This window comes from Streptomyces sp. NPDC041968 (assembly GCF_055589025.1).
On record NZ_JBVJCB010000018.1, the window covers coordinates 1 to 108696 of the forward strand.

Consider the following 108696-nt stretch of genomic DNA (forward strand, 5'->3'; position numbering starts at 1 on the left):
CCTCCCTGCCCTACGCCTCCTCCCTGTGCGGCGCCTGCTACGAGGTCTGCCCCGTCGCCATCGACATCCCCGAGGTCCTCGTCCACCTCCGGGAGAAGGTCGCCGACCAGGGCGGCAAGGGGCACCGCCTGGAACGGGCCGCGATGAGGGCGGCGACCTGGCTCCTGGACCACCCCGCCGCGCTGACCGTCGGCGAACGCCTCGCCTCCAGGACCCGCAAGCTGCACCCCGATCGGCTCCCGGGGCCCGGGGCGCGCCAGTGGACCGACAGCCGGGATCTGCCGGAGCTGCCGGCCGAACCCTTCCGTGACTGGTGGAGGAAGAACCGCGCATGACACCCGAGCCCTCCTCCCGCGACCGCGTCCTCGGCCGAGTGCGCCGGGCCCTCGCCGACGCGCCCGAGGCCCCCGAGGTCACGCGTGACTACCGGGTGAGCCACACCCCCGACGACCGGACCGCGGTGCTCGACCTGCTCCACGAGAACCTCGCCGACTACCGGGCCGGCGTGCACCGCAGTACCCGGCGCGAGCTGCCGGCCGTCATCGGCCGCCTCCTCGCCGGCCACGGCGCCCGTACCGTCGTCGTGCCTCCGGGCCTGCCCGAGGACTGGCTGGCCGCGTCCGACGCCCGGCGCCGGCCGGACGACGTCCCCCTGACCCCCGCCGAACTGGACTGTGCCGACGCCGTGGTCACCGGCTGCGCCCTCGCCGTCGCGGAGACCGGCACCGTCGTCCTCGACGCCGGACCGGGGCAGGGCCGTCGCGCCCTCACCCTCGTCCCGGACCTGCACATCTGCGTCGTCGACGTACCCGGCCAGGTGGTCGCCTCCCTGCCCCGGGCCCTGCCGCGCCTCGACCCCACCCGGCCGACCACGTGGATCTCCGGCCCGTCCGCCACCAGCGACATCGAACTCGACCGGGTCGAGGGCGTCCACGGCCCGCGGACGCTGGAGGTGGTGCTGGTGGTGGACTGAGACCGGACGAGCCGGTGGCGCGCCGTGGCGAACCCGCCGGTACGGGCGGGCCACCGCAGCCACGCGTACCGCACCACGGGTCCCGGCAACCACGAGGGCGCGGGGAACGGGGACGGGATGCTGACCGGGATCGTCATCGACGCACTGGACGCGGCGGGCATGGAACGCTTCTGGCGGGACGCGACGCGGGGCCGCACGGGCGGCCTCCGGTCGCGCTTCGAGCCGGTCACCGAGCCGAAGGCGGCGCACGAGAACCGGCTCCACTCGATCTGGCCGGAGGACCGGGCTGGGAGGCGGAGGTGGCCCGGCTGCCGGCGCTCGGCGCGACACGGGCCGACATCGGCCAGGGCGGCGTCCCCCGCGGCGCGGAGGACGGGGCGGAACAGACTGCGGCCGGAGGTCACCCGCCGCGACCGGACGCCCGGCGAGTTCCTCGACGCCGCCGAGAACGAGTTCCACGTCCTGGGCTGACCCGGCCGCTCGCCACCTCACCTGACGCGGTGGCTCTCCAGAAGGGGCCGAGGTCCTGGTCCGTCAGGGACTGGGCGGCGGCCTTGAAGTCGGCGGTGGTGGAGACGCCGAACCAGTGGTCCCGGGCGCAGCGTTCGAGCAGGCGGGCGATGGTGCCGGCGCCCAGGGTCCGTTCCAGGTCCGCCAGGACGCAGGGACCGGCCGTGTACGCCAGGTGGTACTCGCCCCGGTGCCGCGACCAGTAGTCCATCGACGCGGTGAGTTCGGTGCTGTCGTCGGGCCAGTGGACCTCGGACCAGCAGTCGGTGGTGTCCCAGCCGTAGAAGCGGGCGTTGGCGTACCGGGCGAAGCTCTCGTCGAGCCACGGCGAGGCGTACTCGTCGTTGCCGACGATCCCGTCCCACCACTGGTGCGCCACCTCGTGGACGACGGCGCTGCCCTCCTCCGTGGTGCCGAGGAGGACCAGGCCGGGGTACTCCATGCCGCCGCCGAACCCGCCGGTCATCACGAGGTCGATCTCTCCGTACGGATAGCGGCAGAACTCCCGGCCGAACCGGTCGACCGCGGCGGCGGCCTCCGTCCGGTTCAGGCGCATGCCCGCATCGGGTGTGCCGACGGCCCAGTACGACCTCACCCGCACGCCCCCGGGCGTGGTGTCCGTCGCCGTGCGGAACGGACCCGCGGCCCACGCGAAGTCCCGCACCCGCTGGGCGATGCTGTGCGTCACGACCCTGCCGGGGTCGCCGGGACGGGTCCGGGTCACACCGGTGCCGGGCACCTTCAGGGCCGACGGGTGGTCGAGCCGGACCCCGCCGTGCACGACGCGAAGGGGTGGCACCTCGACCCGTACGCGGCCGTCGGTGAGAGCTTCTACGCCCTGACGAGCGACTTCCGGTGACCGGACGTCCGTCGCCTTCGATCTCTCCTTCACGGTGCCCGAACGCAGCGCCCGCTTCGGCCGGGAGGCTGCCCACCGCACCTCGGGCGAGCGGCTCGGGCCGGTCGACCCGCAGGGCCGTGCAGTTCACGGAGGGAGCGGCCGGTGTGCCGCCCCGCACGTGCGACACCCTGACGGGCGAGGGCGCGCCCGGCCCTCCGCACCCGTCCTCGCCGTTCCCCCACAGGCGCAGGTACACCTCGCGCAGCGGCCGGTCGGCGGCGTTGCGGAAGGACACCCGCTGCCGCTCGGTCCAGTGGCCGCCGTCGGCGTCGGACCGCAGGGTCACGTCGTAGCGGGCACCGCCGGGCGTGGCCGCGGCTCCGGACACGTCCGGCTCGGACACGGGGACGACCGGCACGCTCTACGACCCACGACGTTATCGATGCCAATCGTCCTCGCGTGGCTAGACTCCCCGCAGGGCGAGGAGCTGCGGCGACACGACCGGACCGTGGTTCCTCCGGAGAGGCGAGCGATGTCATCGGAAACACAGGGAGCGGGCGCATCCGCGGCGCGGCGGACCGCCGGCGGCGGCGCCGGGCGGCAGCCCGGGATGACCGACGTCGCCCGGCTGGCGGGGGTCTCCGCGCAGACGGTGTCCCGCACCCTGGCCGGTCACCCCCACGTGCAGCAGAAGACCCGCGCCAAGGTGCTCGCCGCCGTCGAGCAACTCGGCTACCGCAAGAACAACGCGGCGCGGACGCTGTCGTCGGGGCGCAGCCGGACGATCGGTCTCGTGACCCTCCGGACCACCTACTCCTCGCGTACGAACCTGACGTTCGGCATCGAGACCGCCGCCCGCGGGGCCGGGTACGCGGTCAGTACCGCGACCACCGCTTCACTGGACACGGCGGCGATCGAGGGAGCGCTGTCGCGGCTGGCGGAGCAGGGCGTCGAGGGCGTCATCCTGTCGGTGCCGCTGGTCCGTGTGAGCCCGCGGATCGAGCAGCTCACCCGCTCCGTGCCCACCGTCACCGTCGACGGATCGAGGACCCCGGCCACGGAGGTCGTCGCCGTCGACCAGACCCTCGTGGCACGCCTGGCCACACGTCACCTGATCGACCTGGGCCACGAGACCGTCTGGCACGTGTCGGGGCCCGAGGAGTGGCTCGACGCCGCCGGCCGCCGGGCCGGGTGGCGCGACACGCTGGAGTCGGCGGGACGGCCCGTGCCCCCGGTGCTGGAGGGCGACTGGACCCCCGCCTCCGGCTACCGGAACGGGCTGATCCTGGGCAACATCCCCGACGTCACCGCGGTGTTCGTGGCGAGCGACGAGATGGCCTTCGGCGTGATCCGCGCCCTGCACGAACTGGGCCGCAGGGTCCCGGAGGACATCTCCGTCGTGGGGGTGGACGACATCGCGCTGGCCGAGTACTGCTCGCCCTCACTGACCACGGTGGCCCAGCCCTTCGCCGAGATGGGAGCCCTGGCGGTCGCGCACCTGACACGGCACATCGCGGACCCGGCCGCGGTACCGGAACCCGCCTCCGTCGAGCCGGCGCTGATCGTCCGCGCCAGCACGGCGCCGCTCGGCGGACGGGCCCGGCCGTGACCGCGGTACCGGACAGGTTCTTTTCTCCGGAAAGACAGGTAAAATCGCTTTAAAGTAGGCGTCCTGCCAGGCGTACCCGCACCGTCACGGAGGGGGGTCGCCATGGATCCGTGGCTGATCTGGCTCATCGTCGCGTCGGTTCTGATCGTGGCGGAGATCTTCACCCTCACCGCCGCGCTCGGCATGCTGGGAGCGGCCGCGCTGATCACGGCCGCGGTCGCCGCGGCCGGACTGTCCGGGCCCCTCCAGTTCGTGGTGTTCACCGTCGTCGCCACGGTCACCGTCCTCTTCGTGCGCCCCGTCGCCCTGCGCCACCTCCTCCAGCCCCAGACGGAGCGGTTCGGCGTGGACGCACTCGTCGGCCGGGCCGCCTACGTCGTGACGGAGGTGACGGGCAGGGAGGGCCGGGAGGGGAGGGTACGCATCGGCGGGGAGGAGTGGTCGGCCCGTTCCTACGACGAGACGCTGGTGATCCCCCCAGGGGCGACCGTCGACGTCCTGGAGATCAGCGGCAGCACCGCCCTCGTCCACCCCCGGGAGTGACCATGGAAGTCTCGGCGTTCCTCGTCGCAGGTGTGATCGTCGCCCTCCTCGCGGTTTTCACCGTGGTGCGCGCGGTACGCATCGTGCCCCAGGCCCGCGCCCGCAACGTCGAACGGCTCGGCCGCTACCACCGCACCCTGAAACCCGGGCTGAGCCTCGTCATCCCGTACATCGACCGCGTGTACCCGGTGATCGACCTGCGGGAGCAGGTCGTCTCCTTCAAGCCGCAACCCGTGATCACCGAGGACAATCTGGTCGTCGAGATCGACACCGTGCTGTATTTCCAGGTGACGGATCCGCGCGCGGCCTTCTACGAGATCGCCAACTTCCTCCAGGCGGTCGAGCAGCTCACCGTCACCACCCTGCGCAACGTCGTCGGGTCCATGGACCTGGAGAAGACGCTCACGTCACGGGACACCATCAACAGCCAACTGCGCGGCGTACTCGACGAGGCCACCGGAAAATGGGGGCTGCGGGTGAACCGGGTGGAGATCAAGGCCATCGACCCCCCGCAGTCCATCAAGGACGCGATGCAGAAGCAGATGCGTGCCGAGCGGGACAAGCGGGCCGCGATCCTCGGCGCGGAAGGGCAGCGCCAGTCGCAGATCCTCACCGCCGAGGGCGACAAGCAGGCCGCGGTCCTGCGCGCGGAGGGAAACCGCACCGCCGAGATCCTCAAGGCCGAGGGCCAGTCCCGGGCCATCGACGAGGTCTTCCAGGCCGTGCACCGCAACGACCCCGACCCCAAGCTCCTCGCCTACCAGTACCTCCAGGTGCTGCCGCAGCTCGCGCAGGGCTCGGGCAGCACCTTCTGGGTCATCCCCAGCGAGGTCACCTCCGCCCTGCAGGGCGTGTCCCGGGCCTTCACCGAAGCGCTGCCCCAGTCACCCGCCACCCGCGAGACCCGCTCCGACGACGGCGCCGCCCAGGCCGCCAACGACACGGCCCAGGCCGCGGAAGCCGCCGCCCAGGCACTCGCCGACGCGGCCGAGGCCGACAAGGCGACGTCCCCGGCGCCGCGCCGCGCCCCCAGGACCGACGACCGGTGAGGACCGGCGACGTGGTGCACACTCGGGTATAGGGGGCATCTCTCCGCAAGCCACTGCGAGGCCCGCATGTTGGATGTGCCGTTCTGGCTCTGGGCAGTCTTCGCCGCGACCGTGGTCGTGTCGCTCGCCGTCGACCTGCTGGCCCACCGCAACGCCCACGTCATCGGCTTCAAGGAAGCGGCGGCCTGGAGCGGGCTGTGGGTCGGACTCGCCCTGGTCTTCGGCGCGGTCGTCTTCCTCGTGCTCGGCGGCACGGCCGGCACCGAGTACACCACCGCGTGGCTCCTGGAGAAGAGCCTCTCCGTCGACAACCTCTTCGTCTTCGCCCTGATCTTCGCCTACTTCAAGGTGCCCCGTGCCTACCAGCACCGGGTCCTGTTCTTCGGCGTCATCGGCGCCCTGGTGTTCCGCGGCCTCTTCCTCGCCGCCGGCGTGGCCGTGGTCAGCCGGTTCACCGCCGTGCTGTTCGTCTTCGCGGCCATCCTCTTCTACAGCGTCTACAAGATCCTCAAGGGCGAGGAGGAGAGCTTCGACCCCGGCCGGAGTTTCGCCGTACGGCTGCTGCGCAAGGTGATCCCCGTCCGGGACACCTACGCGGGCCCGAAGTTCTTCGTGAAGGAGGCGGGCAAGCACGTGGCGACGCCGCTGCTCGCCGTCGTCGCCGCCATCGAGGCCGCCGACCTGATCTTCGCCGTCGACAGCGTGCCGGCCGTGCTCGCCGTCAGCGACGACGCCTTCATCGTCTACACCAGCAACGCCTTCGCCATCCTCGGGCTGCGGGCCCTGTACTTCATGCTCTCCGGGCTGCTGGACCGCTTCCACTACCTCAGCAAGGGCCTGGCGATCATTCTCGGCTTCATCGGCCTCAAGCTCATCCTCCAGGCGACGCACAAGCTGGTCAGCCCCTCCGTGCCGGAGATCCCGTCCCCCGTGAGCCTGGCGGTGATCGTGGTGGTGCTCGCGGGGTCCGTGGTCCTGAGCCTGCGACGTCCGGCGGACGCGCCGTCGGAGAACACCGGTGACGACTCCGGGGAGGAGCCACTCACCGCACCGCGAGGTGAACGGGACGCCCCGTGAGACGCCGGCAGGACGGCGGATCGCCCCCGCGGGCATACATACCCCAAAAAAGGGCAAAAAGGTACCAAAACCCTTCTATCGTGTCGCGGACGTGAGCACCATGAGCCACCACACCGAGCGAACGAAGACAGCGCAGGCCGCAACGCAGCGCGAGGACGTCTGCCCGTCCTGCGGCCACACCGTCCCCGCGGAGGTCACCCGGCACAAGACCCTCGGGATCTACGTCCCGGTCTGGCGCCGGGGCACCTGCCACAACCCGGACTGCGCGACGGCGGCACCGGACCGGCGCCCGTGACCCCTCGGCCCGGTGCGACGGCGCGAGCGTGCGCCCGGAGGACACCGTCCGGGCCGCTCAGCCGAGGGCGGGCCCGGTGACGAGCCGGCCCTCGGCGTCGTAGGGCCAGACGTTGGTGCGGCAGCCGTGCAGCCCCTTGATCTGCTGCATCATCACCGGCGCCGGCCGCCCCGCCCCGGGGCAGCCCACATGGCCGTGACCGAGGAAGTGCCCCACCTCGTGGTTGACGATGAGGGCCCGGTAGGACGTCACGTCGTCCGCGTAGTACCGGGTCGCCAGCAGCCACCGCTTGAGGTTGACCATGACGTCCTGTCCCACGTTGCAGTTGACCTCACCGCCGGTGTCGAGACCGTACCGGCCGCAGATCCCGTCCACCGTCCCGGCCGTGGCCAGCCGCACCCGGAAGTCCGAGGCGCCGCCGGACACCCGCCGGAACCCCACCTTCCCGTCGGCCGTCCAGCCCCGCTCGTCGGCGAGGACGCGCTCGACCTCGGCCGCGACGTCCCCCGCCGGAATCCCGATGCCGTCCTCGACCTGGACGACGTAGGTCAGCGTCCGTTCACGCCCCCCGACCCGGGCGCCGTCACCCGACGCGGTGGTGAACGTCCCGGGCCCCGCCGACGGGATCGAACCGGGGTCCGAACCCGTCCCCGTCTCCTTCCCGTCCTCCACGACCTCGACCCGCTGCCGGTCCTCCGCGGTCCGCCCCTCCCCGCGTGCCCCGTCCGTCTCGACGACCTCGCGCGAGGCGGGCGGCTCGGACGCCGTCGGCCGCCCGGCGGCATCGGCGGAGCGGCCGGACGGCTCCGTCCGCTCCCTCAGGACCAGCCCGCCGGCGACGAGCAGCACGACCCCCGCCACGAGTCCGGCCCGCAGCAGCGGCGGCGGCCCGCCCCGACGGCGGCGGGAGCGGCCCCCGCCGCGGCGTCGGGGGACCTTCTCGGAGGCAGGCGAGGACGACGATCGGTGCGCGTTCATGATCACGCAGCGTGCCGCCGCCGTGTGATCGGGCGGGGACCGCTTGTGGACCGCTGTGTAACAGCCGTGCCCCGAGCGCCGGTGTTCGCACGTTCATACGCATACTGAGATCCATGCCACGGGTCCTGATCATCGAAGACGACCGCGCCGTCCGGGAGGGCGTGCGGATGGCCCTGCGCCGTCAGGGACACGAGGTCGCCGCGGCCGCGACGGGCGAGGACGGACTGGAGCGCCTGCGGTCGTTCCGGCCCGACGCCGTGATCCTCGACCTGATGCTGCCGGGCATGCCCGGACTGGAGGTGTGCCGCCGGATACGCGCCGGCCACCAGGTGCCGATCATCATGGCCACGGCCCGCGGCGACGACACCGACATCGTCGTCGGACTGGAGGCCGGGGCGGACGACTACGTCGTGAAACCGGTCCGCGCCCGCGTACTGGACGCACGCATCCGCGCGGTGCTGCGCCGCGTGGGCGGCGGCCCGGACGACCACGGCACGGTCCGCACCGAGCACCACGGCGACCTGGTCATCGACCGCGCCGGTCTCACCGTCACCCACCAGGGGCGGCCCGTCGCCCTCGGCCCCTCCGAACTGCGGCTGCTGCTGACCCTGTCCGCCTCGGCCGGGCAGGTCTTCAGCCGCCAGCAGCTCCTGGAAGCCGTGTGGGAGCACAACTACCACGGGGACGCACGCCTCGTGGACGCCTGTGTGAAACGCCTGCGCTCCAAGATCGGCGAGCCCGCGGGCCGGCCGCGCTACGTGCACACCGTGCGCGGCTTCGGCTACCGGTTCGGGACCCGGTGAGAGTTCCCCGGGCGGCGCGCGCCCTGACCGGGCTGCGCGTGCGGCTGGTGGTGGCCTTCACCCTCGTCGCGGTCGTGGCGACGGTGACGACGGGAGCGCTGACCTTCCGCGAGGCCCGCACCAGGCTCCTCCAGCAGAGTCAGGACACGGTGATCGAGGACTTCCGGCACCGCGTCGACACCCTCGTCCCCAACTACCGTTTCCCGCCCGAGGAGTCCGACCTGCGATCGTTCGCCGCCGACGTGTCGCGCGGCGGGCGTTCCCAGACCTGGCGGATCCTGGTGGCCTACGGGGAGGCGAGCGCGACGTCCATGTCCGGGGACGCCTTCCGTGAACTGTCCCCGGCCATGCGCGAGTCCGTACGCACCCGCAGGGCCACGGTGTTCCAGCGGGTGTCGCGGGACGGCCGCTCCGCGCTCGTCGTCGGCACGCCGGTCACCTTCGCGGGCCCGTACCGCACCGCGCAGCGCGCCTCCGGGCTGGAGGTCTACCTCACCGTGCCGCAGCAGGAGGAACAGGGGTACGTCGACGCGCTGGTCACCGCCATCGAACGGGCCACCGTGCCCGCACTCGCCCTGGCCGTCCTGCTCGCCCTGCTGGCCGCGCGCGGGGTGCTCCGGCCCGTACGGGCCCTGCGGCGGGCCACCCGCAGCATCGCGGAGGGCCGACTGGACACCCGGCTCACGGTGCAGGGCTCCGACGAACTCGCCGATCTGTCCCGCACCTTCAACGAGACGGCCGCCGCACTGGAGGGCTCGGTGGCCGAACTGCGGCGCATGGAGGCCGGTGCCCGGCGCTTCGCCGCGGACGTCTCCCACGAACTGCGCACCCCGCTCGCGGCGATGTCGGCGGTGACGGACGTGCTGGACGAGGACGCGGCCGGCCTGGACGGTGACACCGCCATGGCCGTACGCCTCATCAGCGAGGAGACCACGAAGCTGGCGGGCCTGGTGGACGACCTGATGGAGATCTCCCGGTTCGACGCGGGCGCGGCCGCCCTGCACCTGGACGAGATCGACCTCGCCGAGTCCGTACGTCGCACGCTCGCCTCCCGCGGCTGGCAGGCCACCGTGGAGACCGACCTCCCGGAACCGGGCGCGCTGCGGGGCCGGGTGGACCCGCGCCGCCTCGACGTCGTCGTCGCGAACCTCGTCGCCAACGCCCTCCGCCACGGGGCACCCCCCGTCCGGCTGCGCCTGCGGGAGGAGGACGACCACCGTGCCGGACGGCGGGCGGTATTGACGGTCGCCGACGGCGGGGACGGTATCCCCGGCGAGGTCCTGCCGCACGTCTTCGAACGGTTCTACAAGTCGGACAGCGCCCGGACCCGCAGCGAGGGCAGCGGCCTCGGACTGGCCATCGCCATGGAGAACGTGCGCCTGCACGGCGGCACCGTCCGAGCGGCCAACCATCCGCAGGGCGGCGCCGTCTTCACGGTCGTCCTCCCCCTGCGTCCGGACGGCGCACGGGAAGCGACGACGCACTCCGCGAGAGGGGACCGCCCATGAGACCCCCGGCCCCGGGCCCCGCGCGGGCGTGCGGCCGCACCGGGACGAGCGCCCGCCGTCTGCTCCCGCTGCTGCTCGCGGCCCTGCTCCCGCTCTCGGCCTGCGGCATCCCCGCCACCGGCGTGGTCGAGGCGGGCGAACCCGCGACCGGCGTCCTCGATCCGGGCCCTGCCCCCAGCCCGTCGCAGACCTGGCCCGAGCCCGCTCCCGCCACCCTGGTCCCGCTGTACTTCGTCGTCGACGGCGCGTTGACCACGGCTCCCCGTGCGGTGCCCGGCGCGGGAGCCGACCTCGGCAGCACGGTGCTCATGCTGTTCAAGGGGCCGGACGCCGAGGAGCGGAGGAACGGGCTGACCACCGATCTGCCACCTTCCACGGTGGCGCCCACCATCCGGACCGACGGAGCGGCGGTGAGCGTCCAGCTGCCCGAGGACGCCGCCGGCCTCAGCGATCTGGCCGTCGACCAGCTGGCCTGCACGGTCGCCGTCGCCCGGATGCGCCAGGACCCGACGCTCGGCAGCGCGCAGGTGACGGTGGAGCAGCCCGGCGGCCGGCTCGCGGGCCGGTCCAGCGAGGACTGCCCGGCCGACGCGGCCCGGGGGAACCGGTGAGCGCGTCCGCGAGGGCGGCGCGCCCGGTGCCGATCGGCCCAGTGCTCGCCCGTCCTCGCCCCGGGCACGGCAGTGGGCCCGGACCGGAGTCATCCCGGTCCGGGCCCACCTGCGCGGCCACGTGCGGTCACGGCACCTCGGCGGTCAGCGTCCGCCCGGTCCGCCGCTCCCGAAGGAGCCGCTGCTGCCCTCGTCCCAGCGGGGCCGCTCCTGCCCGGAGGAGGGGCGGCTGCCCTGGTGTCCGAGGTCGTGCGGCAGCGTCCGCTCGTCGCTCTGCGGCATCTCGTCGGGCTCCCGGCGCTCCCGGGTCTCCCGAACGGGCCCGTCCGCGGGCATACGGGGCTGCTCCTCCGGGCGCGGGGGCGGCGACTCCTTGCGCTTCTGCCGGCTGCCGAACGCGAACGCGCCGATCAGCAGGCCCACCACCACGACGGCCGCGACACCGATGCCGATGCCGATCCCAGCAGAGCTCACGGCCAGGTCCATCCATGCGTTGGTCATGGAGCGCGGGTACCCCCGGCTTCGCGTGACCAACCTGCTCAGCGGCACCCTCCTCCACCGCCGGGCCGAGAGGGGCAACGCCGCCCCGACGGTTTGGCGGCGACCGCAGCGGCAACCCGCGCGGTGTGACATCGACGACGACTTCCCAGCAGGAACTGTTCCGCTTCCTGGAGGACCGTTTCGCTTGTGCACAGGCGTGTACCGAGTGCGCCAGGGCGTGCGCGCTGCGGGCGAGCCTCGTGGACCCGGACGGGACCGAGAACCAGGAGCTCGTACGGCGCAAGGGCATCATGTGCGCGGAGGTCTGCGACGCGACCTGCCGGGTGCTGTCCGAGCAGAACCAGGTGGACGAGGCCGCGATACGCGTCCAGCTCGAGTGGTGCCGGCAGGTGTGCCTGGAGAGCGCCCACGTCTTCGACGGGCACCCCGGGGCGGAGGAGGCCGCCGAGGCGTGCCGGGCCTGCGCCCGGGCCTGCGGAGAGTTCCTCGACACCCTGCGCTGAGGCACTGGGGCCCTCGGGCTCTGTGGCCGCCGGGTGCGGGGCGTTAGCCTGCCGGTATGACGGCGACGCGGACGACCGGTGATCCGGGGCTGTTCGGCCCGGACTCGGTGACCTGGCAGGCGCACGGCGACCCGATGATGTGGATCGCCGGCATCCGCGCCCTGTACCTCCAGGCACTGCACCCGCGCGCTGTGCGCGGCGTCATGCAGAACAGCGACTTCCGGCGCGACGCCTGGGGCCGGCTGATGCGCACCGCGAGCTTCGTCGGCACCACGACGTACGGCACCACCGACGCCGCGGAGCGGGCCGGCGCGCGGGTACGGAAGATCCACCGCAGGCTCGGCGCCACGGACCCCGTCACGGGCGAGCGGTACGGCGTCGACGAACCCGCGCTGCTGCTGTGGGTGCACTGCGCCGAGATCGGCTCCTACCTCCACGTCCTGCGCCGCTCCGGATTCCCGCTCACGGACGCCCACGCCGACCGCTACCTCGCCGAACACCGACACAGCGCCCGTCTGGTGGGCCTCGACCCCGCCACCGTGCCGGGGAGCAGGGCCGAGCTGGCCGCCTACTTCGCGCGCGTGCGGCCCGAGCTGGCCGCGGGCCCCGAGGCGCGCGAGGTGGACGACTTCCTGCTCCGCCCGCCCACGCACCCCCTCCTGGTCCCGGCACGCGGGCTGCTGTGGCGCCGTGTGGCACATCTGGCGTACGACTCCCTACCGCCGTACGCCCACGAGCTCTACGGCAGACCGGCCCCCCCACCCGGCACCGTCACCCGGCGGCTCCGTGTCACCGGCACCCTGCTGCGCGGAATCCCCGCACGTCTGCGCTGGCAGCTGCCGCCCAAACACATCCTGCGCGCCACGGCCCGGCTCGGTCCGGCCGCGCGCCCGGCACCGTACAGAATCGGACCGTAGGCCGCCATACCGGACCGGCCAGGGGAGGGCGGGTGCTGGGCGCCGACCACGCCGACACCCTCGCCGTCCGGCAGGAGATGGCGTACGTGCTGGGCCGCCTGGGACGGTACGCCGACGCACACCAGGTCTACACCGCGGTCCTCGCCGCCCGTGAGCGGGTCATGGCGCTGCCGCCACAACCTGGCCTTCAACCTCGGCCGGCTCGGACGCCCCGAGGACGCCCACCGGATGGCCCGCGAGGTGGCTGCCGCCCGCGCCCGCGTGCTCGGTCCGGGCCACCCGGACACCCTGGTCACCCGCTTCGAGGTGGCCCACGAACTCGGCCGGCTGGACCGCTGGCAGGAGGCCCTGTCCCTCTACCGGGAGGTGGCCGAGGCCCGCACCGGCGCACTCGGCCCGGACCACCCGGACACGCTCGTGAGCCGCCGCGAGGTCGCCGTCGGACTCGGTTGGCTGGGCCGCTGGTCCGCCGCCCTCACCGAGTACCGCCGGGTCGCCCTGCGGCGCATGGTGGAAGCACGCTGACCCGAAGCGCCAAGGCCCTTCCGGGCGGGGCCGCACCCGCGTCCCACCCGGGGAGCCCCGGGCGGAGCCCGAAGACGACCGCCGGCGCGGCCGCCGCGCCCGGCTCCCCCCGCCGTCTCGACCGCGCGGGGACATCGCGCCGCGGGGCTCGGCCACCCGGCCGGCCCATCGCGGCTCTGGCCGCCCGTCGCAGCCCCGTGCTACCAAGAGCCATGACCCCGCCCATCCCGCCCAGCGCACGCCATGCGCCCCACGCCTCCCGCGCCTACGACGCCGTCATCGTCGGCGGTGGCCACAACGGCCTGGTCGCCGCCGCCTACCTGGCCCGCGCCGGCCGCTCCGTGCTCGTGCTGGAACGCCTGGACCACACCGGGGGCGCCGCGGTGTCGACGCGCCCCTTCGCCGGGGTCGACGCACGGCTGTCGCGCTACTCGTACCTGGTCAGCCTGTTGCCGAAGAAGATCGTGCGGGAACTGGACCTCGACTTCCGGGTACGGGGACGCACCGTCTCCTCGTACACGCCCGTCGAGCGGGACGGCCGGCCCACCGGGCTCCTCGTCGGCGGGGGCGAGCGGCGGACCCGGGAGTCCTTCGCCCGGCTGACCGGTTCGGACCGGGAGTACGCGGCCTGGCAGCGCTTCTACGGCATGACCGGCCGGGTCGCCCAGCGGGTCTTCCCGACCCTCACCGAGCCGCTGCCCACCCGCGACGAGCTGCGTCGCCGGGTCGACGACGAGGTGGCCTGGCGCGCGCTGTTCGAGGAGCCGATCGGTGTCGCGATCGAGGAGCACTTCGCGGACGACCTGGTACGGGGAGTGGCCCTCACCGACGCCCTGATCGGCACCTTCGCCGACGCCCACGACCCCGGCCTCAGCCAGAACCGCTGCTTCCTCTACCACGTGATCGGCGGCGGCACCGGCGCCTGGGACGTTCCGGTCGGCGGCATGGGCGCCCTCACCGACGCCCTGGCCGACGCGGCGCGCGCCGCGGGCGCCGTGCTGGCCCCCGGGCACGAGGCGGTGCGGATCGACACGGACGGACGCGCGGCCGAGGTCACCTACCGCTGCGCCGACGGCGAGGCCGTCGCCGCCGCGCGCCACGTCCTGGTGAACGCCTCCCCGCAGGAACTGGCGACGCTCACGCGGCAGGCGCCCCCGCCGCCCGCCGAGGGCGCACAGCTCAAGGTCAACATGCTGCTGACGCGGCTCCCCGCGCTGCGCGACCCCGGGACCGACCCGCACGAGGCCTTCGCGGGGACCTTCCACATCGCGGAGGGCTACGAGCAACTGGCGACCGCCCACGCCCGCGCCGCGGCCGGCGAGCCGCCCGAGGCACCGCCCTCCGAGATCTACTGCCACTCGCTGACCGACCCCACGATCCTCGGCCCCGACCTGGCCGCGAAGGGCATGCACACGCTCACCCTGTTCGGTCTGCACACCCCCGCCCGGCTCTTCGCGCGGGACAACGACGCGGTGCGCGAGCGGCTCCTCGCGTCGACCCTGGCCCAACTCGACGCCCACCTGGCCGAGCCCCTCGCGGACTGCCTGGCGACCGACGCCGACGGGCGGCCCTGCATCGAGGCCCGGTCGCCGCTCGACCTGGAACGCGACCTGCGCCTGCCCGGCGGCCACATCTTCCACCGCGAGCTGACCTGGCCCCACGCCCAGGAGGGCACCGGCCCCTGGGGCGTCGGGACGGGGCAGCCGAACGTCCTGCTGTGCGGAGCGGGCGCGGTACGCGGGGGCGGGGTCAGCGGGGTGCCGGGGCACAACGCGGCGATGGCCGTGCTGGACCGGTCGGCGAGCTGACGGGAGCGTGCGCCCGGCAGGGCCGGGGTACCGCGGCACAGGGACCTTCCACACGCGTGGGCCAGAACCGCGAGCCCGAGAACCGGCACCCCGAGGAGCCTGCCATGGCGGACCTCAGCCCGATCGACCTGAAGGAGAACAGCTTCGACGGGCCGAACGAGGTGCAGAAGGCCGTCTTCAACGGCTGGCCGTATCGACCGCACCGCCGCGCACGACCGTCTAGTCGGCCGACGCCGTCCATCCCACCGCCGCGATCCGTGCCGCGTCCGCGGGGCGCGCGTCGTGGAAGAGGACCCCGTCGGCCGCCTCGGCGCGCAGCCCGTCGACGTACGCCCCGCGGCCCACGTACAGCCGGTCGGTCGTGTACCGCCAGCGCAACGTCACTCCCCGCGCTGCCGGGAGGGCGGCCGTCAGCCGGTGCCAGACGCGGCCCGACCAGCCGGTGACCGAGCCCGCCGGGTGCTCCCGCGGTGCCTCTCCGCGGCGCGTCGTGGTGAAGGGGACGCCCGTCCAGGTGGTGCCGCCGTCGGTCGTGGCCTCCAGGACGAGGGTGTCCGCCCCGGGTTCGACGTCCCACCACAGCGCGCAGTCCAGCCGCGCCGCACCGGCGGACGTGTCCAGCGCGGGCAGCGTGAGCGTCGCCGTCGCGGAGTTCGCCGTACCGGAGAACCAGGCCGTGCGGCCGTGCGCGGGACGCACCGGCACCGCCCGCGCCATGTTCGTCCCGGCCGCGACCCGGGGGGCCGAACCGGAACGCCAACTGCGCACCGGGTGGACCGAATTGCCCAGCACCACGAGGAACGAGTCGGTGGTCGGGTCGAGTACCAGCGAGGTCCCGGTGAAGCCGGTGTGCCCGGCCGTGCGCGGAGTGGCCATCGCCCCCATGTACCAGTGCTGGTACAGCTCGAAGCCGAGGCCGTGCTCGTCCCCGGGGAAGTCCGTGTTGAAGTCGGTGAACATCAGCTCCACCGACTCCGGCCGCAGGATGCGCTCCCGGCCGTAGGAGCCGCCGTTGAGCAGGGCGCGGCCGAGGACCGCCAGGTCCCAGGCGCAGGAGAAGACGCCCGCGTGACCGGCGACGCCGCCGAGGCTGAAGGCGTTCTCGTCGTGCACCTCGCCCCACACCAGCCCCCGGTCCAGGCCGGACCAGGGCAGGCGCGCGTCCTCCGTGGCGGCGATGTGCGGCTTCCAGGACGCGGGCGGGTTGTAGCGGGTACGACGGAGGCCGAGCGGGGCGGTGATCTCGTCGCGCAGCAGGACGTCGAGGGTGCGGCCGGTGACCTCCTCCAGGACCAGCTGGAGGGAGATCAGGTTCAGGTCCGAGTAGAGGTAGGCGGTGCCGGGCGGACTGGCCGGCACCTCGTCGTAGACGAGCTGCACCTTCGCCTCGTAGGTCGGCGCCTTGTACAGCGGGATCCACGCCCGGAACCCCGAGGTGTGCGTCAGCAGCTGCCGGACCGTCACGTCCTGCTTGCCGGCCTGTCCGAAGTCCGGCAGGTACGAGGCGACCGGCTCCTCCAGCTCCAGCGTGCCCCGCTCCAGCTGCTGCACGGCGAGGATGGAGGTGAACAGCTTGGAGATCGACGCGAGGTCGAACACCGTGTCCTCGGCCATCGGGATCTGCTGCCCCGCGGGGAACTCGACGCCGGTGTCGGTCGCCTCGTCGTAGGCCCGGTAACGCACCGCCATGCCGATCGGCTCGTGCAGCGCCACCGTGCCGCCCCGCCCGGCGAGCAGCACGGCGCCCGCGTACCACGGGTGCTCGGGGGAGGGGCCGAGGTAGGCCTCGGCGTCGGTGACGAGGCGGCGCAGATGACCGGGGAGCAGACCGGCGCGCTCGGCGGAGCCGCGCCGCAGGGTGGGGCGGCGGCCCTGGTCCGCGGCCGCCTCGGCCGGCCCGGCCGCGAACGGGGCGATGGCCAGGGCACCACCGAGTGCCATGGCACCGGCGCCCAGTTGACGCCGCGTGAATCCGTTGGTCGCCTGTCCGGCCATCGAAGAGCCTCCCGCCGCCGAAGCTGAAAGTATCTTTCCTGGATCGCCGTGCGGACTGAAACTTTCCTGTCAGTGCCGGGTCGTGTCAATGGGGCGGACGGAGCCGGGGACGCCGGACCCGCCCGGCGCGCGGCCGGACGGGTCACAGGACGGCGCGGACTCAGCGTGCGCGCACCCGGACGACGCGCAGGGCGGGCGACGCCCGGATGTCGCGCTCGCAGAAGCGGGACGTCACCCACCGCTCACCGGAGAACAGCCGGGTCTGGTCGGCGTGATGGGGCGAGGTGGGGTCGGCGGACTGGGAGTAGGTCAGGAGCGTCCGCGCCACCGGGCACCGGCTCCCGTCCCAGCCGACCGCCTGGATGTAGCTGGAGCCGGTGGTCACCTCGGTGTAGCCGCCGCCGGCCGGGTCCCAGACGGGCTCGATCTTGTTCCAGACGCCCAGCGACTCCGTGCCCCCGCCCACGGGGATGCGCTTGCCGCCCCGCACCACGAACTGGTGCTCACCCAGCCGGGCGCCGAGCGGGATGCCCGCCGCCCGCAGTTCGCCGACCGCGTCCGCGAGGGCGGTGGCGAAGCCGGGTGCGGAGGTGTCGAGGGTGTTCGGGGTGCGGACCGGGTCGTCGGGCGAGAACGGCACCTTCCACAACCGCCCGGCCGGCACCGTCCTCGTGAGGGCCCGCCAGAACCGGTCGAAGAGCAGCGCGCCCCGGCTCCCGGTGTCGACCGTGCGGTCCCAGCGGGCGAGGACATCGCAGGCCTCCCGCACGTCCACCGCTGTGCCCGCGCTGTTGGTCGCCGTGCCGCCGGGCAGCGCCGCGCAGGCCCGCGCCGCGTCGGCGGCGACCAGGTCACCGGCGGGCACGCGGTCGGCGAACTGCTGCCGCTGGAGGTCCCGTACGGTCAGCCCGCCCCGCCCGGCCATCGCCACCACGTCCTCGACCGCACCCCGCGTCCGCATCGAGCGCTGGGTGCCGATGGTGCCGAAGACGCGCTCGTAGCCGGTGAGCGGGCGGTCCGCGTTGGCCAGCCAGGCGCTGTCGTTGGAGTTCCCCGCGTACGGTGCGTCCTCGAGCGTCGGCATCCGGTCCGGACCGAAGATCCCCGGCTGTACGGCGTCCCGGTCCCGGCCCAAGGCGCAGTCGCCGCGCGACCCGTCGAGGACCGCCACCCCCGAGGACGGGTAGGTGACCTTGCCGAGCGGTGTGGAACAGCGCTCGGCCAGCTCGTCGGTGATGCGGGGGAGTACCTGTGACTGGGTGAACAGGGTGCGCCCCCGCGAGTCGGCGGCGATGGTGTTCACCCACGGCAGCCCCTGCGTGCGGCGCAGCGAGTCCAGTGCGTCGCCCGTGCCGCGGGCCCGGCCGAAGCCGAGCGCGGTGTCGGAGGCGCGCAGGTTGGCGGCGTTCGGGTCGTTGAGCGCGTAGGCGGTCGTCCCGGTCCACGGCAGGGGCAGCGAGGCGCCGAGCGAGGTCACCACCGGGCCGTACCGGGTCCACCACTGGGTCCGGGTCACCGGCGCGCCGTCCTTCACCGGGACGGTCACGGACCGTTGCGTCATGCTCTCGCGCCTGCCGTCCACCAGGTAGACCGTCGGGTCGGCCGGGTCCAGCGTCAGCTGGTGGAGGTTGAGCGGCACGCCCGTGGCGACGGTGTGGCTCCAGGCGACGTGCGCGTTGTGGCCTATGGACACCGTCGCGGAGCCGAGCAGGGAGCCGCCCGCCACGTCGAGCCGGCCCGGGATCGTCTGCTGTGACTGCCAGAAGCGGCGCCCGCCGTGCCACGGGTAGTGCGGGTTGCCGAGCAGCAGCCCGCGCCCGTTCGCCGTGGTGCGCCCGCTGAACGCGACCGCGTTGGAACCCATGTCGGCACCGTCGGCGGCGAACAGCTCCCGGGCGGCGCGCGCGAGAGCCTCGGCGTCGGGCGCGGGGGCCGCCGCGGTGCCCCCGGACGGCGGCCGGGCGGCCGTGATGCCGTCCACGGCCCGTCCCTGACCGCCGAGCACGGCGAGGGCGAAGCCGCGCACGGCCACGTCCAGTGAGGTCACCGGGCGCACCCAGGAGGCGCCCCGGCACGCCGGGTCGGTGATCCGGTTCTGCTCCAGCCAGGCGTTGTAGCCCGCCGCGAAGCCCTGCATCAGCTCCTCGGAGTCGCGGCTGGGACCGCGCGGCGCCGGCTCGGCGAGCAGCCGCTCCACCGTGCGCGACCGGCGCACCCCCTGGAAGTACAGGTCGCTGGCGAGGTTCGTGGTGGCCGACGAGAGCGAGAGGTCGGTCGCCGCGTCGGCGCCGAAGTGCCGTGAGCGTTCACCGCGCACGGTCACGAAACCGTCGGCCAGCGCGCACACCTGGTCCTCGGCCTGGGCCCAGCCCGTGCCGAAGCCGAGGTTCGCGTAGTCCTCGGCGACGATGTGCGGAATGCCGTACTCGGTGTAGCGGATGACGGCGGACAGCCCGCCGTGGGACGGACGCTCGTGCCGGCCGGCGGACTGTTCGTCCGCGGCGGCCCCGGGCAGCGTGGTCGCCGCGGTGAGCAGGGCGACGGCCGTGACGACGAGCCGTCTCAGGCGGGTGCGCATCGTGCCTCCCGACGTCTTTGGGGGAAGGGGCGGCTGAGCGTACCAGTCGGTATGTGCACGTGTCAGTGGCATGACATGAGCCATTCACGGAGCCGCCCGCACGTGTCTTGACCCGCCCCGCCCACCGGTCGAGGATCTTGTCATGACGCTGACGCCCGGACACGGCAGCACGGTCGACGGGGTACTGCGCCGCAGCGCCCGCCGCACCCCGGCCCGCGTCGCGGTCGAGTACCGCGACCGCTCCTGGACGTACGACGAACTCGACACCGCCGTCTCCCGCGCGGCGAGCGTCCTGGTGGCCCAGGGGGCGGCCCCCGGCGACCGGATCGGCGCCTACGGGCACAACTCCGACGCGTACCTGATCGCCTTCCTCGCCTGCGCCCGCGCGGGCCTGGTGCACGTCCCGGTCAACCAGAACCTGACCGGCGACGACCTCGCCTACCTCGTGACCCAGTCCGGCAGCACGCTGGTCCTCGCCGACCCGGACCTCACCGGCCGGCTCCCCGACGGAGTCCGCACGCTCCCGCTGCGCGACACGGACGACTCACTGCTCGCCCGGCTGGCCACGGCACCCGCGTACGACGGACCCGAACCGGGCGCCGAGGACCTGGTGCAGCTGCTCTACACCTCGGGCACCACCGCGTTGCCCAAGGGCGCGATGATGACCCACCGGGCGCTGGTGCACGAGTACCTGAGCGCCATCACCGCCCTCGACCTCGGCCCGGGCGACCGCCCGGTGCACGCGCTGCCCCTCTACCACTCGGCGCAGATGCACGTCTTCCTGCTGCCCTACCTCGCGATCGGCGCGACGAACATCGTCCTCGACGCGCCCGACGGCGACCGGATCCTCGACCTGGTCGAGAACGGCCGCGTGGACAGCCTGTTCGCGCCGCCCACCGTGTGGATCGGTCTCGCGGGCCGCGCCGACTTCGCCACCCGGGACCTCGGCGGCCTGCGCAAGGCCTACTACGGGGCGTCGATCATGCCCGTGCCCGTCCTGGAACGCCTGCGCGAGCGCCTCCCGGGACTCGCCTTCTACAACTGCTTCGGGCAGAGCGAGATCGGCCCCCTCGCCACCGTCCTCGGCCCGGACGAGCACGAGGGCCGCATGGACTCCTGCGGGCGCCCCGTCCTGTTCGTCGACGCGCGGGTGGTCGACGACGACGGCAAGGACGCGCCCGACGGCACACCCGGCGAAGTCGTCTACCGCTCACCGCAGTTGTGCGAGGGCTACTGGGACAAGCCCGAGGAGACCGAGGCCGCCTTCCGCGACGGCTGGTTCCACTCCGGCGACCTCGCGGTCCGGGACGCGGACGGCTACTTCACGATCGTCGACCGTGTGAAGGACGTCATCAACTCCGGTGGCGTGCTGGTCGCCTCCCGCCAGGTCGAGGACGCCCTCTACACCCACGAGGCGGTCGCCGAGGCCGCCGTGATCGGACTGCCCGACGAGCGGTGGATCGAGGCCGTCACGGCGGTCGTCGTCCCGCGCGGCGAGGTCACCGAGGACGAACTGATCGCCCACGCCCGCGGGAGGCTCACGGCCTTCAAGGCGCCCAAACGGGTGTTGTTCGTGGACGCGCTGCCGCGCAACGCCAGCGGGAAGATCCTCAAGCGGGAGCTGCGGGACCGGTTCACCGGTCCGTGACCACACGGCCTGTCGGCGGTCGGACCCGATCGCTAGGCTGACCGCGGACGACGAGACCGGGAGGAGCACGGACGTGGCCGAGAGCACCACCCAACAGCGCCCGCTCATGGGCTGGGACAAGCCGGAGCTGGACCTCAGCAACGCGCAGTGGCAGTCCAGCAGCCGAGGCCTGGGGGATGTCCAGATCGCCTTCGTCGAGGGGTTCATCGCCATGCGGAACAGCGGCAGCCCGGAGAGCCCCTCCCTGATCTTCACCCCCGCGGAGTGGGGCGCGTTCGTGTCGGGAGCGCGTGAGGGCGAGTTCGACCTCACGTGAGACGCCTCCCCGGAGGCCGGGCCGGCGCCCGTCCGCCCGATCCGGGGGTGTTCCCCGCCTTTTTCCGGACACGCGAGCGCGAGCGCCCCCGCGGGGCCGAGGCCTGAGCGAGGCTGACGCCACAAGGGGGACGGTCGTACCCGGAGGTGAGGAACCCATGAGCACCACCCTGCCGGTCATCGCGGCGGTCGACGGCTCGGACGACAGCCTGCGCGCCCTGGACTGGGCATTCGACGCCGCCCACCGGCGCGAGGCACCCCTGCGGGTGGTGCACGTGCGTCAGTACGCCGCCTGGGCGCAGGCCGAGGTCCTGGTCGCGGGCCCACCGGACACCGGCGACGACCCGCTGCTCGACCAGGCCCGCGAGCACCTGCGGGGGCGGGCCTACGCGGTGGCGACGGAGTACGTCGGTATGGAGGGCGTGCCGGGTGCCGTGCTGCCGGAGCTGGGCGCGGACGCCCAACTGCTGGTGCTCGGCTCCCGGGGCCGCGGCGGCTTCGCCGGTCTGCTGCTCGGCTCCAACGGCATGGCCGCTGCCCGCGACGCCGAGTGCCCCGCCGTGGTCGTGCCCCGCCCCGGGCGCGAGGTGCACGGGGAGCCGCCCGCCGAACCCGGGCCCCGGGTGGTCGTCGGACTGCACGTGGACAGTCCCGACGACGCCACGCTCTCCTTCGCCTTCGCCGAGGCGGCGCTGCGTGGGGCCCGCCTCCAGGTGGTCGCCGCCTACCCGTGGCCGGTGCAGACCTGGGCCGCCGCCGGCCAGATGATGCCGCTGGTGATCGACGAGGTCTCCATCGAGAGCGAGACCCGGGTCCTGGCCGACGGCTTCCTCGCCCCCCACCGGGGACGCCACCCCGACGTCCGGGCCGATACGCACGTCGTGCCCGGCGACGCCGCCGGGCACCTCGTCGCCGCCTCCCGCGACGCCGACCTGGTCGTCGTCGGCCGGCACCGCCGGCGCCTGCTGGCCCCCGCCCGCATGATGGGCTCGGTCACCCACGCCGTCCTGCTGCACGCGGCCGCCCCGGTCGCGGTGGTGCCGCCGGCTCCCCCGGAGGAGTGAGGCGAGGCATGCGCGCACGACGGCGGGGCCGCACGGTCAGGTCGGGCGGCGCCCGCACTCCGTGCGGAGGGCGCGGCCACGTACCATGGCGGCATGTCGTTCCTCCGCCGCCGCAGCGCCACGCCCGCCGGGCCCGACTTCGACGTACTGGCCATGGACCCGGGCGACTGGCCCGGGAACCTCGGCGCCGGCCTCCTGCCCGCACCGGACGGCAGCTGCCAGGGCGTCTTCCTGCGCTACGACCTGTTCGGCGGACGCGGCCCCGCGATGATCATCGGCAACCTGCCGGCCGGCTCCCCGGCCCGCGAGGTCCCCGAGGGCGAGATCCCGTTCGAGGTGGCCCAGCTGCTGCTGGCCCTGGAGAACGAGGAGGAGGTGACGGTCGTCGGCGCCGAGGACGTCCCCGTGATGCAGGGCGACAACCTGCTCATCGTGCGCCGCCTCAAGCTCTCCGAGGGCCGGATCTCCTGCGTGCAGTTCGACCGCAGCGACGGCGTCCTGGTGACCATCGCGGCCTGGGACCGCCCCATCACCGACGACCTGTACGCCCTGCTGAAGCCGCTCCCGGCGGAGCTCTTCCAGCAGGGCTGACCCGGCGGCTACCGCACGGTCGCGAGCGTGACGTCGGCGGCGCGCACGTACGCGACCCGGTGGCCGTACTGGATCTCGTAGTACAGGTCCTCACCCACGACCACCCGGTGCGAGGCCTCGTCGAAGGTCACCGCGTAGTAGTACTCGCCGGGCACCTTCCCGCCGGTCACGTACCTCTGCCCCGCGAGCAGCCGGTACGGCAGCGGCGACACGGCCTGGGCGGGCACGTCCGCCGGGTAGGCGGCCTTCTCCGGGTACGCGCGCCCGTACACCGGCACGCTCTCCAGACCCTCCCTCGGGGTGATCACCCGGCCCGAGGCGGGCACCGCCGCCGGGTTCTTCCGCGGGTCGTGGAACCAGGCCTTCTGGCCCAGGTACCAGATGGCGGTCCAGTCGCCCCACCGGTCGGCGACCGCGTACTGCTGACCCGTCGAGACCCGGGAGGACAGGTCGTTCACCCCGGTCGTGGGGGTGGTGCCGAGGCCGATGTCCCTGATCAGCGGCGCGTTCACGTCGTGGTCGGAGTACAGCCGCACCGCGCTGGAGCCGTGCGCCGCGCAGGGCTCGCCCCGCGTCTCGCAGCCGGTGTACGCGGGCCGGTTGGCGGCGTAGTCGGGGCGGATCGTCACCATGCCGGACTTCTTGCCGGCCGTCGGCTCGAAGGGGCGGCCCAGCAGCTCGAAGTAGTGCCGCCAGTCCCAGTACGGGCCGGGGTCGGTGTGCATGCCCGGGATCGTCGCCGTGGTGGTGCCGGGGACGTTGTCGTGGCCGAGGATGTGCTGCCGGTCCAGCGGGATGTCGTACTTCTTGGCCAGGTACTTCACCAGCCGTGCCGACGAGCGGTACATCGCCTCCGTGTACCAGGCGTCCGGCTCCGCCAGGAAGCCCTCGTGCTCCAGGCCGATCGACTTCGCGTTGACGTACCAGTTGCCCGCGTGCCAGGCCACGTCCTTCGCCTTCACGTGCTGGGCGATGTGGCCGTCGGTGGAGCGCAGGCTGTAGTTCCAGGACACGTAGGTCGGGTCCTGGACCATGTCGAGGACTCCGTCCCAGGCGCCCTCCGTGTCGTGCACGACGATGTACCGGATGCGCTGGGCGGCGGGCCGGTTCCCCAGGTCGTGGTTGCCGTAGTCGCCGTCGCCGAACTCCTCGTACGGGGCCGGGATCCATTCGCAGGAGACCGTCCTCGGGCACTCGGTGCCCGCGGCCGAGGCGGTGCGCAGTCCCACGCGTCCCAGCTGTGAGACATCGGGCGCCACGTCGGGCCGGGCCGCCAGGGCGACCCGCTGCCCGGCGTCCGTGGTCCGCCGCCCACCCTCGCGGATCACCTCGAACACGTCGTTCGCGTAAGCGGCCGCCGTCGCGGAGTCCTCGGCCCCCGAGAAGCGGGCCACCGCCCCGTACCAGTCCGCCGGGTCCGCGCTGAGCGGCTCGCCCAGGTCCCGCTGGGCGGCGGCGAGCAGTGCGGCGCCGCCGGACACGTTCGCGGCCGCGTCGGTGCGCAGCGCCTCGGGACTCAGACCGGTCAGCTCGGCCGCCCGTGGCAGCGTGGACAGCCGGGCCGGCGGGTCGGCGGGTGGCCGGGCCGGTCCCGGGCGCAGCGGCGCCCGGGCGTCGTCGCCGCGGGGATCCTCGGTGCCCTCGCTGTGGTGCGAGGCCCCGGCCAGGGCCGTACGCGCGTCGGTGAGGTGCAGCGGGCCGTAGCCGCCGGTCACACTCGGTGCGCCCGCGTGCGCGTCCCAGCGGGACTGGAGGTAGGAGACGCCGAGCAGGACGCTCTGCGGCACGCGGTACTCCGCGGCCGCTACGGCGAAGGCCCGCTGCAGGCGGTCCTCCTGGGCGGGCGGCGCCACGGAGGGCCGGGCGGCGGACGGTGCCGCCCCGAGCAACGGCAGCAGCACTGCCGCCGCGGCCAGGACGGGCACGACGGGGGATCTGCGCAAAGCGGCCTCCTGTGACGGGCGTGACGGGACGGACGGTGCGGGGCCGGGCGTGGGTCAGTCGTACCCGGCGGTCCGACGATCCGTCAATCATGCGTCCATCACGGCGATTGCCCACGTCAGCAGGGGGGCGGGCGAGTTTCGCGGCGGCGGACCACGGGCCTGGGCGGCGTCAGTGGCGTACACCAATGGCCGACGCGCACCACGGCACACAAAAATCCGCGGTGCGCTCCCGTCCCGGGCGCACCGCGGTTCGTCGTCCTTCCGTCAGCGTGTGCCGACCGCCGCGCGCACCGCCCGCCGGGCCATCTGGCAGTCGTCGTGCAGCCGGCGCAGCAGCAGCCGCTGCTCCTCGCCGGAGGGCGCGGCACCGGGCGGGACCGGTGCCGCCGGCGTGGTGTCCTGCAGGGAACGCTGCACGGCCGTCTCGTACGTACGGATCTCCCGGGTCAGCACCAGCATCAGGTTGACCAGGAACGCGTCGCGCGCGGCCGTCCCGCCCGACTGGGCGATCTGGCTGATCTGGCGGCGGACCACCGGGGCGTCGCCGAGGACGGCCCACAGGGTCGCCAGGTCGTAACCGGGCAGGTACCAGCCGGCGTGCTCCCAGTCCACCAGCACCGGACCGGCCGGTGACATCAGGACGTTGGAGAGCAGCGCGTCACCGTGGCAGAACTGGCCCATGCCCTGGCGGCCACCCGCTTGGGCGATGCCGTGCAGCAGCTTCTGCAGGTCACCCAAGTCCCGGTCGGTGAGCAGTCCCAGCTCGTGGTAGCGGGAGATCCGGTCGGCGTAGTCCAGTGGTGCGTCGAAGGTGCCGGCCGGTGGACGCCAGGCGTTGAGCCGGCAGATCGCGCCGAGCGCCGCCCTGATGTCCGCCCGCGGCGGAGCCTCCAGCGGATGCCGGTGCAGAGCCGCCACCCGCCCGGGCATCCGCTCGATCACCAGTGTGCAGTTGTCCGGATCCGCTGCGATCAGCCTCGGCACCCGCACCGGGGGGCGGTGCCGGACGAACGAGCGGTATGCCCCTATCTCGTGCCGGATGCGCTCCGCCCACGCGGGGGAGTGGTCCAGTAAACACTTGGCGACCGCGGTGCTGCGCCCGGTCGTACCGACCAGGAGCACGGAGCGCCCGCTGCGGCGCAGCACCTGCACCGGCGAGAACTCCGGACAGATCCGGTGCACGGAGGCGATCGCCGTGCGCAGTTGGGCCCCCTGGGGGCCGGACAGGTCGATTCTCCCGCTGAGCGGCTGGGTGCCGGGGCCCGCGCCGCGCCGCGCCCTGCCCGCCCCGAGCACCGGGGCCGCCGGACGAGCGGGGGCGAGATAGGGGCCGCCGCCCGCCGCCGGACGGGGGTGCAGCGAGCGCTGCGGGGCGGACACGGAGGACGATGCTGCGTACATGATCGAGACAGATCCCTTCGTGTGCCTGCTGTGCCTGTCTGAAGAGCGGTGCCCGACCGATCGTGCGGAAGGGCCGCCTTCTGGAAGCCGTCGCGCCGTCCGACCGGCTGCCGGGGACCACCCTGGGGAGTAACCCCACGGCAACCGGGTCGGGGTGGCGCATTCCTACCTGACACCCGTCCGCCCCTGGCACACCATCTGGCGCACCCTGGCGAACGGTGGCGAATAGTCGCCCGGCAACCCGCACGGGGCTACTGTCAACTCAGCCGAGAACCTGGGGGCTTGACGTGAACAAGGAACCCAACACCCGTCTGTCGGACCTGTTCGGCCTGGCCGGCTGGTCCAAGGGGGAACTCGCGAGGCTGGTCAACCGGCAGGCGGCGGCCATGGGCCACCCGCAGCTGGCGACCGACACCTCGCGGGTGCGGCGGTGGATCGACATGGGAGAGATCCCGCGCGATCCGGTGCCGCGGGTGCTGGCGGTCCTGTTCACCGAGCGTCTCGGCCGTGTCGTGACCATCGAGGACCTCGGTCTGGTTCGGCACGGGCGCGCGGGGAAACGGCAGGACGGCGGGAGCGAGGAACATCCCGACGGAGTGCCGTGGGCGCCCGAGCGGACCGCGGCGGTCCTCACCGAATTCACGGGAATGGACCTCATGCTCAACCGACGCGGCTTGGTGGGCGCGGGCGCCGCGCTCGCCGCGGGCTCCGCACTCAGCAGCGCCATGCACGACTGGCTGCACACCGACCCGGCCCTGGCTGCCGACGCTCCCCACCCCCGCCGACCCCCGCACGCCGACCCCGCCGGGTTCGACCGGTACGAGGCCGCCCCCATCGGGTCGCAGGAGGTGGAGGAACTGGAGCGCTCGGTCGAGGTGTTCCGCGCCTGGGACGCCGCCCGGGGCGGCGGACTCCAGCGCAAGGCCGTGGTGGGCCAGCTCAACGAGGTGGGGGGCATGCTCTCCTACCACCACCCACCCCATCTCCAGCGCCGCCTGTGGGGCGTCGCCGCCAATCTCGCGGTCCTCGCGGGCTGGATGTCGCACGACGTCGGCCTGGAACCCACGGCGCAGAAGTACTTCGTCATCGCCGCCCATGCCGCGCGCGAGGGCGGCGACCGGCCCCGGGCCGGCGAGGCGCTCTCCCGGGCCGCCCGTCAGATGGTGCACCTGGGCCGGCCCGACGACGCGCTCGACCTGATGAAGCTGGCCGAGTCGGGCTCCGGCGAGGAGGTGCTGCCGCGTACCCGGGCCATGCTCTACACCATCGAGGCCTGGGCGCAGGCCTCCATGGGCAAGGGCCAGGCGATGCGCCGCACCCTGGGCCGGGCCGAGGACCTCTTCGTCTCGGACAAGGCGGACGTGCCGCCGCCGGACTGGATGCAGACGTTCAAGGAGGAGGATCTGTACGGCATGCAGGCCCTGGCCTACCGGACGCTCGCCGAGTTCGAACCGGGCGCCGCCGCGCACGCCCAGCACTACGCCGAGAAGGCGCTGGCCCTCAGGATCGACGGCCGGCAGCGGTCGAAGATCTTCGACTACCTCTCCATGGCCTCCGCCTGCTTCATCGCCGACGACCCCGAACAGGCGGACCGGTACGCGCGACTGGCCCTGGTGTCCATGGGCACCAACTCCTCCCAGCGGACCTGGGACCGGCTGCGTCAGATGTACCGGCTGACCGCGGAGTACGCCGGCTTCCCGAAGATCCAGGAGCTGCGCGAGGAGATCGAACTGGCGCTGCCCAAGGGGAAGTCGTCGAGGGCCAGGGGGAGGAGCGGCGACATCGCGCGGGCGTAGCGCCCGCCGTGTGGTGACCGCGTCGCTCAGCCGTGCTCCCTAGTCCGTCACCCGGGCGACCAGCACGCAGGTGTCACCCAGGCTGCCGGACGCGGCGGTCGCGGCGAGTACCTCCGTCACGATCCGTACGCCGTCCTGGGCGGAACGCACCCCTGCCAGACGGGGGGTCAGCGCGAGGAGGCGATGCTCGTCCTCCTCGGCGAGTCCGCCGGTGTGCAGGAGGACCAGGTCGCCGGCGCGGAGGGGCACCGCATGCCGCTCGGCTGTCGCCCGCGCCGTCCCGTCGCGGACCAGCAGGGGGGTGGCTCGGCCGGTGTGCGCCCAGGTCAGGGTGCGGGTCCCGGGCCGGTATCCGCAGAACAGGGCGTCGCGCACGGGGGGCAGGGCGCCGCGGTCGAGCAACCGGTCGAGGAGGTCCGGCAGGTGGGCGGGCTGCGAGCCGGCCATCGACAGGCCGCGCAGCGCGCTGATGACCATCGCCGGGGCCTGGGCCCCGGCGATGTCCGGCCCGGCGAGTGCGCCGACGCTGAGCAGGGTGTCGTCGCCGGTGAGCGTGCACGCGTCGTACCAGGCGCCGCCCCGGGGTGCGTTGGCGCGGGACGGCAGGTACCCGGCGGCCAGGTCCAGGCCGGGCCGGCCCTCGCGCGGGAACCGCAGGATGCCGTGCCAGGGTGGCAGCACGGCGTCCCGCGGTTCGACCGCGGCCCGTGGCTCACCGTCCGCCGGCAGGGGACGGTGCCGGAGCGAGTCACGGGTCTCGCTCACCGCCCGCTGACTGCGGCGCAGCTCGCTGACGTCGCGCAGCACCGCCCACATCGAGGCGGTGCTGCCGTCGGCGTCGAGCACGGGCTCGCCCATCATGTGCACGGTGCGTGCGGTGCCGTCGGGCCGCACCACGCGGAACTCGCCGTCGATGGGCCGGCCGTCGACGAGGCAACCGGTGACCATGGCGGTCAGTTTCGGCCGGTCGTCGGCGACCACCAGGGAAGGGAGTTCGTCGAGACTGAGTGGAGCGGTCGCCGGATCGCGGCCGAAGATCTGGAAGAGTTCCCCGGACCACTCGGCCTCGTCGGTCAGCAGGTTCCACTCCGCGCTGCCGACCCGGCTGAGCAGGGAGCCGGGCCGGGGGGCGGGCGCCGGGCCGTCCCGCAGTTGCGCCAGGTGCTCGTCCAGATCGCTGAGCTGGTGCAGCGCCAGGTCGTACAGGGCGCGTTGCCAGCGTCCGCGCGGGTCCGTCCCGTCGCCCCGGCTGTCCCGCCGTACCGCGTCCACGTCGCCCCGGAGCCGCCGCGTCAGCGATATCAGGGCTTCCACCGAGCCGCGTCCTGATGGCTGGGCGGCTGGATGGTCCGCGGAGAGAGGGGACGACATGACGCACTCCGATGTGCAGACGGTACGACCAAGGCGGGACCGAGGCTGGCGGAAGGACCGTTACGACTGTTGCACAGCCCGCGACGCCCCGTAAGGGATTCGGCGACACACGATACGGTGGTGCTTCAGGCATATGCCACGGTCTTCCCGGAGCGACTTCGGCACGTCGGCGGGGTAGGCGAGCGGAGGCTCAAGTCGTAGAAGCCCTACGGAACTTGACGGGCCTCGGCAGGTGGTGGAGTCGTCGCCCTGATGTTCGGTGAACCCGTGTTCTAGGACGGGTCGTACAGGACCGGGCGGGGTGCCAGGACGACAGGGGTGCGCGCGCCCGTCTCCAGGGAGCGCGCACCGGCCTCGGCGGCCACGGAAGCGGCGTACCCGTCCCAGGCGTCCGGGCCGGTGACCCGCCCCCGCCGGGTGGCGTCGACCCAGGCCTGCACCTGGCGGTCGTAGGCGTCCGCGAACCGTACGAGGTAGTCCTGCGGCACCTCCTCACGAGCGGCGCCGGCGGCCGTCACCAGCATGCCGTGCGCCTCCCCGATCCGGGCGCTGCCCGACTCGCAGACGGCCTCGCAGCGCACCTCGTAGCCGAAGCCGCAGTTGACGAAGATCTCCACGTCGACCAGGGCGCCCCGCTCGGTCTCGAAGAGCACGAACTGCGGGTCGAGGAGTCCCGTGGGCGCGCCCGGCGAGGGACGCGGCCGGAGCACGGAGACCGCGGTCAGTTCCTGACCGAGCAGCCAGCGGGCCGCGTCGATCTCGTGCGAGACGGAGCTGGTGACCAGCATCGCGGACGTGAAGTGCGGCGGGGAGGACACGTTGCGGTGGACGCAGTGCAGCATCAGGGGTCGGCCCAGCCGCCCGCCGTCCAGCAGCGACTTCAGCTGCCGGTACTCGGTGTCGTAGCGCCGCATGAAGCCGATCTGCGCCAGCCGCCGGCCCCCTCGCGCCTCCGCCTCCACCACCCTCAGCGCGCCCGCGGGGTCCGGCACCATCGGCTTCTCGCACAGCACCGGCAGCCCGCGGGCGAAGGCGGCCAGCAAAGCCTCCTCGTGCGCCTCGCCGGGCGAGGCGATCAGGACGGCCTCGACGCCCGGTGCGTCCAGTGCGGCCTGCGCGGTGGTGTGCACGGCCACGCCGTCCATCCCGGCGACGGCCTCCTTCGCCCGGTCGGCGTCGGGGTCGGCCACCGCGGCGACCCTGGCGCCGCTCACCACCCGGTCGAGGCGTCGTACGTGGTCGGCGCCCATGTGCCCGGCGCCCAGGACCGCCACACCCAGAAGTTCGCTCACGCTCCGTCGACTCCCTCCCCGTCCGCCGCGTACCCGCGAGGGCGGACACGTGTCCGGCGGACAGGGTTTCATGGTCGTCAAGAGGAGCGGGTCCCCCGGGTACGGCGGGTCAGTACCGCAGCACCCCCGCGATGCCCTCCGCCTCCCCGAGCGCGCCGTCCGGTACGAAGCGGACCTCGGCGCCGGTCTCCAGACACTGCTCGACGATCTCGTCCACGATGTCCTCGCGGGCGTCGAGGTCGCCGTTGTCCGCGGGGAGCAGGTGCTCCCCGTCGTCGCGCATCGTCACCTTGAAGTTCTCCTCGACGGCCAGCAGCCGGACCCGGCCGGTGTGCGCGCTCTCCCACAGCTCGTCCACGCCGGCGGCGAAGTCCTTGCGCCCGCGGGCCGCCTCCAGCTCCCTGGCCACCGCCTCGACGTAACCGTGCGCCTCGTCCTCCAGGACCGGCTGCACCGCCTGCCGCACGGCCTCGGCCGTGCCGTGCGCGAGCCCCCCGTGCGGCACGAGCACCGCCTCCCGCACGGTGCTCCCGGTCTCCTCCAGCAGGGACAGCGCGGGCTGCGGACCGGTGATGTACAGCGGCCGGGGATGCGCGCGCAGGACCCTGCCCATCGCGGCGTCGGCGTCGCGCAGGAACCGGCGGGTGGTCTCGTCGCGGAAGGTGCTCGGCGAGTCGCCGATCCGCTCCTGGCGTTCGGGGTCGAAGTCCAGCGGCGGCCGGTCCATCGGGAAGCCGCCGGTGCGGTCCTCGACGACCCGGTCCGCACCGCCGCTCCACAGCGTGACGCGGTCGGCCGCGACCGAGAGCACCCAGAACGGCCGTTCGGCGGCCTGCGCGGCCACCAGGTTGCGGGTCAGGAACGTGTCCGAGAGGACCACGCGCTCCGGGACGGAACGGGCGAGCGTCCAGACCTGGTGCTCGCCCGGAGCGGCGAAGATCGCCAGGCCGTCCTCGGCATGGGTCAGATCGACTTCGGCGAGGGCCCGGTCCAGTTCCCGGGACACCTCCATGCGCCGTTCGCGGGTGACCGCCGGATCGTCCTCCAACTGCTTCTTGGCCTCGGCGACCGCGTTGCGCAGCCGGACGGAATCCTGGGCGTTGTCCGGTTCACGGCGGTGGGTCGGCGTCAGCACGGACACGGCCGGGTACGGGCGGGGGCGCCGTAGCTCGGCGAGGGTGGCGGGACTCAGATCGTGCTCCATGACAGCACGATAGGACCGATGGACGTATCGGGCATTCGGGGGCGATCCATGTCGACCCGTGCCGGGCTCGCGTCCGGTGGCGCCACCGGACGCGGCCGGCTCAGTCGTCCTCGCTCCGGGGGGTCTCGGAGCCGCAGGAGCTGCCGTCGGCCGGCAGGGAACCGTACAGGAGGAAGTCGTCGACCTTGCGGTGCACGCACTCGGAGGAGGCGTAGCCGGTGTGCCCCTCGCCCTTGTTGTCGAGGACCACGGCCGGCGCCCCGAGCCGCTCGGCGGTCTCCACGGTCCAGCGGTACGGCGTGGCCGGGTCGCCCCGGGTGCCCACGAGCAGCATCCTGGCCGTCTTGAGGTCCTTCACGTCGTCCCGGATGTAGTCGGTGCCCTTGGGGCGGCCGTGGCACATCAGCACCTGGGTGAGGCGGTAGCGGCCGAAGACGGGCGAGGCCTCCTCGTACCGTGCGCGCAGCCGGCCCAGGGACCCGGCGACCTGCTCGGCGGTGGGGCGGTCGGGATCGTCCGCGCAGTTGATCGCCATGAGGGCGGCCGGCAGGTTGTCCATGGGGACGTCCTCCTGGTCGGTGAGACCGCCGCCGGCCCGCTCCCGGCCCCGCGCCGGTTCCGGAGCCCGGACCGGGAAGGTGACACCACCGGACACGAAACCCTCCAGGCCGCGGGTGTCGCCGTCCTCCATGAGCTGGGCGAGCGCCCGCTGCAAGGAGGGCCACAACTCCTCGCTGTACAGCGCCTGACCGACGGCACCGACCATGTCCTGGCCGGAGAAGGGCTCGCCGAAGCCCGTCGGGACGGGGTCCGCGTCGAGCGAGGCGATGACCTGTTCGACCTGGCGGCGGGCGTCCCGGGCGTCCTGCCCGAACGGGCACGCGATGTCCTGCACGCACCAGTCGAGGAAGTTCTCCAGCGCCGTCTGCTGTCCCCGCGCGCCGGCCAGTCCCTGCTCGGTCAGCGGTTCCGTCAGGGTGTCGACGCCGTCGAGCACCACCCGGCCGACCTTGTCCGGGAACTGGGCGGCGTAGACCGCGCCCAGCCGGGTCCCGTAGGAGAAGCCCAGGTAGTTGAGCCGGTCGTCGCCGAGTGCCCGGCGCATGACGTCCAGGTCCCGCGCCGCGTCGACCGTGCCTATGTGCCGCAGTACGGGACCGGAGTGCTTCGCGCACTCGGCGGCCGCGTCCCGCAGGCGTCTGAGCACGTCCTCGGGGTCGGTGAGCGTCTTGTTCCCGTCCGTCGCCTCGATGATGTCCACCGTGGCCGGCCCGCAGGTCACCGGGGAGGAGCGGCCGACGCCGCGGGGGTCGAAGGTCACCACGTCGTAGTCGTTGGTCAGGTGCATGAACTCCTTGCCACCACCACTGGCGAGTTCACTGACGCCCGAGCCGCCCGGCCCGCCGAAGTTGAGCAGGACCGAGCCGCGCGGGTGGTCGGTCGTCGCCGGGTAGCGGGCGAGGGCCAGGTCGAGCGTCTGCGCCTCGGGCCGGTCGTAGTCCAGGGGGACGGTGACCTTTCCGCACTGCAGATCCTTCGGGACGTCCATGCCCTCGCACGCCGACCAGGTGATCTTCTGGTCGTGGAACCGGGCGGGGCCGGGTTCGGCGTCGTCCGCGGTCGCCGTCGCGGCGGGCAGCCCGGCGCCCAGCAGGGCCAGCCCGAGCGCTCCGGTGACCGCGCGGCGCCGGGCCGTGGGCCGATTCGACAGCTTGACCTGCATCGATGCCTCCCGGGCGCCCCGTCGCGGACCGGTGGTCGACGCCCTCGATCACCATAAACGGGGCCCCGGCACCTCGCCTCCGGGCGATGCCGCCGGTGCGCCGGGCGTCGCGGCGGGCGTGCGGACGCTTTGCCGCTCGTTCGATGAAACGGCCACTCGATGGGGTGAAAGGCCTATAAGCCATAACTCGGATGGTGCGTCCGCGTTTTACCCGGTGCGGGCGAGTGCCCGTGACCATGTCTGGAAGGCAGGGAACCTCATGAGAAGGGTCACCCGAAACGGTGTGTTCGCCCTCGCCGCGTCCGGTGCGCTGGCGGTGACGCTGCCGACGCACGCCGCGTTCGCGTCCGGCGGCGCCGCCGCGGACGGTTCCGCGGTCGGCTCGCCCGGGCTGATCTCGGGCAACAGCGTCCAGCTTCCGGTGGACGTGCCGGTCAACGTGTGCGGCAACACCGTGAACGTGGTCGGGCTCCTGAACCCGGCCGCGGGCAACAGCTGCGCCAACGGTGACGGGGGCGGCACGGCCCGCCAGGGGGGCTCCGCGGGCGGTGGTGCGTCCGGCACCGTTGGCGGCGCGGTCGCCGAGGGCGCCGGGAAGGACTCCCCGGGCGTGCTCTCCGGCAACGGCGTGCAGCTCCCGGTCGACCTCCCGGTGAACGTGAGCGGCAACAGCGTCAACGTGGTCGGCATCGGCAACCCGGCCGTCGGCAACGAGTCGAGGAACACGCCCGGCGACCGCCCCGAGACCGACCGCCCCGACACCGAGCGGCCTCCCGCGGAACCCGAGCCCGAGCCGTCCGCGCCGGAGGAGGAGCGGGTCCCGCCGCAGCCGTCCCCGCACTCCGTCCCACCGCGGTCGTCGGCGTCCCTCGCCCACACCGGCGCGGACCAGACCCTGCCCGCACTCGCGGGTGGCGCCGCGCTGCTCCTGGGCGGAACCGTCCTCTACCGGCGTTTCCGCCCGCAGGCCGGGGGCTGACCCCCCGCGGACGGTGGTCCCGGGGCGCCACCGGGCAGGGCGCAGCCGGGACATGCCGCTCCGCGGGCGAACGCGTGCCGCCGGGCGGACGCGTAGTCGCGCGTCTCCGCCCGGCTCGGTGGCCTCGCTCCGGCCACCCTCCTCAGGTCGGCCCCGAAGGCCCTTCGTGGAAGCGGCGGTGCAGTGCGCGGATCTCCTCGGACAGTTCAGGCACCGGTCCCTCCACGATCACGTCGGGCGCCACTTCCTGCACCGGCAGCGCCCGCACCGGCGCGGCCGCGGCGCCCAGCTCGGCCAGCCAGCCCCCGAGCTGTTCCGACGAGGCGACGTACACGATGCGGCCGAGTCCCACCCAGCCGTGGGCGGCGGCGCACATCGGACAGTGCTCCCCGGACGTGTACACCGTGGCGGTGGCCCGCTCTTCGGGCGTGAGGTGCGCGGCGGCCCAGCGGGCGAGTGCGAACTCCGGGTGACGGGTGCGGTCGCCCGAGGCCACGCGATTGCGGTCCTCGGCCAGTACCGTGCCGTCCGCGCCGGCCAGGACCGACCCGAACGGCTCGTCACCGGCTTCCAGTGCCTCGGCCGCCAGCTCCACGCAACGGCGCAGGTGCGGCAGTTCGGCGTCCTCCACGGTCATGGCCCGGCTCCTCTCGGCGATGTGATCTTCACCTGGAGCCCCTTCTCACCCGGCGTCCGTCGCCCTGGCGTCCCGCGGAGCCGGACCTCAGCGGCGGGTGCGGCTGCGCGAGCGGTCCAGCGCGGCCACGCCGACCGCGGCCAGTCCGATCTGGATGAGCCACTCGACCCAGTCGACCCCGTCCGTGTCGGCCACGTCGAAGGCCGACGCGATCCCCGACCCGATGAGCGCGGCCGCGATGCCGACGAGGATCGTCCACAGGATCCCGATGCGCTGGCGGCCCGGGACGACGAGTCGACCCAGGATGCCGATGACGATCCCGATGACGATGGCACTGATGATTCCGTCGATCTCCATGTCCGCCCCTTCTTGTCAGATGTCAAGGCCCCCGCAGGAGTGCGTATGCCCTCTGCGGGCGGTCGCAGTCCGTCTCAGGGCCCGGGGCGCGCGCGGGCCGGTCCGCGGGGGCGGGCCGGCCCGTGCTGTTCCCTTCCGGTGCCGTCTAGGGCTTGCGCATGCTCTTCGCCGCCGTAGCGGCGCACACCGTCCCCAGGGCCAGGGTCAGGGCGCCGATGATGATGTTGTTCCAGATGACGCCGGCATCCGGGTTCGTACCCACGATCCACGGCGAGATGATCATCCAGATCCCCATCGCGCACATCGCCCCGCTGAGGCCGTACATGCGTTCCGGAGCGCGGGTGAATCCGAGGGCCAGCAGGCCGATGGCGATACCTATGATCAGGTTGTGGGCCACCAGTGCGGGCTGGCTCGTGGTGAAGTGGACTATCCACGGGGACACGGCACAGTACAGGCCGAGCAGGAACACCGGCCCGTCCACGAGTGCCACGTCGCGGCCGCCCAGCATGCGGTCGTAGCGTTGCTGCATCTCCGGTGCGTCGGGATGGCTGGTGATGTCACCTCGGGTGTGCGAGACGTTGGCCATGAGTCGTCTCCTTTGCCTTACCGGGCTCACGCGTCCGATGCGATGAGCGGTAGCGCCTCATATGTCCAGTGTGCTCTTATTTCGCCCTTATGTGTAGTCGTGGGCGGCGTGGGGCGAGGGGCGGACCGGACATGTCCACGTGGATCGCGGGCAGACGCCGTGCTGAGGGAGCACGAACGGACAGAGGGACAGCGGAGGTGGCCGCGGCTATGGGTGCGAAGGTGTTGGAGCGTTTTCCGGCGGGGTCGCCGCGCGGATCGTGGCCGGCGGAGGAGTACGCCGCGCGACGTCGGGACCAGGGTGAGGCCGCGACCGTCGTGATGGATCTGAAGTCGGACGCCTTCCTGGTGGTCGTTCCGGGGCGCGACGAGGACTGAACCAGGGCCGGAGACGGTGCGGTGCGGGCGTGGTGGCGCCCGCACCGCACGCATGTTTGGGGCCTCCTTCTCGCGTCCGCGCGACGGAGAGGCCCCTTGTGTCACGCCCGTGTGAAATCCGGTCCGCGATCCGAGACCGGGCCGTTTCCCGTTGACCCTCGTCGACGACGGCTGCCACGATCACCGCTATGACCACGCGACCGGACCTCACGCGGCGACGCCACGTCGACCTCGCGCGCGTCTCGAGCGCCGTCTGTCGCACCGCGGTCTGACCTCTCGCCGAGCCGCCGCTCGGACCCGGCGTCCGTGACCGCGGGCCCTTCCCGCGCCTGAACCCGTGCCGATCCCGGTGCCTCCGGGGGCTCGTTCACGCCCTGTCACGCCACCGCCCGGCGCGCGTGCGGCTGTTCGGAGTGCCGCTGTCCCGTCCGCGGCCGTCCCGTGTGCCGCTCCGCTTCCCCCCACCCCCTCGTCGTACTCCCCACCGGTGGTCGCGCACCGCCGGATTCCTCGTGTCCGCGCGGCAGGGGAGATCCGGCCGGGAGCGCCGCGCGCGTCCGCCCACCCGAAAAGAGGAACCATGGCCACCGTCTTGTCCGTCTCCGGCAGCCCCTCCGCTTCCTCGCGCACCAGCGGGCTGCTGCGCCACCTCGACGACCGGCTGGCCGCGCAGGGCCACGAGGTGCTTCCGCTCGACGTGCGCACCGTTCCCGCCGAGGCCCTGCTCGGCGCGGACTTCGCACACCCGGCGATCGTCGAGGCCACCGCGCTGTTCGCCCGCGCCGAGGGTGTCGTCATCGGCACGCCCGTCTACAAGGCGTCCTACTCCGGGGTGTTGAAAGCCCTCCTCGATCTCCTTCCGCAGTACGCCCTCACCGGCAAGACGGTGCTGCCGCTCGCCACCGGGGGCACCACCGCCCACGTTCTGGCGATCGACTACGCGCTCCGCCCGGTGCTGAACTCCATGGGCGCGGCGCACATCGTGCAGGGCTGGTTCACCCTCGACCGGGACATCACCCGCAGGGAGGACGGAACGGTCGCGCTGGCCGAGGGCGCGGAAGAGGCCCTCGCCCACGTGGTCGACCAGTTCTCGACGGCCCTCGGCACCCGCTTCGACTCACCCGTGCTGGCCGCGGCCGGCTGAACACCGGGCCGCCCACCGCCGTCCGCTCGGCAGCCAATCGCTCGGCGGCCGTCCGTCGGGGCCGGGCCGTCCGTCACGACCCGACCCGCCCGCCGTGCACTGACCCCACCGTCGTGCACCGCGTCCTCGAAGGAGATCCCCGTGTCCCTCACCTTCCACTGGTTCCTGCCCACCAGCGGCGACAGCCGCGACGTCGTCGGCGGTGGCCACGGCGCCCCCGCCACCGACTCGGGGCGCGACCGGCCGCCGACGGTGGCCTATCTGAGCCAGATCGCCCGTGCCGCCGAGGATCTGGGCTTCGTCGGCGCGCTCACGCCCACCGGCGCCTGGTGCGAGGACGCGTGGCTGACCACCGCCATGGTGTCCCAGGCGACCGAGCGCCTGAAGTTCCTCGTCGCCTTCCGGCCCGGCCTGCTCTCGCCCACGCTCGCGGCGCAGATGGCGTCCACCTTCCAGCGGCAGACCGGCGGACGGCTCCTGCTGAACGTCGTCACGGGCGGTGAGAGCCGCGAACAGCGGGCCTACGGCGACTTCCTGGACAAGGACGCCCGCTACCGTCGCACCGGCGAGTTCCTGCAGGTCGTCAGGGAGTTGTGGGAAGGCGGCACGGTGAACCTCCGCGGCCGGCACCTCCAGGTCGAGGAGGCGCGGCTGGTCCGGACGCCCGACCCCGTGCCCGAGGTGTACTTCGGCGGCTCCTCGCCCGCCGCCGGACAGGTCGCCGCCCGGCACGTGGACGTGTACCTGACCTGGGGCGAGCCGCCCGCGCAGGTCGCCGCCAAGATCGCCTGGATGCGCGGGCTGGCCGCGGAGCAGGGCCGTACCCTGCGCTTCGGCGTCCGGCTGCACGTGATCACGCGGGACACCGCGGAGGCGGCCTGGACGGAGGCGCACCGGCTCCTCGACGGCTTCGACCCCGAGACCGTACGGGCCGTGCAGGCCGGCCTCGCCCGCAGCGAGTCGGAGGGGCAGCGGCGGATGCTCGCCCTGCACCACGGGGCCCGCGGCGACCTGGAGATCCACCCCAACCTGTGGGCGGGCATCGGCCTGGTGCGCGGCGGCGCGGGCACCGCCCTGGTCGGCAGCCACGAGGAGGTCGTCGACCGGATCGCGGAGTACCACGCGCTCGGCATCGACGAGTTCGTCCTCTCCGGGTACCCGCACCTGGAGGAGGCCTACTGGTTCGGCGAGGGCGTCCTGCCCCGCCTCGCCGCACGGGGCCTGTGGCGTCATCCCGCGCGGGCGGAGGCGGACAGCGACGTGCCGGTGCCGGTCGCCGTCTAGAGGCCGGCCAGCGCGGCCAGATGCGCCGCGCGCACCGGCGCCGTCTGGCCCTGCACCAGCAGGAACATCCCCTCCCGGGCGAGCCGCTGGGCGGGGCTGTCCAGGCTCGTGGCACGTCCGCCACCGCTGACGACCGCCGCCGTGGTGGCCGCCCGCAGGAGGTCGTACGCCCGGGTGCGCAGCGCCAGCCGTTCCTCGACGTGCTCGTGGGGGTCGGGACGGTCCGCGAGGGCGTACGCCCGCGTGCGCAGCTCGTCGAGCCGGGAGCGCAGCGCGTCGGCGGTCCTCCGCTCGTCCGGGGAGTCGCCGAGCAGGTCCAGCGCGGCACGGGCCACGCCGAAGACGGCGGGTGAGGTGTGGGTGCTGCGGGGCAGGTCGACCCGGGCGAACTCCTCACGGGGCGTGCGCAGCACCACGGCCTCCCGCGGCACCCACAGGGCGTCCAGCTCCACGGAGACCGTGCGGGAGGCCGTCAGCGCCGCGAGCCGCAGGGGCGGCGAGGGACGCAGTCCCGGCTGCTCGCGGGCGTCGACGAAGGCGAAGACGACCTCGTCCCTCTCGGTCACGCCCGCGAGCAGCATCACGTCGTTCAGGCCCCAGCCGGTGTACCAGGGCACGGTGCCGTCGAAGCGCACGCCGCCCCGCTCCACGGCGGCCCGCACCGGGGTGCGGGCGACGGAGCGGACGTGGGCGTAGGCGATGCCGGCCAGGAGTCCGCCGGTCGCCAGCGGCCGCAGCAGACGTTCCCGGGCGGGGAGCCCGGGCTCCGCCTTCGCCAGCAACCGGACCGGCGTGTGGTGCTGGGTCTGCACGAACCAGGTGGAACAGCACGCCCCGGCCAGGATCTCCGCGACCTCCCGGGCCACCGGGTCCGGGGCGCCCGCCCCGCCGTACTCCTCGGGAGCGCTCACGCCCAGCAGCCCCGAGCGCCGTACCGCGTCGATGTGGCTCGCGGGCACGACGTCCTGGTCCACGTGCTGTGCGGAGGGGGCGAGCAGGCCGTCCGCGAGCCGGCGGGCCTCGGCGACGAGCGGATGGGGTGCGGTGGTGGTCATGCGGCGATTCTCGCGATCAGGGCGTCCCGTGACGAGGGAGCCACGGGGGAGAGGCTTCGCGGCGGGTCGCCGAGGGGGGAATCATTTCTCGGCATGAAAGGTTGGTTATTGCATCTACTGTCCGGCGACCGTCTTCCCCCCACTGCGAGGCACATCGTGAACCACTCCGCCCCCGAGCGGCCCGCCGAGGTCGTGGCCCGGCTGCGCGCCACCTTCCGCACCGGCCGCACCAAGCCCGTCGCGTGGCGCACCGCCCAGCTGCGCCGGTTGCGCGCCCTGCTGACGGAGCAGGGACCGGAGCTGGAGGCCGCGCTCCACGCGGACCTAGGCAAGAGCGCGGCCGAGGCCCAGCGGACGGAGATCGGCTTCACCGTGCGCGAGATCGACCACACCCTCGACCACCTCACCGACTGGTTGCGCCCCGAGCCCGCCCCCGTCCCGGCCCACCTCGGCGCCGACGCCACCGCCTGGACGCAGTACGACCCGCTGGGCGTCGTCCTCGTCATCGCGCCCTGGAACTACCCGGTGCAGCTTCTGCTCGCCCCGGTGGCCGGCGCCCTGGCCGCGGGCAACGCGGTGGTGGCCAAGCCCAGCGAGCTGGCGCCGGCCACCTCCGCCGTACTGGCCCGGCTGCTGCCGGAGTACCTGGACGCCGAGGCCGTGGCCGTGGTGGAGGGCGGGGTCCCGGAGACGACGGCGCTGCTCGCCGAGCGCTTCGACCACATCTTCTACACCGGCAACGGCACGGTCGGCCGGATCGTCATGCGCGCCGCCGCCGAGCACCTCACGCCGGTCACCCTCGAACTGGGCGGCAAGTCCCCGGCGTTCGTTGACCGCGACGCCGACCTCGACGTCGTCGCCGCCCGGCTGGCCGGCGGCAAGTTCCTGAACGCGGGCCAGACCTGCGTGGCCCCGGACTACGTCCTGACCGATCCGGAGACCGCCGCCGCGCTGGAGCCCGCGCTGGTCCGCGCCGTCGAGGCGCTGTACGGAGCCGACCCCGCCGGGTCGGCGGAGTACGCGCGCATCGTGAACGAGCGCCACTTCGACCGGCTGGCCGGCCTGCTGGACTCCGGCCGGGTGGTCGTCGGCGGCGACAGTGAGCGGGCGCGGAAGTACATCGCGCCGACCGTCCTCGCCGACGTCGCCCCCGACGCGCCGGTGATGCGCGAGGAGATCTTCGGGCCGATCCTGCCGATCGTCACCGTGTCCGGCGTGGACGAGGCGATCGCGTTCGTCAACGACCGCGACAAGCCGCTGGCCCTCTACGTCTTCAGCGCGTCGGACGGGACCCGGGAGCGGTTCGCCGCCGAGACCTCCTCCGGCGGCCTCGGCCACGGGTTGCCGCTCGCCCATCTCACCGTCTCCGACCTGCCGTTCGGCGGGGTGGGGGAGAGCGGCATGGGCAGCTACCACGGTCGCTGGTCCATCGAGACCTTCAGCCACCGCAAGGCCGTGCTGAAGAAGCCGTTGGCCTGACCGCGTCACGCCGCCACGCCAACCCGGCCGCCCACCGGCCGGGTTGAACTGGTCTACACCCTTGACTGGTACAGACCAACACGGTTGAGTGTGCCTCCACACCCCCCACCACGGCCGCCCCCACGCCGTGGCCGGTCCGACCGGCACGTGCGCACAAGGCTCCGCTCCTCCCTGTCCTTGTACGGGAGCGGCCGTGCCCCGCCGAAGGAGGCAGACCCGTGTCGAGGCGCCGTATATCCGCACTGGTGACCGCACTCGCCCTCGCCGGAGCCGTGCCCGTGCTCCTGCCCGCCACCGAGGCGTCGGCCGCCGCCTGCTCGAGCTACCCGAGCTGGACGGCCGGCAGGTCGTACAACGCGGGCGACATCGTCCGCTACACCGACGGCAAGGCCTACATCGCCGAGCACGCCAACCCGGGCTACGACCCGATCATCAGCACCTGGTACTGGGAGCCGTACGCCTGTGACAACGGCCCCGGGACGCCGGTCGGCACCTTCGTCGTGAGCGAGGCCCAGTTCAACCAGATGTTCCCGGGCCGGAACTCCTTCTACACCTACCGCGGCCTCACCGCCGCGCTCAGCGCCTACCCCGGGTTCGCCAACACCGGCGGCGACGCCACCAAGAAGCAGGAGGCGGCGGCCTTCCTCGCCAACGTCAGCCACGAGACCGGCGGACTCGTCCACGTCGTCGAGCAGAACACCGCGAACTACCCGCACTACTGCGACTGGGGCCAGCCCTACGGCTGCCCCGCCGGACAGGCCGCCTACTACGGGCGCGGGCCGATCCAGCTCAGCTGGAACTTCAACTACAAGGCCGCGGGCGACGCGTTGGGCATCGACCTGCTGGGCAACCCCTGGCTGGTGCAGAACGACGCGGCCGTCGCCTGGAAGACGGCCCTGTGGTACTGGAACACCCAGTCCGGACCCGGGAGCATGACCCCGCACAACGCGATGGTGAACGGCGCCGGCTTCGGCAAGACCATCCGCTCCATCAACGGCTCCCTGGAGTGCGACGGCAAGAACCCCGCGCAGGTCCAGAGCCGCGTCACCAAGTACCAGCAGTTCAGCCAGATCCTCGGCGTCTCACCGGGCGGCAACCTCTACTGCTGAGCCGCGCCGGGCCCGTCCGCCGCCTCGGCCCCGTCACCGCGCCCGTCACCGCTCCCCGCGCCGGCCGCGGTGACGGGGCCGTGCCGCCGTGCCGACAGGGGCACAGCCGCAGTGGCCGCGCCGACGCACCTCACCCCGGCGCAGGCCCGTACGCCGTGCAGCTCGGGCGGTGGGCGCCCGGGACGTGGGTGCTCCGCACCGGAACCGGCCGCGACGGCCGCGTTCCGTCGGCGACGGGCGGCGACGGGCGGCCGTAGGGGCGGAAGCGGATAATCGGGACACATGGGCCTGTGGGGCAAGCGGGACGACATGACGGTGCACGAGCGTGACCCGTTCAACGCCGAGCCGCCCCGCTCCGCGCTGGCCGACGCGCACCTCACCCCCGTGGACACCTTTTACAGCCGCAACCACGGCCCGGTCCCCGCGGCGGACCCGGCGAGGTGGAGGCTGGAGGTGGACGGACTGGTCGACCACCCCCTGACCCTGACCCTGGACGACCTGCGCACGCGATGGAAGCCCACGGACGTCGAGGTCACCCTTGAGTGCGCGGGCAACCGGCGGACCGGCCTGACCGAGGTGCGCGACATACCGGGCGAGACCCCGTGGGGTCCGGGCGCGATCTCCACCGGCCGCTTCCACGGCGTCCGCCTGGCCGACGTTCTCGCCGACGCCCGTCCGCGGCCCGGGGCCGCACATGTCGCCTTCGCCGCACCGGACGTCTCCCCGCTCGCCCGTCCGCCGCAGCCCTACGGCGGCTCCGTCCCGCTCGCCAAGGCGCTGGCCCCGGAGGTCCTCCTCGCCTGGTCCATGAACGGCGCACCGCTGCCGCGCGTGCACGGAGCGCCGCTGCGTGCGGTCGTCCCGGGGTGGATCGGCGCGCGCAGCGTCAAGTGGCTGACCCGCGTGACCGTCCGCGGCACCCCCTCGGACAACTACTTCCAGGCCGTCGCCTACCGCCTGCCCCCGACCGGTACGGATCCGGGCACCGCCGCCCTGGACGGGGGCGGCCTCCCGCTCGGCCCGCTCACGCTGAACTGCGCGATCCTGCGACCCGACGACGGGGCCCGCCTGCCGTGCGGCCCGACGCCGGTCACCGGCTACGCCCTGGCCGGCCAGGGCCGCACCGTCGCCCGCGTCGACGTCTCCCACGACTCGGGCGGCACCTGGCGACGGGCCGACGTGAGCGCGGCCGCCGGCCCGTGGGTGTGGCAGCAGTGGCGCACTACGCTGGACCTGCCGCACGGCGACGTGGAGATCGTCGCCCGCGCGTGGGACTCGGCCGGCACCGTCATGCCCGAGTCGCCCGGGCGGTTGTGGAACCCCAAGGGCTACACCAACACCTCGTGGCCGCGCACCCGCGTCCGCTGCGGCTGACCACGTCCGTCTCCGCGGCTGACCTCGTCCTCCCGCTCGGACGGCGACCGGTGGTCCGCTACACGGCCCAGGAACCGTCCCGCATGAGATGCCTGCCCTTCAGCTCGTGCTGCTCGTGCCAGGCCTGCACCGCGAGCGGGCGCACCCGGAAACAGGCGTAGGGCGCCCTCTCCGCGCGCGGGTCCCAGCCGGTCTTGGCCAGGAACGCCCCGGCCGCCGCCGGAGGTGCCTCACGCGCGCCGAAGGTCTCCGCCTCGCCGTCGATCAGGACGACATCACGGGTGTGACCCAGCGCCAGCCGGGCCCGGCCGCCGTCCCGCAGGTTGCGGCCGGTCGGATTGGTGGGCCGGGTCCAGAGCCAGATCGACTCCTCGTGCCACACGAACCAGAGCGGGACCAGGCACGGCAGCCCGTCGGAGTCCGCCGTGGCGACCCAGATGTCCATCTCCCGTTCCAGTCGGTCCAGGACGTCCTGCCGGCGGCGCGCGGGCGGGCGCGGTGGTGCGGTGATCTCCATGATCGTGACGCTAGTGCGCGGGCGCCGCCCGCGCCTCGGCCCCGAGACGTAGGACCGGAGACCGGCGCGGGACCGGCGCGGACCGGCCCGGGACTGGCGCGGGGTTAGGTTTTACGTATAACCTCTCCCGTCAATCGTCCCTCCCGAAAGGCTCCGATGAGACGCATCGCCCTGGTCACCCTCGTCGTCGACGACTACGACGAGGCGATCCGCTTCTACACCGAGGCCCTCGGTTTCCGCCTCGCCGAGGACGCGCCCCGGCCCGACGGCTCCCGCTGGGTCGTCGTCGAGCCCGGCGCGGAGGGCGCCGGCACCGCGCTGCTGCTGGCCCGGGCCAAGGGCGAGGCTCAGCGGGCCAGGGTCGGCGACCAGGCGGGCGGCCGTGTCGGCTTCTTCCTGTACACCGACGACTTCGCCCGCGACCACGCCCGCATGACCGCCGCGGGCGTGACCTTCCTGGAGGCTCCCCGGCACGAGCCCTACGGCTCGGTCGCCGTCTTCCAGGACCTGTACGGCAACCGCTGGGACCTGCTCCAGCCGTCCGCCTCCTGACCCGTCCCGAATCCCCGCACCTAACCGCCGAGGAACCGCCGCACATGTCATCTACGCGCATAGACACCGAGACCCTCCGCCGCCTCCCCAAGGCGGTGCTGCACGACCACCTCGACGGCGGCCTGCGCCCCTCGACGGTCGTGGAACTGGCGCGCAGCGTCGGACACACCCTGCCCACGACCGACCCCGACGAGCTGGCCGCCTGGTACGTCGAGGCCGCCAACTCCGGTGACCTGGTGCGCTACATCGCCACCTTCGAGCACACCCTCGCCGTGATGCAGACCCGCGAGGGGCTGCTGCGCACCGCCGAGGAGTACGTCCTCGACCTCGCCGCCGACGGCGTCGTCTACGGCGAGGTCCGCTACGCCCCCGAGCTGATGCTGAAGGGCGGTCTCACCCTCGCGGAGGTCGTCGAGACCGTCCAGGAGGGCCTGGCGGGCGGCATGGCCAAGGCGGCTGCCGCCGGTACGCCGGTCCGCGTCGGCACCCTGCTGTGCGGGATGCGCATGTTCGACCGCACCCGCGAGACGGCCGACCTCGCGGTCGCCTACCGGGACGCGGGCGTCGTCGGCTTCGACATCGCGGGCGCCGAGGACGGTTTCCCGCCCGCCGACCACCTGGACGCCTTCGCGCACCTGCGCCGCGAGAACGTGCCGTTCACCATCCACGCCGGCGAGGCGCACGGGCTGCCCAGCATCCACCAGGCGATCCAGGTGTGCGGCGCCCAGCGCATCGGGCACGGGGTGCGCATCACCGACGACATCCCCGACCTCGCGGCCGGCAAGCTGGGCCGCCTCGCGGGCTGGATCCGCGACCGCCGGATCGCCCTGGAGATGTGCCCGACCTCCAACCTCCAGACCGGCGCCGCCACCTCGATCGCCGAGCACCCCGTCACGGCGCTCAAGGACCTCGGCTTCCGCGTCACCGTCAACACCGACAACCGCCTCGTGTCGGGCACGACGATGACCCGAGAGATGTCCCTGCTGGTCGAGCAGGCGGGCTGGACGGTCGAGGACCTGCGCACGGTCACCGTGAACGCGGTGAAGAGCGCCTTCATCCCGTTCGACGAGCGCAGGGCCCTGATCGAGGACGTCGTCCTGCCGGGTTACGCCGCGGCGCTCTGAACCAGTCCGCGCGCATAGGCGGCCTGTCCGACGTGCTGGAGATCGTCGGACAGGACGCTGACCAGGCGTGCGCCCAGCGTGACCGGCGGATCCCAGTTCTCGTCGACGACGCGCTCCAGGTCCTTCGCGGCCAGGGAGCGCAGGGCCGTGAGCGTCTGTTCGTGCACGGCGTCGTAGTAGCCGGTCAGCAGCTCCGCCGAGTCGACCCGCACCCGTGCGACCTGCGCCGCGCTGTGCCCGTACCCGGTGTCCTCGGGTGGCAGCCCGAGGCCGAACCGCTTCTCCCACTCCGCGGTGAGCCACACCTGGTCGAGCCCGAAGGCGTCCGCCACGTGGTCGTCCTGGACGCGGGTGAGGTGCCAGACGAGCCAGGCGACGGAGTTGGCGCCGTCGCCGGGGCGGGCGTTCAGGCCGTCGGGGTCCAGGCCCTCGACGGCGGAGTGGACTTCTTCCCGGATGCGGCCGTAGCCCTCGATGAGGATGTCCTTCGCATGCATGCGTCCACCATCGCGCAGTCCGCCGTCACACGCTCCCCGTTTCGAGCAGCCCCATGAGCGCCCGCGCCGCCGGGCTGGTGGCCTGCGCGGGCGGCAGCAGGGCGATGGTCTCGTACGCCGTCTCGTCGCTGTCCTCCAACGGGAGCGAGGTCAGCGAGGCCCGTTTGTGCCGGAAGTGCCGCGGTACGACCGCGATGCCGAGGTCCTCGTCGAGCAGGTCCAGCAGACCGTGCACGTCGTTCACCTCCAGCGCGACGGTCCGCCGCACGCCGGCCGCGGCGAAGGCCGCGTCCGTGACGCGGCGCGGACCCCAGTCGGGGTGGAAGTCGACGAAGACCTCGTCGGCCAGGTCGTGCGGGGAGCGCACCGCGCCGGCCGTCGCGAGGCGGTGGCCGGGGTGGCACAGCACGGTCATCGGCTCGCCGGCCAGCGACACCGACCGCAACTGGTCGGTGTCGTCCTGCGTCCGGTAGGCGAAGGCCAGGTCGAGCCGCCCGGCCCCGACCTCCTCCGCCAGCTCGCCCGAGCCCGCCTGCCGCAACCTGATCTCCACGTCCGGGTGCCGGCGCCGGAACGCCGCGAGCAGTCCCGCCACCGGCACGCCGGCGATGCACTGCTCGGCCCCCAGAGACAGCGTGCCGCGCAGGACGCCCTGCACCGCCGCGACCGCCTCGTGCGCCGAGCGGACCTGCGCCAGGATGCGCTCCGCCTCGCCCAGCAGCGCCCGGCCGGCCTCCGTCAGCGTCACACTGCGCGTCGTGCGCACGAACAGCGGCGCCCGCAGCTCGCGCTCCAGGGCCCGGATGGACGCCGAGAGGCCGGACTGGGAGACCAGCAGCCGTTCCGCCGCCCGGGTGAAGTGCTGGTCCTCGGCGACCGCCACGAAGTGCTGGAGATGACGCAGTTCCATGACTCAGAAGCGTAACCGCACAATCCCATCGGATTCTTCTGTTGGACCACTGCCCGCAGGTCACGACAGAGTGGGGGACGGTTCCGCCCAAGCCCCGTACCCCGGGTGCCAACCCCTCTGGAGTCGCGTTGTACACCGCACACCCCGACCGCTACGCGGACATGCCCTACCGGCGCACCGGACGCAGCGGCCTGAAGCTCCCCGCGCTCTCGCTCGGCCTGTGGCACAACTTCGGCCCGGACCGTCCCGTGGAGACCCAGCGCGCCATCCTGCGCCGCGCCTTCGACCTCGGTGTCACCCACTTCGACCTCGCCAACAACTACGGCCCCCCGCCCGGCTCCGCCGAGTCCGCGCTCGGCGAGGCGCTGAAGGCCGACTTCGCGCCGTACCGCGACGAGCTGGTCATCTCCACCAAGGCCGGCTACCTGATGTGGCCGGGCCCGTACGGCGAGTGGGGCTCGCGCAAGTACGTGCTGTCCTCCCTCGACCAGAGCCTGAACCGGATGGGCCTGGACTACGTCGACATCTTCTACTCGCACCGCCCCGACCCGGAGACTCCCCTGGAGGAGACGATGGGCGCCCTGCACACCGCGGTGCAGCAGGGCAAGGCGCTGTACGTCGGCGTCTCCAACTACTCGCCCGAGCAGACCCGCGAGGCCGCGCGCATCCTCGCCGAGCTGGGCACCCCGCTGCTGATCCACCAGCCGCGCTACTCCATGCTGGACCGCCGCCCCGAGACCAGCGGCCTCCTGGACACCCTCGACGAGCTCCAGGCCGGGTCCATCGCCTACTCCCCGCTGGAGCAGGGCCTGCTGACCGGCCGCTACCTCGACGGCATCCCCGAGGACTCGCGCGCCGCGAGCGACAGCCCCTTCCTGAACTCCGACGCGCTCACCGGGGAACTGGTCGGCAAGCTGCGCGAGCTGAACGAGGTCGCGCAGTCCCGTGGCCAGTCGCTCGCCCAGATGGCCCTCGCCTGGGTCCTGCGCGAGGGCCGGGTGACGTCCGCGCTGGTGGGCGCGAGCAGCCCGCGGCAGCTGGAGGACAGCGTGTCGGCGATCGGGAATCTCGCCTTCGGCGCCGACGAGCTGGCCCGGATCGACAGGATCGTCGCGCGGTAGGGCGCTCTGCCGAGCCGTTCCTCCAGCCGGACCGTGACCGTGTCGCCCTCCGCCTTGCCGATGGCCCGGCGGAGGGCGGCCTTCACCGGCAGCTTGTGCGTGCCGTCGCCCAGCGCCATGAAGGAGCTGCGGAACGCGTGCCCGTCGATGGTGCCGCGGACCTTCACCAGTCCGCGCGTGCCGAAGAACTCGGCGGACCTCGGCCAGACCAGATAGGTCCAGCCACCCTCGTTCGGGCTCTTGAGCAGCGGGGCGGTGAATACCTCGTCGAGGGATCGGTTCGTTGTCATGACGGCTTCGCTCCCAGGGGTTTCGGTGGTCCCTTTCCGGGTGGACCCCCGGGGGCGGTGGAACTCATCGCTCCCACCGTGGACGGTCACGCCCCGGTGGGCACCCGGTCCAGGAAGCCGAACACGGCTCGGATCCGTCCCTCGCCGTCCAGCGTGACCACGTCGGACCCGGCCACCGGCGCCGAGCCGTCGGCCCCGCTCACCAGCTCCCAGGAGAAGCGCGCCGTGTCGTGGTGCCCGTCGACGGCGCCCGACGGACGGAAGACGAAGCCGGGGAACTGCTCGTGCACCGCCGCGATCACGGCCGCGATCTGCTCGTGGCCGCGGGCGTCGGCCAGCGGGTCGGTGTAGCTGCCGTCATTGGTCCAGGCCGCGGCGACCGCCTGGGCCACGGCGTCCGGCCCGGCGTTCCAGGCCTCGAAGTAGCGGGTGACGGCGTCCTCGAAACGGGTGGTGGGAGCGGACATGGCGATCGACCTCCATCGAGACGGTGTCTGCTGGTCAGCAACCGGGTGCCGGTAGCGGCGACCCGATGACGCAACCCTGCCCGCGGCCGTCGCCGCCGTCGATTACCCCGGGGGTCATGCCCGTCCCCCTCGGGGGTGGCGGGAGACGCGGGTGCCGGGCCGGTGGAGGCGGGGTCGTCCGTCGTAGGGTTTCGGCCACCAATGACCGTGAATATGCCAGGAGACTGGCCGGAAATTCATGGTGACAGTGGTTCAGCACTGAACATACTCACCTCTAGGGCATCTCACACCATGCGACAACGTCCTCACGCACCGCACACGAGTCACGCGGGCACCGGCCCGACCGGCCGGCGGGCCGGGCGACGGGGAGGGGAGCAGTGCACGACGAGTTCCTGTGCCATGTCACCGCCTACGGCGTCTGTGGCGGCCGGCGCATCGGCGTCCCTCTCGGCACCTACCGCGCCCCCACCCTCGCCCTCGCCCTGTGGTGGCTGCGCGACCGTGCGTCCTGGATCGCCGAACGGCTCGACCCGCAGCCCGACAGCCCCCACTTACCCCGCGGCGCCCTGACTCCGGTCGCCGACGACGCGCCCGACGTTTCGCGCGTACTGCGCACCTGGTGCGCCGACGACGTACAACAGGAGCTGGTCGCCGACGAGTTGGCGGCAGGACGCCTGGTACGCGTCGCCACCAGTGACGACACCACCGAGTACGAGCTCATGGCCGAGTCCGTGGACGCGCTGCGCATGCAGCGGGCCTCTCCGCCCCTGGTCGTCCCCGTCGCCTGAGCCGGGACCGAGACCGCGCGGCCTCACCCCCGGGGCGGTGCCTCCCGGCCGGCCCGCCGGGCCGCCCACCGCGCGAGCGACGCGCCGAGGAACCCCGTGACCAGCCCCCACAGCAGGGCGAGACCGACCGCGCTCCGCAGCCGCGGCCGCAGGAACAGCTCCCCGGCGAGCCCGCCGGCCAGGTCACCGATGCCGAGCACCGACAGACCGTAGTGCGCGGAAATCCGCCCGACGAGCGTGATCATGAGGACCGCGAGCGCGAGCGCCACCGCCATGTGCAGGGAGTGCACCCAGGCCGGTGTCCCGGCCGGAGCGCGGGACGCCAGCAGGAACCCGGCCGCCAGGAGCAGGACCGCCGCGGCCACCAGGAGCCACCACCACCGCCCGTCGCGCTCGGCGAGCGTCCCGAGGTTCAGCGTCGACACGTCCGGCGTGCGCAGCACCTCGTCGAGGACGTGCGGCATGGGCAGGCCGAACGGCCCCTCCACCCGTCCCTCCCAGGTGGCGCCCAGACCGATCGTCAGCGCCGGCCACGCCAGGTTCGGCAGGCCGAGCAGCAGCACCGCGAAGGTGTCTGCCGGGTGCCCCCGCGTCCCGGCGACGACCAGCCCGACGACACCGCCGACGACGACGTACGCGAGCAGCAAGGCGGTCATCGCGTACGCCGTCGGACGCACCGAGGGCAGATGGCGCACCAGCCGTCCGGGCAGCGGCGCCCGGGGCGAGACCAGCAGGGCCAGCAGGAGCACCCCCGCCAGCCACAGCAGTCCGAAGAGGACGGTCAGCGGCACGTCCGTGGTGAACCCGACCGTCGGCCTGACGCCGAAGAGGTCGCCGAGGTCGCTCAGCACCCCTTCCCCGAGGGACACCTCGAAGGTCTGCCGCGCCGCGAAGGCCAGTCCGAGCAGGGCGAGCAGCCACAGGACGGCGATCCGGCCGGCCCAGCCGGCCAGTTCGGCCGCGGAGGCGACGGCCCGCCGACGCAGCGGCCGCAGGAATCCCAGCGCGATCACCAACGCCCCGGTCAGGGTGACGGACAGCGGCATGACGGTCAGTCCGGCATCGGTGTCCGCGAATCCTCCGGCGTCCCCGGACAGCTCCAGGGCCCCGCCCACGGCGGTGACGACGGTCGCCGTGACGACCCGGGGGAAGGCGTTGTCGGGCAGGTCCGCGGCGCCGGCCGCCCACAGTCCGAGCGCGGCCACGACCCCCATGGCGATCAGCCCGGCCAGCACCACCCCCAGAGCCTGGAGCCAGCCGTGCGCGGCGACTTCCGAACCGGGGGGACCGGAGGGGGTTCGCGAACTCACACTGTCACGCTAAGCAGCGGCCGCCGGTCCCGCCCGCCCGACACGGCCGTCCGCGCCCGGCCCGTACCCGCGACGGTGACGCGCGGAGCCGGACGGCGCGGAGCGCCGATAATCGGTTGCCCCACGGCGACGGCGGTGGATGCAATGACCGCCGAGCGGTCGGGCGACCGGCGACCGGCGCGTCACACGGGAGACATCGGCACATGCGTACACCACCCCCGGCACCCCCGGGCCGGACCGGCGGGCCCCGTGTGCGGATCGGCGCTCTCGCGCCGCTGAGCCGGCCCGGCTGGACCGAGGCGGGCCACCACCTGCTCACCGGGCTGCGACTGGGCGTGCGGGAGGTCAACGACTCCGGGGGGATCGCCGGCCGGCCGCTCGAACTGGTGGTCAGGGACACCGCGGCCGACCCGGACAGGGCCGCGGCGGCCGTGGACGAACTGGCGGGCCTGGGCGTGGCGGCCCTCGCGGGGGAGTACCACAGCGTCGTCGCCCGCGCCGCGGCCGCGCGGGCCGACGCCCTCGGCCTGCCGTTCCTCTGCTCCTCCGCGGTGTTGGACGCGCTCACCGAACGCCCGACACCCTGGGTGGCGCGCCTCGCCCCGGCGCAGTCCCACGGCTGGCGCACCTACGCGGACTTCCTCCTCGGCGCCGGCCACCGCCGGATCGCCGTGGCAGCCGAACCGAGCGTCTACTGGGAGTCCGGCGCACGCCTTCTGCGGGACCACCTCGAGCCCCGCGGCGGCACCGTCATCGACCTCGACGCGCGTACGCTCGCCCCCGCCGCCGTGTGCGACGGAGTCGTCGCGTGCCGGGCCACGGCGCTCCTGCTGCTGGTCGGCCACCCGGAGCCGGCGGTGTCCCTCGTCAGGGCCGTCCGCCGCGACCCGCGTCTCGGCGAGGTTCTGATCGGTGCTCCGGCCGGGCAGCCGGAGTTCGCGCAGTGGGTCACCGCGCTGGGCCGCGAGGGCGCCGCGGTCCCGTTCCTGCGCTACCTGCCCGAGCGGCTCGGTCCCTTCGGCACCAGGGTCGAGGCCGCCCTGCGCGAGCGACTCGCCGAGGCGCCCTCCTTCGTCGCCTTCGAGGGCTACGACACCGTGGCGGTCCTCGCCGAGGTGTTGCGTACCCGCGGCGCGGACCGGTCGGGCACCGCCGGAGCCTGGCCGCACGCCGCGGTCGAGGGCACGCGGGGGCCGATCCGGTTCTCCCGTGCGCCGGGCATCAGCGTGTGGCAATGGTCCTGGGCGCCGGTCCAGGTCGTGGACCGGGACCCGGCGGCCCCCGGCCGCTTCCGGGTCCTGCACACCGGCTGAGAGCGCGCGGCCGGAGAGCGTGGTGGCCGCGGGGCGGTGGTGAACGGCGGGCTGAAGAGCGCGCAGGCTGTGAGGCAGTGGTGAACCTGCGGGCCGGGGAGCGAGGCGGCGTGGGCCGCGCCTCACCGTGCCCTTCCGTGCGGTGTCAGCCCTCCCTGACGACGAGGGCGTGGTCGCCCAGCCCCAGCAGGCGGCCGGCGGGCACCTCGCCCCGCGTGGTGAGGACCGCGAGGATCCGGCCCGTCTCCGGCACGAACGCCACGTCGAGCACCGTGCCGTGCCCGGCGCCCGCATCGGTCAGGACCTGCCGGCCCAGCAGCTCGTGGCGGTGCGGGACGGATGCGGGTGCCGCGGCGGAACGGACCCGTACGGCGCCCGGGCCGATCGTCCGCACCGCGTCCCACGGCAGCACCGCTCCCTTGCGGAAGGGACCGCCCCGCAGACGGACATGGCTCACCGCGCCGGAGGCGATGTCGATGGTCAGGGACGCCACCGTGCCGAGCGGCCCCGCCCCGGCCGCCGGCACCACCGGCAGCCCCCGCACCTCGGTGAAGAGCATCACGGCAGCGCACTCCTCCGCCGGCCGGTGGCATCGGCGACCACGGCGGTGAGCCCCGGGAGGTCGTCGGCGACATGCCGGACCGCGGCCAGGGGCAGGACCAGGGCCCGGCCGGCCACCGTCAGCGTCTCGCCGCGCGGCACGTACACCCTGCGCCGGTGCCGGGTGGGTCCCGGGGCGAAGCCCTTGCTCGCCGCCACCCGGAAGCCCATGACCCGCCCGCCGGTGCCGCCCTCCACCACGACGTCCAGCACCGTGCCGATCTCGGCACCCGTGTCCGTCACCACGGGCGCCCCCACCAGCCGGGCCCGCAGGGTCGGCCGGTGCGCGAGCGCGGCGGCGGCCGCCAGTGCCCGGCGGTCGCGGATCATCACCGCGTCATGGCCCAGCGAGTACACGGAGGACCAGGGCAGACCCTCCTTCAGGGGCCCGGACAGCAGACCGCGGCCGGTCAGGGTGAAACCGGTGATCCGGCTCGCGGCGTCGTCGCATACGGTGTCCTTCACATGGGCGACGGCGTCGCCGCCGAGGGTGACCACCGGCCGGGTGGTGAGGCTTCGTGCGGTCATCAGTTCGTTCATCGCACACCCTTCCCGTACCTCCGGGTGCCCCGCGACACTGTGACAATGCCCGCAGTGTGAAGACGTGAGGACTGCGAGGCCGGGCTCGGGGTACGAGGGCAGGTGCAGCAGCGTCCGGCCAGTCCGGCTTCGAGAGAGAAACGCATGACCGAGTTCCTGGACGGGGCAGTGATACCGACTGGTTTCGACGTACCCGTTGATCCGCTGAGGCAGGCGGCGCACTACTCCGGCGAGCCGGGATGCATTGCGCAGGCACGTGCCTTCGCCTCGCTGTTCCTGGAGCAGCTGAGGACCGAGTGGTGCGCCACGATCGGCCCCCGTGCCGACGGCGCGGTCCTGCTCGTGGTGAGCGAGCTGATCACCAACGCGGACCGCCACAGCAAGGGTCCGTACATCCTGGAACTGGAGGGCACGGACGCCACCGTGGCGGTGACCGTCTACGACAGCAGCGGCGCCGTGCCCGAACGCTTCCCGCGTGACCCCGAACGCGTCGGTCGCCACGGACTGGAGATCGTCCACGCCCTGGCGGAGGCGGTCGTCGTCGAACACGTGCCGGTCGGCAAGCGGGTGCGAGCGACGATTCCCCTCACCGAAGCCTGAGCGTGCCGCCCCACCTCCGAGTGTGGGGCGACCTCCGCGATCTCCGCCCTGTCGTCCGGCGCATCCGGCGCATCCGGCGTCAGGCGCAGCCCAGCTCGCCCAGCATGCCCTCGCGCAGCCGGGTGATGATCCGCTTGATCAGCCGCGACACGTGCATCTGCGAGCAGCCGAGCCGCTCACCGATCTCCGCCTGCGTGGCCTCCTCGACGAACCGCATGTGGATGATCTGCCGGTCGCGCTCACTGAGCTCGGCCATCAGCGGCGCGAGCGAGTGGAAGTCCTCGACGAGTCGCAGCCCGTCCTCCTCGACGCCGATGAAGTCGGCCAGGACCGACTCGCCGCCCTCGGGACCGTCCCCGGTCAGCGCCGCGTCCAGCGAGGACGAGTTGTAGCCGTTGGAGGCGATCTGGCCCTCGACGACCTCGCTCTCGCTGATGTTCATCAGCGTGGCGAGCTCGGCGACGGTGGGTTCCCGGTCCAGCCGGGAGGAGAGTTCCTCGCGGGCCTTGGCCAGTTCCACCCGCAGTTCCTGCAGGCGCCGCGGCACGTGCACGGCCCAGGTGGTGTCACGGAAGAAGCGCTTGATCTCGCCGACGATGTACGGCAGCGCGAAGGAGGTGAACTCCACCTCGCGCGACAGCTCGAACCGGTCGATGGCCTTGATCAGGCCGATCATGCCGGTCTGGACGATGTCGTCCATGTCGTCCCCGCGCCCGCGGAAGCGGCCGGCGGCGAACCGCACGAGCGACATGTTCATCTCGATCAGGGTGTTGCGCGCGTACTGGTACTCGTGGGTGCCTTCTTCGAGTTCCGTCAGACGCTGGAAGAACTGACGGGACAGCTGCCGTGCGTCGCGCGGAGCCACGGCGCGCGGGTCCACCACGCCCAGCAGTGCTCCGTCACCCGTCCTGCTCCCGGTTGTCTCCCCGACGACCTGTGCTTTCGGCCGGATCACGGCGGTCTCCATTACCTCTCCCACGAAAGTCACGGTTCGACGTCTCTCCCTAGGCGCTTCCCGCTCGCGGGTACCCGGGGCGCGGCGGCCCATGCCCCCGTGTTTCACGGGTGGCCGAAAAACGGTGCCACGGCGTCTTGACGTGATCTGTCACTCTCCAGGGTAGTCCCGTCCACAGGGAGTGGCACCCGCGGATTTCCCTCTGGGCGGAATACCGACCCCTTCCCTCGCGCGGCCCTGCTCCTAGGCTGAGGAGGTGACCAGCCATCTGCCGAACGAAGCCCGTGTCATCGCCCTGCGCCCGCAGCCCGCGCGCCCAGGAGCCCGCCCCGCCGCCAGGGAGCCCCTGTGGCGCGATCTGGTCGGGGACGTCCTGCGCCGTGAGCGCCTCGCCCAGGAACGCACCCTGAAGGAGGTCGCGGAGACAGCCCGGATCTCGATGCCGTACCTCTCGGAGGTGGAGCGCGGACGCAAGGAGGCGTCGTCCGAGGTGCTGGCCGCCGCGGCGGGCGCCCTCGGACTGGGGCTCGGTGATCTGCTGGCGCGGGCCCAGGGGGAGCTGGTCCGCCTCACCTCGCGGCACACCGGCACGAGCCGGGCCCGCGGTACGTCCGCCGCCCGGCGCGACGGGATGTGCCTGGCGGCCTGACCGCCGTACCGGGCCGGCGTCCCGCGGACGCCGGCCCGGCCCCTCACACCCGCGCCAGGCGCCGGCCGAGCACCTCGTCGGCCAGCCCGTAGGCCACGGCCTCCTCGGCGGTGAAGACCTTGTCGCGGTCCATGTCGGCGCGCAGCGTCGTCACGTCGTGGTGAGTGTGGCGGGCCAGCACCTCCTCGACCTGGGCGCGGATGCGCACCATCTCCTTGGCCTGCAGCGCCAGATCGGAGACCGTGCCCTGTCGTCCGCCGCTGGCCGGCTGTCCGAGCAGGACCCGCGCGTGCTCCAGCACGAACCGCCGCCCCGGGTCCCCGCCGGCCAGCAGCACCGCCGCCGTGGAGGCCGCCTGCCCGACGCAGAACGTGGAGATCGGCGCCTGCACGAACGTCATCGTGTCGTAGATCGCCATCAGCGACGTGAACGAGCCGCCGGGGGAGTTGATGTAGATCGCGATCTCGCTCTCCGGGGCCGACGACTCCAGGTGGAGGAGTTGTGCGATCACGACGTTGGCCACACCGTCGTCGATCTCGGTCCCCAGGAAGATGATCCGCTCCGACAGCAGCCGGCTGAACACGTCGTAGGAGCGCTCACCCTGCGGGGTCCGCTCGACGACGCTCGGAATCGTGTAGCTCCCCATGTCACAGCCCCATCCGTCGCCTGGTGGCGGCCGGGCGCACGTCCGCGAGGGACTGGACGACCTGGTCCACCATTCCGTACTCCTTGGCCTCCTCGGCCGTGAACCAGCGGTCGCGGTCCCCGTCCCGGGAGATGGTCTCCGGGCTCTGACCGGTGTGCTCCGCGGTGATCCGCTCGATGGTGCGCTTGGTGAACTCCAGGTTGTCGGCCTGGATCTCGATGTCGGCGGTGGTCCCGCCGATGCCCGCCGACGGCTGGTGCATCATGATCCGCGCGTTGGGCAGGGCGTGCCGCTTGCCCGCCGCGCCGACGCTCAGCAGGAACTGCCCCATGCTGGCGGCGAACCCCATGGCGAGCGTCGAGACGTCGTTCGGGATCAGCCGCATCGTGTCGTAGATGGCGAGCCCCGCGTGCACGGAGCCGCCGGGGCTGTTGATGTAGAGGCTGATGTCGGTGCGCGGGTCCTCCGCCGACAGGATCAGCAGTTGGGCGCAGACCCGGTTCGCGGAGACCTCGTCGACCTGGGTGCCCAGCAGCACGATCCGCTGCGTCAGCAGCTGTGCGGCCAGGTGGTCGTCGAAGCGGGTCGCGGGGGTGTCGCCCTCCTCCGCCCGGGGCGGGGCGGCCGGGACCGGGCCGGTGGTGAGTGGAGACATCGGCGCTCCTTGTCGAGTCGTCGAGTGAGCCGTACGCGGCCGGGATGCCGCTGTCCCTCCACTCTTGGCCCGCCACGGCCCCGCGCGCGGTCTTCTCTGCCCGCGGCAGATTCGCCACGAGCAGACCACTCCCGCCGTCAGGAGCAGACCAGTCCCGCCGTCACGAGCGAATCGCTCCCGCCGTCCGGATCGGCGGCGCCCGACCGATGAGTTCTCCGGCCCGCGCCGGTCGACAGTGGTGACCGTGTTCGCACGCCCAGGAGGTTCGCATGGACACCGACGGATTCACCACGTGTCTCTGGTTCGACGGCCGGGCGGAGGAGGCCGCCCGCTTCTACGTCTCCCTCTTCGAGAACTCCCGCCTCGGCGCCGTCACCCATTACCCCGAGGGGGCGCACCAGCCCGCCGGCAACGTGCTCACCGTCGACTTCACGGCCAACGGCCAGAAGTTCGTCGCGCTCAACGGCGGCCCGATGTTCACGTTCAACGAGGCCGTCTCCTTCCAGATCACCTGCCACGACCAGAAGGAGGTGGACCACTACTGGACCGCGCTCACCGAGGACGGCGGCGAGGAGGGGCCCTGCGGTTGGGTCAAGGACAGGTTCGGCGTGTCCTGGCAGGTCGTCCCGGCGCGGCTGGAGGAGATGTTCCGCGACCCGGACGCCGCGAAGGCCGCGCGCGCCAACCGGGCCATGATGTCGATGCGCAAGCTCGACATCGCCGCCCTGGAGAAGGCGTACGCCGGGGAATGAGCCCGCCGCCGCGCGGGGGCGGGCGGGGATGACTAGCGTGAGGAGACGAGCGCCCCACCATCCGGACCATTCACCCAATCGCACGGGAGGCGGCGGTCATGGCCGTCCAACCTGAAGGAACCCCCTGCTGGGCCGACGCGATGTTCGGCGACCTCGAAGGAGCCAAGCGCTTCTACGGCGACGTCCTCGGCTGGACCTTCGGCGAGTCCTCGTCGGAGTACGGCAACTACACGCAGTGCTATGCCGACGGCAAGGCGGTCGCGGCCGTGGTGCCGCCCATGCCCGGCCAGGAGGAGCAGGCGCAGTGGTGCCTCTACTTCGCGTCCCCCGACGCCGCGGCGACCGCCGGGCGCATCCGCGAGGCGGGCGGCGAGATCGTCATGGAGCCGATGCGGGTCGACGACTTCGGCACCATGTGCCTGGCGCGTGATCCGTCGGGCGTCGTCTTCGGGATCTGGCAGGGCGGCACCCACGAGGGCTTCGAGGCGACGGCGGCGCCCGGCGCGTACTGCTGGGCCGAGGTGTTCACCCGTGAGCCCGGGAAGTCGGACGCCTTCTTCCCCGCCGTCTTCTCCTACACGGCGAAGCAGATGGAGGACGACGGGGTGGACTTCCGCCTCTTCGACCTGGGCGAGGACACCGTCCTCGGTCGGATGGCCATGACGGACGAATTCCCGCCCGAGGTGCCGCCCCACATCAACGTCTACTTCACCGTCGCCGACTGCGACGCCGCCGTGGCCCGCGCCACCGCGCTCGGCGGGGTCCTGCGGTTCGGGCCGATGGACACTCCCTTCGGCCGGTTCGCCGCGCTCGGCGACCCGCAGGGCGCCACCTTCTCGGTGATCGACCTCACGAAGACGGAAGGGGAGATGCCGAAGGTCACGGACGTCTCCTGAACCCCGTCCGGGCGACCCCCGGCGCCATGGCATGATCGGACGCATGCGTGAACGTGTGGTGGCCGCGTGCGACGGGGCTTCGAAGGGGAACCCGGGTCCGGCCGGCTGGGCCTGGGTGGTCGCCGACGCGGGCGAGGTCCCGGTCCGCTGGGAGGCGGGCCCGCTCGGCCGGGCCACCAACAACGTCGCCGAACTCACGGCGCTGGAGCGCCTGCTGGCGTCGACCGAACCGGACGTGCCGCTCGAGGTCCGCATGGACTCGCAGTACGCGATGAAGGCCGTCACCACCTGGCTGCCCGGCTGGAAGCGCAACGGCTGGAAGACGTCCGCCGGCAAGCCGGTCGCCAACCAGGAACTGGTCGTGCGCATCGACGAGCTGCTCGACGGCCGCTCGGTCGACTTCCGCTACGTGCCCGCCCACCAGGTGGACGGCGACCGCCTCAACGACTTCGCCGACCGCGCCGCCAGCCAGGCCGCCGTCGTCCAGGAGCCGGCGGGCAGCGGCCTCGGCTCCCCGGAGCCGCCTCCCGCCCCCGACGCGCCCGCCGTCAAGAAGGCACCGCGCCGGGGCGCGTCCACGGCCCGCAAGAGCGGCGGCGCCTCCGCGCGCACCATCAAGGCCAAGTTCCCCGGGCGGTGCCTCTGCGGCCGCTCCTACGCCGCAGGGGAACCCATCGCCAAGAACGACCAGGGCTGGGGCCACCCCGAGTGCCGTACGGCGGCGGCCGGCTAGCACCGGGCCGCCCGCACCCCACCGCGCACACCCTGAAGTCGTTCCCGGCGGGGCCACCGCGGTGCATCACCGCCGCCCGCCGTCGCGTCCTCCCCGCGGTGCGTCCGCCTGCTAACCTGCCACCCCATATGACCGTTTTGATGGCATTCCAGGGGTGAGTGTGAAGGTCGCATGCGTCGGTGGCGGACCCGCCGGCCTGTATCTGTCGATCCTGCTGAAGCTGCAGGACCCCTCCCACGACATCACCGTGTACGAACGCAACCCGGAGGGATCCACCTACGGCTGGGGCGTGACCTACTGGCGGGGCCTGCTCGACCGGCTCCACGCACACGACCCCGAGTCCGCGCGCGCCGTCGAGGAGCACTCCGTGCGCTGGCGGGACGGTGTCGCCCACGTGGACGGCGAGCAGGCCCGCCACCGCGGCGACGAGGGCTTCGGCATCGGCCGCCACCGGCTCCTGGAGATCCTCGCCTCCCGAGCCCGGTCCCTCGGCGTGCGCCTGGAGTTCGACCTGGAGGTCGACGCCGCCGACCTGCCCCCCGCCGACCTCGTCGTGGCCGCCGACGGCGTGGGCAGCGCCCTGCGCACCCGGCACGCCGGTCACTTCGGCACCGAGGTCCGGGCCGGGCGCAACCACTACGCCTGGCTCGGTACCACCAAGGTCTTCGACGCCTTCACCTTCGCGTTCACCGAGACCGAGCACGGCTGGATCTGGGCGTACGGCTACGGCTACGGCCCCGAGGGCAGCACCTGCGTGGTCGAGTGCGCGCCCGAGACCTGGACCGGCCTGGGGCTGGACCGGGCCAACGAGGCCGAAGCCCTGACCGTGCTGGAGAAGCTCTTCGCCGACGTCCTGGACGGCCACCCGCTCACCGGGCGGTCCGCGGCCGGCGCCAGTGGCGCGTGGCTGACCTTCCGCACCCTCACCAACCGCACCTGGTACCGCGACAACCTCGTCCTGCTGGGCGACGCCGCGCACAGCACGCACTACTCCATCGGCGCCGGCACCACGCTCGCCCTGGAGGACGCCATGGCCCTGTCCGCCGCCCTGCGCGAACGGGCGACCCTCCCGCAGGCCCTCGCCCACTACGAGCGGGAACGCAAGGAAGCCCTGCTCCCGGTGCAGAGCGCGGCCCGGCACAGCGCGCAGTGGTACGAGAACCTGCCCCGCTACATCCGCCTCCCCCCGGAGCACATGTTCGCCCTGCTCGGCCAGCGCCACTCGCCCCTGCTGCCGTACGTCCCGCCCCGGCTCTACCACCGGCTCGACCGGGCGGCCGGCCGGCTGGAGGCACTGCGCCGGCTCAAGCGCTGGCTGGGACCCAGGATCGCGCGCACGGTGCAGGCCCGGAAACTCGCCGCGCGCGACTAGGCGAGCCCCGACGGCAGGTCCCGGCGCGCTGCGGGAGCGCTCCGGGTGACAGACTGTCGCCATGGACGAGCGCACTTTCGACAGGTCGGATCAGCACGCCTCGGTGGTCGGACTCGGCACCTGGCAACTGGGCGCCGACTGGGGGGACGTCGACGACAAGGAAGCCCTCGCGGTGCTGGAGGCGGGCGCCGAGTCCGGGGTGACGTTCTTCGACACCGCGGACGTCTATGGCGACGGGCGCAGCGAGGAGACCATCGCCGGGTTCCTGCGCGGCCGGCCCGACCTGCACGTGCTGATCGCCACCAAGATGGGCCGCCGGGTCGAGCAGATCCCGCAGAACTACGTACTCGACAACTTCCGGCAGTGGAACGACCGCTCCCGGCGCAACCTCGGCGTGGACGTCCTCGACCTGGTGCAGCTGCACTGCCCGCCGACCCCCGTCTACTCCAGCGACGAGGTGTTCGACGCCCTGGACACCCTCGTCGAGGAGGAGCGCATCGCCGCGTACGGCGTCAGCGTGGAGACCTGCGCCGAGGCGCTGACCGCGATCGCCCGGCCGAACGTGGCGAGCGTGCAGATCATCCTGAACCCGTTCCGGATGAAGCCCCTGCGCGAGGTGCTGCCGGCCGCCCGTGAGGCGGGCGTCGGCATCATCGCCCGGGTGCCGCTGGCCTCCGGCCTGCTGTCCGGCAAGTACACCAGGGACACCGTCTTCGCGGCCAACGACCACCGCAACTTCAACCGGCACGGCGAGGCCTTCGACCAGGGCGAGACCTTCTCCGGTGTCGACTTCGCCACCGGAGTGGAGGCCGCCGCGGAGTTCGCCGCGCTCGCCCCCGAGGGGTACACCCCGGCCCAGCTCGCGCTGCGCTGGATCATCCAGCAGCCCGGCGTCACCACGGTGATCCCGGGTGCGCGTTCGCCCGAACAGGCCCGCGCCAACACGGACGCGGCCCGGCTGCCGGAGCTGTCCGAGGAGACGCTCACGGCGATCCGCGACCTGTACGACCGGCGGGTCAGGGACCAGGTCGAGAGCCGCTGGTAGGCGTACCCGTCGACCTCACGGCACCAGGAGCAGCTGCCGTTCCCGCTCCTGGTCGCCGGAGGCGGCTCCCTCGTTCCTCGTGCTGAAGGCGTGGGCGAGCGTCTCGCTCGCCGCCTCGACGGCCTGCGGCGAGCCCTGGACGGTGACCGAGACCGGCTCCGACAGGGTGGCGCCGGCCGACCGGTCGGCCGTGGCCGCCCGCGGCGCGTCCGGGGAGTCGAAGGTCGCGGTGCGCACCGTCGCCCGCTCGTCGCCGGGGAGGCCGTCGGGTGCGCCGAAGACCTCCTCCAGTGCGCGCACGATCGCCCGCGCGTCGTCGATGCCGCCACCGCTGAGCGTCACGGTGAGCTGTGTGTCGGACATGCTTCGCCCTTCCCCAGGAATCGTGTCGGTCCGGGCCCGTGTATCCGTGGGCTGATCACTCAAACCGGGCGCCGTCGTCCCGACCCGGCGTCTGAGGGTGGAGAACCCGGGAAGAGGGAAGGGAACGCAGGCCGCGGCAACCGGGAGGAACCGTGACGGACCAGGGCGCGACAGCGAACTCGGGTCGGCGCAGAGGGCGCGACGAGACCGAGGAGGAGCGGGCGGACCGCATGTGGACCGAGCTGATCCAGGAGGTCCGCGTCGCGCAGATGGGCGTGCAGATCCTGTTCGGTTTCCTGCTCACCGTCGTGTTCACCCCGAAGTACGACGACCTCTCGGACACCGACCAGATGATCTACCTGGTGACGGTCGTCCTCGGGGCCGTCACCACCGGCGCCCTGATCGGTCCCGTGTCCCTGCACCGCATCGTCGCCGGGCGGCGGGTGAAGCCCCAGGCCGTGCGGTGGGCCTCCCGGCTCACCCTGCTCGGCCTGGTCCTGCTGCTCGCCACGACGACCGCCTCGCTCCTGCTGATCCTGCGCGTGGCGACCCACGACGGCTTCGTGCCCTACCTCGTGGCCGGGGTGGTGTTCTGGTACCTGGTGTGCTGGTTCGGCATCCCGTTGTGGACCCGGTACCGCCACACGACGAGCTGAGTCCGCGTCAGCCCTCGGCCATGACCTCCGCGAGGAAGTCGTCGACGCACACCTCTTCCTCCCCGGGCCGCACCACGGCGTGGGTCTCGCGCAGGAAGGCCTCGACGGCCGCCGCCCACAGGAACACCACGGCGTGGTGGCGGCCTCCGTCGGGCCGGGCGTCGCCGAGCAGTTCGATCCGCAGCTCGTCCCACAGGCCCCGCGACTCGGGCCGCAGCCGCACGTCGCCCACGCCGACCGGGCGGGTCAGCCCGTCGCCCACCATCTCCCGGTCCAGCGACCAGCGGGCGAGGACGCGCCCGTCGTGGCTGAAGACCACGGTGACGGCGAACGGGTCCGCGGAGTCGTAGCCGAGATGGGCGAGCACGGGGAAACGTTCTGCGTCGCCCGCCTGGAGCTGCACCACCAGGGTCTTGTGCACGAGGGAATTCACGACTGGGGCCTCCGGAGGACGGACGTGGAGCCCTCTAGTACCCCGCTCACCGGCAAGATGCTCGGGCAGACGGGTGAATCCCGTGCCGGGCTCAGGACCGGCCCAGGGCCTCGCGCAGCGCGGGCAGCAGGGTCTTCTCCGACCAGTCGAGGAAGGCGGGTTGTGTCTCGCCGCCGATCTGCACCAGGGCGACCTCGGTGAACCCGGCCTCGGCGTAGGGGCGCACGGCCTCCACGAACGCGTCCGGATCGTCGCCGCAGGGGATCGACTCGGCGACGTCGTCGGGGGTGACGAACTGGGTGGCCGCCTCGAAGGAGTCCGGGTGGGGCAGTTCGGAGTTGACCTTCCAGCCGTTGCCGAACCAGCGGAACTGGGCGTGGGCGCGCTTGATCGCCGTGTCCCGGTCGGGGTCGTAGGACACCGGGAGCTGGCCCACGCGCGGTTTGCCCGCACCGCCGTGCCGGTCGAAGGCCTCCAGCAGTCCGGGCTTCGGCTCGGTGGCGATGACCAGGTCGGCGTGCTCACCCGCGAGCGCGCAGGAACGCTCGCCGGAGACGGCGATGCCGATGGGCGGCGCGGTGTCCGGCAGGTCCCACAGCCGCGCCGACTCCACGTCGAAGTGCGTGCCGCGGTGGTTCACGTGGCCGCCCTCGAAGAGCGCCCGGATGATCTCCACCGCCTCTGCGAGCATCTCGTGCCGGACGTCGACGGACGGCCAGCCGCCTCCCACGACGTGCTCGTTGAGGTTCTCGCCCGAGCCGAGACCGAGCCGGAACCGGCCCTCGGACAGCAACTGCAGCGTCGCCGCCTTCTGCGCCACCACCGCGGGGTGGTAGCGGAAGGTCGGACACGTCACGTAGGTCATCAGCGGGATGCGCGAGGTCGCCTGGGCGGCCGCGCCCAGCACGGCCCACGCGTAGGGCGAGTGCCCCTGCGAGCGCAGCCACGGGAAGTAGTGGTCCGAGGTCACCGAGAAGTCGAAGCCCGCCTCCTCGGCCCGCACCAGATGGCCGACGAGATCACGGGGGCCGGCCTGCTCGGTCATCATCGTGTATCCGATTTGCACCATGAGGCGCGAGTCCCCGTCCGGGCGCAGCGAAAACGGGGCGAAACGGCGCGCACCCGAGCCCGCGGCTGCACCGGGCGACGAGGTTCAGGAGGAGGAGGGGCGGGGCGCGTCCTCCCGGAACGTCGTCAGGAAGGTGGTGAGCGCCCGCTCGTTGCCGGCGTCGTCCCAGTCCTCGGCCGGGGTCGTCCAGCGCAGCGAGAAGCTCCGTCCGCCGCCGAGGAGGAAACCGCGGCCGAAGGTGCGGACCCGGGTGCCGTCGTCCTCGGTGGTCCACTCCATGTCGGCCGCCTCGCGTCCCCGGTACCTCGTCGCGCGGATCTCGCCGATCCGCCGGTAGTCGCCGGACCGCTCCAGACCGGGCTCGACGTCCTCGCGCCACACCGCCACGGGATCGGCGCCCGCCCGCTCGCTGTAGGTGACCGCGAGGGTGCGCGGGTCGCCGGCGGCGCCCAGGACCACCCGGTAGGCCACGTCCGGCACCCGGGAGGTGCTCAGCCGCCGCCAGTCCTCGGGCAGCGCGACGGAGAACCCTTCGGGCGCGTCGTAGCGGCGGAACCCGGCCGGCACGGCGCCGCCCGGTCGCGAGGGGGAGGGGGTCGCGCTCGGCCGGGGAGCGGGGGTGGAGGGGGCCGTGTCGTCTCCGGGCGGCGACACGGGGGCCGAGGGGCGCTGCCGGGGGCCGGTGCCGGTGGCGGAGCCGTCACCCGAGCCGGGCAGGCCGTGGGTGACGGCGAGGGCGGCCGCCGTGACCGCGACGACGGCCAGGGCGGTCCCCGCGAGCATCGTCCGCCGGCTCCGCCCGCGGCCCGCGTACCGGGCGGCGGCGCACGCGCCCCGGAGCCGGGGGCGGGACGCCCCGCGCACGACCGCCTCGGGCTCCTCGGCCAGCGCCCGGGTGAGGGCCTCGCGCACCACCGGGCGGGTCAGCCGCTCCCGCGGGTCCTTCCGGAGCAGCCCCTGCACGGCCTGCGTGAGCGGGCCGGCGCGCACGGGCGTGCGCAGCGGCAGCCGGTCCACGCCCCTCAGCGTCGCCTCGGGCCGCTCGCGGTCGCGGAACGGAGGACGCCCCTCGACCATCGTGTAGAGGATCGCGCCCAGCGCCCAGAGATCGGCCGCCGGCCCGACCCGCTCGTCGCGCGCCTGCTCGGGCGAGGCGTACGAGGGTGCCGTGAGCCGGGGGGCGAGGGTGGCGCCGGCCAGGCCGAAGCCGGTGACGACGACGGAGCCCTCCTCGCGCACGAACACCTGTCCCGGGCTCAGCTCGCCGTGTGTGACCCCCAGGTCGTGGGCCGCCTCCAGCACGTCCAGCAGGGCCAGGCCGATGCGTGCCGTCCACGCGTAGTTGAACGCGCCCTGACCGGCCAGGAGTTCGCCGAGCGGCACGCCGGCGACCCGTTCGGTCACCGTCCACAGGACGCCGTCCGTCACGACGGCGTCGGACACCGAGGCGATCCGCCCGGGGCACAGCGACCGCATGGTCTCGCAGGTGCGCACCACACGGCCGGTGGCCCGGCGGGCGGTCTCCGCCGCATGGCCCTCCGGGAGCGCGATCTGCGTGACCAGGCACGGGCGGCCCGTCTCCGCGTCCACCCCGGACCAGCAGAGCCGGTTCGTCTCACGGTGGACGACCTCGAGGAGGCGGTACCGTCCGGCGACCGATCCGTGTGTGGAGACGTGCGCCCTGCCCATGGCCACCCCTCGTTCGCACCGCCGGCTCTCGGCTTGTGGAGAAGTACGGTGAGGAGGCCGGGGTGCGTTCAACGCGTGCGGATCCGGGGGCCATTTCTGACCGTTCTTCAAAAACCGCGGCCAGCGAAACGAACGGGAATGCGGAAGAGGCGGCCGCGCGGACGCGCAACCGCCCCTGAACTGGACGACCTCGCGCCTCTGTCCGGCACGGGAATTCCCGGTCGAGTACCGGGCCCGCGCATCCGGGGCCGACCTGGTGGTAACCCGCGGTAAACGCGGTCGCGGCCCGGATTCGGGCGTCAGCGCAGACCGAAGCGGTCCGCCCAGGCCGCCATGTCGGCGGTGGTCGCGTTGCCGCCGCAGACCACCAGACCGATCCGGGCGTTGTCGCCGACCCGCTCCACCACCCGCCGGGCCGCGGGCAGCAGACAGCCGGCGGCCGGCTCGGTCCACACCTTCGCGTGCTCGGCGAGGGCCAGCGAGCCCTCGACGGCTTCCCGGTCCGGGACCACCAGCACCTCGGTGACCAGCGCCGACACATGCTCGTAGGTCACCTGCGAGACGGCCGGAGCGCTGAGCGTGGTGACGATCGACGACAGGGCCACGGGAAGCGGCCCGCCCGCGGCCAGCGCCCGGGACATGGCCTCGGCCCCCTCGGTCTCCACGCCCCAGATCCGCACGTCCGGCCGCACCGCCCGCAACCCCGCCGCCACACCGGCGATCAGCCCACCGCCCCCGATGCTCACCAGCACGTCGGTCAGCTCCCCGGCGTCCGCGGCGAACTCCAGCCCCACCGTGCCCTGGCCGGCGATCACCACGGGGTCGTCGAAGGGGTGGACCAGGGTCAGGCCCTCCTCGCGGAGCCGGCTCACCAACGCGAAGGCGCTGTCCATCCCGTCCGTCAGCCGCACCAGCGCGCCCGCCTCCTCGGCGATCTCCACCGAACGGGCCGGTGCCGTGCGCGGCATGACCACCGTGGCCTTGACGTCGAGGGCGGCGGCCATCACCGCCACCGCGATGCCGTGGTTGCCGCCGCTGACCGCGACGACACCGGCGGCCCGCTCGGCCTCGGTCAGCGACAGCAGTTTCGCCGTCGCGCCCCGCGCCTTGAACGAGCCGGTGCGCTGGAGCAGCTCCAGTTTCGCGGTGACCGGGACCCCGAGCAGCGCGGACAGCCCGGGGCTGGGCACGGTCGGGGTGCGTACGACATGTCCGGCGATCCGCTCCGCCGCGGCTTCGATCTCCGTGATCCCGATCAAGGCACTCATCCTTCCGGCGCGGGCGGTGATCCGCGCCCGTGCGCACCCTTTCGTGTGCCGCGTCCGAGGTCAACACGGTTCCGAGGCGTGGTCGGGCGGGCAGGACGTCGGTGAACGGTCCGGTCGCCTCAGTGCGCTTGCGTCTTCTGCGGCGTCACCTCGCTCGGCCGCACGACGGCGAAGCCCTCGCCCTGCAGCACCAGCTGCACGGCCTCGCCCGAACCGCCGCGCAGCATCGAGCCGACGGACTGCGAGCGGTGCAGGGAGGTGGCGAGTCCGGCGGACCAGCCCACGATCGCGTCCGTGTCGACGTACACCGGGTACTGCGGCGAGACCGGGATGACGAGCGGACTGCCCTCGCACACCAGCCCCAGCCTGCCCTGCCCGGTGAAGACGCTGTTGAACAGCCCGCCGCCGGCGATGCCCGAGCCCTTCACCGTGGAGATGCGGTACGACAACGAGGTGTCGAAGCACAGGACGTTGCGGCCGTTGACCGTGAACTCGTCGCCGGGCTCGACCTCCACGATGAAGCAGCTCTGCGCCTCGTGCGCGAACCAGGCCTCGCCCTGCCCGCTCACCGCCATCAGGGGCAACCCCTCCCCGGTGACCGCGCGTTTGAGCATGCCGCCCACGCCCTGGCCCTTGCGCTCGAACTGGAGGTTGCCGCGGTAGGCGACCATCGCGCCCTGCCGGGCCAGCATGTCGCCGCTCACCGTGTAACGGATGCACTTGGAGTTCTCGACGGTCATGCCCGGCGCGGTGGCGGGCTGCACCATGTGCTCGCTGGAAAAGAGGTCACCCTTCATACGGGCATCCTGGCCCGGAGGGGTCCCTTCCGCCAAGATCGGACACCGGACACCGGGCCTCAGCCGCCGAAGAGCTGCGTCCAGTAGGTGCCCGCCCGGCCGCCGCCGGCGAAACCGATCCCGATGTGGGTGAAGTCGGCCTTCAGGATGTTGGCGCGGTGCCCGGGGCTGTTCATCCAGCCTTCCACGACATCGGCGGGGGAGCGCTGGCCGCAGGCTATGTTCTCGCCGACGGTGCGCCGCGCGGCGCCCGCGGCGGCGGCCCGGTCCCAGGGTCTGCCGCCGTCCGGGTCGGTGTGGGAGTAGAAGTCGCGGGCCACCATGTCGGCGCTGTGCGCCTGCGCGGCCGCGGTGAGCCGTGGGTCGGCCGCCAGCACGGGCAGTCCCGCCGCCGACCGCTCCCGGTTGGTGAGGTCGACTACCTCGGCCGCGGTACGGGCCAGGCCGTCCGGCGTGAACGGCACGGCCCACAGCGCCGTCCAGTACGTGTCGCCCGAGCCGCCGTTCGTGGCGTACGCCCACCCGGTGTGGGTGAAGGCGGCGTGCAGTGTGCGCCGGGTGCGCTCGGTGCCCAGGCAGTACGCGACGAACTCGGTGGGCGAGCGCGGGCCCGAGACCAGGTGCTCGCCGACGGCGAGGTACGCGTATCCGGCCGAGACGACGCGCTGGTGGACGCTGACGCCGTCGCGGGTCTCCACGCTCAGTGTGCCGGCGGCGGCCATGGCGGTGGCGTGCGCACGCGCCGCGCGGACCAGGCGCGCGTCGGTGGCGACCGGGCCCGAACCGGCGGCCGCACGGGCTGAGTTCACCAGGGCGAGGAAGCCGTCGGGGTCGGCGGCGGGAGCCGGGGGAGCGGCCGTCGGACGGTCGCCGGGTGCCGCGGTCTCCTCGACGACGTCCACCCCGAAGTCCCGGGCGAGTCCGGCGAGTCCGTCGGCGTACCCCTGGCCGAGCGCGCGCAGCTTCCAGCTCTCGCCGCGCCGGTAGAACTCCGCGAGCAGCAGTACGGTATCCTGCCGGGGCCGCGCGGGGGTGAACCGGGTCAGCATCCGGCCGCGGGCGTCGGTGACCTGGAGCGTGGGGGAGGGCAGCGCGCTCAGGGCGGTCGCCGGGTCCGAGGGGCTGACCGCCACCGTCACCCGGGTGGCACCGGGGCGCAGCCGCCCGGGATCGACGGTGAGCGTGTCGCCCCGCAGCCGGGCGCCGGGTGCCTCCGGCTGGTTGTAGAAGACGAAGTCGTCGTCGCCGCGCACCTTCCCGCCGTCGTCCGTGACGAGCGCCGACACGTCGAAGCCGCCGGGCACCCGCACGCTCACGGGGCCGTCCGGCAGAGGGACGTTTCCCCCGGGGACCAACTCGCTCATCGTGCCGTCCTTCGTCGTGGTGCGCGCGCCGGTCGGGTCTCTCGGTGACGGCTCAACGACCGCCGCCCGCCGGATGTTCCCGGGACCGGGCGTCGGCCGGTGCCGGCCGGGTCAGGACGGTGCGGTCGGCTCCGGGGCGACGAGCCCCCGGCGGTAGGCGACCGCCACCGCCTCCGTACGGCTCGCGGCGTCCAGCTTGGCGAGGATGTTGGAGACGTGGACGCTCGCCGTCTTGGCGCTGATGAACAGCTCCTCGCCGATCTGACGGTTGCTGCGGCCGAGGGCGAGGAGCCGCAGCACGTCCCGTTCGCGGGCCGTCAGCACGGCGGAACCGTCCCTCGCGCCCGTGAGCCTCCCTCGGCGGGCCAGCCCGTCCAGGCGCTCGCGCAGCAGCGTGGCGCCCAGCCGGCGGGCCTCCCGGCGTACGCCGTCGGCCTCGACGGCCGCCTCCTCGCGGCGGTCGGCCGCCAGCAGCGCCTCGGCCAGCCTGAACCGGCACCGCGCGCGTTCGTAGACGTCGCCGTGCGCGAACCCCTCCACCGCCCGACGCCAGGCCGCCGGGTCCGGTCCGGCCCCCTCGATCCGGGTCCACTCCGCCTCGGCGCGTGCCAGCCACGCCTGCCCCTCCGGCCCCTGCGGTACGCCGTCCTCCCCGTGCCCGGCGGCCCGGCGGGCCTGCGCCAGGAGCTCCTTCGCGGTGGCCGTCCAGCGGCCCGTCTCCGTCCCGTCGCCGGCCCCGCGCAGCTCGACGACCCGGTCGGCGACCGCGGACAGGGCGAGGGCGGCCAGTCGCACGGTGGCGGCGGGCAGCACGCCCGCGTCGTCGGTGAGCACCGCCACGGTGGACCGCATCCACCGCACGGCCTCCTCCGCGTCACCCCGCGAAGCGGCGGCGTCGGTCAGCACGATGCCCGCCACCAGCGTGCCCATCCAGTCGAACGGGCCCTCCAGCAGCGCGCGGGCCCGGTCGGCGGCAGAGAGGTCCCCGCGCGCCAGCGCCACGTAGAGCCCGGGGCCCGCGCCATGACCCCCCGCGGCGGGCAGCCCACCGGCGTCGTCCGCCGCCGCGCGCACGCACTCGTCCCAGTGGCCCAGCGTGTACTGCACCAGCAGCCGCAGGTACCGCATCTCACGGGGGTACGGCGAGGACAGCAGCCCGGAACGCCGGGCCCGGTCCAGTCCCTCCGACGCCCAGTGCCGGCACTCCTCCAGGTCCCCGGACTCGAAGCTCCCGATGGCGAGGTTGAACAGGGCGCGCATCTCCACCGGCGCGTTCCCCGCCCGCCGTGCCAGCTCCCGCGCCTCCAGCAGCCGTTCCCGGCCCCGCGGGGTGGTCCGGTTGCCGCCTTCGAGGCTGGTCAGGGAGATGAGCAGGTCGGCCCGGGCGTCGACGACGCCCAGCTGGTCGGCGACGCGCAGCGCCCGGCGGGCGACCCGCAGCGCCGTCTCGTACTCCCCGACCTGGCGGGCCGCCATGACGTGCGTCGCCGCGGCCCACATCCACGTCGCCGACGGCGGCTCGGCGGGGATCAGTTCGAGCGCCTCGCTGCTGTGCGTGAACGCGGCCGACAGGTTGTCGACGTTCAGCAGGTTCCCGGCGAGCGTGTACCGGACGCGGGCGGCGAGCTCCAGGTCGGCGTCCTGGCCGAGGCCGGCCAGCGCGGAGCGGGTGAGGGAGACCGCGCGGTGCAGCTCCCCGGCGTGCGCGGCGGCGGCCGAGGCGCGCAGCGTGAGCGTCACGACGTCGGAACCGGCCGGCCGCGCCGCCGCGTCGACCGCCGACCACAGGTCGAGGGCCGCCTCCACGTGGCGCAGTTCCTCGGCGGGCGCCCCGACGCGCTGGGCGTGGTCCGCGGCCGCCAGGGACGCGCAGAGCGCCTCGGGCAGGTCGTGACTCTCCCGGTAGTGGTGCGCGCGCTCGGCGGCACTGTCGGAACGGCTCCCCGGCCCGGAGAGCAGCCGGGCGAACGCGCCGTGCAGCCGGGCCCGTTCGCCGGGGAGCAGGTCGGCGTAGACCGCCTCCCGGGCGAGGGCGTGGCGGAAGGAGTAGGAGCCGTCGTCGCCGGCGACGAGCAACTGCCGGCCCACCGCCTCCCGCAGGGCCGTCTCCAGCTCCTCCTCGGGCAGCCCGACCGCCTCCCGCAGCAGCTCGTGCCCTACGCGCCGCCCGGCGACGGCGGCGGTGCGCAGGACCTGCTGGGCGGTCTCGGAGAGCTGCTCGAACCGGATGAGCAGGACGTCGGCCAGACCGCTGGGCACACCTCCGGCGGGCGTGTCCGCGGCCGCGACCAGTTCCTCGGCGTAGAAGGCGTTGCCCTCGGCGCGTTCCACGATCCGGTGCACGGTGGTGTCGGGCAGCGGCCGGTCCCCGAGGAGGCGCACCAGCCGGGCCACGTCGGCGTCGGGCAGGGGGCGCAGTTCCAGGCGTTCCACGGCGGGCAGCCGTACCAGCTCGGCCAGCAGGGGCCGCAGCGGGTGGCGCCGGTGCAGGTCGTCCGCCCGGTACGAGGCGAGCACCGCGAGCCGGTGGCCGGGCGCCCCGCCCGCGGGCCGCTGCAGGACCCCCCGGCTGAGCAGGAACCGCAGCAGGTCCCGGGAGGACTGGTCGGCCCAGTGCAGGTCCTCCAGGACCAGCAGCAGCGGGGTGATGTCCGCCAGCTCGGTCAGCAGGGCCGCCACCCCCTCGAACAGCCGCAGCCGCGACCGCGTGGTGGCGTCGCCACCGTCGTCCGAACCGCCGCCGAGCAGCCGGTCGGCGGCCGGATGGGCGGCCAGGACGGCGGCGAGGCGCTCGTCGGCCGCCAGCGCGCCGAGTATCTCGGTGAACGGCAGGTACGGCAGGCCCACGTCGCCCAGGTCGACGCAGTGCCCGGTGAGCACGGTCGTCCCGGCCGCGGCGGCCCGCCCGGCGACCTCGTCGAGCGTCCGGGTCTTGCCTACCCCGGCGTCTCCGGCGATCAGTACCGCACGAGCCTCTCCCGAACGGGCCCGTTCCAGGACGTCGTCCAGGCGCGCGAGTTCGTCCTCGCGGCCGACGAGCGGGCTGGTGAACATGGTCTGCGACACGCTGCCCATCCTGGCACGAGGGTCCGACGGTCCGGCACGGGCGGCCGGGGCCCGCCCGGGCGCCGCGCCTCCCTCAACGCCGCAGCGTCCGGGCCCAGTCCGCGGGCACCCGTCCCGCCGGTCCGGGGCTCGGCTGGTCCTCGGGGTGGCTGCGCGGGGCGGCCAGTTCGGGGCCGGACTCCCGCACCTCCTCGGTCGCGTAGTCCCAGTACCAGTCCTCGCCCGGTTCGAAGCTCTGCACCACCGGATGCCCGGTCGCGCGGAAGTGCCCGGTCGCGTGCTGTCCGGGCGAGCTGTCGCAGCAGCCGACGTGACCGCAGCCGGCGCAGCGCCGCAGGTGGAACCACCAGCCGTCCACCGCGTCGCAGTCGGCGCAGCCGGGGCCGCTCGGCGGGACGGTGGGGTCGATTCCGGTGTCGTCGGTCATGCGGGCTCCTCGGTCGGTTCGGGTGCGGCGGCGGTCAGCGGGAGCAGCACCTGGAACCGGGTGTCGCCGGGCACGGAGTCCACCCGCAGCGTGCCGTGGTGCTTGTTGACCACGATCCGCCAGGAGATGTCCAGACCGAGCCCGGTGCCCTCGCCCACCGGCTTGGTGGTGAAGAACGGATCGAAGATGCGGTCGCGGATCTCCGGCGCGATCCCCGTTCCGGTGTCGCGGAACTCCACCAGCAGCCGGTCGTGGTGGAGCGTGGTCCGCACGGTCAGCGTGCCGTCGCCGCCCGCGCCGTTCACCGCGGAGACCGCGTTGTCGATGAGATTGGTCCACACCTGGTTCAGTTCCGCCGGGTACGCCGGGATCTCCGGCACGGTGCGGTCGTACTCCTTGACGACGTCGATCCGGGGGCCGATCTTGCCGGACAGCATCAGCAGGGTGCTGTCCAGGAGTTCGTGGACGTCGACGGTCCGGTAGGGAGCCCGGTCGAGCTGCGCGTACTGCTTGGCCGCGTCGACGAGGTGCGAGACGCGGGCGGTGGAGTCCGCGATCTCGTCCATCAGCAGTTCGGTCTCGACCGTGTAGTTGAGCCAGCCGATCGCCCCCGGCAGCAGCTGCTCGTCCACCGCCGCCGCCACCTGGTCCAGCCACTCGGTGTCCAGCCCGGCCTGTACGAAGGTCGGCGCGATCCGCCAGCCCTGTTCGACGCCGTGGTCGTCCAGCCAGTCGGTGAGGGCGTCCTCCCGGTCGCTGGCCTCCAGCGGGGAGAGGGAGGGGGCCTTGGCGACCCGCTCCGCCGTGCGCTCCTGTATCTCGATGAGCCCGGCGAGCGCGTCGCGGGTGAACGGTCCCTCGGCGATGACGGCCAGCTTGTGGCGCATCTTCGCCACCCGCTCCCGCAGCGCCGAGGTGGCCCGTACGGCCGCCGCCGCCGGGTTGTTCAGCTCGTGCGTGAGGCCGGCGGACAGCGAGCCGAGCGCCAGCAGCCGCTCACGCTGACCGATGGCCCGCTGGGTGTTCTTCGAACCGAAGAACAGCCCCTCCAGCAGGTGCACCGCCATCGGGAACCACTCCCTCATGACGCTCGCGAAGGTCTGCGCCGGCAGCACGAAGAACCGGGTCGGCTCGGTGACCCGCATCGAGTTCGTGTAGACCTGCGGCACCCGGTCGCCGACGTACGCCTGCATCGCCCCGGCGTACACCCCGCGCTGCGAGGTGCGGTGGGTCTCCACGTCGTCCCCGCCGACCCGCCGGGAGAGCACGACCGTCCCGTCCAGCAGCACGTAGAAGCAGGTCGCGTCCTCGCCCTCGGCGTACACCGGCCCGGGTTCGAACCGCTCCACCCGGCCCTCGGCGCACAGCCGTCCCAACTGCTCGGGCGTCAGCTTCTCGAACAGGAACAGCTCCCCGATCTCCCGGGGGCTGCACGGCATCGGCCGGCCGCTCACGACTGCTCCAGGTACCGGTGGACGAGCATCACGGCCATGGCTCCCTCTCCGACGGCGGACGCGACCCGCTTCGCGGACTCCGCGCGGGCGTCGCCCGCCACGAACACGCCCGGCACGCTGGTCTCCAGGTGGTACGGCGGCCGGTCCAGCTCCCAGTCGGCCGGGGGCCGCCCGTCGGGGCTGAGGTCCGGCCCGGCCAGGATGAACCCCCGCTCGTCCCGCAGTACCGTCCCGTCCAGCCAGTCGGTCCGCGGGGCCGCTCCGATGAACACGAACAGCCACTGCGCGTCGACCTGTTCGGTCTCACCGCTCGCCGCGTCGCGCAGCGTCAGCCGTTCCAAATGCCCGTCGCCGTGCGCGCCCTCCACGGCCGTGCCGCAGCGCACCCGGATGTTGGGCGTCTCCTCGATCTGCTGGATCAGGTAGTGCGACATCGACGCCGCCAGCGAGTCGCCGCGCACCAGCAGCGTCACCGACTTGGCACCCCGGGCCAGGTACATCGCCGCCTGCCCGGCCGAGTTGGCGCCGCCGACGATGTACACGTCGTGGCCGTGGCAGGAGGCCGCCTCGGTCAGCGCCGAGCCGTAGAAGACGCCGCAGCCGGTCAGGTCGTCGGCGCCGGGAGCGGCCAGCTGCCGGTAGGAGACACCGGTCGCGAGGATCACGCTGTGCGCGGCGATCGCCGAGCCGTCCGAGAACCGCACGGTCCGCGCCGCGCCGTTGGCCTCCAGGCCGGTCACCTCGCGCGCCGTGAGGATCTCCGCGCCGAACTTCGCCGCCTGCCGCCGGGCCCGGTCGGTGAGCTGCCCGCCGGACACGCCGTCGGGGAAGCCGAGGTAGTTCTCGATGCGGGAGCTCTGCCCGGCCTGTCCGCCGGTCGCCGACCGCTCCACCAGCACCGTCCGCAGCCCCTCGGAGGCCCCGTACACGGCCGCCCCCAGCCCTGCCGGACCGCCGCCGATCACCACCAGGTCGTAGAAGTCGGCCGCCGGCGTCGTCGCCAGCCCCACCCGCGCGGCCAGTTCGGGGGCCTCCGGCTCCACCAGCGGGGCGCCCTCCGGCGTGATCACCACCGGCAGCCGCCGCCCGTCCTGCCCGGCCGCCGTCAGCAGCCGCCGCCCCTCCGGCTCGTCGGACGAGTACCAGCGGTACGGCACCTGGTTGCGGGCCAGGAACTCCCGGACCTCGGAGGAGCGCGCCGACCAGCGGTGCCCGACCACCTTGGTGCTGGGCACCGGCCGGTGGTCACCGGTGCGCCAGGCCTGGAGCAGGTCGTCCAGCACCGGGTAGAGCTTCTCCTCGGGCGGGTCCCACGGCTTGAGCAGGTAGTGGTCCAGGTCCACGACGTTGATCGCGTCGATCGCCGCGTCGGTGTCCGCGTACGCGGTCAGCAGCACCCGACGGGCGCCCGGGTACACGTCCAGGGCCCGCTCCAGGAACTCGATGCCGTTCATCCGCGGCATCCGGTAGTCGGCGAGGAGCACCGCCACCAGGTCGCCGCGGAGCTTCAGTTCCCGCAGCGCCTCCAGGGCCGACTCGCCGGACTCCGCGCGCACGATGCGGTACGAGGCGCCGTACCGCCGCCGCAGATCACGGGCGACGGCGCGGGAGACCCCCGGATCGTCGTCCACGGTCATGATGACGGTCCGCGTCGTCCCGTCGGCCTGTGCCATACGTCCCCCACGTCGAACGGCCGGGTTCACGGCACGGCGTCCCCGTCACCGCACCGGCCTGCCGTCCATCGTATGTTCGATCAGCGCGGCCCGCTCAGTCGGCCGGACGGCCGCCGCGGGGGCCGAGCACGCAGAACTCGTTGCCCTCCGGGTCCGCCAGCACCACCCACGGCTGCTCGCCCTGGCCCACGTCGGCACGGCGCGCGCCCAGCTCCAGCAGGCGGGCCACCTCGGCCTCCTGGTCCTTCGGCCGGAAGTCGAGGTGCAGCCGGTTCTTGACGGTCTTGTCCTCCGGCACCGGGACGAACAGCAGCCCGGGCAGCCGGTCGGGCGCCGGGCGGATCTCGTACTCGTCGGGAGCGTCGTTCACCACGACCCATCCCAGCGCCTCGGCCCACCAGCGTCCGAGCGCCGCCGGATCGGCCGCGTCGACGTTCACCTGCTCCCACTCCAAGGTCATGCGGACAGCGTAGGGAAGACTGGGCTCCATGAACGAGACCGCGACACAGGGAGGGACCCGCATGACGCGCCCGATCACGGCAGGTGTGGACGGTTCGGAGGAGAGCCTGGCCGCGCTGGCCTGGGCCGCCAGGGAGGCGGTCCGCCGGGAGGCGCCGCTGTGTGTCGTGCACGCCTGGCGGTTCGCGTCGCGGGACGCGGACGGCCCCACGGACCGGGAGGCGCAGGAGCGGGGGATCCGGGACTCGGTGGCCGAGTCGGTCCGGACCGTCACCGAGCGCCACCCGGACCTCACGGTCTCCACGGAGATCCGCGAGGCCGACGACGCCGTCGCCGCGCTGCTCGCCGCCACGGCCGACACCGAGACGCTCGTGCTCGGGTCGCGCGGGCACGGGGCGGTCGTCGGCTTCCTGCTCGGCTCCGTCGGCCAGCAGGTGATCGCCGAGTCGCCCCGGCCCGTCGTGCTCGTGCGCGCCGGGGACGAGGCCGCGACCGAGGCCGCGGGGCGCGAGGTCGTCGTGGGTCAGCAGGGGGAGCCCGAGGACAGCGCCGACGTGATCGGTTTCGCCTTCGAGGCGGCCGCCGCGCGCGGCGCCACCGTGCGGGCCGTGCGCGCCTGGGCCCTGCCGACGGTGTTCACCTACAGCCCGGGCTCGATGCGCCTCGCCGACGAGGCCGGGGGCCTGGAGCAGTACGAGCGCAAGGCGCTCGGCGAGGCGCTCGCGCCGTGGCGCGAGCGCTTCCCCGACGTCCCGGTGATCGAGCACGTCGAGATGGGCAGCGCGGGTCAGGTGCTGCTGTCGGTGGCCGGCGGCGCCCAGCTCATGGTCGTCGGCCGCCGGGCCCGCCGTACGGCCGTCGGCGCCCGGATCGGCTCCGTGGCGCACGGCGTGCTGCACCACGCCGACTGCCCGGTGGCGGTGGTCCCGCACACGTGACGGGCCGGTACGCCGCTCAGTCCGCCGTGGGCTCCAGGGTCTCCCGGGCCCGCGGCAGGATGGTCGTGATGTAGTCCTCGACGGCGGTGTCCAGGCCGATGTCGTGCTGGGCGCGCTCGGACAGGAACCAGCGGTGCTCCAGCAGCTCGTGGTAGATCTCGGCCGGGTCCATCGCGCCGCGCAGCTGTACCGGCACGGCGCGCACGGTGGGCCGGAACACCTCGCGCACCCAGCGGTGGGCGAGGACCTCGGGGCGGGCTCCCAGGGGGTCGTCCGGGGCGTAGTCGTCCTGGGTGGCCATCCAGCTCTCCAGGTCGTTCAGCAGCCGCCGGGCCTGGTTCTCCTCGGCGTCCAGGCCGGTCAGGCGCAGCAACTGGCGCTGGTGGTGGCCGGCGTCGACGACCTTGGGCACGAAGGTGACCGTGTCGCCGTTGGAGGCGTGCTCGATCTGCATCTCGGCCACGTCGAAGCCGAGGTCGTTGAGCCGCCGGATCCGGCGCTCGATGTAGTGGTACTTGCCCGCCGGGTAGACGGAGGTGCGGGTCAGCTCCTCCCACAGGCGCCGGTAGCGGGCGCAGATCTCGGTGCCGAGGTCGATCGGGTCGACGGAGGGGTGCAGGGCGCCGGAGGCCTCCAGGTCGAGCAGCTCACCGCTGATGTTCACCCGCGCGAGGTCCAGGTCGTAGTCGCGCTGCCCCTCGCTCAGCCGGGGATGCAGGTCACCGGTCTCGGCGTCCACCAGGTAGGCCGCGTAGGCGCCCGCGTCGCGCCGGAAGAGGGTGTTGGACAGCGAGCAGTCGCCCCACGCGAAGCCGGCCAGGTGCAGCCGGACCAGCAGCACCGCCAGGGCGTCCATCAGGCGGTGCATGGTCGCCGGGCGGAGCGTCGTCTCGAACATCGACCGGTACGGCATGGAGCCGCCGAGGTGGCGGGTGATCAGCACCGGTTCCAGCGGCTCGCCGGCGGCATCCGTGCGGCCGGTGACCACGGCGAGCGCGTCCACCGCGGGGATGGCGAGCCGGTCCAGGTCGCGCAGCAGCTGGTACTCGCGGAGCGCCGGGCGTTCGGCCAGCTCCTTGACGGCGATCACCTCGTCCCCGGCGCGTGCGTAGCGGACGACGTGCCGGGAGATGCCGCGCGGCAGCGGGACGAGGTACTCCTCGGGCCACCGCTCCAGCGGCGTCTGCCACGGCAGTTCGAGCAGGAGCGCGGGGTGCTCCGGATTGGTGGCGCTGATCTGCAAGGCCATGCCCCGACTCTAGAACGCCCGTTCCCGGGCCCGTCGGGCGGCTTCCTTCACCGGCCCGCGGTGGACGGGACCGTGCCCGGGGAGCAGGACGTCGCCGTCCAACCCGGCCAGGACGTCGAGGGAGGCCGCGGTGCGTGCCCGGTCGTGGTGGAACATGCCGGGCAGCAGCTGCGGCCCCGTGGTCCGCGACGTGGCGTGCCCGCTCACCAGCGCGTCGCCGGAGATCACCACTCCGGCGTCCGGGAGGTGGTAGGCGCAGTGCCCGTCGGTGTGCCCGGGGGTGTGCACCGGAACGGGCCGGCCGGGCAGGTCGAGCGGGCCGTCGGCGGGGAAGGGCTCCGGCGAGGTCACCGGGTGCTGCTCGGTACCGCCGGAGCGCAGCACGTGCACCGCCCAGGGCAGCACGCCCGGACGCCAGGCGTTGCGCAGCACCGTGCCGACCGGTACCTGCTGGAGGAAGTCCCGGCGGGCGTGCGGGACTTCGGCCTCGTGCAGGAGGACCGGGGTGCCGTGGGCGGCCCGCAGGTACTCGGCCGAGCCCAGGTGGTCGTTGTGGGCGTGGGTGATCAGCACCGCCACGACCGCCTCCGGTGCACTCCCGACCTCCGCGAGCGAGGCGAGGAGCTGTGCGCGGTCGCCGGGATACCCGGTGTCGACCAGTGTGACGGCGTCCCCGTCCGTCAGGATCACCCAGTTGGTGTGGGAGCCGTGCACCAGGTGGATGCCCTCCCCGACGTGTCGCACCCGTGCCCGCATGATCATCCCGCCACTCCGCTCGTTCCGGTTCGCCGGTACCAGGGAAGCAGGCCGGGGGAGCGGCGGCGGTGCGGGCCCCCGCAGGCGACTCAGCGCACGCCGTGCGGGCGGAACTGGACGCTGATGCGGGGCCCGGCGGCCCGGGTGCTCTTGGGGACGCAGTGCTCCCAGGTGCGCTGACAGGAGCCGCCCATCACGATCAGGTCGCCGTGGCCGAGCGGACGGCGCACCGTGGGGCCGCCCCCGCCCGCCGGGCGCAGGAGCAGGTCACGGGGCGCGCCGACCGAGAGGATGGCGACCATCGTGTCCTGCCGGGCTCCCCGCCCGATCCGGTCACCGTGCCAGGCGACGCTGTCCCGGCCGTCGCGGTAGTGGCACAGCCCGGCGGTGGTGAACGGTTCGCCCAGCTCGGCGGCGTAGTGCGCGGACAGCGCGTCACGCGCCTCGGCGAGCAGCGGATGCGGCAGCGCGTCGCCCGCGCCGTAGAACGCGAGCAGCCGGGGCACGTCCACCACCTGGTCGTACATGGCGCGCCGCTCCGCACGCCAAGGGACCTCGGCGGCCAGCCGCTCGAAGAGCGCGTCGGCGCCGCTCAGCCAGCCGGGGAGCAGGTCGATCCAGGCCCCGGAGCCGAGGGGGGTGCGGCGCACTCCGGCGAGCGGGCCGAGCCGGACCTCGTCGGTCTGGTCGAAGAGCGAGCCCTGGAGGTGCGTGGTCATGCCACCAGCGTACCCCGTGCTCGAAAATGTGTTCTATAGCCGACCGGACCCCTTTCGATACACCGGTGTATCCGATACATTCGCGCATCCGAGCCGGGAGAAAGGGGCCGGACACGATGGCGAAGGCGACCACCGGGCGGGTGACCAGGCGGCGCGTGCGCACCCGCGCGAACCTCCTGGACGCCGCGTTCGCGGTGTTCGCCACCAAGGGCTTCGGGCGGGTGTCGATCGAGGAGGTCTGCGAGGCGGCCGGGTACAGCCGGGGTGCCTTCTACTCCAACTTCGACAGCCTCGACGAGCTCTTCTTCGCCCTCTACCGGCAGCGGGCCGGCCTGATCGCCGAGCAGGTGTCCGCCGCCCTCGCCTCCGACGGCCCCGATCTGGACGTGCCCGCCGCCGTGGAGCGCGTCACCGAGGTGCTGCTCCTCGACCGGGACTGGCTCCTGGTGAAGACGGACTTCCTGGTGCACGCCGCCCGCGACCCGGAGGTCGCCCGGACCCTGCTGGAGCACCGGGCCCGCCTCAGGCGGGCGATCGCCGACCGGCTGGCCCGGGCCCGCGGACACACCGCCCTGCCCGCCGTGCTCGGCGACGCCGAGGGGGCCGCGCACGCCGTGGTCGCCGCGTACGACGGAGTCACCACCCAACTGCTCCTGGACCGGGACGTCGAGCACGCCCGGGCCTGGCTGGGGCGGCTGCTCACCGCGCTGCTCGTCGAGGGCAGCACGAGTCACTGACACACACAGGAAGGGACGGTCGCCATGGATGCCGACGTCATCGTGGTCGGAGCGGGTCTGGCGGGCCTGGTCGCGGCCCACGAACTGACCAGCCGGGGCCGGAGGGTCGCCCTCGTCGACCAGGAGAACGCCGCCAACCTGGGCGGGCAGGCCTTCTGGTCCTTCGGCGGCCTCTTCCTCGTGGACTCGCCGGAGCAGCGTCGTCTCGGCGTGAAGGACTCCTTCGACCTGGCCTGGAACGACTGGCAGGGCAGCGCGGGCTTCGACCGGACCGAGGACGAGGACTCCTGGGCCGTGCGCTGGGCGCGGGCGTACGTCGAGTGGGCGGCGGGGGAGAAGCGGTCCTGGCTGGCCGGGCACGGCATCACCTTCCTGCCCACCGTCGGCTGGGCCGAGCGCGGCGACCTGAGGGCCGGCGGGCACGGCAACTCCGTGCCCCGCTTCCACATCGCCTGGGGCACCGGCACGGGCGTCGTCGAGCCGTTCGTGAAGTACGCCCGCCAAGCCGCCCGCGACGGGCTGCTCACCTTCCACCACCGCCACCGCGTCGACCGGCTGATCGTCGAGGACGGCACCGCGCGCGGCGTGCGCGGCACGGTCCTCGCCGAGGACACCTCGCCCCGGGGCGTCGCCTCCAGCCGCGAGGCGACCGGCGAGTTCGCACTCACCGCCCAGGCCGTGATCGTCACCTCCGGAGGCATCGGCGCCGACCACGACATCGTCCGCCGCCACTGGCCCGAGCGTCTCGGCACCCCGCCCGCCGAGATGGTCACCGGGGTCCCCGCCTACGTCGACGGCCGGATGCTCGACATCAGCGCGGAGGCGGGCGCCCGCCTGGTCAACCGCGACCGGATGTGGCACTACACCGAGGGCGTGCGCAACTGGGACCCCATCTGGCCCGGCCACGGCATCCGCATCCTGCCCGGGCCGTCCTCCCTGTGGTTCGACGCCCTCGGCCGCCGCCTGCCCGAGCCCTGCCTGCCCGGCTACGACACCCTCGGCACCCTGCGGCACCTGCGCACGGCCGACGGTCTCGCGGGGCACGACCACTCGTGGTTCATCCTCACCCGGAAGATCATCGAGAAGGAGTTCGCGCTCTCCGGCTCCGAGCAGAACCCCGACATCACCGCCAAGGACCGGGCCGGGTTCCTGCGCGAGCGCGTCCTGGGCAAGGGTGCCCCGGGCCCCGTGGACGCCTTCCTGCGCGAGGGCGCCGACTTCGTGACCGCGCCGAACCTGGAGCAACTGGTCGACGCGATGAACCGGTTGACCGACAAGCCGCTCCTGGACGCCGCCTCGATCCGGCGGCAGATAGAGGCCCGGGACCTCCAGATGGCCAACCCGTACGCCAAGGACGCCCAGGTCCAGGGCATCCGCAACGCCCGCCGCTACATCGGCGACCGCCTCGGGCGGGTGGCCGCCCCGCACCGCATCCTCGACCCGTCGGCGGGCCCGCTGATCGGCGTCAAGCTGCACATCCTCACCCGCAAGACCCTCGGCGGCATCCAGACGGACCTGGACTCCCGCGCCCTGGGCGCCGACGGCACCCCGGTGGGCGGCCTGTACGCGGCCGGTGAGGTGGCCGGGTTCGGCGGCGGCGGGGTGCACGGCTACAACGCGCTCGAGGGCACCTTCCTCGGCGGCTGCCTCTTCTCCGGGAGGGCGGCGGGCCGGGCCGCGGCACGGCAGACCGCCTGAGCGGCGGACGCGTCCCGCGGCGGCTCACGCCGCTCACGCCCCGTACGCCGCTCACGCCCCTCGCGCCTCGTCGAGAAGGCGGCGCAGCACGGATGCGTGGCTCCGCCCGGGGGACTTGGACGCGGTCAGCAGCGTCACGTCCCCCCGGCGGGCCAGCTCTCGCAGCTGGTCGAGGAGCTCGGCCGCCTCCGGGGCGGCCAACTCCGCCTCGTAGCGCGCGGCGAACTCCTCGTAGGGACCCTCGCCCGCGTGGTACCAGCGGCGCAGTTCGGTCGACGGGGTCAGGCCCTTGGGCCACGCGTCCACCTGGGAGGCGTCCTTCGCCACACCCCGCGGCCACAGCCGGTCCACCAGCACCCGTACGCCGTCGTCCGGCGCGGGCGGGTCGTAGACGCGGTGCACACGCACGGTCATGGCCGGTCCTTCCGGGGGTGGTTCTGCCGGGGTTCGGCGTCCGGCCGCCGGGGGCGACCGCGCCGCGCCCTGGTCAGGCGGACCGCCTGCGCACGGCCTCGCGCCGCTTGAGCGCACGGCGTTCCAGTTCACTGGTCCCGCCCCACACGCCGATGGTCTGCCCCGTGTCGAGGGCCCAGCGCAGACACTGCTCCTGCACGGGGCAGCCCCGGCAGACCGTCTTGGCCTGCTCGGTCTGCAACGCGGCCGGTCCGGTGGTGCCGATCGGGAAGAACAGGTCGGGGTCCTCCGCGCGGCACGCGGCGTGCTCTCGCCAGTTGTCCATCAAAGTCACCTGCGATCGGTATCGTTCGCGCTTTCGGGAATGGTCTGCTCCGTTGCGGGTGACCGTTCGCCACCGGTGTGAAACCGGCTGTGTGGTTTTCGCCCCGGGGCGCGCCTATGTCCGCAGGGCCCGCGCCGCCGCCGAGACCACCGCGTCGGCCACGGTGGCCAGCGCCGGGGAGTCGAGCTTCCACTGCTGCCAGTACAGCGGGATCTCCACCGCCAGATCCGGGGCGAAGTCGACGAGCCGGCCCGCGCGCAGCAGCGGTTCCGCCTGCGGTTCGGGCACCATGCCCCAGCCCAGGCCGGCGGCGACCGCCTCGACGAACCCTTCCGAGGTCGGTACGTAGTGCCGCGCGGGACCCGCGCCGCCGTGGCCGAGCCGGCGCGCGAAGCCGTCCTGGAAGTCGTCCCGCCGGTCGAAGACCACCACCGGTGCCGCCACGATCGACGGGCGCAGCGGCCCGGCCAAGTGCCGCGCCGCGAAGGCGGGTTCGGCGCAGGGGAGGTACCGCATCCGGCCCAGGTGCCGGACGGTGCAGCCCGGGACGGGATCGGGCGACGAGGTCACCGCGGCCATCACCACGCCCTCCCGCAGCAGGGTCGCCGTGTGGTCCTCGTCCTCGCGGCGCAGCTCGAAACAGAGCCGCGGGTCCCGGGGCATCCGCGTGAGCGCGCCCAGGAACCAGGTGGCGAGCGAGTCCGCGTTGACCGCCACCGAGACCCGCGTCGGCTCCCCGGCCCCGCTGAGCCCCAGCTCGGCGTACGCGTCCCGCTCGAGCCTGGCCACCTGACGGGCCAGCCGTACCAGCACGGTGCCGGAGTCCGTCGGACGCACCGGCTTGGTGCGCAGCAGCAGCACCCGGCCGGTGCGCTGCTCCAGCGCCTTCACCCGCTGACTGACCGCCGACGGTGTCACGTGCAGGGCCGCGGCCGCCGCGTCGAAGGTGCCCTCGTCCACCACCGCCAGCAGGGTGCGCACCTGATCGATGGGAAGGTCCGCGAACGCCGCCGGACCCGTCGTCGCCGCTGCCTCCGGTGTCATCATGTCGCCTAATGTTACGTAAGAATCTTTAGCTGTACCTCCTGTGATCGCTCGCTTAGCGTCGGGAACATGACCAACGCCCTCACCGCCGCGGCCGCCGGCTTCGGCACCGGCCTCTCGCTCATCGTCGCCATCGGAGCCCAGAACGCCTTCGTCCTGCGCCAGGGGATCCGCCGCGACGCGGTCCTCGCGGTGGTCGGCATCTGCGCGCTGTCCGACGCCCTGCTGATCACTCTCGGGGTCGGCGGGGTCGGCGCGGTCGTGGTGGCCTGGCCCGGCGCGCTGACCGCGATCGGCTGGGTCGGGGGCGCGTTCCTGCTCTGCTACGGCGCCCTGGCCGCCCGGCGGGTGTTCCGGCCGGCCGGCACGCTGCGGGCGGACGGCGAGGTCGCGGGCTCGCGCCGCCGGGCCGTCCTCACCTGCCTGGCGCTCACCTGGCTCAACCCGCACGTCTACCTCGACACGGTCTTCCTGCTGGGCTCGGTCGCCGCCGACCAGGGACCGCTGCGCTGGACCTTCGGCGTGGGGGCCGCGGTCGCCAGCCTGTGCTGGTTCGCCGCGCTCGGCTTCGGCGCGCGCTACCTCGGCCGCTTCCTGGCCCGGCCCGTGGCCTGGCGGGTGCTGGACGGACTGGTCGCCGCGACCATGATCGTCCTCGGGATCACGCTCATCACCGGGGCATGAGGGGGGACGCGAACCGGCCACGCGGACGCAGGGTGTCCGGGCGGGACTGGGATAGTGGGCGCGCAACCGAAAGATGTAATGAGCACGTAGGAAGCGCGTGGACACGAGCGAGAGCAGCGGGAGCGGGACCGAAGCAGGGGCGAAGGGCCCCGATCCGCGGCAGGGGGGCCGGCGGCGCGGATGGCGCCGCTGGGCCATGGACACCCGCCCGCTGCGCCGCCCGGCCTACCGCAGGCTGTGGTCCTCCACCATCGTCACGGCGGTCGGCAGCCAGCTCACCGCCGTGGCCGTGCCCAAGCAGATCTACGACATCACCGGCTCCTCGGCCTGGGTCGGCGCCGCGAGCCTCGCCGGCCTGCTGCCGCTGATCGTGTTCGCGCTGTGGGGCGGGGCGGTCGCCGACACCATGGACCGCCGCAAGCTGCTGCTGATCACCAACGTCGGCATCGCCGTGACCTCGCTGCTCTTCTGGGTGCAGGCCGTCACCGGCATGGAGTCGGTCGCCGCCCTGATGCTGCTGCTCGCGCTCCAGCAGGCCTTCTGGGGCCTGAACGCCCCGGCGCGCAACGCCTCCATCGCCCGGCTCGTCCCCGACGACGAACTCGCCGCCGCGAACGCCCTCGGCTCGACCGTCATGCAGACCGGACAGGTGGTCGGCCCGCTGCTGGCCGGCGTCCTGATCCCGGTCGTCGGACTGGCCGAGCTGTACCTGATCGACGCACTGGCCCTGTGCGTCACCGTCTGGGCGGTCCACCGGCTCCCGGCGCTGCCGCCGCTGTCGGGAGCCGCGGTCCGGCGCGCGGGCGTGCGCGAGGTCGTGGCCGGTTTCCGCTACATCGCCCGCCACAAGGTGCTGCTGCTGTCCTTCCTGGCCGACATCGTCGCCATGGTCCTCGGCATGCCCCGCGCCCTGTTCCCGCAGCTCGCCGCCGAGGGCTACGCCGGCCACGGCGAAGGGCTGGCCCTCGGGCTGCTGTTCGCGGCGATACCCGTCGGCGCGGTGGCCGGCGGGGTGTTCTCCGGCACGTTCTCCCGGGCGCGCCGCCACGGGTGGATGGTGATCGGTGCGGTGGTGGTCTGGGGCGCCGCGATCGCCGGCTTCGGGCTGAGCTCCAGCCTGTGGCTCGCGGTGGCCTTCCTCGTCGTGGCGGGCGTCGCGGACATGGTGTCCATGGTGTTCCGCGGCGCGATCCTGCTGTCCGCCGTGACCGACGAGATGCGCGGGCGGATGCAGGGCGTCTTCACCGTCGTCGTGGCGGGCGGCCCCCGCCTGGCCGACGTCCTGCACGGCGGGGCGGGCTCCGCCTTCGGTGCCCGGGAGGCGGTGGCCGGTGGCGGGCTGCTCGTCGTGGTGGTGATGCTGGCCCTGGCGGCCGCCGTCCCGGCGCTGCGGCGCTACCGGGTCTAGCCGCCCCCGCGGCGGGGACGGCTCACAGGGACCCGCGTCCGTGCAGGGCGTAGTGCTCCATCAGCCGGCCCCTGGTGGTCTCCAGCCGGTGCGCGAGGATCTCGGCGACGGAGCGCACCAGCACGATGCCGAGCTGCGGGTCCTCCTCGCACAGGGCGAGTACCGAGGCCGCGTCGAACTCGTAGGCGCGCACCGGGCTGAAGGCCTCGGCGCCGAAGTCCCACTCGTAGGGCGGGAAGAGCCAGGACCAGCCGAGCAGGTCACCCGCGCCGAGGCTGGCGACCGTGACCTGCTGGAGGGACGTGACCTGCTGGGTCAGGGAGACCGCGCCGGAGCGGACGACCCAGAACCGGTCGGCCCGGCCGCCCGCCTCGAAGATCCGGGTGTCCTCGGGGAAGGAGACCTCCCGGGCGAGTGCCGTAAGCCGTCCGCGCTGGGGCTGGGGGAGGGCGGTCAGCAGTTTGATCGCTTTGGTCATGGCACGGGGCTCCTCGCCGGCGATTCGGTTCCGGGGCTTTCCCTATGCCCATTTCAGTCGCTGTCGGCGCCCTGAGCACCTCGGCGGACGGCGGATCCCGGACGGATTTCGTGCCGGAACCGGGGGCGGGGGAGTGAGGGCATGAAAAAGCCCTGGCTGGACGGGGGAAGCCAGCCAGGGCCGTAAGCGGTGACGTACGAAGGACACTCGGTCGACTCCGTCGCCACGTATGGATGAACGCTAAACCATCTTCGGCGGTTCCGGGAAACCGGAACCCGGCCACGTGACCTGTTTCACGTGCCGCCCCCGGCCAACACGCCGCCCCGGGACCACGTGCCGCCCCTCGGCCGCGCCGGGTGGGCCCGGCCTCAGCCGCCGTTCTCCGCGACGACGCGCACCGTCTCCAGCGCGGGATCGCCTGGGTCCGGGAGGAACATCCCCGCCTCCAGGCCGCTGCGCAGATACCGCAGGACCGGCTCGGCCAGCCGCTCGCCGGGCAGGACGGCCGGGATACCGGGCGGGTACGGCGTGATCATCTCCGCCGCGACGCGTCCGGCGGCCCGGTCGAGCGGCACGTCCTCGGCGGGTCCGAAGAACGCGTCCCGCGGCAGCATCACCTGCGGCATCCGCAGCTCGGTCGGCGACGGCACCTCCACGCGAGGGGCGGGAGCGAGATCCGGGGCGGCGTTCGCGAGGTCCTTGAGCGCGGCCAGCAGTTCCCCCGCGGTCTGGCGGTCGTCCCCATGCGTGATCTGCGCGCCGACGCGGCGGTGGTCCGTCAGGTGCGCGACGACACCCCGGTGCTCGCGCAACCAGTCCGCCGCCTGGTAACCCGAGACGCCCAGCCCGTCGAGGTCGATGACGACGGGCAGCGGATCGAAGTCGTGGGCCATCCCGGGCGCGCAGAAGTCGTCCCGGTCGTTGACGTGCATGCCGTCGATCTCCTCGACCGCCGAACGCACCTCCGCCGCCAGCTTCAGCGCCTCGCCCATCAGCTCCTCACCGTGCAGCACCATCTGCCGGCGCCAGCCGTCCAGCCCGGCGAAGATCAACGTCGAGGGGCTGGTGGTGTTCAGCAGATCCGCCCGCATGCCCAGCACCTCCGGCGTGACCAGGTCGCCGCGGAGATGGAACACGGAACCCTGCTCCAGGCCGCTGCCCATCTTGTGGATGCTGGTCACGCAGATGTCGGCCCCCGCGTCCATCGCCCAGGAGGGCAGGTCGGGGTGGAAGGGCAGATGCGCGCCCCAGGCCTCGTCCACGATCAGCGGCGTCGAACGCCGGTGGCAGACCTCGGCGACGGCCCTCAGGTCGGCGCCGGCGCCGTAGGGGGTCGGGCTGGTGATCAGCGCGCCCTTGGCGTCGGGGTGGGCGGCGAAGGCCTTCTCGAACTCCTCGGCGGACGGCGGATGGGCCAGGTGCCGCTCGGCGTCCCAGCGCGGTTCCACCCACACCGGCTCGATGCCGGACAGGATCAGCCCCGAGACGACGGCCTTGTGCGCGTCCCGGCCGACGAGCAGCTTCTCGTGCGGCCCCGCGACCGCCAGCATCGCCGCCTTCACCGAGAGGGAACTCCCACACGTCGTGAAGAACGTGTGGTCCGCGTGCACGGCGTCGGCCATCAGATCCTGGGCGCGCTGCAGCACCCGCCCCCGGGTGAGCCGGTCGTCCAGTCCGCCGATCGCCAGGACGTCACCGTAGAAGACGGCGTCGCCCAGCACCTCGCGCACCGCGGGGTCGGCCCCCCGCGCCTGCTTGTGCCCCGGCGGCGTGAACGACAGCCGTCCGTCGCGGCGGTAGTCGACGAGGGCTTCGAGGACGGGTGCTCGGGTGTGGTCGGCTGTCATGCCGGTCCGGTTTCCCGGCGCCCACCCGGTCAATCAGCCCCGTGGCCCGTCACGCTGTGCTCCTGCCCGGCGTCAGCACCTCGTCCAGCACCCGCAGGACGGCCTCGTAGGCCAGCGACCGCACCGCGGCCTCCCGGGAGCCCTCCGGATCGGTCGTCCGCAGCTCGTCCCTCCGCCCCCGCCAGGTCCGCTCCTGCTCCAGCGCGCAGGCCCGCGCACGGTGCATCCGGCGCAGCAGTTCATCCGCGTCCACAACATCCGTCATGCCTTCCGTTTACCCCCGCGCGGCGCCGGGATGGCTGTTGCGCCGTACGGAGGCGGGAAGGTTTGGCACCACCGGCAGAGGTGAGCCGAAAGTAACGGGGCCGCACGGCGCGCCCATCGCGCGGAGCCGGCCCGACCCGGTACGTCTCACCCCCGAGGGAGCTGACGGATGTGTGACAGCCACACCACCGAAACCGTCGTCGACCCGTCCGACGCCGACCGGCACCGGCGGTTCCGGCCGTGCAAACCCGCCGAGGCGCGCAGGACCGTCGAACGCGTCGTCACCGCCCGCGGCGCCGCCGACGGCCGGGCCGTGTGCGACGCCGCCGCCCTGTCGGACGCCGTGCTCGTCGCCTCGGAACTGACCACCAACGCGATCCTGCACGGCGGCGGCATCACCGACTTCCAGGTCGACCTCGTCGGCCCCGGCGTGCGCCTGTCGGTGAGCGACCGCAGCCACGATCTGCCGGTGGCGGTGCCGCGCACCGACCCCCAGGGCCGGCGCCGCGTCGGCGGCCGGGGCTGGCCGATCGTCTGCCGGCTCGCCTCCGACGTGCGCGTGGCAGACCTTCCCGCGGGAGGCAAGTGCATCACGGTGGTCGTTCCGCTGTCCTGAGTACTTTTCGAAAAGCGGAGTTTGTTCCCCCGGGGTGGGGGCAGTCGCAAGTTCGTGCTTCGGACCGGAGGCGCAGCAGCGGGAGCGGTATGGCTGCGTGGGCCCTCCGGGTGAGGTCACCCGGACAGCACCGTTCCCGCGGAATGTTCCCCTGAGACCACCGTTCAGGAGCGATCCGCATGCTCATCGAAACACCCACCGTCCCCGGAACCCCCGCCGAGTCCGCCCCCACGTCCGCCACCACCGCCCGTCGCCGGCACGACGACGCCCCCGACACCATGGCCCTCTTCGGACGGCTGGCGGGTCTGGAGGACGGGCCGGAACGCGACGCGGTGCGCGACGAGCTCGTCACCGCCTGGCTGCCCATGGCCCACCGGATCGCGGGCCGCTTCAGGGACCGCGGCGAGTCCATCGAAGACCTGCGCCAGGTCGCGGCGCTCGGCCTGGTGAAGGCCATCGACCGCTTCGACCCGGAGCGCGGGGCCTTCGAGAGCTATGCCGTGCCCACCATCACCGGTGAGGTCAAGCGTCACTTCCGCGACCGGATGTGGGCCCTGCGGGTGCCCCGCCGGGTCCAGGAACTGCGCAACAAGGTGCGGGTGGCCCGGCGTGAGCTGACCCAGAACCCGGGCAGCCCCGAACCCTCGGTGGCCGCCCTCGCCGCGCACACCGGACTGACCGAGGACGAGGTCAGCGCGGGGATGGAGGCGCTGGAGAGCTTCAGCACCCTGTCGCTGGACGCGGAACTCTCGGCCGGCGACGACGGCTACAGCCTCGCGGACACCCTCGGTGCCGCGGACGGCTCGTACGACACCGTGATCGACCGCGAGTCCGCCAAGGAAGGGCTGCGCAGGCTGCCCGAGCGCGAGCGGGCCATCCTCTACATGCGCTTCTTCGAAGACATGACACAGAGCCGTATAGCCGATCGTCTCGGCATCTCGCAGATGCACGTCTCGCGGCTCATCAGCCGCAGCTGCGCCCGAGTGCGCGACGAGGCACTGGGACAGCGCCCGGGCCACCGGGGCACCGGCCGCACGACGCGCGGCTGACGCGCCGAGGACCCGATGACCGCAGGAGGAACGAGACGGATGCTGACGCCCCACCCTGCCGTGCTGCGCAGACTCGTCGAGGCGTACGAGGCCTCGGCGGCGTGCGAGCCCGCCGACGACGCGGGCGGACCGGGCCCCCGGACCCGGGACCTGGCCTACACGCTGTGCGTGTCGACCGGCACGCGGGACGTGCGGCACGCCCTGGAGGCCGCACGGCGCCAGCTCGGGGCCGCTCCGGCCGGGGCGTCCGTGTCCGCCGAACCCGCCCTGGCGGCGGATTGACGGATTGACCCGGAGGACGGGTCGGGGAAGGTGTGGTGACCCGGCTGCCCGCACACCGCTCGTCGGTGTGCGGGCAGCCGGGGTGTGTGCCCGGTACGACGGGGCATGCGGAATCTCGGGAGGGGATGCTTCACATGAACGCGAATGTTCTGGCACGTTCCGGCCGCGGCAGGGCCCGTAGGGCGGCCAACGGATCGACCGCCGAGGGAGCCGCGCGAGCGGGACTCACCGCACGCGGCGTCATCTACCTGCTGGTCGGCATCCTGGCCCTGCAGATCGCCTTCGGCACCGGAGACCACGAGGCGGACCGGGGCGGTGCCCTGGCCGAGCTGTCGGACAAGCCCTTCGGCGCGGTCCTGCTGTGGGCGCTCGGCGCCGGACTGGTCGGCATGGCGCTCTGGCGGCTGTCGGAGGCGCTCTTCGGCGTCACGGGCAAGGACGGCCACACCGCGAAGAAGCGGCTCCCGGCCGCCGCCCGCTGCGTCTTCTACTCGTTCGTCGCCTACTCGGTCCTCGCCTTCGCGGCCGGCTCCGGCGGCGGCGGCTCCAGTGACCAGCAGTCCCGGGACGTCACCTCCAGGGTGATGGAGATGCCCGCCGGGCAGTGGATCGTGGGCCTGGTCGGCGCCGGGATCGTCGTCGCCGGTGTCGTGATCGCCGTGCAGGCGCTGCGCCGCAGCTACCACAAGAAGCTGAAGCTGGGCGAGCTGAGCCCCCGGGCCCGGCGGCTGGTCGACGTCACCGGCGTCGGGGGAGGAACGGCCCGCGGCGTCGTCTTCGCGGCCGCCGGAGCCTTCGCCGTGCGAGCCGCCGTCGACTACGAACCCGACCGGGCCAAGGGCCTGGACGACACCCTGCGCTCCTTCGCCGGCACCCCGCTCGGACCCTGGCTGCTGGTGTGCGTCGCCGCGGGTCTGGTGCTGTTCGGGGTGTTCTCCTTCGCCCTCGCGCGCTGGCGCAGGGTCTGAGCCGCGCGGCACGGGGAACACGGGTCGAATGAACGAACACGAGATTCCTCCGCCGGACGGACGTCCCGTGGACGTCTACCTCGACCTCCTGCGCGTGCGCATGGAGACCGACGACTACCAGCTGCTGCTCAGCGTGGTGGAACCCGTCCTCCAGGCGATCGACGAGCAGCAGATGCCCACCATCGACTTCTCCCTGGACGGGGACAACGCCGAGGCGCTGCCCCAGGAGATCAGGGACGAGGCCGCGCTGGTCATCGCCACCGCGGTCACCGGGCGGCTGGACAACGAGGTCGTCGAGATCAGCACCGACGAGACCGGCCCGGTGCGGGTCGTCACCGACGCCGCCACCGCCTCCGACCCCGCACGCCTGGAGGAGATAGCCGACTACCTCAAGGAACGCCACGTGCAGAACGAGGAACTGCGCGGCATCGCCGAGGCCAGCGGTCTGCCCAGCGACTTCTGACCCTCACCCCTGCGGTGTCCTGACGGGGACACCCAGCGGCCGGGCAAGACCCACCACCGCTTCGTCCAGGCGCTCCAGGTGCCGCAGTACCCGGCCGGTGATCCGGCCGTACCGCGGCACCCCGGCGGCGTCCGGTTCCAGCAGTGACGCGATGCTCGGCCCGGTCTCCACCTCGGTCCGCACGCCCTCGTCGGCGACCCGCGCGGCGATCGCCTCGATGTTGCGCACCGTGCGCCGCACGGCCCCGCGCAGCCGGGGGTCGGCCGCGATCGAGGGGTGCGTCGGCAGCAGCTCGGCGGTCGCCGCCAGCGACCGCGCGTGATACGCGCAGGTCTCCAGCAGGGCCACCACGTACTGGGCCGTGTCCCGCCGGGCCCGCAACGGCGTGATCGGGTGCGTGAGCGGCTGGGTGGCGGCCCGCAGATCGCCCAGGGCCTGGTCCAGCTCCCGTGCCGTGTCCAGCAGATCGGCCGCCGGCCCGCCACTGAGCTGGTCCACGGCGCCCTCGGTGACGTCCGTGAGCCGCTCCAGGACCGTCTCCAGCAGCTCGTTCGTCCGGCGGTCGGTGCGTATCGGCAGCACCAGCGCCGCCGCGACGATCCCGCAGGCCGCCCCGAGCGCCGTCTCCTCGATGCGCAGCAGCAGCACCGACAGGCTGTAGGTGTGCAGCAGGGTGTAGAGCAGCCCCAGCATCGCGGTGACGAAGAACGACATCAGCGTGTAGGAGAGCGGCGCCGTGTAGAACATCGCGAAGATCAGCAGCAGTACCAGGCCGAACGCGATCCAGGTGTGGTTGCCGACCAGGCCGGCCAGCACGATGCCCGCCACGACCCCCAGGACGGTGCCCAGCAGGCGCCGGTAGCCCTTGACCAGGATCTCGCCCGTGGACGCGGTGTTGATGAAGACGATCCAGCAGGTCAGGACCGCCCAGTACCAGCGCTGCGAGGACAGCAGCTCCCCGCCGACGATGGCGAGCGAGGACCCCACCGCCACCTGTACCGCGGCGCGGGTGGTGGGCCGCCGCAGTCCGGTGGGTTCCTCCTTGGGAGCGGCCTCCTCACCGGCTTCGATGGCCGCGTCCTCGGCGTCCAGTTCCTCCCGGGAGCGGGTCGTCGCCGGGGTGTCGTCCGACTCGTCCTGCGGCCCGTCCAGGGCGATCCGCAGGCCCATGACCGCCCGCGCGGTCTCACCGATGCCGCGGAACACGTCCTGCACCGCAGGGGTCGCCTCGGGCAGGTTCTCCTCGTCGCGGTAGCCGAGGAGGCGGTTGCGCAGATGGGACAGCGCGGTGCCGCGTGCCTCGGCGGGCGGCCGCAGCACCAGCGTGCGCAGCGCCCCGAGATCGCGGCGCAGGATCTCCGTGGCCTCACCGGGCGCCGGCGAGCGACCCACCGCGGGCGCCGGCGCGCCGGGCAGGTGCAGGGTCAGGGTGTCCGCCCGCTCGGCGCTGCGCGCGGTCAGCAGCAGCAGGCCGAGGCGCTCGGAGGCGATCTCGGCGTCCGCGACGCGCCGCTGCACCAGCCGCGCCGTGGACTCGTCGGGGGTGCCCTCCGCCAGCCGGGACTGGATCATCAGGGCCGTCTCGTGCAGGCGCGCGGTGCCGTCCCGCAGGCGCTCCAGCGTCTTCTCGATCTCGTCCGGCCCCGCGTCCAGCAACTCGGCCTGAGTGGCGATCAGCTGGGCCAGCCGGGCCCGGAACGCCTGCCGCAAGCGCTGCAGGATGCCCGCGGGCGTCGCCGGCACCACCGCGAACCGCACCACCGCGCTGCACGCGAACGCCACCGTGATGGCCCCCAGCAGCTCGGGCAGCACCGACACCTGAGCGCCGACGAACAGCGAGAGGAAGTAGACCTGGAAACCGATCAGCCCGAGGGCCGTGCCCCGGTCGCCGAACCTGCGCACGAAGACGGCGCAGAAGATCAGGACGACGAAGAAGGCGTCGCCGATGACGACCCGCGAGGCGAGCAGTGAACTGATCGACACCGAGGCCAGGGCCACGGGCAGCCCCAGCGCCAGCGTGACGGCCTGCGGGCCGGGCTCCTTCTCCCGGATGGCGAAGGTGGCGACCATCGCCGCGATGGCCCCCGCCACCAGGTGGGTGACGTCCGCGCCGAACACGGCGAGCACGGCGAGGGTGAGCGCGATGGCGCCCACCGTCCGCAGCCCCGCCGTCAGCCGCAACAGCCCGGGGTCGGACGCGGCGAGGCGGTCCCGCAGCCGTGTCCGCACCGAGCGCCCCGCTGCCTTCACGCCGCCGTACACCTACCCGTTCCACGACCGAACCCGGCCGGTTCGCGCCTAGATCCACTTCTCAGCATGCCATGCCGCGAGCCGACCCGGGCCGCGGGGTCACTCCGCCCGGACCGCCCCGGCGACGCGCTCCCGCACCTGTTCCGGTGTCAGGTACGCGTCGGTGTACTCGAAGTCCTTCAGCTTGGCCGGCTTGCGGGCCTGGAAGCCGGTGCGGACGAAGTCGTCGCCGGCCAGCGCGTTGAGCGCCCAGTTCGTCGCCACCCGGGCCTTGGCCACGCCGGTGCGCAGCGCCGACCAGTGGTAGCCGCGGGCCACGGCCTGGGCGGGCAGCCCCTTCAACTCGACGCCGAGCGGCTTGGAGACCGCGTCCGTGCCGCCGAGGTCGACGACCAGACCCAGGTCCTTGTGGACGTAGGGCCGCATCGGCTGGTTGCGCAGCATGGCGATGAGGTTCTCGGCCACGTGCCGGCCCTGCCGCATGGCGTGCTGGGCGGTGGGCGGGCAGACCGAGCCCTCCTGGCCCTTGGCGAGGTCGGGCACCGCCGCCGAGTCGCCCAGCGCGAACACCCCGTCGTGGTTCGGCAGGCACATCTCCGCGGTGACCGCGAGCCGCCCCTTCACCGTCTCCGCGCCCAGCGTGGCGATGAGCGGGCTCGCCACCACCCCGGCGGTCCAGATCAGCGTGCGGGTGGGCACGACCCGGCCGTCCGTGAAGGTGACCTCCTCGGGCCCGGCCTTCTCGATGGAGACGCCGAGGGAGATCTCGATGCCGCGCCGCGTGAGGATCCGCTGCGCGTCCCGCCCGAGCTTCTCGCCCAGCTCGGGCATCAGCTTCGGCGCGATGTCGATCAGATGCCACTTGATCAGGCTCGGGTCGAGCCGGTGGTAGCGCTTGACCGCCGCGTGCGTCAGCCGCTGCAGACAGGCCGCGGTCTCGGTGCCGGCGTATCCGCCGCCGACGACCACGAACTGCAGCCGGGAGGCGCGCTCCACCGGGTCCTGGCTGGCGTCGGCGAGGTCGAGCTGCGAGATGACGTGGTCGCGGACGTACGCGGCCTCCGCCAGGGTCTTCATGCCGAAGGCGTTGTCGGTGAGCCCCGGGATGTCGAACGTGCGGGTGATGCTGCCGGGGGCCAGCACGATGTAGTCGTACGGCTCGTTGACGATCTGGTCGGTGATGGTGCGCACCACGCAGACCTTCGCCTTCAGGTCCACCCCGATGGCACCGCCCGGGATGATCCGGGTCCGGTACTTGCTGCTGCGGCGCAGGGAGAGCGCGATCGACTGGGGGGTGAGCACCCCGGAGGCGACCTGGGGCAGCAAGGGCAGATAGAGCTGGTAGGAGAACGGCGCCACCAGGGTGACGTCGGCCTCGTTCGGGGCGAGCCTGCGCTCCAGACGACGGACGCACTCGACGCCGGCAAAACCTGCGCCGACCACCAGGATCCTGGGTCGTGTCACGGTGTTCATCCCTTTCTGCGGCTCCAGGCGGTCTGCCGCGAACGCCATTCGCCTGCCCCTGGATCGCTGCTTCGCACCTCGTCGATCCCACCGCGCCCACGCCGATCCGGCCAGCCGGACGCGGCAGGCAGGCGACACGCCTCGGTCACCACCGATGCCGCGCCCGGCCCCGGAGCGCACCGGGCGGAAGCGGCGGAGCCCGGACCGGCCCGCGGGGGGGGGAGGAGGAGGAGGGACGCGTCCGGCTCAGCCGGAGCCGCGGAGGTGGCAGAGCAACAGGCACACGTCGTCGTCGCGTTGCGAGTCGCTGAGCAGGGGACGCAGAAGGCCGTCCGCCGAGCCGTCGAGGTCCGCCTCCAACTGGGCCGTGCCGAACCCGCCGAGCGCCTCGGAGAGCCGCGCGATGCCCGGGTCTATGCCCAGCGCGCGCCGCTCCACCAGACCGTCCGTGTACAGCGCGAGCGTCGAGCCCGGAGGCAGCGGGACGGTGTGGTCGGCGATCTCCTGCCGCAGCGGGATGCCGAGCATCGCGCCCGGTTTGGCGTCCAGGGTTCGGACCCGCCCGTCCGGGGTACGCAGCACCGGCGGCGGATGTCCGGCGGCCGCCCACGTCATCGTGGGGTCGTCGGGGTGGAAACGCGCGATGACGGCCGTGGCGAACAGGTCGGGCTGGAGGTGGTGCAGGAACGTGTGCAGCCGGGTCAGCAGCCGGCCGGGGCTGCCGCCGTCGACGGCGTAGGCACGCAGCGCGGTACGCAGCTGGCTCATCATCACGGCGGCCCGCAGCCCGTGCCCGGTCACGTCGCCGACCACGGCGATGGTGCCCCCGTCGGGCTGGCGGAAGGCGTCGTACCAGTCACCCCCGATGTTCAGCCCGTGCGTGGCGGGCAGGTAGCGCGCGGCCAGGGCCAGTCCCGGCGGGGAGGGCAGCTCCGTGAGCAGGGCCCGCTGCAGCGTCTCGGCGATGTCCCGGTTGTGCTGGTAGCGCTGGGCGTGGTCGATGGCGATGCTCGCCCGCCGGGTCAGCTCGATCAGCATCACGGCGTCGTCGGGGTCCCAGCGCTCCCCGGGCGGGGACAGGGTCACCACGCCCAGGGGAGCCTGCCGCGTCGGCAGCGGGATGGACAGCAGAGGCCGCTCCGGCTCCAGCGCCGAGGGCGGCTGGTGCTCGACCCCGGGCAGACCGCCCGGGTCCACGGCGGCGTACTGCGGCCGGCCCGTGCGGGCCGCGACCACGGCGACGGCCGGATGCGCCGGGCCCGGCCGTTCGCCCTCCTGCTCGAACAGCCAGACGTCGACGCTCGCGGCGTACTCGGGCACCAGCAGCTCCGGCAGCCGGCGCACGATCTCGTGGTGGTCCAGCGAGGCCGTGAGCACCGCGCTCGCGTTCGCCAGGAAGGTCAGTCTGCGGCGGGCGTTCTCCGCCTCCGTACGGGCCTTGCGTTCGGCGGCGAACGCCTCCCGCTGGGCCCGCCCGGCGGCGTCCAGCTCGGCGTGCAGGGCCACGACGCCCTGGTTGGTCTGCTGCAGCTCCTCCCGGTGGAAGTCCACCAGGTGCTCCTGCTCGCTCAGCCTCTCCAGCACCAGCGCCGTGTCCTCGTCCGTGCCCAGCAGCGCCTCCGCCAGCACGGCCGGGTCGTCCACCGCGGCCTCGGCCTCGGCGGCGGGCACGCTCTCTGGGCAGGGCACCGTGACCCGCCACGGGGGCTGGCCGGCGGCAGCGGTGTCGCGGGCCGGCGCCACCACCGCGTGCAGCACCCGCCCGGCGGCCTCCGGCGTGACGCGGGAGGCCGCCCCCGTCTCCAGCGTGAGCCGCCAGACGCCGCCCTTGGCCAGGCACAGCCGCAGCTGCGCGCCGAGCGAGGACACCAGACGGGCGCGCTCCAGGGGAGGCACGCCGTAGGCCGTGGCCAGGCGCGCGGCGGCGATGCGCGCCCGCGCGGCCTCGGTGACGTCGGTGATCTGCCAGGTACGGGTCATGTGCGGTCCGGCGGGGTCGGGGCCAGTACGGCGACGGCGGTGTCGTCCCGCACCGGGCGGGCCGAGCTGCTGGCGTCCCGGACGATCACGGCGGCCGTCACCGCCGGGTCGGTCGCCGTGCGGCAGGTGTCGTAGGTGGGTGTCCAGCGGCTCGGCAGACCGTCGCTGTGCAGGACCAGGACGCGGTCGTCCGCCCAGGCCGTCTCCTCCTCGCGGAGGGTCGTGGGCCGGTGGGTGCCGACGATGCCGGGCTGCGACACGAGGTGCCGCCAGGCGCCGCCCTCGCACAGCCGCGCCCCGATGTTGCCGACCCCGGCGAACCTGAGCACCGCGGCTCGGGTGTCGACCTGGGCCACCGCCACGGCCGCGCCGCGGGTGCCCCTCAGCGCCTGGTCGAGCCGCCGCAGCGCCTCGGCGGGCCCGAGGTGGGCCGCACCGCGCAGCGCCTCCACGGCCGCGGTCGAGGCGCGGGCCGCCTCGGGGCCGTGCCCCAGGCCGTCGGCCAGCATGAGCGTGACCCGGTCCGCGTCCCGGACCCAGCCCCAGGCGTCGCCGGAGTACTCCGCGCCGCCGAACGGCACGTTCACGGCACCGGCCCGCACCCGGGACGCCGGGTCCGGCCCGGTGGCGGGACGGTCGGGCACGGCACCGATCCGGGCGACGACCACCGTGCCCCGGCCCGGGACGCTGTGCAGGTCGAAGTCGTCGGCGAGGCGTGCGCAGGTGCCGAGACCGGCACCGAGCGAGCCCGTCGTGGTGAAGCCGTCGCTCAGCGCGGCGGACACGTCGGCCATGCCCGGCCCGTGGTCGACGGTGGCGACCTGCACCAGCCTCGTGTGCTCACCGCCGGTCACCAGGACCGGCGGGGCGACGACGTCGATGAAAACCTGGCCGCCCCCGGCGTGCTTCAGCAGGTTGGTGGCCAGCTCGGTCGCCACCAGCGCGGCGGTGGCGGCCCGCTGCTCGTCCAGCCCGGCCAGGGCCGCCGCGTGCTCGGCGGCCACCCGGGCGTCGCGCACCCGCGTCGAGTCGTGCACGGGTACGTCCCACACGCGTGGCATCAGCTCTCCCCACGGGGGCGAGGAGGCCGACCCACCCAGGAGGTCACCCGCACGGTGGTCCCCGCCCCTGGGCCGCTCTCGATCGTGAAGTCGTGCACGAGGCGCCGGGCGCCGCCCAGGCCCATGCCCAGCCCGCCGCCCGAGGTGAAACCGTCGCTGAGCGCCTGCTCCAGGTCCTCGATGCCCGGTCCCTCGTCGCGGAAGGTCAGCCGCAGCCCCGGGACACCTCCCTCGGTGAGGGGCTCCGTCTCCATCGTCCCGCCGCCCCCGTACACCAGTGTGTTGCGGGCCAGTTCGCTGGCCGCCGTGACCAGTTTCGTCTGGTCCACCAGACCGAAGCCGATCTGGGCGGCCGTCTGCCGCACGTGTTGGCGGACCCACACCAGATCCATGTCCGACTGGATCGGCAGGCGGGCCTGGGCGCCCGCGGCAGTGTGCATCACGGACTCTCCTGGCGCAGCCCGCCGTAGCGGGACGACGGGGCGTGCTGCGTGAGCAGCTCCATGGCCACCTCGGTGCTGAGCGCGGTGTGCACCCCCGGCAACGTCAGACCCAGCTCCACCAGGGTGATGGCGACCGCCGGACGCATGCCGACGACCACGGTGCGGGCGGCCAGCAACTCGGTCTGCCCGGCGATCTCGGCCAGCACCCGGCCGAGGAAGGAGTCGACGATCTCCACGCCGGAGATGTCGATGATCACCCCCGTCGCGCCGCTGCGGGAGATGGTCTCGGCGAGGTCCTGCTGGAGCTGCTGCGCCGTGCTGTCGTGCAGGTCTCCCTGCAGGGTGACCAGGAGCACCTCACCGAGTCGGAGGACCGGAACATGGCCCGTCACGGGACCCCCGTAGGGGCCCGGGAATGCCTCGCTCACCGGGTGACCGGCCCGTTCACCACGGGGTTGACGATGCCGACCCCGAGCTGGTGCAGGACGTACCCGAGGGCATCGGCGAGGCTCGCCCGGGTGACCACGGTGCCCAGGTCCAGACCGAGGTGGACCATGGTCTGGGCGATGGCGGGCCGGATACCGGAGACGATGCACTCGGCACCCATGAGCCTGGCCGCCGCCACCGTCTTCATCAGGTGCTGGGCGACCAGCGAGTCGACGGTGGGCACGCCCGTGATGTCCAGGATCGCGTAGCGCGCCTGCTGCTCCACGATGGACTCCAGCAGGGTCTCCATGACGACCTGGCTGCGGGCACTGTCCAGCGTCCCGATCAGCGGCACGGCCACGATGCCGTCCCACAGCTTGATGACGGGAGTGGCCACCTCCAGCAGCTGCAGCCGCTGGCGGTCGATGAGGGCCTGCCCCTCGCTGAGCGCCGTCTGCATGACCACGACCCGAAGGGTGCCCATCAGCACGCTCAGCGTGGTGACACAGGCCCGGGCCTCCTCGGGCGAGGCGTCCGGCAGGTCGGCCAGCAGCAGGTTCTCGACCGGCGGGCGCAGGGCGGCCAGCTCGCTGGACACCTGAGCGGTGCTCAGGCCGGCGCGGGAACGGGCCGCGCCCATCCTCGCCAACTGCTCGCGCACGGTCGTGAACCCCGCGGCGTCCGGGTCCTCCACCCGCTGCGCGTCCGCGACTTGGGCCAGCCCGTCCACCACCGCCTTGCCCGCCTCGACCGCCTCGTCACGGGAGACGGTGAACACGGCCCGGAACAGGGCTTCGTCCGCCCACCGCTGGGCGATCTGTTCACGGCGGCGCCGCAGGAAGTCCCTGACCTCGTGGGTCGGTGATCCCGCTGTTCCCTCGGCCTGTTCCGGCACCTGTTCCACTCCTCATCCGCGTTGCGCCGCACCGAACCCGCAGGCAGCGTGACGGCGATGTGATCCTGCCGGGCGACCACTGTAACCACCCGCCGACCTCGTACGACACCTGCTCCCGAGGAGCGGCGGCGGACCGGGTTCAGGCGTCGGGCACCTGGGGTCCCCCCGGCAGCGCGTCGACGCGCGAGAGCGCCTCGTCGACGCTGTCGGAGACCGGCACGGTGATGCTGACCCCCGTCAGATCCAGGACCCGCCGCACCGCCGGGGTCGGCGAGATGATGTGCACACTGCCCGGCAGCTCGCGCGCCTCCTGGTAGACCCGCAAAATGATGTTCATGCCGGAGGAGTCCATGAACGGGACCTCCGACAGGTCCAGCAGGAAGTGCCGCCGCCCGTGGTGCAGTTGGTTGGCCAGATGGTGCTGGAACTCGGTCGCCGTGTCGACGTCCAGGTAGCCCTCCACCTTGAGCAGCGCGACATCCTCCCGCGGCAGCGACACCTCTACGGACAGCGGGTTCTGGGCTATGGGCACGTGTACCTCCAACAAAGCGGCCGGCGCGGCGGGACGTCATGTCCCACCGCGCCCCGCGTTTACCCCCGAATCGGATCTCCACACCTGCCCGGCCGGAAGCGGGACCGCGTGCCGTTCGTCACCCGACCCGGATGCCCACGAGACACGTGTCGTCGTCCGTGTCCGACCGGCTGTAGGTGAGCAGCCGGTCCAGGTGCTGGTCCAGGGTGATCGGCGCCCTACGGGCCGTGCTCAGCAGCTGGGCCAGCGACTCCTCCACCGAGCGGTCACGGCGTTCGATCAGGCCGTCCGTGTACATCAGCAGCGTGTCCTCGCCGGCCAGCTGCACCTCGTCCTCCTCGTACGCCGCCTCCGCCACCGCACCCAGCAGCATGCCCCGCACCAGCGGCAGCGGCTTGGCCGCCGCGCCCCGGACCAGGACCGGCGGCAGATGGCCCGCCCGGGCCCAGCGCAGCGTCCGCAGGGACGGGTCGTACAGGCCGCACACCGCCGTGGCGGTCACCCCGCCCGTCAGGTGGTGCGCCACGATGTTCAGCCAGGACAGCAGCTGCCCCGGCCCGGCACCGGTGACCGCGAGGCCGCGCAACGCGTTGCGCAGCACCACCATGCTGGTCGCGGCCTCTATGCCGTGCCCGGCCACGTCCCCCACGCACAGCAGCACCAGCCCGTTCGGCAGCATGACGGCGTCGTACCAGTCACCGCCCACCAGCTGCTCCGTCTCCGCGGGCCGGTACCGGACGGCCACCTGGAGGTCCGGCACCTTCAGCGGACTCTGGGTCGGCGGCATGATGGCGTGCTGGAGCTGGAGCGTCAGCCGGTTGCGCTCGATGGCCTGCTGCTCGGTGTGGGCCAGCTGGTCGCGGGTCGCGGCGAGCGCCACCTCGGTCCAGTGCTGGGCCGAGATGTCCTGGTAGGCGCCGCGGACGACCAGCAGGCGGTCGTCGGTGTCCAGGACCGGTTCGGCCACCACCCGCACGTGCCGGGTGACGCCGTCGGGCCGCTGGAGCCGGAACGCCGCCGACGCCGGCCGCCGGTGGTGCATCAGCGTCCGCAGGAACCGGCCGATGGCGACGGCGTCGTCCGGGTGGGCGTGCGCGGCCAGCTCCTCCAGCGGTACCGGCACGCTCGTCTGCGGGCGGCCGTACAGGTCGAAGAGCTGGCCGTTCCAGGTGATCTCACCGGTCAGCAGGTTCTCCTCGAAGCCGCCGATGCGCCCGAGGCGCTGGGCGTGCTGGAGGAGGCTCGCCAGCCGGGCCGTCTCGTCCTCGATGCGCCAGATGAGCAGCACGGCGTTGCCGTGCCGGCTCACGCTGATGTCCGCGACCGCCGACAACGGCACCTGGTCCACCAGGGCGGTCAGGTTCATGCGCCGGGCCCGGAACGGCTCGCCGGTGGCGTACACCCGCTCCACGCTGCGGAACAGCTCGCTGTCCCCGGCGGCCATCGGGTAGGCCTCCAGCAGCAGGGCGCCGCCCACGACGGCCCGGGGCCGCCCGGCGGGATCCAGGAACCGCTTGTTCACGTGCTGGATGCGGAAGTCCGCCAGGTGACCGTCCGCGTCCAGGTGCGGCACCAGGACCAGCGCCGGGTCGTACAGGCCGTCGGCCAGGTCCATCAGCTCCACCGCGTCCGGCATGACCCGCGGCTCCTGCCCGGCGCCGGGCGCCGGCGTGTACGACTCCAGGGTGTGCGCGCACAGCTCCGCCAGCGCCTCCACCTGCCGGACCACCTGCGGCGGCTGCGGGTCCAGCGGCGCCGGCCAGACGATCTCCAGGACGCCGTGGATGCGCCCCCCGGTACCGGCGGGCACCGCGACCCTGCCGCCTTCCGGGTACTGGTGCCGGCCGATGCTGGGCAGGCTCGTCCCGGCCAGGGAGGTGAACCACTGACCCGCGCGCTCGGTCAGTCCCGACCGGGCCACCGTCGCCACGTCCGGTGGCACGTAGCGCCAGCGGGCGGCCTCGGCCGCGGAGAAGCCCGCGCTGCCGGCCAGCGTGAGCGAGCCGTCGTACCCGGCCGCCCAGATGGCCACGGCGGCCGCGCCGAGCGGGCGCAGCGCCTGCTCCAGCAGCGCGTCGGCGACGGCCTGGGTGTCGTCCGCGGCGAGCGCGCCGCTCTCGGCCGCCCGCAGGCGCACCGCGGCCGACTCCGCCGCCGCGTCCCCGTCGGCGGTGGCGTCCTCGGCGTCCACGCTCTGCACGGCGGCGGTGGCGGTGAGGAAGGCTTCCGTCACCTCCGACATGCGGTCGCGGGCGGCCTGGTTGATGACGTCGACCGCGAACTCCAGCGGGGTCACCTGCGACTGCTCGGCCAGCTCGGCGAGCTGGCGGGCGGCCTCGGCCGGACCGCACCCGAGCCGGGCCACCAGGATGCCCTTGGCCAGCTCGATCAGAGCCCGCCCCTCGGCCTCCGCCTGGGCGGCGCGGACCTCACGGCTGAGCCGGTCCACCGTGGCCGCCAGCCGGCCCACGGGGGACACCGGGGTCATGCCGCGCAGGGCGGCGGCCGGTCCGTCGACCGCGCGGGACGGTGGCGGCCCGGAGACCGCGGGCGGCGCGGTGGAGGGGTCCGGCGGCGTCTCGCCGACCGGTTCGCTGGGCTGCTCGGACTTGCTCACGACGGGGACGCTCCTCGGCTGGAGACCGCCACGGTGCACGACGCGCCGCGTCGCGCACCGCCCGGCCCACCGGTGTACGGGACGGGGGCCGGCGCGCTCATGCGGGCAGCCACCGTCGGACGCAGGCGATGAGGTCCTGGGTGTCGACCGGCTTGGTGACGTAGTCACTGGCGCCCGAGGCGAGGCTCTTCTCCCGGTCGCCCGGCATCGCCTTCGCGGTGACGGCGATGATCGGCAGCTCGGCGTACCGGGGGATCCGGCGGATCTCGGCGGTCGCCGTGTAACCGTCCATCTCCGGCATCATCACGTCCATGAGGACGAGCGCGATCTCCGGGTGGTCCACCAGCGTCTCGATGCCCCGCCGCCCGTTCTCCGCGTGCAGCACCCGGAAACCGTGCAGCTCCAGGATGCCGCTGAGCGCGAACAGGTTGCGCGCGTCGTCGTCGACGACGAGGACGGTGCGCCCGGCCGACGGGTCGTCCACCGTCTGCGGGGCCAGGTACTGCGGTTCCTCCGGCCGGACCAGGGAGAGCACGTCCCCGGGCTCCTCGGCGGCCAGGTGCAGCGCGATGCGCTCCCGCAGCTCGTCGAGGCTGGACAGGAACTCCAGCGCCCCGTCCTGCGCGCCCGAGAGCAGGCTCTCCTCCAGGGCCGCGTCCGCACGGTGACCGCTGTGCACCAGCACCGGCACGCTCGCCAGCGCCGAGTCGCCCCGCAGGGCCCGCAGGAAGCGTGACGCCTCGCCGTCCCGCATGCCCAGCTCCAGGACGACGCAGTGGCACGGCTCGTCCGCCAGCGCGCCCGCGGCCTCCTGCGCCCCCACGGCCGTGATGACGTCGAGCGGCGGCCGGTCGCCCGCGTCGTCCCGTCCGTGCGTCAGGTCGGTGATCACGCTCTCCGCCACGAGGGTCAGCAGACCGCGCGGACGCTCCTCCACGACGAGCAGCCGCCGGGGGCGCTGCCGCGGGCCGCTGGTGAGCTCGGGCACCGGCGCCGGACGGGTGAGCACGTCGGCCGGCGACTCGGCCGGGACGTGGTCCGGGCCCCGCGCCAGCAGGTCCTCGAAGTCGGGCCGGGCCGCGGGCAGGAACAGGGTGAAGGTGCTGCCCCGGTCGGGCGTGCTGTCCACGGTGACGGCGCCACCGAGCAGCTGGGCGATCTCCCGGGTGATGGAGAGGCCGAGTCCGGTGCCGCCGTACTTGCGGCTGGTCGTGCCGTCCGCCTGCTGGAAGGCGCCGAAGATCGACTCCAGGTTCTGTTCCGGGATGCCGATGCCGGTGTCCTTCACCCGGAAGGCCACGACGGCACCGCCCCGCACCACGCCCGGGGGCACCTCGTCGTCGTGGGCCGGCTCGACGGCCAGCTCCACCCCGCCCCGCTCGGTGAACTTCACCGCGTTGGACAGCAGGTTGCGCAGCACCTGACGCAGCCGGGAGTCGTCCGTCAGCAGGTCCGCCGGCGCCCCGGTGGCCGTCGACACCGTGAACTCCAGGCCCTTCTGCGTCGTCATGGGCCGGAAGGTGGCCTCGACGTACTCGATGAGCTGCCGCAGCGTCACCCGCTCGGGGGAGACGTCCATCTTCCCCGCCTCGACCTTCGACAGGTCCAGGATGTCGTTGATCAGCTGGAGCAGGTCCGAGCCCGCGGAGTGGATGATGCCCGCGTACTCGACCTGCTTCGGGGTGAGGTTGCGCGACGGGTTCTGCGCGAGGAGCTGGGCGAGGATCAGCAGACTGTTCAGCGGGGTGCGCAGCTCGTGGCTCATGTTCGCCAGGAACTCCGACTTGTACTTCGAGGCCAGCGACAGCTGCTGGGCACGGGCCTCCAGTTCCTGGCGCGCCTGCTCGATCTGCAGGTTCTTCGCCTCGATGTCCCGGTTCTGCGTCGCCAGCAGGGACGCCTTGTCCTCCAGCTCGGCGTTGGAGCGCTGCAACTCCTCCTGCTGGACCTGGAGTTCCGCCGAGCGCGCCTGCAGTTCGGCGGTCAGGCGCTGGGACTCGGCGAGCAGTTCGTCGGTGCGCGCGTTGGCCACGATCGTGTTGACGTTCACGCCGATGGTCTCCATCAGCAGTTCCAGGAAGTCCCGGTTGATCTGCGTGAACGGAGCGACCGACGCCAGCTCGATGACACCGAGGACCTGCCCCTCGACCACGATGGGCACCAGCACCAGAGCGGTGGGCACCACCTCGCCGAGCCCGGAGGAGATGGTCACGTAGCCCGGCGGCAGCTCGTCCACCACGATGGTGCGGCGGCTGCGCGCGGCCTGGCCGACCAGGGTGCGGCCGAAGGCGATGCGGGTGGGCTTGGCGGAGTCCTCCGGGTAGCCGTACGAGCCGACCAGGCGCAGCTCGGGGCCCTTCTCGCCCTCCTCCGCCAGATAGAAGGCGCCGTACTGGGCGGCGACCAGCGGCACCAGCTCGTCCATGATCAGCTCGGCGACCACGGGCAGGTCGCGGTGCCCCTGCATCAGGCCGGAGATCCGGGCGAGGTTGGTCTTGAGCCAGTCCTGCTCCTGGTTGGCCCGGGTGGTCTCGCGCAGGGACTGCACCATCGCGTTGATGTTGTCCTTGAGCTCGGCGACCTCGCCGGAGGCCTCCACGTTGATCGAGCGGGTCAGGTCGCCCTCGGCGACGGCCGACGTGACCTCCGCGATCGCGCGGACCTGCCGGGTGAGGTTGCCCGCAAGCTCGTTGACGTTCTCCGTGAGGCGCTTCCAGGTCCCGGAGACACCCTCGACCTCCGCCTGCCCGCCGAGCCGTCCCTCGGTGCCGACCTCGCGGGCGACGCGGGTGACCTCGTCGGCGAAGGCGGAGAGCTGGTCGACCATCGTGTTGATCGTCGTCTTCAGCTCCAGGATCTCGCCGCGCGCGTCGACGTCGATCTTCTTCGACAGGTCGCCCCGGGCCACCGCCGTCGTCACCAGCGCGATGTTGCGCACCTGGCCGGTGAGGTTGTTGGCCATGGAGTTGACGTTGTCGGTGAGGTCCTTCCAGGTGCCGGCGACGTTCGGCACGTGGGCCTGGCCGCCGAGCCGTCCCTCGGTGCCGACCTCGCGGGCGACGCGGGTGACCTCGTCGGCGAAGGCGGAGAGCGTGTCGACCATCGTGTTGATGACGTCGGCCAGCGCGGCGACCTCGCCCTTGGCCTCGACCGTGATCCGCTGCGAGAGGTCGCCGCGCGCCACGGCGGTGGCGACCTGCGTGATCGAGCGCACCTGGCCGGTGAGGTTGTTGGCCATGGAGTTGACGTTGTCGGTCAGGTCCTTCCAGGTGCCCGACACGCCGCGCACCTGCGCGCGCCCGCCGAGGTTGCCCTCGGTGCCGACCTCGCGGGCGACGCGGGTGACCTCGTCGGCGAAGGCGGAGAGCTGGTCGACCATCGTGTTGATGGTGTTCTTCAGCTCCAGGATCTCGCCGCGGGCGTCCACGGTGATCTTCTGCGACAGGTCGCCCTTGGCCACGGCGGTGGCGACCTGGGCGACGTTGCGGACCTGGTTGGTCAGGTTGCCCGCCATGAAGTTCACCGAGTCGGTGAGGTCGCGCCACGTGCCCCTGACGCCCTGCACGTCGGCCTGGCCGCCGAGCCGTCCGTCGGTGCCGACCTCGCGGGCGACGCGGGTGACCTCGTCGGCGAAGGCGGAGAGCTGGTCGACCATCGTGTTGATGGTGTTCTTCAGCTCCAGGATC

The 108696-nt window shown here is 73.4% G+C and carries 105 protein-coding genes and 3 pseudogenes; 51 read left to right on the forward strand and 57 right to left on the reverse strand.

The annotated features are described in order from the left end of the window. From ACZ6EG_RS32090 to ACZ6EG_RS32100, 3 genes are all read left to right on the forward strand, one after another. Nucleotides 1-335: lactate utilisation protein LutB domain-containing protein (locus ACZ6EG_RS32090; RefSeq protein ID WP_391972680.1), on the forward strand; the 335-nt coding region annotated here is incomplete at its 5' end. Then, on the forward strand, nucleotides 332-973 hold the full coding sequence (locus ACZ6EG_RS32095) for a LutC/YkgG family protein (protein ID WP_469609928.1): 642 nt from the start codon (nucleotides 332-334) through the stop codon (nucleotides 971-973). The genes ACZ6EG_RS32090 and ACZ6EG_RS32095, both read left to right, overlap by 4 nt. A 24-nt stretch (nucleotides 974-997) precedes the next feature. Further along, nucleotides 998-1444, forward strand: coding sequence for a hypothetical protein (locus ACZ6EG_RS32100; protein WP_469609931.1), 447 nt, complete (start codon nucleotides 998-1000; stop codon nucleotides 1442-1444). Between the two features lie 17 nt (nucleotides 1445-1461). Here the strand turns inward: ACZ6EG_RS32100 and ACZ6EG_RS32105 are convergent. Further along, nucleotides 1462-2742, reverse strand: a pseudogene (locus tag ACZ6EG_RS32105) (M1 family aminopeptidase). 192 nt (nucleotides 2743-2934) lie between these two features. Here ACZ6EG_RS32105 and ACZ6EG_RS32110 point away from each other — a divergent pair. From ACZ6EG_RS32110 to ACZ6EG_RS32130, 5 genes are all read left to right on the forward strand, one after another. Further along, complete coding sequence (locus ACZ6EG_RS32110) at nucleotides 2935-3933, forward strand: LacI family DNA-binding transcriptional regulator (protein WP_469609934.1); 999 nt, start codon at nucleotides 2935-2937, stop codon at nucleotides 3931-3933. A 102-nt stretch (nucleotides 3934-4035) separates the two neighbouring features. Continuing rightward, nucleotides 4036-4476 (forward strand): NfeD family protein, encoded by a 441-nt coding sequence (locus ACZ6EG_RS32115; RefSeq protein WP_391972677.1) that lies wholly within the window; start codon nucleotides 4036-4038, stop codon nucleotides 4474-4476. Nucleotides 4477-4478: 2 nt separating this feature from the next. Continuing rightward, complete coding sequence (locus tag ACZ6EG_RS32120; protein WP_391972676.1) at nucleotides 4479-5525, forward strand: SPFH domain-containing protein; 1047 nt, start codon at nucleotides 4479-4481, stop codon at nucleotides 5523-5525. Nucleotides 5526-5591: 66 nt separating this feature from the next. Continuing rightward, nucleotides 5592-6602 carry a TerC family protein gene (locus ACZ6EG_RS32125; RefSeq protein ID WP_469609938.1) on the forward strand — a complete coding sequence of 337 codons (1011 nt, stop codon included), beginning with the start codon at nucleotides 5592-5594 and terminating at the stop codon, nucleotides 6600-6602. Between the two features lie 100 nt (nucleotides 6603-6702). Then, nucleotides 6703-6897 (forward strand): hypothetical protein, encoded by a 195-nt coding sequence (locus ACZ6EG_RS32130; protein WP_391972685.1) that lies wholly within the window; start codon nucleotides 6703-6705, stop codon nucleotides 6895-6897. Nucleotides 6898-6954: 57 nt separating this feature from the next. On the opposite strand, the gene ACZ6EG_RS32135 is transcribed toward ACZ6EG_RS32130, so the two are convergent. Further along, a complete protein-coding gene (locus ACZ6EG_RS32135; protein WP_469609940.1) occupies nucleotides 6955-7875 on the reverse strand; it encodes a DUF3152 domain-containing protein in 921 nt (306 codons plus the stop codon). Nucleotides 7876-7988: 113 nt separating this feature from the next. Here ACZ6EG_RS32135 and ACZ6EG_RS32140 point away from each other — a divergent pair, with 113 nt between their 5' ends. From ACZ6EG_RS32140 to ACZ6EG_RS32150, 3 genes are read left to right on the forward strand one after another with little or no spacing between them, the layout of a single operon-like run. Further along, a complete protein-coding gene (locus ACZ6EG_RS32140) occupies nucleotides 7989-8678 on the forward strand; it encodes a response regulator (RefSeq protein WP_391972673.1) in 690 nt (229 codons plus the stop codon). After that, nucleotides 8675-10186, forward strand: a complete 1512-nt coding sequence (locus ACZ6EG_RS32145; RefSeq protein WP_469609943.1) for an ATP-binding protein — start codon at nucleotides 8675-8677, stop codon at nucleotides 10184-10186. Before ACZ6EG_RS32140 ends, ACZ6EG_RS32145 begins: the two co-directional genes overlap by 4 nt. Further along, nucleotides 10183-10797 carry a hypothetical protein gene (locus tag ACZ6EG_RS32150; RefSeq protein ID WP_469609946.1) on the forward strand — a complete coding sequence of 205 codons (615 nt, stop codon included), beginning with the start codon at nucleotides 10183-10185 and terminating at the stop codon, nucleotides 10795-10797. The genes ACZ6EG_RS32145 and ACZ6EG_RS32150 overlap by 4 nt, the downstream gene beginning before the upstream one ends. Before the next feature lie 144 nt (nucleotides 10798-10941). Here the strand turns inward: ACZ6EG_RS32150 and ACZ6EG_RS32155 are convergent, their stop codons facing one another. Next, complete coding sequence (locus tag ACZ6EG_RS32155; RefSeq protein ID WP_391972670.1) at nucleotides 10942-11298, reverse strand: DUF6479 family protein; 357 nt, start codon at nucleotides 11296-11298, stop codon at nucleotides 10942-10944. Between the two features lie 125 nt (nucleotides 11299-11423). Here ACZ6EG_RS32155 and ACZ6EG_RS32160 point away from each other — a divergent pair, with 125 nt between their 5' ends. The 4 genes and pseudogenes from ACZ6EG_RS32160 to ACZ6EG_RS32175 all read left to right on the forward strand — a co-directional run bounded on the left by ACZ6EG_RS32160 (nucleotide 11424) and on the right by ACZ6EG_RS32175 (nucleotide 15051). Continuing rightward, nucleotides 11424-11801 (forward strand): four-helix bundle copper-binding protein, encoded by a 378-nt coding sequence (locus tag ACZ6EG_RS32160; protein ID WP_391972669.1) that lies wholly within the window; start codon nucleotides 11424-11426, stop codon nucleotides 11799-11801. A 56-nt stretch (nucleotides 11802-11857) separates the two neighbouring features. Next, nucleotides 11858-12718: an oxygenase MpaB family protein gene (locus ACZ6EG_RS32165; protein ID WP_391972668.1), complete on the forward strand. Its 861-nt coding sequence runs from the start codon at nucleotides 11858-11860 to the stop codon at nucleotides 12716-12718. After that, nucleotides 12673-13207 (forward strand): annotated as a pseudogene (locus tag ACZ6EG_RS32170) (tetratricopeptide repeat protein); the annotation flags it as partial. The gene ACZ6EG_RS32165 and the pseudogene ACZ6EG_RS32170, both read left to right, overlap by 46 nt. Before the next feature lie 248 nt (nucleotides 13208-13455). Continuing rightward, complete coding sequence (locus ACZ6EG_RS32175) at nucleotides 13456-15051, forward strand: phytoene desaturase family protein (protein WP_391972667.1); 1596 nt, start codon at nucleotides 13456-13458, stop codon at nucleotides 15049-15051. Between the two features lie 219 nt (nucleotides 15052-15270). Here the strand turns inward: ACZ6EG_RS32175 and ACZ6EG_RS32180 are convergent, their stop codons facing one another. Beyond that, a complete protein-coding gene (locus ACZ6EG_RS32180) occupies nucleotides 15271-17046 on the reverse strand; it encodes a serine hydrolase domain-containing protein (RefSeq protein ID WP_469609951.1) in 1776 nt (591 codons plus the stop codon). Nucleotides 17047-17206: 160 nt separating this feature from the next. Continuing rightward, on the reverse strand, nucleotides 17207-19624 hold the full coding sequence (locus tag ACZ6EG_RS32185; RefSeq protein ID WP_469609954.1) for a penicillin acylase family protein: 2418 nt from the start codon (nucleotides 19622-19624) through the stop codon (nucleotides 17207-17209). Nucleotides 19625-19766: 142 nt separating this feature from the next. Between ACZ6EG_RS32185 and ACZ6EG_RS32190 the strand changes: the two genes are divergently transcribed. The 4 genes from ACZ6EG_RS32190 to ACZ6EG_RS32205 all read left to right on the forward strand — a co-directional run bounded on the left by ACZ6EG_RS32190 (nucleotide 19767) and on the right by ACZ6EG_RS32205 (nucleotide 23242). Then, on the forward strand, nucleotides 19767-21272 hold the full coding sequence (locus ACZ6EG_RS32190) for an acyl-CoA synthetase (RefSeq protein ID WP_469609956.1): 1506 nt from the start codon (nucleotides 19767-19769) through the stop codon (nucleotides 21270-21272). Nucleotides 21273-21345: 73 nt separating this feature from the next. Then, nucleotides 21346-21588: a DUF397 domain-containing protein gene (locus tag ACZ6EG_RS32195; protein WP_121751142.1), complete on the forward strand. Its 243-nt coding sequence runs from the start codon at nucleotides 21346-21348 to the stop codon at nucleotides 21586-21588. 157 nt (nucleotides 21589-21745) lie between these two features. After that, nucleotides 21746-22651: a universal stress protein gene (locus tag ACZ6EG_RS32200; RefSeq protein WP_391972663.1), complete on the forward strand. Its 906-nt coding sequence runs from the start codon at nucleotides 21746-21748 to the stop codon at nucleotides 22649-22651. A 93-nt stretch (nucleotides 22652-22744) separates the two neighbouring features. Beyond that, nucleotides 22745-23242 carry a hypothetical protein gene (locus ACZ6EG_RS32205; RefSeq protein WP_356610708.1) on the forward strand — a complete coding sequence of 166 codons (498 nt, stop codon included), beginning with the start codon at nucleotides 22745-22747 and terminating at the stop codon, nucleotides 23240-23242. Nucleotides 23243-23250: 8 nt separating this feature from the next. On the opposite strand, the gene ACZ6EG_RS32210 is transcribed toward ACZ6EG_RS32205, so the two are convergent. After that, nucleotides 23251-25185 carry an N-acetylmuramoyl-L-alanine amidase gene (locus ACZ6EG_RS32210; RefSeq protein WP_469609961.1) on the reverse strand — a complete coding sequence of 645 codons (1935 nt, stop codon included), beginning with the start codon at nucleotides 25183-25185 and terminating at the stop codon, nucleotides 23251-23253. A gap of 264 nt (nucleotides 25186-25449) precedes the next feature. Further along, a complete protein-coding gene (locus tag ACZ6EG_RS32215; protein WP_391972661.1) occupies nucleotides 25450-26586 on the reverse strand; it encodes an aminoglycoside phosphotransferase family protein in 1137 nt (378 codons plus the stop codon). 287 nt (nucleotides 26587-26873) lie between these two features. Between ACZ6EG_RS32215 and ACZ6EG_RS32220 the strand changes: the two genes are divergently transcribed. Continuing rightward, a complete protein-coding gene (locus ACZ6EG_RS32220) occupies nucleotides 26874-28382 on the forward strand; it encodes a DNA-binding protein NsdB (protein ID WP_391972660.1) in 1509 nt (502 codons plus the stop codon). Between the two features lie 39 nt (nucleotides 28383-28421). Here the strand turns inward: ACZ6EG_RS32220 and ACZ6EG_RS32225 are convergent, their stop codons facing one another. The 4 genes from ACZ6EG_RS32225 to ACZ6EG_RS32240 all read right to left on the reverse strand — a co-directional run bounded on the left by ACZ6EG_RS32225 (nucleotide 28422) and on the right by ACZ6EG_RS32240 (nucleotide 33972). Continuing rightward, on the reverse strand, nucleotides 28422-29753 hold the full coding sequence (locus tag ACZ6EG_RS32225) for a PAS domain-containing protein (protein WP_391972659.1): 1332 nt from the start codon (nucleotides 29751-29753) through the stop codon (nucleotides 28422-28424). Between the two features lie 272 nt (nucleotides 29754-30025). Further along, complete coding sequence (locus ACZ6EG_RS32230) at nucleotides 30026-31045, reverse strand: Gfo/Idh/MocA family protein (RefSeq protein WP_391972658.1); 1020 nt, start codon at nucleotides 31043-31045, stop codon at nucleotides 30026-30028. 109 nt (nucleotides 31046-31154) lie between these two features. Next, the gene (locus tag ACZ6EG_RS32235; protein WP_469609968.1) at nucleotides 31155-32249 is read right to left on the reverse strand and encodes a baeRF3 domain-containing protein; all 1095 of its coding nucleotides are present in this window, start codon (nucleotides 32247-32249) and stop codon (nucleotides 31155-31157) included. Nucleotides 32250-32349: 100 nt separating this feature from the next. After that, nucleotides 32350-33972 carry an alpha/beta hydrolase gene (locus ACZ6EG_RS32240; RefSeq protein ID WP_391972656.1) on the reverse strand — a complete coding sequence of 541 codons (1623 nt, stop codon included), beginning with the start codon at nucleotides 33970-33972 and terminating at the stop codon, nucleotides 32350-32352. Between the two features lie 259 nt (nucleotides 33973-34231). Between ACZ6EG_RS32240 and ACZ6EG_RS32245 the strand changes: the two genes are divergently transcribed. After that, complete coding sequence (locus ACZ6EG_RS32245) at nucleotides 34232-34951, forward strand: chaplin (RefSeq protein WP_391972655.1); 720 nt, start codon at nucleotides 34232-34234, stop codon at nucleotides 34949-34951. A 142-nt stretch (nucleotides 34952-35093) separates the two neighbouring features. Here the strand turns inward: ACZ6EG_RS32245 and ACZ6EG_RS32250 are convergent, their stop codons facing one another. The 3 genes from ACZ6EG_RS32250 to ACZ6EG_RS32260 form a co-directional block, all read right to left on the reverse strand. Further along, nucleotides 35094-35588 (reverse strand): nucleoside deaminase, encoded by a 495-nt coding sequence (locus ACZ6EG_RS32250; RefSeq protein ID WP_469609972.1) that lies wholly within the window; start codon nucleotides 35586-35588, stop codon nucleotides 35094-35096. A gap of 87 nt (nucleotides 35589-35675) precedes the next feature. Next, nucleotides 35676-35945 (reverse strand): GlsB/YeaQ/YmgE family stress response membrane protein, encoded by a 270-nt coding sequence (locus tag ACZ6EG_RS32255; protein ID WP_053127102.1) that lies wholly within the window; start codon nucleotides 35943-35945, stop codon nucleotides 35676-35678. 145 nt (nucleotides 35946-36090) lie between these two features. Beyond that, entirely contained in the window at nucleotides 36091-36531 is a 441-nt protein-coding gene (locus tag ACZ6EG_RS32260) for an SPW repeat protein (RefSeq protein WP_383649646.1), read from the reverse strand. A 209-nt stretch (nucleotides 36532-36740) separates the two neighbouring features. Between ACZ6EG_RS32260 and ACZ6EG_RS32265 the strand changes: the two genes are divergently transcribed. From ACZ6EG_RS32265 to ACZ6EG_RS32280, 4 genes are all read left to right on the forward strand, one after another. Then, nucleotides 36741-36908 (forward strand): hypothetical protein, encoded by a 168-nt coding sequence (locus ACZ6EG_RS32265; RefSeq protein ID WP_356610719.1) that lies wholly within the window; start codon nucleotides 36741-36743, stop codon nucleotides 36906-36908. Between the two features lie 188 nt (nucleotides 36909-37096). Further along, nucleotides 37097-37180 carry a putative leader peptide gene (locus ACZ6EG_RS32270; RefSeq protein ID WP_356610804.1) on the forward strand — a complete coding sequence of 28 codons (84 nt, stop codon included), beginning with the start codon at nucleotides 37097-37099 and terminating at the stop codon, nucleotides 37178-37180. Between the two features lie 308 nt (nucleotides 37181-37488). Next, on the forward strand, nucleotides 37489-38052 hold the full coding sequence (ssuE, locus tag ACZ6EG_RS32275) for an NADPH-dependent FMN reductase (protein WP_391972653.1): 564 nt from the start codon (nucleotides 37489-37491) through the stop codon (nucleotides 38050-38052). Between the two features lie 141 nt (nucleotides 38053-38193). Further along, complete coding sequence (locus ACZ6EG_RS32280; RefSeq protein ID WP_469609978.1) at nucleotides 38194-39336, forward strand: LLM class flavin-dependent oxidoreductase; 1143 nt, start codon at nucleotides 38194-38196, stop codon at nucleotides 39334-39336. Here ACZ6EG_RS32280 and ACZ6EG_RS32285 read toward each other — a convergent pair. Continuing rightward, nucleotides 39333-40391, reverse strand: coding sequence for an acyl-CoA dehydrogenase family protein (locus tag ACZ6EG_RS32285; RefSeq protein ID WP_391972651.1), 1059 nt, complete (start codon nucleotides 40389-40391; stop codon nucleotides 39333-39335). The two genes, ACZ6EG_RS32280 and ACZ6EG_RS32285, sit on opposite strands and share 4 nt — an antisense overlap. Before the next feature lie 156 nt (nucleotides 40392-40547). Here ACZ6EG_RS32285 and ACZ6EG_RS32290 point away from each other — a divergent pair, with 156 nt between their 5' ends. The 3 genes from ACZ6EG_RS32290 to ACZ6EG_RS32300 all read left to right on the forward strand — a co-directional run bounded on the left by ACZ6EG_RS32290 (nucleotide 40548) and on the right by ACZ6EG_RS32300 (nucleotide 44353). Further along, entirely contained in the window at nucleotides 40548-41870 is a 1323-nt protein-coding gene (locus ACZ6EG_RS32290) for an aldehyde dehydrogenase family protein (RefSeq protein WP_391972650.1), read from the forward strand. A gap of 218 nt (nucleotides 41871-42088) precedes the next feature. Beyond that, complete coding sequence (locus tag ACZ6EG_RS32295) at nucleotides 42089-42979, forward strand: glycoside hydrolase family 19 protein (protein WP_469609981.1); 891 nt, start codon at nucleotides 42089-42091, stop codon at nucleotides 42977-42979. A 282-nt stretch (nucleotides 42980-43261) separates the two neighbouring features. Continuing rightward, complete coding sequence (locus tag ACZ6EG_RS32300) at nucleotides 43262-44353, forward strand: sulfite oxidase (RefSeq protein WP_469609984.1); 1092 nt, start codon at nucleotides 43262-43264, stop codon at nucleotides 44351-44353. Nucleotides 44354-44411: 58 nt separating this feature from the next. Here the strand turns inward: ACZ6EG_RS32300 and ACZ6EG_RS32305 are convergent, their stop codons facing one another. Then, the gene (locus ACZ6EG_RS32305) at nucleotides 44412-44870 is read right to left on the reverse strand and encodes a pyridoxamine 5'-phosphate oxidase family protein (RefSeq protein ID WP_391972647.1); all 459 of its coding nucleotides are present in this window, start codon (nucleotides 44868-44870) and stop codon (nucleotides 44412-44414) included. A 156-nt stretch (nucleotides 44871-45026) separates the two neighbouring features. Here ACZ6EG_RS32305 and ACZ6EG_RS32310 point away from each other — a divergent pair, with 156 nt between their 5' ends. Together ACZ6EG_RS32310 and ACZ6EG_RS32315 are read left to right on the forward strand one after the other, a co-directional pair. Next, nucleotides 45027-45422 (forward strand): VOC family protein, encoded by a 396-nt coding sequence (locus ACZ6EG_RS32310; RefSeq protein ID WP_469609988.1) that lies wholly within the window; start codon nucleotides 45027-45029, stop codon nucleotides 45420-45422. Nucleotides 45423-45466: 44 nt separating this feature from the next. Further along, nucleotides 45467-46546, forward strand: a complete 1080-nt coding sequence (locus ACZ6EG_RS32315; protein ID WP_391972645.1) for an adenosine deaminase — start codon at nucleotides 45467-45469, stop codon at nucleotides 46544-46546. On the opposite strand, the gene ACZ6EG_RS32320 is transcribed toward ACZ6EG_RS32315, so the two are convergent. Continuing rightward, a complete protein-coding gene (locus ACZ6EG_RS32320) occupies nucleotides 46528-47043 on the reverse strand; it encodes a mycothiol transferase (protein ID WP_391972644.1) in 516 nt (171 codons plus the stop codon). The two genes, ACZ6EG_RS32315 and ACZ6EG_RS32320, sit on opposite strands and share 19 nt — an antisense overlap. Nucleotides 47044-47068: 25 nt before the next feature. After that, nucleotides 47069-47953 carry a LysR family transcriptional regulator gene (locus ACZ6EG_RS32325; RefSeq protein ID WP_356610736.1) on the reverse strand — a complete coding sequence of 295 codons (885 nt, stop codon included), beginning with the start codon at nucleotides 47951-47953 and terminating at the stop codon, nucleotides 47069-47071. Between the two features lie 128 nt (nucleotides 47954-48081). Between ACZ6EG_RS32325 and mgrA the strand changes: the two genes are divergently transcribed. Beyond that, nucleotides 48082-49074: an L-glyceraldehyde 3-phosphate reductase gene (gene mgrA / locus ACZ6EG_RS32330; protein WP_391972643.1), complete on the forward strand. Its 993-nt coding sequence runs from the start codon at nucleotides 48082-48084 to the stop codon at nucleotides 49072-49074. An 8-nt stretch (nucleotides 49075-49082) separates the two neighbouring features. On the opposite strand, the pseudogene ACZ6EG_RS32335 reads toward mgrA, so the two are convergent. Next, a pseudogene (locus tag ACZ6EG_RS32335) lies at nucleotides 49083-49364 on the reverse strand (DUF1905 domain-containing protein); the annotation flags it as partial. A gap of 86 nt (nucleotides 49365-49450) precedes the next feature. Further along, nucleotides 49451-49831 (reverse strand): nuclear transport factor 2 family protein, encoded by a 381-nt coding sequence (locus ACZ6EG_RS32340; protein WP_391972641.1) that lies wholly within the window; start codon nucleotides 49829-49831, stop codon nucleotides 49451-49453. 377 nt (nucleotides 49832-50208) lie between these two features. On the opposite strand from ACZ6EG_RS32340, the gene ACZ6EG_RS32345 reads away from it, so the two are divergent. Further along, complete coding sequence (locus tag ACZ6EG_RS32345) at nucleotides 50209-50619, forward strand: hypothetical protein (protein ID WP_391972640.1); 411 nt, start codon at nucleotides 50209-50211, stop codon at nucleotides 50617-50619. Between the two features lie 23 nt (nucleotides 50620-50642). Here ACZ6EG_RS32345 and ACZ6EG_RS32350 read toward each other — a convergent pair whose 3' ends face one another. Then, nucleotides 50643-51929, reverse strand: coding sequence for a streptophobe family protein (locus tag ACZ6EG_RS32350; RefSeq protein WP_469609994.1), 1287 nt, complete (start codon nucleotides 51927-51929; stop codon nucleotides 50643-50645). Nucleotides 51930-52132: 203 nt separating this feature from the next. On the opposite strand from ACZ6EG_RS32350, the gene ACZ6EG_RS32355 reads away from it, so the two are divergent. Next, complete coding sequence (locus ACZ6EG_RS32355; protein WP_469609997.1) at nucleotides 52133-53242, forward strand: ABC transporter substrate-binding protein; 1110 nt, start codon at nucleotides 52133-52135, stop codon at nucleotides 53240-53242. A gap of 145 nt (nucleotides 53243-53387) precedes the next feature. Here ACZ6EG_RS32355 and ACZ6EG_RS32360 read toward each other — a convergent pair whose 3' ends face one another. Next, nucleotides 53388-53804 (reverse strand): PRC-barrel domain-containing protein, encoded by a 417-nt coding sequence (locus ACZ6EG_RS32360; protein WP_469610000.1) that lies wholly within the window; start codon nucleotides 53802-53804, stop codon nucleotides 53388-53390. Next, entirely contained in the window at nucleotides 53801-54382 is a 582-nt protein-coding gene (locus ACZ6EG_RS32365) for a PRC-barrel domain-containing protein (protein ID WP_469610003.1), read from the reverse strand. Before ACZ6EG_RS32365 ends, ACZ6EG_RS32360 begins: the two co-directional genes overlap by 4 nt. A 144-nt stretch (nucleotides 54383-54526) precedes the next feature. Between ACZ6EG_RS32365 and ACZ6EG_RS32370 the strand changes: the two genes are divergently transcribed. Next, nucleotides 54527-54982 carry an ATP-binding protein gene (locus ACZ6EG_RS32370; RefSeq protein ID WP_356610745.1) on the forward strand — a complete coding sequence of 152 codons (456 nt, stop codon included), beginning with the start codon at nucleotides 54527-54529 and terminating at the stop codon, nucleotides 54980-54982. A 79-nt stretch (nucleotides 54983-55061) separates the two neighbouring features. Here ACZ6EG_RS32370 and ACZ6EG_RS32375 read toward each other — a convergent pair whose 3' ends face one another. After that, nucleotides 55062-55949, reverse strand: a complete 888-nt coding sequence (locus ACZ6EG_RS32375) for an RNA polymerase sigma factor SigF (protein WP_384700841.1) — start codon at nucleotides 55947-55949, stop codon at nucleotides 55062-55064. A gap of 244 nt (nucleotides 55950-56193) precedes the next feature. On the opposite strand from ACZ6EG_RS32375, the gene ACZ6EG_RS32380 reads away from it, so the two are divergent. Beyond that, on the forward strand, nucleotides 56194-56586 hold the full coding sequence (locus ACZ6EG_RS32380; RefSeq protein WP_391972635.1) for a helix-turn-helix domain-containing protein: 393 nt from the start codon (nucleotides 56194-56196) through the stop codon (nucleotides 56584-56586). A gap of 43 nt (nucleotides 56587-56629) precedes the next feature. Here ACZ6EG_RS32380 and ACZ6EG_RS32385 read toward each other — a convergent pair whose 3' ends face one another. Then, nucleotides 56630-57232, reverse strand: a complete 603-nt coding sequence (locus ACZ6EG_RS32385) for a ClpP family protease (RefSeq protein ID WP_391972634.1) — start codon at nucleotides 57230-57232, stop codon at nucleotides 56630-56632. Nucleotide 57233: 1 nt separating this feature from the next. Beyond that, nucleotides 57234-57887 (reverse strand): ATP-dependent Clp protease proteolytic subunit, encoded by a 654-nt coding sequence (locus ACZ6EG_RS32390; RefSeq protein WP_391972633.1) that lies wholly within the window; start codon nucleotides 57885-57887, stop codon nucleotides 57234-57236. Between the two features lie 269 nt (nucleotides 57888-58156). Between ACZ6EG_RS32390 and ACZ6EG_RS32395 the strand changes: the two genes are divergently transcribed. The 5 genes from ACZ6EG_RS32395 to ACZ6EG_RS32415 all read left to right on the forward strand — a co-directional run bounded on the left by ACZ6EG_RS32395 (nucleotide 58157) and on the right by ACZ6EG_RS32415 (nucleotide 62685). After that, on the forward strand, nucleotides 58157-58639 hold the full coding sequence (locus ACZ6EG_RS32395) for a VOC family protein (protein ID WP_469610008.1): 483 nt from the start codon (nucleotides 58157-58159) through the stop codon (nucleotides 58637-58639). A 98-nt stretch (nucleotides 58640-58737) separates the two neighbouring features. Further along, nucleotides 58738-59535, forward strand: coding sequence for a VOC family protein (locus ACZ6EG_RS32400; RefSeq protein WP_391972631.1), 798 nt, complete (start codon nucleotides 58738-58740; stop codon nucleotides 59533-59535). 31 nt (nucleotides 59536-59566) lie between these two features. Then, nucleotides 59567-60268: a ribonuclease H family protein gene (locus tag ACZ6EG_RS32405; RefSeq protein ID WP_469610011.1), complete on the forward strand. Its 702-nt coding sequence runs from the start codon at nucleotides 59567-59569 to the stop codon at nucleotides 60266-60268. Between the two features lie 154 nt (nucleotides 60269-60422). Beyond that, entirely contained in the window at nucleotides 60423-61640 is a 1218-nt protein-coding gene (locus tag ACZ6EG_RS32410; RefSeq protein WP_469610013.1) for an FAD-dependent monooxygenase, read from the forward strand. A 61-nt stretch (nucleotides 61641-61701) separates the two neighbouring features. After that, nucleotides 61702-62685, forward strand: a complete 984-nt coding sequence (locus tag ACZ6EG_RS32415) for an aldo/keto reductase (RefSeq protein WP_469610016.1) — start codon at nucleotides 61702-61704, stop codon at nucleotides 62683-62685. A 15-nt stretch (nucleotides 62686-62700) separates the two neighbouring features. On the opposite strand, the gene ACZ6EG_RS32420 is transcribed toward ACZ6EG_RS32415, so the two are convergent. Further along, entirely contained in the window at nucleotides 62701-63048 is a 348-nt protein-coding gene (locus ACZ6EG_RS32420; RefSeq protein ID WP_366767698.1) for a hypothetical protein, read from the reverse strand. A gap of 230 nt (nucleotides 63049-63278) precedes the next feature. On the opposite strand from ACZ6EG_RS32420, the gene ACZ6EG_RS32425 reads away from it, so the two are divergent. Beyond that, a complete protein-coding gene (locus tag ACZ6EG_RS32425) occupies nucleotides 63279-63704 on the forward strand; it encodes a DUF6328 family protein (protein ID WP_391972684.1) in 426 nt (141 codons plus the stop codon). A gap of 7 nt (nucleotides 63705-63711) precedes the next feature. Here ACZ6EG_RS32425 and ACZ6EG_RS32430 read toward each other — a convergent pair whose 3' ends face one another. The 11 genes from ACZ6EG_RS32430 to ACZ6EG_RS32480 form a co-directional block, all read right to left on the reverse strand. After that, nucleotides 63712-64137 (reverse strand): SsgA family sporulation/cell division regulator, encoded by a 426-nt coding sequence (locus tag ACZ6EG_RS32430; protein ID WP_391972627.1) that lies wholly within the window; start codon nucleotides 64135-64137, stop codon nucleotides 63712-63714. A 91-nt stretch (nucleotides 64138-64228) separates the two neighbouring features. Further along, nucleotides 64229-65206, reverse strand: a complete 978-nt coding sequence (locus tag ACZ6EG_RS32435; protein ID WP_391972626.1) for an LLM class F420-dependent oxidoreductase — start codon at nucleotides 65204-65206, stop codon at nucleotides 64229-64231. Between the two features lie 84 nt (nucleotides 65207-65290). Continuing rightward, nucleotides 65291-66895 (reverse strand): serine/threonine protein kinase, encoded by a 1605-nt coding sequence (locus ACZ6EG_RS32440; RefSeq protein WP_391972625.1) that lies wholly within the window; start codon nucleotides 66893-66895, stop codon nucleotides 65291-65293. Between the two features lie 299 nt (nucleotides 66896-67194). Next, nucleotides 67195-68154, reverse strand: a complete 960-nt coding sequence (locus ACZ6EG_RS32445; RefSeq protein WP_391972624.1) for a threonine/serine dehydratase — start codon at nucleotides 68152-68154, stop codon at nucleotides 67195-67197. 128 nt (nucleotides 68155-68282) lie between these two features. After that, nucleotides 68283-68960, reverse strand: coding sequence for an AIM24 family protein (locus ACZ6EG_RS32450; protein ID WP_391972623.1), 678 nt, complete (start codon nucleotides 68958-68960; stop codon nucleotides 68283-68285). A 59-nt stretch (nucleotides 68961-69019) separates the two neighbouring features. Next, a complete protein-coding gene (locus ACZ6EG_RS32455; RefSeq protein WP_469610023.1) occupies nucleotides 69020-70324 on the reverse strand; it encodes a CAP domain-containing protein in 1305 nt (434 codons plus the stop codon). Between the two features lie 111 nt (nucleotides 70325-70435). Next, entirely contained in the window at nucleotides 70436-73399 is a 2964-nt protein-coding gene (locus ACZ6EG_RS32460) for a helix-turn-helix transcriptional regulator (RefSeq protein ID WP_469610026.1), read from the reverse strand. Nucleotides 73400-73463: 64 nt separating this feature from the next. Further along, nucleotides 73464-73817 carry a UBP-type zinc finger domain-containing protein gene (locus tag ACZ6EG_RS32465; RefSeq protein ID WP_458417014.1) on the reverse strand — a complete coding sequence of 118 codons (354 nt, stop codon included), beginning with the start codon at nucleotides 73815-73817 and terminating at the stop codon, nucleotides 73464-73466. Next, nucleotides 73814-75271: an ATP-binding protein gene (locus tag ACZ6EG_RS32470; protein WP_469610029.1), complete on the reverse strand. Its 1458-nt coding sequence runs from the start codon at nucleotides 75269-75271 to the stop codon at nucleotides 73814-73816. The genes ACZ6EG_RS32465 and ACZ6EG_RS32470 overlap by 4 nt, the downstream gene beginning before the upstream one ends. Beyond that, complete coding sequence (locus ACZ6EG_RS32475; protein WP_469610032.1) at nucleotides 75268-76944, reverse strand: NAD(P)/FAD-dependent oxidoreductase; 1677 nt, start codon at nucleotides 76942-76944, stop codon at nucleotides 75268-75270. The genes ACZ6EG_RS32470 and ACZ6EG_RS32475 overlap by 4 nt, the downstream gene beginning before the upstream one ends. A 94-nt stretch (nucleotides 76945-77038) precedes the next feature. Beyond that, nucleotides 77039-77404, reverse strand: coding sequence for a VOC family protein (locus ACZ6EG_RS32480; RefSeq protein ID WP_384700795.1), 366 nt, complete (start codon nucleotides 77402-77404; stop codon nucleotides 77039-77041). A 61-nt stretch (nucleotides 77405-77465) separates the two neighbouring features. Between ACZ6EG_RS32480 and ACZ6EG_RS32485 the strand changes: the two genes are divergently transcribed. Beyond that, nucleotides 77466-78341 (forward strand): universal stress protein, encoded by an 876-nt coding sequence (locus ACZ6EG_RS32485; protein WP_469610036.1) that lies wholly within the window; start codon nucleotides 77466-77468, stop codon nucleotides 78339-78341. Nucleotides 78342-78357: 16 nt separating this feature from the next. Here ACZ6EG_RS32485 and ACZ6EG_RS32490 read toward each other — a convergent pair whose 3' ends face one another. The 3 genes from ACZ6EG_RS32490 to ACZ6EG_RS32500 form a co-directional block, all read right to left on the reverse strand. Then, nucleotides 78358-79590 carry a DUF4032 domain-containing protein gene (locus ACZ6EG_RS32490; RefSeq protein WP_391972617.1) on the reverse strand — a complete coding sequence of 411 codons (1233 nt, stop codon included), beginning with the start codon at nucleotides 79588-79590 and terminating at the stop codon, nucleotides 78358-78360. Nucleotides 79591-79599: 9 nt separating this feature from the next. Beyond that, complete coding sequence (locus ACZ6EG_RS32495) at nucleotides 79600-80346, reverse strand: MBL fold metallo-hydrolase (RefSeq protein WP_391972682.1); 747 nt, start codon at nucleotides 80344-80346, stop codon at nucleotides 79600-79602. A gap of 89 nt (nucleotides 80347-80435) precedes the next feature. After that, on the reverse strand, nucleotides 80436-81065 hold the full coding sequence (locus ACZ6EG_RS32500) for an alpha-ketoglutarate-dependent dioxygenase AlkB (protein ID WP_469610039.1): 630 nt from the start codon (nucleotides 81063-81065) through the stop codon (nucleotides 80436-80438). A 116-nt stretch (nucleotides 81066-81181) separates the two neighbouring features. Here ACZ6EG_RS32500 and ACZ6EG_RS32505 point away from each other — a divergent pair, with 116 nt between their 5' ends. Together ACZ6EG_RS32505 and ACZ6EG_RS32510 are read left to right on the forward strand one after the other, a co-directional pair. Next, a complete protein-coding gene (locus ACZ6EG_RS32505) occupies nucleotides 81182-81802 on the forward strand; it encodes a TetR/AcrR family transcriptional regulator (RefSeq protein ID WP_469610042.1) in 621 nt (206 codons plus the stop codon). A 24-nt stretch (nucleotides 81803-81826) separates the two neighbouring features. Next, nucleotides 81827-83500: an FAD-binding dehydrogenase gene (locus ACZ6EG_RS32510; protein WP_391972615.1), complete on the forward strand. Its 1674-nt coding sequence runs from the start codon at nucleotides 81827-81829 to the stop codon at nucleotides 83498-83500. Between the two features lie 51 nt (nucleotides 83501-83551). Here ACZ6EG_RS32510 and ACZ6EG_RS32515 read toward each other — a convergent pair whose 3' ends face one another. The 3 genes from ACZ6EG_RS32515 to ACZ6EG_RS32525 form a co-directional block, all read right to left on the reverse strand. Then, on the reverse strand, nucleotides 83552-83914 hold the full coding sequence (locus tag ACZ6EG_RS32515) for a DUF488 domain-containing protein (RefSeq protein ID WP_391972614.1): 363 nt from the start codon (nucleotides 83912-83914) through the stop codon (nucleotides 83552-83554). A gap of 73 nt (nucleotides 83915-83987) precedes the next feature. Beyond that, a complete protein-coding gene (locus ACZ6EG_RS32520) occupies nucleotides 83988-84239 on the reverse strand; it encodes a WhiB family transcriptional regulator (RefSeq protein WP_053126994.1) in 252 nt (83 codons plus the stop codon). Between the two features lie 114 nt (nucleotides 84240-84353). Continuing rightward, nucleotides 84354-85286 (reverse strand): LysR family transcriptional regulator ArgP, encoded by a 933-nt coding sequence (locus ACZ6EG_RS32525; protein WP_469610046.1) that lies wholly within the window; start codon nucleotides 85284-85286, stop codon nucleotides 84354-84356. Between the two features lie 66 nt (nucleotides 85287-85352). On the opposite strand from ACZ6EG_RS32525, the gene ACZ6EG_RS32530 reads away from it, so the two are divergent. Next, nucleotides 85353-85967 (forward strand): LysE/ArgO family amino acid transporter, encoded by a 615-nt coding sequence (locus ACZ6EG_RS32530; protein WP_469610050.1) that lies wholly within the window; start codon nucleotides 85353-85355, stop codon nucleotides 85965-85967. 97 nt (nucleotides 85968-86064) lie between these two features. After that, nucleotides 86065-87375 (forward strand): MFS transporter, encoded by a 1311-nt coding sequence (locus ACZ6EG_RS32535; RefSeq protein ID WP_391972611.1) that lies wholly within the window; start codon nucleotides 86065-86067, stop codon nucleotides 87373-87375. Nucleotides 87376-87397: 22 nt separating this feature from the next. On the opposite strand, the gene ACZ6EG_RS32540 is transcribed toward ACZ6EG_RS32535, so the two are convergent. The 3 genes from ACZ6EG_RS32540 to ACZ6EG_RS32550 form a co-directional block, all read right to left on the reverse strand. After that, nucleotides 87398-87853 (reverse strand): cyclic nucleotide-binding domain-containing protein, encoded by a 456-nt coding sequence (locus tag ACZ6EG_RS32540; RefSeq protein ID WP_356610777.1) that lies wholly within the window; start codon nucleotides 87851-87853, stop codon nucleotides 87398-87400. A 368-nt stretch (nucleotides 87854-88221) separates the two neighbouring features. After that, a complete protein-coding gene (locus ACZ6EG_RS32545; RefSeq protein ID WP_469610054.1) occupies nucleotides 88222-89700 on the reverse strand; it encodes an aminotransferase class I/II-fold pyridoxal phosphate-dependent enzyme in 1479 nt (492 codons plus the stop codon). 49 nt (nucleotides 89701-89749) lie between these two features. Continuing rightward, nucleotides 89750-89965 carry a hypothetical protein gene (locus tag ACZ6EG_RS32550; RefSeq protein WP_391972610.1) on the reverse strand — a complete coding sequence of 72 codons (216 nt, stop codon included), beginning with the start codon at nucleotides 89963-89965 and terminating at the stop codon, nucleotides 89750-89752. 168 nt (nucleotides 89966-90133) lie between these two features. Between ACZ6EG_RS32550 and ACZ6EG_RS32555 the strand changes: the two genes are divergently transcribed. The 5 genes from ACZ6EG_RS32555 (at nucleotide 90134) to ACZ6EG_RS32575 (ending at nucleotide 93342) form a co-directional block, all read left to right on the forward strand. After that, nucleotides 90134-90580, forward strand: coding sequence for an ATP-binding protein (locus ACZ6EG_RS32555; RefSeq protein WP_391972609.1), 447 nt, complete (start codon nucleotides 90134-90136; stop codon nucleotides 90578-90580). Nucleotides 90581-90759: 179 nt separating this feature from the next. Continuing rightward, on the forward strand, nucleotides 90760-91629 hold the full coding sequence (locus ACZ6EG_RS32560) for a SigB/SigF/SigG family RNA polymerase sigma factor (protein ID WP_391972608.1): 870 nt from the start codon (nucleotides 90760-90762) through the stop codon (nucleotides 91627-91629). Nucleotides 91630-91668: 39 nt separating this feature from the next. Further along, nucleotides 91669-91911 (forward strand): DUF5133 domain-containing protein, encoded by a 243-nt coding sequence (locus tag ACZ6EG_RS32565; RefSeq protein WP_391972607.1) that lies wholly within the window; start codon nucleotides 91669-91671, stop codon nucleotides 91909-91911. A gap of 134 nt (nucleotides 91912-92045) precedes the next feature. After that, nucleotides 92046-92879: a DUF1206 domain-containing protein gene (locus ACZ6EG_RS32570; RefSeq protein ID WP_391972606.1), complete on the forward strand. Its 834-nt coding sequence runs from the start codon at nucleotides 92046-92048 to the stop codon at nucleotides 92877-92879. A 28-nt stretch (nucleotides 92880-92907) separates the two neighbouring features. Next, on the forward strand, nucleotides 92908-93342 hold the full coding sequence (locus ACZ6EG_RS32575; protein ID WP_356610784.1) for a hypothetical protein: 435 nt from the start codon (nucleotides 92908-92910) through the stop codon (nucleotides 93340-93342). Between the two features lie 3 nt (nucleotides 93343-93345). Here the strand turns inward: ACZ6EG_RS32575 and ACZ6EG_RS32580 are convergent, their stop codons facing one another. The 10 genes from ACZ6EG_RS32580 to ACZ6EG_RS32625 form a co-directional block, all read right to left on the reverse strand. Then, nucleotides 93346-95592 (reverse strand): FUSC family protein, encoded by a 2247-nt coding sequence (locus ACZ6EG_RS32580; protein WP_391972605.1) that lies wholly within the window; start codon nucleotides 95590-95592, stop codon nucleotides 93346-93348. Between the two features lie 99 nt (nucleotides 95593-95691). Further along, nucleotides 95692-97065, reverse strand: a complete 1374-nt coding sequence (locus ACZ6EG_RS32585; RefSeq protein ID WP_391972604.1) for an NAD(P)/FAD-dependent oxidoreductase — start codon at nucleotides 97063-97065, stop codon at nucleotides 95692-95694. Between the two features lie 237 nt (nucleotides 97066-97302). Further along, nucleotides 97303-99036, reverse strand: coding sequence for a PP2C family protein-serine/threonine phosphatase (locus ACZ6EG_RS32590; protein WP_391972603.1), 1734 nt, complete (start codon nucleotides 99034-99036; stop codon nucleotides 97303-97305). Then, a complete protein-coding gene (locus tag ACZ6EG_RS32595; RefSeq protein WP_391972602.1) occupies nucleotides 99033-100097 on the reverse strand; it encodes an ATP-binding SpoIIE family protein phosphatase in 1065 nt (354 codons plus the stop codon). The genes ACZ6EG_RS32590 and ACZ6EG_RS32595 overlap by 4 nt, the downstream gene beginning before the upstream one ends. Next, a complete protein-coding gene (locus tag ACZ6EG_RS32600; protein WP_391972681.1) occupies nucleotides 100097-100537 on the reverse strand; it encodes an anti-sigma regulatory factor in 441 nt (146 codons plus the stop codon). The genes ACZ6EG_RS32595 and ACZ6EG_RS32600 overlap by 1 nt, the downstream gene beginning before the upstream one ends. Next, complete coding sequence (locus ACZ6EG_RS32605) at nucleotides 100537-100968, reverse strand: STAS domain-containing protein (protein WP_391972601.1); 432 nt, start codon at nucleotides 100966-100968, stop codon at nucleotides 100537-100539. Before ACZ6EG_RS32605 ends, ACZ6EG_RS32600 begins: the two co-directional genes overlap by 1 nt. Beyond that, nucleotides 100965-101861: an STAS domain-containing protein gene (locus ACZ6EG_RS32610; protein WP_391972600.1), complete on the reverse strand. Its 897-nt coding sequence runs from the start codon at nucleotides 101859-101861 to the stop codon at nucleotides 100965-100967. Before ACZ6EG_RS32610 ends, ACZ6EG_RS32605 begins: the two co-directional genes overlap by 4 nt. A 139-nt stretch (nucleotides 101862-102000) precedes the next feature. Beyond that, nucleotides 102001-102393, reverse strand: a complete 393-nt coding sequence (locus ACZ6EG_RS32615) for an STAS domain-containing protein (protein ID WP_356610791.1) — start codon at nucleotides 102391-102393, stop codon at nucleotides 102001-102003. Between the two features lie 118 nt (nucleotides 102394-102511). Then, a complete protein-coding gene (locus tag ACZ6EG_RS32620) occupies nucleotides 102512-105010 on the reverse strand; it encodes a SpoIIE family protein phosphatase (protein ID WP_391972599.1) in 2499 nt (832 codons plus the stop codon). A 97-nt stretch (nucleotides 105011-105107) separates the two neighbouring features. Then, nucleotides 105108-108696 (reverse strand): HAMP domain-containing protein (locus tag ACZ6EG_RS32625; RefSeq protein WP_469610066.1); only part of this gene is annotated, 3589 nt, incomplete at its 5' end.

What these genes read in the sequence shown, in the direction of transcription:
- ACZ6EG_RS32095 (WP_469609928.1), top strand. Translation starts at nt 332, where the DNA reads ATGACACCCGAGCCCTCCTCCCGCGACCGCGTCCTCGGCCGAGTGCGC.
- ACZ6EG_RS32110 (WP_469609934.1), top strand. Translation starts at nt 2,935, where the DNA reads ATGACCGACGTCGCCCGGCTGGCGGGGGTCTCCGCGCAGACGGTGTCC.
- ACZ6EG_RS32115 (WP_391972677.1), top strand. Translation starts at nt 4,036, where the DNA reads ATGGATCCGTGGCTGATCTGGCTCATCGTCGCGTCGGTTCTGATCGTG.
- ACZ6EG_RS32120 (WP_391972676.1), top strand. Translation starts at nt 4,479, where the DNA reads ATGGAAGTCTCGGCGTTCCTCGTCGCAGGTGTGATCGTCGCCCTCCTC.
- ACZ6EG_RS32125 (WP_469609938.1), top strand. Translation starts at nt 5,592, where the DNA reads ATGTTGGATGTGCCGTTCTGGCTCTGGGCAGTCTTCGCCGCGACCGTG.
- ACZ6EG_RS32130 (WP_391972685.1), top strand. Translation starts at nt 6,703, where the DNA reads ATGAGCCACCACACCGAGCGAACGAAGACAGCGCAGGCCGCAACGCAG.
- ACZ6EG_RS32135 (WP_469609940.1), bottom strand. Translation starts at nt 7,875, where the DNA reads ATGAACGCGCACCGATCGTCGTCCTCGCCTGCCTCCGAGAAGGTCCCC.
- ACZ6EG_RS32140 (WP_391972673.1), top strand. Translation starts at nt 7,989, where the DNA reads ATGCCACGGGTCCTGATCATCGAAGACGACCGCGCCGTCCGGGAGGGC.
- ACZ6EG_RS32150 (WP_469609946.1), top strand. Translation starts at nt 10,183, where the DNA reads ATGAGACCCCCGGCCCCGGGCCCCGCGCGGGCGTGCGGCCGCACCGGG.
- ACZ6EG_RS32155 (WP_391972670.1), bottom strand. Translation starts at nt 11,298, where the DNA reads ATGACCAACGCATGGATGGACCTGGCCGTGAGCTCTGCTGGGATCGGC.
- ACZ6EG_RS32165 (WP_391972668.1), top strand. Translation starts at nt 11,858, where the DNA reads ATGACGGCGACGCGGACGACCGGTGATCCGGGGCTGTTCGGCCCGGAC.
- ACZ6EG_RS32175 (WP_391972667.1), top strand. Translation starts at nt 13,456, where the DNA reads ATGACCCCGCCCATCCCGCCCAGCGCACGCCATGCGCCCCACGCCTCC.
- ACZ6EG_RS32180 (WP_469609951.1), bottom strand. Translation starts at nt 17,046, where the DNA reads ATGGCCGGACAGGCGACCAACGGATTCACGCGGCGTCAACTGGGCGCC.
- ACZ6EG_RS32185 (WP_469609954.1), bottom strand. Translation starts at nt 19,624, where the DNA reads ATGCGCACCCGCCTGAGACGGCTCGTCGTCACGGCCGTCGCCCTGCTC.
- ACZ6EG_RS32190 (WP_469609956.1), top strand. Translation starts at nt 19,767, where the DNA reads ATGACGCTGACGCCCGGACACGGCAGCACGGTCGACGGGGTACTGCGC.
- ACZ6EG_RS32200 (WP_391972663.1), top strand. Translation starts at nt 21,746, where the DNA reads ATGAGCACCACCCTGCCGGTCATCGCGGCGGTCGACGGCTCGGACGAC.
- ACZ6EG_RS32205 (WP_356610708.1), top strand. Translation starts at nt 22,745, where the DNA reads ATGTCGTTCCTCCGCCGCCGCAGCGCCACGCCCGCCGGGCCCGACTTC.
- ACZ6EG_RS32215 (WP_391972661.1), bottom strand. Translation starts at nt 26,586, where the DNA reads ATGTACGCAGCATCGTCCTCCGTGTCCGCCCCGCAGCGCTCGCTGCAC.
- ACZ6EG_RS32225 (WP_391972659.1), bottom strand. Translation starts at nt 29,753, where the DNA reads ATGTCGTCCCCTCTCTCCGCGGACCATCCAGCCGCCCAGCCATCAGGA.
- ACZ6EG_RS32235 (WP_469609968.1), bottom strand. Translation starts at nt 32,249, where the DNA reads ATGGAGCACGATCTGAGTCCCGCCACCCTCGCCGAGCTACGGCGCCCC.
- ACZ6EG_RS32240 (WP_391972656.1), bottom strand. Translation starts at nt 33,972, where the DNA reads ATGCAGGTCAAGCTGTCGAATCGGCCCACGGCCCGGCGCCGCGCGGTC.
- ACZ6EG_RS32245 (WP_391972655.1), top strand. Translation starts at nt 34,232, where the DNA reads ATGAGAAGGGTCACCCGAAACGGTGTGTTCGCCCTCGCCGCGTCCGGT.
- ACZ6EG_RS32250 (WP_469609972.1), bottom strand. Translation starts at nt 35,588, where the DNA reads ATGACCGTGGAGGACGCCGAACTGCCGCACCTGCGCCGTTGCGTGGAG.
- ACZ6EG_RS32255 (WP_053127102.1), bottom strand. Translation starts at nt 35,945, where the DNA reads ATGGAGATCGACGGAATCATCAGTGCCATCGTCATCGGGATCGTCATC.
- ACZ6EG_RS32260 (WP_383649646.1), bottom strand. Translation starts at nt 36,531, where the DNA reads ATGGCCAACGTCTCGCACACCCGAGGTGACATCACCAGCCATCCCGAC.
- ACZ6EG_RS32265 (WP_356610719.1), top strand. Translation starts at nt 36,741, where the DNA reads ATGGGTGCGAAGGTGTTGGAGCGTTTTCCGGCGGGGTCGCCGCGCGGA.
- ACZ6EG_RS32270 (WP_356610804.1), top strand. Translation starts at nt 37,097, where the DNA reads ATGACCACGCGACCGGACCTCACGCGGCGACGCCACGTCGACCTCGCG.
- ssuE (WP_391972653.1), top strand. Translation starts at nt 37,489, where the DNA reads ATGGCCACCGTCTTGTCCGTCTCCGGCAGCCCCTCCGCTTCCTCGCGC.
- ACZ6EG_RS32285 (WP_391972651.1), bottom strand. Translation starts at nt 40,391, where the DNA reads ATGACCACCACCGCACCCCATCCGCTCGTCGCCGAGGCCCGCCGGCTC.
- ACZ6EG_RS32300 (WP_469609984.1), top strand. Translation starts at nt 43,262, where the DNA reads ATGGGCCTGTGGGGCAAGCGGGACGACATGACGGTGCACGAGCGTGAC.
- ACZ6EG_RS32305 (WP_391972647.1), bottom strand. Translation starts at nt 44,870, where the DNA reads ATGGAGATCACCGCACCACCGCGCCCGCCCGCGCGCCGCCGGCAGGAC.
- ACZ6EG_RS32310 (WP_469609988.1), top strand. Translation starts at nt 45,027, where the DNA reads ATGAGACGCATCGCCCTGGTCACCCTCGTCGTCGACGACTACGACGAG.
- ACZ6EG_RS32315 (WP_391972645.1), top strand. Translation starts at nt 45,467, where the DNA reads ATGTCATCTACGCGCATAGACACCGAGACCCTCCGCCGCCTCCCCAAG.
- ACZ6EG_RS32320 (WP_391972644.1), bottom strand. Translation starts at nt 47,043, where the DNA reads ATGCATGCGAAGGACATCCTCATCGAGGGCTACGGCCGCATCCGGGAA.
- ACZ6EG_RS32325 (WP_356610736.1), bottom strand. Translation starts at nt 47,953, where the DNA reads ATGGAACTGCGTCATCTCCAGCACTTCGTGGCGGTCGCCGAGGACCAG.
- ACZ6EG_RS32340 (WP_391972641.1), bottom strand. Translation starts at nt 49,831, where the DNA reads ATGTCCGCTCCCACCACCCGTTTCGAGGACGCCGTCACCCGCTACTTC.
- ACZ6EG_RS32355 (WP_469609997.1), top strand. Translation starts at nt 52,133, where the DNA reads ATGCGTACACCACCCCCGGCACCCCCGGGCCGGACCGGCGGGCCCCGT.
- ACZ6EG_RS32365 (WP_469610003.1), bottom strand. Translation starts at nt 54,382, where the DNA reads ATGAACGAACTGATGACCGCACGAAGCCTCACCACCCGGCCGGTGGTC.
- ACZ6EG_RS32370 (WP_356610745.1), top strand. Translation starts at nt 54,527, where the DNA reads ATGACCGAGTTCCTGGACGGGGCAGTGATACCGACTGGTTTCGACGTA.
- ACZ6EG_RS32375 (WP_384700841.1), bottom strand. Translation starts at nt 55,949, where the DNA reads ATGGAGACCGCCGTGATCCGGCCGAAAGCACAGGTCGTCGGGGAGACA.
- ACZ6EG_RS32385 (WP_391972634.1), bottom strand. Translation starts at nt 57,232, where the DNA reads ATGGGGAGCTACACGATTCCGAGCGTCGTCGAGCGGACCCCGCAGGGT.
- ACZ6EG_RS32390 (WP_391972633.1), bottom strand. Translation starts at nt 57,887, where the DNA reads ATGTCTCCACTCACCACCGGCCCGGTCCCGGCCGCCCCGCCCCGGGCG.
- ACZ6EG_RS32395 (WP_469610008.1), top strand. Translation starts at nt 58,157, where the DNA reads ATGGACACCGACGGATTCACCACGTGTCTCTGGTTCGACGGCCGGGCG.
- ACZ6EG_RS32400 (WP_391972631.1), top strand. Translation starts at nt 58,738, where the DNA reads ATGGCCGTCCAACCTGAAGGAACCCCCTGCTGGGCCGACGCGATGTTC.
- ACZ6EG_RS32405 (WP_469610011.1), top strand. Translation starts at nt 59,567, where the DNA reads ATGATCGGACGCATGCGTGAACGTGTGGTGGCCGCGTGCGACGGGGCT.
- ACZ6EG_RS32415 (WP_469610016.1), top strand. Translation starts at nt 61,702, where the DNA reads ATGGACGAGCGCACTTTCGACAGGTCGGATCAGCACGCCTCGGTGGTC.
- ACZ6EG_RS32420 (WP_366767698.1), bottom strand. Translation starts at nt 63,048, where the DNA reads ATGTCCGACACACAGCTCACCGTGACGCTCAGCGGTGGCGGCATCGAC.
- ACZ6EG_RS32425 (WP_391972684.1), top strand. Translation starts at nt 63,279, where the DNA reads ATGTGGACCGAGCTGATCCAGGAGGTCCGCGTCGCGCAGATGGGCGTG.
- ACZ6EG_RS32435 (WP_391972626.1), bottom strand. Translation starts at nt 65,206, where the DNA reads ATGGTGCAAATCGGATACACGATGATGACCGAGCAGGCCGGCCCCCGT.
- ACZ6EG_RS32440 (WP_391972625.1), bottom strand. Translation starts at nt 66,895, where the DNA reads ATGGGCAGGGCGCACGTCTCCACACACGGATCGGTCGCCGGACGGTAC.
- ACZ6EG_RS32450 (WP_391972623.1), bottom strand. Translation starts at nt 68,960, where the DNA reads ATGAAGGGTGACCTCTTTTCCAGCGAGCACATGGTGCAGCCCGCCACC.
- ACZ6EG_RS32455 (WP_469610023.1), bottom strand. Translation starts at nt 70,324, where the DNA reads ATGAGCGAGTTGGTCCCCGGGGGAAACGTCCCTCTGCCGGACGGCCCC.
- ACZ6EG_RS32460 (WP_469610026.1), bottom strand. Translation starts at nt 73,399, where the DNA reads ATGGGCAGCGTGTCGCAGACCATGTTCACCAGCCCGCTCGTCGGCCGC.
- ACZ6EG_RS32465 (WP_458417014.1), bottom strand. Translation starts at nt 73,817, where the DNA reads ATGACCGACGACACCGGAATCGACCCCACCGTCCCGCCGAGCGGCCCC.
- ACZ6EG_RS32475 (WP_469610032.1), bottom strand. Translation starts at nt 76,944, where the DNA reads ATGGCACAGGCCGACGGGACGACGCGGACCGTCATCATGACCGTGGAC.
- ACZ6EG_RS32480 (WP_384700795.1), bottom strand. Translation starts at nt 77,404, where the DNA reads ATGACCTTGGAGTGGGAGCAGGTGAACGTCGACGCGGCCGATCCGGCG.
- ACZ6EG_RS32485 (WP_469610036.1), top strand. Translation starts at nt 77,466, where the DNA reads ATGACGCGCCCGATCACGGCAGGTGTGGACGGTTCGGAGGAGAGCCTG.
- ACZ6EG_RS32490 (WP_391972617.1), bottom strand. Translation starts at nt 79,590, where the DNA reads ATGGCCTTGCAGATCAGCGCCACCAATCCGGAGCACCCCGCGCTCCTG.
- ACZ6EG_RS32495 (WP_391972682.1), bottom strand. Translation starts at nt 80,346, where the DNA reads ATGCGGGCACGGGTGCGACACGTCGGGGAGGGCATCCACCTGGTGCAC.
- ACZ6EG_RS32500 (WP_469610039.1), bottom strand. Translation starts at nt 81,065, where the DNA reads ATGACCACGCACCTCCAGGGCTCGCTCTTCGACCAGACCGACGAGGTC.
- ACZ6EG_RS32505 (WP_469610042.1), top strand. Translation starts at nt 81,182, where the DNA reads ATGGCGAAGGCGACCACCGGGCGGGTGACCAGGCGGCGCGTGCGCACC.
- ACZ6EG_RS32510 (WP_391972615.1), top strand. Translation starts at nt 81,827, where the DNA reads ATGGATGCCGACGTCATCGTGGTCGGAGCGGGTCTGGCGGGCCTGGTC.
- ACZ6EG_RS32515 (WP_391972614.1), bottom strand. Translation starts at nt 83,914, where the DNA reads ATGACCGTGCGTGTGCACCGCGTCTACGACCCGCCCGCGCCGGACGAC.
- ACZ6EG_RS32520 (WP_053126994.1), bottom strand. Translation starts at nt 84,239, where the DNA reads ATGGACAACTGGCGAGAGCACGCCGCGTGCCGCGCGGAGGACCCCGAC.
- ACZ6EG_RS32525 (WP_469610046.1), bottom strand. Translation starts at nt 85,286, where the DNA reads ATGATGACACCGGAGGCAGCGGCGACGACGGGTCCGGCGGCGTTCGCG.
- ACZ6EG_RS32530 (WP_469610050.1), top strand. Translation starts at nt 85,353, where the DNA reads ATGACCAACGCCCTCACCGCCGCGGCCGCCGGCTTCGGCACCGGCCTC.
- ACZ6EG_RS32540 (WP_356610777.1), bottom strand. Translation starts at nt 87,853, where the DNA reads ATGACCAAAGCGATCAAACTGCTGACCGCCCTCCCCCAGCCCCAGCGC.
- ACZ6EG_RS32545 (WP_469610054.1), bottom strand. Translation starts at nt 89,700, where the DNA reads ATGACAGCCGACCACACCCGAGCACCCGTCCTCGAAGCCCTCGTCGAC.
- ACZ6EG_RS32550 (WP_391972610.1), bottom strand. Translation starts at nt 89,965, where the DNA reads ATGACGGATGTTGTGGACGCGGATGAACTGCTGCGCCGGATGCACCGT.
- ACZ6EG_RS32555 (WP_391972609.1), top strand. Translation starts at nt 90,134, where the DNA reads ATGTGTGACAGCCACACCACCGAAACCGTCGTCGACCCGTCCGACGCC.
- ACZ6EG_RS32560 (WP_391972608.1), top strand. Translation starts at nt 90,760, where the DNA reads ATGCTCATCGAAACACCCACCGTCCCCGGAACCCCCGCCGAGTCCGCC.
- ACZ6EG_RS32565 (WP_391972607.1), top strand. Translation starts at nt 91,669, where the DNA reads ATGCTGACGCCCCACCCTGCCGTGCTGCGCAGACTCGTCGAGGCGTAC.
- ACZ6EG_RS32570 (WP_391972606.1), top strand. Translation starts at nt 92,046, where the DNA reads ATGAACGCGAATGTTCTGGCACGTTCCGGCCGCGGCAGGGCCCGTAGG.
- ACZ6EG_RS32575 (WP_356610784.1), top strand. Translation starts at nt 92,908, where the DNA reads ATGAACGAACACGAGATTCCTCCGCCGGACGGACGTCCCGTGGACGTC.
- ACZ6EG_RS32585 (WP_391972604.1), bottom strand. Translation starts at nt 97,065, where the DNA reads ATGAACACCGTGACACGACCCAGGATCCTGGTGGTCGGCGCAGGTTTT.
- ACZ6EG_RS32590 (WP_391972603.1), bottom strand. Translation starts at nt 99,036, where the DNA reads ATGACCCGTACCTGGCAGATCACCGACGTCACCGAGGCCGCGCGGGCG.
- ACZ6EG_RS32595 (WP_391972602.1), bottom strand. Translation starts at nt 100,097, where the DNA reads ATGCCACGCGTGTGGGACGTACCCGTGCACGACTCGACGCGGGTGCGC.
- ACZ6EG_RS32600 (WP_391972681.1), bottom strand. Translation starts at nt 100,537, where the DNA reads ATGCACACTGCCGCGGGCGCCCAGGCCCGCCTGCCGATCCAGTCGGAC.